This window comes from Aminipila terrae (assembly GCF_010120715.1).
In the GTDB taxonomy this organism is placed as follows: domain Bacteria; phylum Bacillota; class Clostridia; order Peptostreptococcales; family Anaerovoracaceae; genus Aminipila; species Aminipila terrae.
Genome location: NZ_CP047591.1, coordinates 980,415 through 1,095,757 on the forward strand (window position 1 = coordinate 980,415; position 115,343 = coordinate 1,095,757).

A 115,343-nucleotide genomic window follows, 5' to 3' on the forward strand; every position below is an offset into this window, starting at 1 on the left:
CATGTTTAAGATTTATGTATGATCTGAGCCAAATAGTAAGATCTCTCCATATTGTTCTTGAATCAAATATTAAATTCACCTGGTTTATTGGAATACAAACATTTTGAAATTCCTTAGTGTGTTGCATTTACCGTCCTCCTTTTATTCAACATATTACAATATATTGTTAGATACTTTTACTTGTTACTTTGCCTTCCTCAATTCTATTATATTCAAGCATTATTTACTTGGTTATCGATAGGATAATTTTGAATATTTAGTTTGTCCCATCAACTTGAAATACTGTAAAATTAAAATAGAGAAAATTAGTAAGCCTAATTCCTCTATTTTATAATTGTTTAAATACAGTAAGTAAGTTAAAAAAGAATCGAACCCCGTCTAAAGAGTTCATTAAGTAATAACAAATCTACGAAATCCTGAAATACCCCTCTTCTTCTAAAGAACCTGCGTTGCCGCTGCTGTGTAGTTTCTACAGATAATTTCATAGGGGATTGATTTGCGTATTCTTCCAAATCCGGATACATTGCACATACTTTTGTATAGATGTCGTCTCCAACCTGATCTAACATGCTTTGGTTTATCATATGTCTACATGATTCCATTTGATCACAGGCAAATATAACAAAAGGTTGAATTTTATAATAGATTTCCGGATAAATAATATCACTGGACAGGTTATCCTTAAATACCGGTGAATCAACATTAGAAAGCCGTTCATTGTCTTGTGTACCATAATAGCCTTTCATAGTCTCCTCCTTATTTATATTTTTATATTAATTATTATATGATTAGCATATTTAATTGTGAAAGTATCCAATATATTTGTATTACTTACATTTTTAGTAAAATAGATTCTATATGCAAGCTTGTCCGTTAAAATTTCTATCGCCCCCCATTGCATTATCGGTAAGTTTAATATACACAAAACCGCAGATATATATCTGCGGCCTTCTCTGCTACTCTAAATTATATAAATTCTAAAAGTGATTATCAAACATTCTAAATTCCTTTTTCGGTCATGCTTACCTGTCAAATTCAGGATTTATAGCGTAGAAGTTTCTGCTGTCTAAATTATCCTGAACCACCCTTAGAGCTTCACCAAATCTCTGGAAATGCACTACCTCACGTTCTCTTAAAAACTTGATCGGTTCAATAACATCAGGATCATCTGCCAGTCTTAAAATGTTATCATAAGTCGTACGGGCCTTCTGCTCTGCTGCCATATCCTCCATTAAATCCGTGATGGCATCTCCCTTGGATGCAAAACATGTTGCATCAAACGGAACTCCTGCAGCCGAAACCGTATAGAGCCCAGTAGTATGATCTACAAAATAGTCCTGAAAACCTGCAGCTTTAATCTGTTCTATAGTCAGCCCTCTTGTTAATTGATGTACAATCGTGGCAATCATTTCAAAATGACCGATTTCTTCAGTTCCAATATCATTTAATATACCTATACATTGTTTATATGGCATAGTATATCTCTGAGATAAGTATCTTAAAGTGGCTCCCAACTCGCCATCAGGTCCACCATACTGAGTAATAATAAACTTAGCCATGGCAGGGTTGGAGTTCTTTATATTTACTGGAAATTGTAACTTTTTATCGTAAGTCCACATACCTAAACCTCCTTCTGCCAAGGCCATGGTTCATCTATCCATGACCAACTGTTAGTATCATTGGTACCTGATATGTTTAAAGGCCCGTATTTCTGCTCATATTCTGTTCTGGCGCTTTGATTTAAAGCATTATATTTATTAAAGAAGCTTAATGCTGCTTTATCTGTAGGATGAGTATCTAAGTAAAGGCTAACATCTACTAATACAAAACTTAACATCTGTATACGTCTCATCAATCCTTCTCTATTCATTTAGATGCACCCCCAGAAAAGGAAGATCTAATTCAGGGAATATAGTTCCCACCATAAATCCCTGTTCCATTTCATAAGTAGTATTCCAAACCTGCCAAGGTACATAAGCCATAGCTAAAGGACAGCCACTAGCACAGTCCTCTGGAATTACGCTTCCTTCAGTGGTCATTTCCGGCATTGTCTGATTGTTTTCCGGAGTAGCCGGACAGTTTACCGGAGCCATCTGATTGTTTTCTGGAGCCGTTGGACAGGTTCCTGGAGTCATCGGGCAATTTCCTGGAGCTGTCGGACAGGTTCTTGGAGTCATTTGATTGTTTTCTGGAGCCGTTGGACAGGTTCCTGGAGTCATCGGCCAATTTCCTGGAGCTGTTGGACAAGTTCCTGGAGTCATTGGACAGTTCCCTGGAGCCGTTGGACAGGTTCCTGGAGTCATCGGATAGTTTCCTGGAGCCGTAGGGCAGGTTCCTGGAGTCATCGGGCAGCGCCCAGTAGCCATCTCGTGATTTCCTGACATCATTGGGAAGTTCCCTGAAGCCGTTGGACAGGTTCCTGGAGTCATCGGACAAGTTCCTGGAGCCATCTGATTATTCCCTGGTGCTGTCGGGCAGGTTCCTGGAGTCATCTGATTGTTCCCTGGTGCTGTCGGACAGGTCCCGGAGTCATCGGACAGTTTCCTGGTGCTGCCGGGCAATTTCCTGGCATCATCGGACAATTCCCTGGTGCCATCTGATTGTTTTCTGGTGCTGTTGGACAGGTTCCTGGAGTCATCGGCCAATTTCCTGGTGCCGTAGGGCAGGTCCCTGGCATCATTTCATTCATTTCATCATCCATATCGTATGGCATTGGACATTTTGATCCTACATCTTCATTCATAAAATCAAAAAAAGAATCATCTAAGTATATTGGCATACCTACGTAAGGCTCAGCACCAGAACCATCTGTAGGCCTACTAGTATTGTTTTCCAAAACAAAATCCCCTTTCATAGTCAAAATCTTATAAGATATACTATGTCAGGGGATTAATAAAGGTCACAAATTCTTAAATATATTAACTAAACAAGTAATTCCAATAACCTCTCACAAGCTATTTTCTGGGCATAACTTGAAATAGCCAGTTCTAAAACTAGCTCGGAAATATCTTGCTTTGTCATATTTTCATCAATTTTTTCTGCTACAGCATTATACTCTTGGTCTAGCTTTATACAATATTTCTCATAAAATGTTTTTATGTCCTCATCAGACAACTGACTTTTCAGAAGCTCTTTTGTAGAATCAACTGATAAAATTTGTTTAAACAAACAGATAGCAGTCAGATAAGCAACGTGTTTCCTTTCGTACCTTTTGCCCTTAGCCCTTGGTAAAAGCTCTTTTTTTATATAATTATTAACCATAGCAGAAGTTAAAGATTCACCGCTCTCCAGTCCGATATGCTGTCTGACCATGTAATTTAAAACCTGATCCATATATAAATCAATATCAGGTATATCTTCCCAGTTATTCGGCCTCTGTTCTTTCAGAATTCTTCTCAATTCTTTTAGTTCATCCATTTAAGTTTTCTCCCAACTTTTATTCCTTTTCAAGCTTCATTATATCATCTGGCAACCATTGTCACAATAACCAGTTTTTCGTATTAATTTTACTTTAAAATTAGTTAATTTCCTTTGACATTATAATATTAATATAGTATAATATGAAACGTGTCAAAAAGCATGCGCCATTAGCTCAGCTGGATAGAGTAGCATACTACGAATATGAAGGTCGGGGGTTCGAATCCCTCATGGCGCACCAAAGCAAAAAACCTTGAAAAATCAAGGCTTTTTTTATTTTTTGTATGTAGTTATGCCTGAGGTAACATATATCACATTATAAAAAGCTCAATTCAAGCCACAGCAGCATAGCCTGTCCTATACCTTTATTATGTAATGGTTGTACATTTTATTTTTTAATCAAAGAAATAATAGTACTTCTTTGATTACCTTTTATTCAGTTGGTGGTTGCACCGTTGTAGGTGGTTCTAGATTATATACCAAATAATCCTTAATTCCATCTGCTAAAAAGTCACCAAGATCTGCTGAATAGGTTAAAATTCTTTCGTAAATTCGAATGCCACTATCATATTGTTTTGATGTAAAGGCCAATATTTCTTTAATAGTCAAGTCAGTAAAAGTAAAAACATATTGCTCTAATGTATTTTTATCCCAGTATGGATTTACCTCTGTAAGAAGTTCAACCCTTTTACCAGCACTTTCGTATATTTGCTTTACAATTTCATCCGCAGCACTTGTGTTTCCTTCAACATAGGCATCAATTAAACTAGTCATCAACATTATGTATTGAGAAAATAAATTAATATAATCGTCAGCAGCTTTGTCACCGAAAAACGTTCTCATGAGACCTCCAAAGTCTTCTACGATTCTAAGAAGCTTTTCTTTAATCTGCTCTAGGAGTTCAGTATCTCCCTGTAAAGATTTTGCTATTAGATATGCGTTTAACCATGTGGCTATATCACGCCATATAATCCTTCCTCTATAAACTATGTTATTTATATCTTGCTGTATTCTAACTAATTGGCAAGTCTTTATCATATTACGCACCCCCTGCTATTATTGTATTCAGATATTTTTTCTATTGCCACTTGCCACTTCTTTTTTCTGAAACAAATCGTTTTATCATCCTTATTCAATAGTCTGGCCTTTCTACAGTTGTGGGTGGTTCTAAACTAAATATCATATAATTCTTAATTCCCTGGGCTATAAAGTCTCCCAAATTTGTTGAATAGGATAAAACTCTCTCGTAAATTCTAATGCTGTTTTCATGTTGTTTTGATGTAAAGGCAATTATTTCTTTAATTGTCATGTCATTAAAAGTATAGATATAATTTTCTAAAGTATTTTGGTCCCAATATGGATTTATTTCTGTAAGCAATTCAACCCTCTTGCCAGCAATTTCATATATTTGCTTTACAATTTCATCCGCAGCACCTGAATTACCTTCCACGGTTGCATCGATTAGAGTAGTCATCAGCATTATGTATTGAGAAAATAAATTAATATGATCATCAGCAGCTTTGTCGCCGAAAAACGTTCTAATATTACTTTCAAATTCTGCCACAATTCTAAGGAGCTTATTTTTAATCTGTTCTAGTAGTACATCCTCTCCTTGTAAAGTTTTTACCATCAGATATGTGCTTAACCATGTAGCTATATCGCGCCATAGAATCCTCCCTCTATAAACTATGTTATTTATATCTTGCTGCGCCTTAGTTATTTGGCAATTTTCTATCATCTTACGCACCCCCTATTGTTATTGTATTCAGATATTTTTATTTGGTTATGAGGTATAAGACTTAAAATTAAATCTAATATTTGTTAAAAATCCTCATAAATTAAAGTGAGGTGATTTTTCATGAATTCATGTGAATTGGTATCTGCCATAACTGCTCTTGCCATAATAATTGCAAACGAAACACCTAATGATGATGAATTGAGTGTTTTAGCTTCATCATTTAACCAGCTCGGTGATACATTAGCTACCATTGCCGCACAACGTGAATTACAGAAAAATCGAAATGAATCATCGGAAAAATCTACACCAACTGAATAAAATAGTGATGTGAAATGAAGGTCGTGGGCTTGAATCCCTCATGGTGCACCAAACAAAAAAAACCTTGAAAATCAAGGTTTTTTATTTCAAGTGATTGTTTATATCGGCAAGTGTCTGTCCTACTACCTTAGTTTATAATTTTACACTTACAACACATTATCCAAGTTATAAATTCATATTACTTGCACACACTATCATCAGAGGTGATTAATTTGAATAATTTAAATATAAACCAGTCTAGCTACTACTTTGGTAATCCAGATTTAAGAGATTACTATTCATCCTGTTCTCAAGCTATTCGTAATAAGTTAGATGAATCAGGTGTAGAGATTTCAACATTAGGTGAACTTAAACAAGTTGTTGAAAATATGAAAATTAATATCTGATATACAACAATCTCTTCTTTACATTTGTGAAATAATTTCTTTTTTCCTGGTTATCCTATATTCCGAGGTGATAAAAATGAATTTGGACAATCGATTTATCTGGGACGGTGATATTGATAAACCCATTCCAGAAGACGTCTATCCAGTAATTGACACAGATCTTGCACGGGATAACCTTGAAAATGACAGTCCTGAATCTGATCTGCAAGACTTGTAATTCTCGCCGCCTATTTAGGGCGGCCTGAGTATATTCAATCATAATGTTTCAAAGTCAGGCATCCAAGCGTAACGGCACAAATATCAATTACAGTCCTTAAAATTAAATCCCATATATCTACCTTGAATACCAATGGCATAAAAAAATTAAATAATAATAAATCCAAACCAAATAACAAGCTGCCAATAATTATGGCTCTTGAAATCTTATTTTTCCCTCTGATATATCGGTTTAGCCAAATCATAGTACCAGCTATAATCAGTCCTGTAAACACACACCAAATCATGGTTTCTAAGTGCTTATTATTAAATGAAGAATAAATATCAAATATGTTATATTGAATAAGCCTTCCTACAGTGAAACAAACTGATATGGTGATTAATGGTATCATATCTTTTACTAAAACTTTTGGTACCCACACATTTCTTGTTTTTCCAAATAAAATACCTAAAAGCAACCCCATGATAAGCAATGTAACACCATCTGCAAGAGGATATGTAATTCTATCTATCCATACAACATGAGGTAACGGTTCATAAAGATAAGCAATCCATACCACACAACATGAAAGGCCATATTTTAGTCCTTGCAATATTCTGTTTCCAGACAGATGATTGCAAATAAGAAAAAATAGCGATGCGATCAGGGAATAAACAATAATCCCATATAAGGAAAATGCCATTTGCATAGTTCCATTAGTTGCAAATAAACTTGGCTGCAAAACAGTCTGCTTCCCTGCAGGAATTAAAAATTGAACTAAAATTCTACAAATTGTTGATATAATTCCTACTAAAAGGATTTTAAATAAATTTTTCAAAAAATTTCTCCGCTAATATTAATTATAATTTATACTTACTAAATGCCTTTTCTGTATCTAAATGAACGTCCTTCATAAATAAAACTATCCAGATAATAAACGCAGCTATAGCTATATACTTTGAAAAAGAATTGACAGAACAACACAAGTTATTGCCCCTATGTTCATAGAACCAGCCTCCTGATTATATCTTTCTTTATAGAATACAATAGGATTTACTAACTATCAATATTTATTTTAATCAGGGCTTAAAACTCTCTTCAATGCTTTTTATTACTTTTTTAATAAAATAGCCATCTTTCAATTTCTTAGATATATTTACAGCGTTTATTTTTAAGGTTTCATACTCATCCATTGAGAGATTATTTATTACTGATGGTATCTGCTCAATCTTACTGATGATAATTCCTACTTTTTCTCTTTCAATAAATTTAGCAGTTGCAATATCCTTGGATATAATCACTGGAATTCCCAAAGCTAAATATAAGGAAGTCTTGTGTGGATTGGTATATCTTAAATACTGACCAATTTTTCCCCCACATTTATCTAAAGCATTTCCATCCCAGCATAAACCGAATTCATCCTTTATTTCACCAGCTAAGTTATCAGCAGCAAATGCCCCCTTATATTTCACATTACCTGATAAAAAAGTATTTTTTTTATTTAAATCCGGCCCATATAAATTAATCGTTATTTTACCAAAATCCACTTTATCCAGTTTATATAAAAAAGGTGATTTCTCATATTTTAAGTTACCTGCATAGGCTATGGAAACATTATTTGGGTCATATATCATGCCAGCATTGTGAATATCAGGTAAAACATAATCAAACATTGTGAGAGAATATATATTTGATAAAACTCCATGATCTTTTAATAATGCAGCCATAGCATCATTTACTGCTATAACACAGTGAAATCTTTTTAACATTGGTATTTCTGTAAGATAATTAGTTGTAAAGAATTTGCCAAAGCGAATTGAGTCAAGATCATGCACTAAAACTACCAATTTATATTTTTGATAGGTTGATTTGATTACTTTAATAAACTTGTCTAAATCTACCCCCTCAACTGCTACCCTTGGATATTGGACTAATATGATTCCAGTGCCATCCTCTTCATCTTCCGTTCCTATATATGTTTTCAGACATAGTCTCATATTTTTAATACAGGACTTTACGGGAATTGCTTTAAATCCCATAGAGTCCAGAAAAAATTCCACATCAGCGATTGCTTTATACCATGCTGTATACTCCTGCTCTGCATTAAAGGAAATATAAAAGTTATTCATAAAGAATCCCCCGATTAAACCTTACCGTTTGCATTTAAATATGTGAATGAAAGAATCGTATAAGGTATTTAACTATTCAGGTAATATTTAAAATTATATTATGCTTTCTAATATTTAATGTTAAAGAACATTTCTTTCTTGTGTGTTAATTTAGCACCTTTTTAATATATAAGCATGTGATTTTTATTTAACTAAATGCTAAAATAGCGCCTTTATCTGAAATAAAGGCGCTATATATCAATCTATTTTAAATATCAGTCACCAATCGGGTCATTTATAAGAGTGGCCACTCTGAACTCATGTCTGTGCCCTTCACTTACCAAAGTTACTGACTCTAAAAAATGCACATGCCTGTCATCGCCTACTGGAATAGCTGGACCCGTTTTTCCGCAAAACTCATGAAAATGATCTTCATAAAAGTCAGTACGGAAATTTAGTTCATGAATGTGATTATTTCCACGAATGGGGATTACCTGGCCAGTAACTGAAGCAAAACGATGATTATGAGGATCTGTATTCGGTTCTGCAATCTCTACACTGCCAAGGACTTCATGAACATGGCTTTGTTCCCTTGGGCATTCAAATTGATTTGGAAAAGTAAAGCCTTGCTGATTATTTGACATTAAAATCTCTCCTTTTTATAAATCATGGCACATTATATAATATGCTTGATTATAAAAAGTGTTCCGAAGCATAAAAGCAGTAAGATTTAATATTCTTTAGAAGAAGTTATTTTTCCATTCTCCATACTCTTCTCTAAGAATAGAGTATATAATCTGGTCTAAATATCCTCTGTCAGCTTTATAATTTTGTCTTAGCACCCCGTCTTTATGCATTCTTAAATTTTCGTATAATTTTATTCCTCCTAAATTATCAGGGTAAACATCAAGCCATAGCCGGTTTGTCTTGGTTTGTTCAAATGCGTATTTTATTAATGCAATCATTGATTCCTTCCCATAACCAATTCCTTTTTCAACTATGGCAATTCTTCTGATTTCAAATATATTTGATTTAAAGTCAAGTCTTATTAGGGCATAACCGACTATTTTTTTCTCATCATGTTCTTTAAATACTAATAATAAATGGTTGGGATCACTTATTTCATTTAAGTGTTCCTCATATGTTCCTATCCAAAGATAGTCTCTATTTTCCTTATGTTCCTCAATGGCAATAATCGTTTGAATTTCACTCTCAACAGCTTCAACTATATCCAGCCGTGCAGTTTTTATCATACATTAAACCTCCTTTAAAAATAGTATTTATTATATTCTATATTATAGCATGTAATTTCTATTTTTTACCTATGACATTTACTGTATTTTAACTTCATAAAATAAAAAAGTACGACTAAGCGTACATTTTTTATTTAATCAGTTACATTAAATTTTTTTATCTGCCTTTGCAAAGACTCTTCATTCCTGCTCATTTCTGGTATTTCCAATAATTTTTCACGCATCATCAAGTTCTCTGAATCAGACTCAGAGACTTTTATTTCATCTATTTGCATCTTTTTACCTCCTTATAAAATACTTAATGCTATTAATAGTATTTCAAAGGCAATAAAAAATAATCTTAACCTATATCAATTGGAAGCATATAAATAATGTAATTTATTTTAAATACTGGTGATACTAAAAAACAAACTGATTAAAATGTACCTGAGTTTTATGAAGCTTTTGACCATTTAAACTTTTTATTATATACTAATACTACTAAAAGGCATTCATTGAACTTGAAAATATAGGGGGTATTTAAATGGATTCAATTAAAAAGGCTGGAATCATTGCAGGAGCTGCTGTGGGCGGTGTTATTGGGGGTACTTTGTCTGTAGTAGGTAAAGTGACTGACATAAAAATCATTGATAGTCTTGGCTCAAGTATTGTTGATTCTACCATATATACTGGCGCCATTGCTGGAGATATTGCCAGTGGAGCTACGGATGTAATAACTGGTAAGGTGACGAAAAATGCTGATAAATTCAACGATGGTGTTCACGATTTAAAAGAAGGCGGCAATAAAGTTATAGAAAATTTTGTTGATAATTTTAAGCTTGTCGCCGATAACAGCGGAAAAATCCTGGAAGGTATCAAGGAAAAAGATACAGATAAAATAAAACGCGGGGCTAAAACCCTGGCTAAAGCCACTGCTGTGGGATTAATAACTGTAGGTGCGGTTAAAATTGATGAAGAAGAGGATTCTACAGAAAAAGTCAGCAATAAAAAATAATTTATTGCTGACTTTACTTTTATCCCCTAAATTAACTTTAATATTAATCATTAGTTATTAAACACTTCTTTAGCAATATCTGCAGATCGTTTTGCATCCTTTGCGTAATAATCTGAACCAATCTGTTTTGCATAATCCTCTGTTAAAACGGCACCCCCACCAGAATTTTACAATCAGGTCGTTCTTTATGAAGTGCCTGTATAGTTTCCTCCATACTTTTCAGGGTGGTCGTCATTAATGCACTAAGACCTACAAGCTTAACATCATGCTTCTTCACAGCTTCAATTACCACATCTGAAGCTACATCACGTCCCAAATCAATAATCTGATATCCATAATTCTGCAGTATAATTTTGACTATATTTTTTCCTATATCATGAATATCTCCTTTCACCGTTGCCAGGACAATCTTTCCACGGTTGACGGTTTCTGTATCTTTAGCTGCCAGCCTTTTATTTACTACCTCAAACCCTGCCTGAGCAGCCTGTGCTCCCTGTATTAACTGAGGAAGGAAAATGTCACCTTTCTCAAAAAGTGTGCCCAGTACATCAAGTGCAGGAATTAGCTTTTCATTTATTACAGCCATTTCCTCCATACTTTCCAATAAGTTTTCTGTAGCAATCTTGGTTTCATTCTTAAGACCTTTTCTGATTGCATGGAAAATATCAACAGAAGTACTTTCATTATTCTTTATACCCTTTCCACCTAAGCCATTATCAGGAGTGCCTTCAGGTTTTGCAAACTTTTCAATGTAGTTTTTAGCGCCCTCATCCTTTCCTGCTAAAACATTGTAAGCGTAAATAGATTCCTTCATTCCCTGGTCTTTTGGATTCATAATAGGCATATCCAACCCGGCATTCATGGCCAGTGTTAAAAAGTTTCGGTTTATAATCTCTCTCTGAGGCAATCCAAATGAAATATTGGAAACTCCCAGTAGAATCCTGACCCCAAGCTGTTCCTTTATCATCTTTATAGCCTTTGGTGTCTCCGAAGCCTCCTTTTGCTGAACAGAAGCTGCCAGAGTTAAACAGTCAATGACCATATCTTCTTTGTGAATTCCATAGGAAAGTCCTGTCCGTACTATGCGCTCAGCCAGTTCAAACCGTTTTTCTGCTGTTTCCGGTATTCCCTCTTCATCTAGAGTCAGACCAACGATTGCAGCTCCATACTTTTTAGCAAGTGGGAATATTTTATCCATCAAGTCTTTATCCGCATTTGTAGAATTTATCATGGGTTTACCATTGTAAACACGCAGGGCAGCTTCTAAAGCCTCTGGATTTTGCGAATCTAATAATATAGGTGCATCTACCACCGACTGAAGCAGTTTTACAACTTTGCACAGCATGGCTGTTTCATCTATCCCCGGCATTCCTGCATTTACATCTAAAATCTCTGCCCCATTTTCTACCTGTTCAACGGCACAGGCCAGAATTGTATCCATATCATCACATAAATAAGCCTGTTTGATAAACTTTCTACCCATAGGATTAATAGTCTCACCTACGATGGTAACATGGTCTACGTTCACAGTGGTGGTTGGAGAACATACTCTCAAAGAAGGAACATATTGCCCAATTCTGTCCGCAGCCTTTGTTCTTAGGTTGTTAAATCTTGAAACAATCTCTCTGATATATTCCGGAGAGGTCCCACAGCATCCTCCCAGCATTGAGATTCCTATGTCATGATAGGAAAGCATCTGCTCTGCAAATTGATCCGGGTTAATATCATATCCTCCTGTTTTTAAATTCGGAAGTCCCGCATTGGGTTTCACAAAAACTGGCAGTCGTGTGTTACTGCAAAGCTCCTTTGCGATAGGGAATATTTCCACAGGCCCTAAGGAACAGTTAATGCCTATAGCATCCACCCCAAGTCCTTCCAGAGTCATTGCCATGGCTTCGATTGTACATCCTGCAAAAGTTCTGTGATTACTTTCAAAGGTCATGGATACCATAACAGGCAGACTGGAATTTTCTTTTGCTGCTAAAACTCCCGCTTTCACCTCGTACAAATCTGTCATTGTTTCAAAAACAATAACATCAGCTCCAGCGTCAGTTCCTGCCACAACCATTTCTTTAAATAGTTCATATGCACCTTCAAAGGACAGTGTCCCGGCAGGCTCCAGTAATTCTCCTAAAGGCCCTATATCTAAAGCCACCAGAGTATCTGAGCCTTCACAGGCTTTTTTAGCGGCTTTTATTCCTGCTGTGATTACTTCTTTCACGGTATATCCAAACCCTGCCAGTTTATGTGCATTTGCGCCAAAAGTATTAGCGTAAATAAGATTTGCTCCACTTTCTACATACATCCCATGTACTGCTGTTATCTTTTCAGGATGGGTAATAGCAAGTATTTCCGGTCTTTCACCTAACTCTAATCCGCTGTTTTGAAGCATAGTGCCCATAGCTCCATCCAGTATTACATATTCATTTGTATTAAAAATATTTTTCAATGCGTTATCCTTTCATCAAATCAGATATTAAACTTAAAACGAATTATTTTTTACCACAAAATCCACCATGTTGGCGAAATGTACAAGTGTCTTTAATTTTACAAACTTTACAGGCCTCCCGGTTTTCTTCTATTGTCATTGTCTTACTCTTGTTATGATTCTTCACGGGCTTAATCCCTATTACTGCAGTAACTGATTTTCTTGGTATCAATAAGTGTTCACTGTTCTGAGTCAGTCCTATTTTCTTTTCCATTTCTAAAAGCTTGGAAAAAATATTCTGAGCCGTCAGGGGCAAATCCCCATAACCCGGACTGAACCTGGAGGTCAATGCCTTGTTTTGTTTTTCATACTCTTGGGTCAACTGAAGGTTTATCTGATCACATAAATCCTCAATCAGAGAAGAGGCACATGCGTCTAAGGCTACTGCCCTTGCCATGTCTGTTATCTGAGTTCTTCTTATAAGCTTGTCCGTTTGCATGCCCATAGTAACCGCCATTAAAATGCACTGGTTACAACCTGCAAGATGTTCTGCTATTGCTTTTCCTTCCAGCTTATTTTTCTCATTTAGAATATAAAGTTCCTCTAATTCCTCTGTAATCCCCAGTGGAAATTCCCGATACACTGCATGAGGATCTGCCAAAGCAAGTACCTGTTCAGAAGCTGTTTTAATCAGTTCAAGACTGTCTGCATCTGGTTTATTCTTTCCAAATCCCATACAGGCGTAAATAAATCCTGTACTTATCTCAGTTGGTATGGTTATCTTCATCAGATTTCTATCTGCTGTACGCAGTCCTTTCTTTACTTGGATCCTGGCCATTTACCGTACAGGCTTACAGGAAGATCAGTTTACTCGCTATATTTTAATCCCAGAACTCATCATTATAAATTATTGGATTAATTATACCACAAATCATTGATTTTATTTCCAATATAGTATAACATATCAAATATGTATGTAGATACCAAAAAATATTGTTTTTTTTGTGTTTAAACCAAATTATATCAAATTTAACGATGGTTTGTACAGATAAAATATACATCATTTGAATAAATGGTACATAGATTCATAGATAATCGGAGGTAAAAATATGAGGGAGATAGAAAAAATGTCATTTGAAACAAAATGTGTACATGGAGCATATAAAGCTGAAAGCGGTCAGCCTCAGGTACTGCCTATCGTGCAGAATACCACTTACAGATACTATGATTCCAAAGACGTTGCAGAATTATTTGATCTTGACAGTCCCAACTTTATGTATACCCGCCTGGGAAGTCCTACTGTAAATGCCCTTGAAGAGAAAATGGCTCTTCTTGAAGGGGGTACAGCAGGAATTGCTGCTTCTTCTGGTATGGCAGCCAGCTTTATAACAATCTGTAACATTTGTCAGGCTGGAGACCATGTTATCTCAGCAACAAATATTTACGGGGGTACACATAACTTATTTGGCGTATCTTTGAAAAAACTAGGTATTGATGTAACTTTTATAGATCAGGACCTGCCTCTTGAAGAAATATTAAAATCAGCAAGACCAGAGACAAAGGCTATCTTTGGGGAGACAATTGGAAATCCCGCTTTAAGTGTTCTGGACTTTGAGAAATTTTCTAAAGCAGCTAAAACTATGGGCGTTCCTTTTATCGTAGATAACACTTTAGCCTCCCCAGCCCTTTGCAGGCCGATTGAACACGGTGCTGATATTGTTATTCAGTCCACAACAAAATATGCAGATGGCCATGCAAGCTGTGTGGGAGGAGTTGTGGTGGAAGCCGGTACCTTTGACTGGGCAGCTTCCGGAAAATTTCCGGGAATGGTTGAACCAGATGAAAGCTATCATGGCCTGTCTTTCTATAATAAATTTAAAGATCAGTCCTTTACTTTACGTCTTCGGGCCGTCATGCTCAGAGACTTCGGCTGTACTATGGCCCCCATGAATGCTTATCTGACTCACCAGGGCTTGCAGACACTTCATCTCAGAATGGAACGTCACTGTGAAAATGCCCTTGCTTTGGCAGAGTTCTTAAAAAATCATGAAATGACAGACTGGGTTATATATCCAGGACTCAAAGGAGATAAATATTATGATTTATCTCAAAAATATTTACCTGATGGTGCAGGTGGGGTTCTATGCTTTGGGGTTAAAGGTGGTAAGGCGGCAGGAGAAAAGTTTCTTTCCCACCTGAAACTTACCAGTATCGTCGTACACGTTGGAGATATCCGGACTTCAGTGCTTCATCCAGCAAGCACTACCCACAGGCAGCTTTCTGAAGAAGAGCAGATCGCAGGTGGCATCAGACCTGAACTGATTCGGGTGTCCGTAGGTCTTGAATCAATTTCAGACATAAAAGCTGATTTTGATCAGGCATTAAAAGCAGTAAAATAAGGGGGATATCAAATGCCTTTAATAATACCAAATGAATTACCTGCCTCTGACTCATTGCAAAAAGAGAATATCTTTATCATGCATAAAGGCAGGGCTGTCACTCAGGACATCAGACCACTAAAAATATTAATTGTAAATCTGATGCCTACAAAAATTGCTACGGAGACTCAACTTGCCAGAGTGCTGGCTAACTCTCCCCTGCAGGTGGAACTGACTCTGGTATGCATGGATTCACATGAATCAAAGCATACATCCCAGGAACATATGACTTCATTCTATCAGACTCTTGATGAAATCAAAGACCAGCGGTTTGATGGTATGATTATAACAGGAGCACCAGTTGAAACACTTCCTTATGAAGAGGTTGATTATTGGAAAGAGCTCTGTGAAATTTTCGAGTTTTCAAAGACAAATGTATACAGCAGCATGCATATCTGCTGGGGCGCTCAGGCAGCTCTTTATTACCATTTTGGTATCCCAAAACACCTGACTGATGGGAAAGTCTTTGGCGTATTTGAGCATAAGGTTACAAGGCCTTATACCCCATTAGTAAGGGGATTCGATGAAGTCTTTTATGCTCCTCACTCAAGGCATACCATGATAAAAAAGAGGATGTGCTGAAGCATCCGCAGGTCCGCATTCTGGCTGAGTCTGAAGAAGCTGGTGTCCACATCCTGGCCACAGACAATGGACGTCAGATTTTCATTTTAGGGCATCAGGAATACGATAAAGATACCTTAGCAACTGAATATTTCAGGGATGTAAAAAAAGGGCTTGATATCAACATTCCCTGTAACTATTTTAAAAATGATAACCCGGAAGAAGACGTCCTTTTCAGATGGCGGGGCCATGCAAGCCTGCTTTTCTCAAACTGGCTGAACTACTATGTATATCAGGAAACTCCTTATGATTTGTCCACATTAGAACTTTGATGGATTCTGACATAAGCAACAAATGAGCTGATTAAATCAGCTCATTTGTATATTACTTCACTTTATTTACTTTCTTTTATTAAGCCAGATCTGTAGGCTCTTACAAGGTTTTTCAGGTCTTCGACCTGTAGCTGTAAGTCTTCTCCTATATCTGATGTTTTAACAGTTAATCTGACCGGCATATTCTCAACGATTTTAATAGTCGGCGCATGGAATTCCTGACTGCCATCCTCTTTCATTGGACTATACGGCTTGTGTTCGGCAAGGGCCATAAATCTCGAATTAAAAATAAAAGTATATCCTGCAATACCAGTCTGTTTCTGGTATGCTTTTGATATTCCTCCATCGATTATAAACAACTTTCCTCCACCTCGGACAGGGCTTTCCCCATCCTTAATTTTAACAGGTACATGGCCGTTTAAAATATGGGAGGTATCCGGATTTAACCCGAATTCTTTTAAAATCTTTTCGCAGGTTTCCCGATTATTAACCAATTTATAATAAGGTACTGTATATTCTTTATGAGACTTTTTGTCCGCTATAAAGGAACGTTCAAACGTAGTCATCTGATCTTTTCCGAATAATGGGGATTTACTTCCCAGCCACAGATACCACATAATGTCTCCAGATATGCCCGTTTCATCTGATGCCAGTGGATTAAAGTAAGCTTTTCGCACTTCATCATCCAGGTAATCCATAAACGCCTTACCTTTGTGGGTTGAACCGTTCAAAGTAACATCCTCAAATTCTCCCTCTTCAGTCATTGGTATGCATCCATGATAAAGAAGGTTGCCATTTACGCATTTATACATTGCTCCATGGCTGTAAAGGAATTTAATATGCTCCTGCAGTTTCTCACTTTCCAGGAATGAAGCCTCCAGGGTATTCATCAGAAGATTTTCTTCTTCTGTAAGCTTATAAGGATCAGTAGGATCAATTGTAGGAAAATTGGTGTCTCTGAGTTCCCACTCCATATCCTTTATCCTGATGGTTCCTTTTTGGGAATCAATTTTATCTAAAATCAGTCTGTGATCCATCTTATATTCCGGATGAGACATGATTCTCTGTCCTTCAACCTTATGCTGTATAATAGCAATGGCTTTATGCATTTTAGAAGCCAGCTGTTCGTCCACTGGGTCAAAAGTGTTTCTGTCCAGCATATGAGGTGCAAAGTAAGTGCAAGGATCATCTACATAGACTTTGGCTGCAAAAACAGCTAAAGGCCTTAAATTTATACCATATCCAATTTCAAGCATGTCAAAATTGTTATAGCTGATATTCATTCTTATAACATTTGTTATACATGCCCAGTTTCCTGTTGCAGCACCCATCCAGACAATGTCATGATTTCCCCACTGGAAGTCAACATCATGAAATTTCATCAGGTATTCCATGATATAGTCCGGATGCGCTCCTCTGTCAAAAATATCTCCGATTATATGTAATCTGTCCACTGCAAGCCTGCTGATGGTATCTGACAATTCGATGATAAACTGCTCTGCCACCTGGCATTCCACAATAGAATTAATGATTTCATTATAATAATGGGTTTTATTGGATTCATCGTCAGCATGTAAAAGTTCATCAATGATGTATGCACTGTCTTTCGGTAATCTTTTCCTTACCTTTGATCTGGTATATTTTGTAGAAACGGACTTGCACACTTCAATCAGTCTGTAAATAGTTACACGACACCATTCATTGAAATCGCTTTCTTCTCTTTGTCTTCTCTCAAGCTCTGCCTCAGCATTATAAATAAGTGATGCCAGCTTGTCTCTTTCTTTTTCCGGCAGACGTTTTTCAAAAATTTCATCAATCTTTGACCGGATAACACCGGATGCACTTTTGACCATATGAATAAATGCTTCATGTTCTCCATGTAAGTCACTTAAAAAATATTCGGTCCCCTTAGGCAGACTCAAGATTGCTCTTAGATTTATAATTTCTGCAGATGCTTTCTCAATATTGGGGTACTCTCTGGACAACAACTTTAAATATTTTTCTTCAAACATTTCCCGTTTCCCTTCATAAAAACATAACTAATAAAATAATACTAAAGCCTTTATATAAAAGCAATATAAACGTTAAAAATATAATTTCTTTCCAATTAGAAATTTATGTTCTTGGGAAAGTATAACTTAAAGTTTACATACTGTCCTGTATCTTCCATAAAAATATAGGCTGAATAGGTGGTATCTTTTTTTTCTGAATAAAGGTTTACTGCTTTTATCCTGCCTTTTTCTAAAAATGCTTTTACCATGGGTTTGGTCAGGGGCTTTTTTTTGCTTACAAAAAACCTATCCTCTTTCCAGATTGTAAACCCACACTCCATTCCGCCTTCACAATAATAATTCTTTTTTCCTTCATAAATATTTTTTCCACATCGTGGGCATTTCCCTATGATTTCTCTTCCTTTTTCGTCATAGACACAATCTTCCGTATAGCTTTTCACCATTTCACCAACAAAAGTCACAATGCCTTCTATGAATTCATCGCTGGCAAACTCCCCTTTATAAATCTGTTCCAGCTTCTGCTCCCACTCTGCTGTGAGAACTGCACTTTTTACTTTTTCTGGAACTATGTCCACAACCTCAAAGGCTTTCTCTGTAGGAAGGAGGTTTTTCCCCTTTCGTTCCACAAATCCGGTCTTAATAATCCTCTCTATGATTCCTGCACGTGTAGCCGGTGTTCCTAATCCCGCTCCTGCTACTTCTTTCTTTAACTCTTCATCCTCAAGGGTTTTCATGGCGTTTTCCATAGCAGAAAGCAAAGTGTCCTCTGTATAAGGCTTAGGAGGCTGGGTACTCTTTTCTTTTGAAGTTACTTCTACATTTTGGATAATTTCTCCTTCTGTCAGTGCTGGGATTATTTCTTCTTCTTTTTCCTCGGTCTGCTTCTTCTTTGACTTTTTTCCTTTTCCCTTGCCATTTTCTTCTGCATCTGCTTTCTGACTGGATTTAACAAGTTCAGATAAATGAGCGGCTATTTCTTTAAAACCATTTTCAGAGATTTGTCTTCCAGTAGCCTTAAATTCTTCCCCTTCAATATTTAAAAACAGCTCTGTTTTAATATACTCATGAGGCACATAAGCAGCAGTCAGCAATTTATATATGATTAAAAGCAATATATGAAATTCATTCTTAGGCAGTTTATCTGATGCCTTCCATGCTTCTATAGTGGGAATAATGGCATGGTGGTCTGTTACTTTCTTGTCATTTATAAGACGCTCTGTGTTGACGGCATCAAGGTTATAAAGCTCTGGGGTCCTACTGTCTATATAAGGTGCCTTCAGAATGCTTTCCAGTATCCTGGTGGTGCTGTCTGCCATATCCCCTGTCAGGTATCTGCTATCCGTTCTTGGATAAGTAACCAGCTTCTTTTCATAAAGATTCTGAGTGGCATCCAGAGTCTGCTGTGCTGACAGCCCTAACATTTTGTTTGCTTCTCTTTGCAATGTTGTCAGATCGTATAATGCCGGTGGGTTTTCTTTAACTGGAGCCTGGGTCATGGATACTACTTCAGCGGACTTTCCAGTACATTTTTCAACAATTTTATCACTTTCTTCTTTGTTTTCCACCCTTTTGGTTGCCGTAAAATTCGTACCATCATGACTACAGGCGGCAGTAAGAATAAAAAAGGGTTTTGAATCGAAATTATCTATGGTTCTCTGCCGTTCTACGATTAAATTTACAGTAGGAGTCTGCACCCGTCCGATATTAATCTGTGCATTGGCCATGCATGCAAACAGTCTGGAGAAGTTAATTCCTACCAGCCAGTCAGCCTGCAGTCTGCATAAGGCTGCCTGATACAGCCGATCATACTCCTTACCGTCTTTTAATTTAGCAAATCCATCTTTTATGGCTTTGGTTTCCATTGAACTGATCCATAACCGTTTAAAATTTTTATTGCATCCTGTCTGATTATATACCAGCCGGAATATTAGTTCCCCTTCTCGTCCAGCATCCGTCGCACAGACGATTTCATCTATATCATCACTCTCCATGAGGGTTTTAACCACGTCAAATTGTGCCTGCACTCCTGCAGACACTTGATATTTCCAGGTGTTTGGTATAATAGGCAGATCCATAATGCGCCACTTCTGATATTTCTCGTCATAAGCTTCTGGCATAACGGTCTCAATCAAATGTCCCACACACCAGGACACCACATATTCATTTCCTTTAAAAAATCCATTGCCCCGTTTATCTGCACCCATCACCTTTGCGATTTCTGCAGCAACACTGGGTTTTTCTGCTATTACTAATTTCATAACTTTAAGTATAACATAACAAGCCAAAAATGCCAACAGACCGCCTCATTATGGGCGGTCTGAATTTTAATTTTATTTATACTGGATATGCCATTGCCTCTTCATCTACAAGATCCCAGTCCATGCCATATATTCTTCCTGCTCTTTTCTGAAAGAAATCTTCTGCATTCTTTGGAAACATTGCCTGTGTAAGGATATCCTCTTCCTGCTCCAGATATCTTGCACATTCCTTTTTAACATTATCCAGCTCTGGTTCTAGCAAGTCTGCAGGTCTGCAGGTAATCTGCTCATCATCTCCAATAATTTGCTTTTTTACCTGGTCACTTATTGGAACAGTGGTTTTTCCATACATACCTTTCACAATCATTTTAACCTCATTGGGAACCATTTTATAACGTTCACCAGTTAAAACATTGAGAACAGCCTGAGTCCCTATAATCTGGCTGGTCGGGGTTACCAATGGTGGAAATCCCAAATCTGCCCTTACTTTTGGCACTTCTTTGAGGACCTCATCAAAACGATCCTCTGAATTAGACTCCTTTAATTGTGACAGCAGGTTTGACAACATACCGCCTGGTACCTGATATACCAGTGTATTCACATCCACACCCATTAACTTGGTATTGATAAGACCTTCCGCAATATACTTTTCACGGACTGGTTTAAAATGTTCCGCGATTTTGTTCAGCTGGCGCAAATCCAGTCCTGTATCGTAGGGCGTTCCTTTAAATGCAACGACCATAGACTCTGTAGACGGCTGTGAAGTCCCTTCTGCAAATGGAGATATAGCTGTGTCTATAATATCTACTCCGGCTTCTACCGCCTTTAGATAAGTTAAACTGCCCAGTCCACTGGTTGAATGGGTATGAAGTTCTAAAGGAACAGAAATCACTTTCTTTATTTCTGTAATCAGTTCATATGCATTATAAGGGTCCAGAAGTCCTGCCATATCTTTAATACAGATAGATTTTGCTCCCATTTGTTCCATTTCTTTTGCCAAATTAATAAAAACATTATTGTCATGAGCTGGACTCTTGGTGTACGAAATTGCTCCCTGCGCGTGTCCACCGAACTTATTGCAGGCTTCTATAGACCTTTGTAAATTTCTCGTATCATTTAATGCATCAAACACCCGGATTATATCTATACCATTATCGATAGCTCTGTCTACAAATTCATCTACAAGGTCATCTGCATAATGTCTGTAACCCAACAGGTTTTGCCCTCTTAGAAGCATCTGCAGCTTCGTGTTATTTACTCTCTTCCTTATCTTTCTCAGTCTTACCCATGGATCTTCATCCAGGAACCGGATGCAGGCATCATAAGTAGCACCGCCCCACATTTCTATGGCATTATATCCAATAGAATCCATCACTTCCAGAATAGGTATCATTTCATCAGTCTTCATTCTGGTCGCCATAAGTGACTGCTGGCCATCTCTGAGAACTGTTTCTGTAATTTTGACTTTCGTCATACATTTTCCTCCCACATATTTCCTTCTATCAATTTGTCTTTAATATTTCTCTATCTAAATTGTAATATATTTTTAAATTCTAATATTTTAATTTCTAACTATTTATACTATAATTAACTATTTCAAAAAAGTCAACAGGACTATCCAGTTTATTTTTATCAGATAGTCCTGTTTATATAAATATTTGTTATTAAATTTCCTTTAGATAGCATTGTAAATAGGATTACTTTACAATAATTTTGATACAGCAAATGCATTTGTTATGGCTTCCACTAAGTTAGGATCGTAACTCATAATATTCCAGATGCTGATTCCTGCCAATCCATATTCCTTCACTACATCCATTTTGGCCTTATAACTTCTGGCATCTTCAAACCACACTTCGTGCTGATCGTATGTAGTTTCTTGTGTTCCATCTTCATTTTGACTGGTTACTTCTTTCCAATAAGTATAATGTGGACTTTGTGCTACTTCATCAAATTGTATCTCTGCACCATATTCCTTAGCCCTTCTGACTGCCTCCGCATTTGTTATTTTTTCCGCCATAGATTCTTTGGGCACAAAAGGCAGTTTCCAGTCATACCCATAGTTTGGTACTCCCATTAGAATTTTTTCAGGAGGAATTTCGCTAACCCCATATTCAATAACCTCCCGAACTTTATTAATTGGTGCCACTGCCATGGGCGGTCCATAGGTATATCCCCATTCATACGTCATAAGCAGTGTAAAATTAGCCGCTTTCCCCATACCGGCATAATCATGGCCCTGATACAAAAGCCCCTGCTGATTTGCTGAAGTTTTAGGAGCCAGGGCAACTGTTACTAAATAACCCTCCGGGTTAAACTTTTTCGTAGCCTGAGCAACCATATCTGTATATTGATCTCTATTTTTTGCCGGTACGTATTCAAAATCAAAATCCACACCAAAAAGATTTTTCTTTTTCATTTCATATAGGATTTCATTTAACAGTCTTTCCACTGCATCTGGATTTTCAAGTACATCACTTACCAGGTATTCTGAGAACTGTCCCATTTCATTCATGGGTGTAAGTACCATCATGGAACCTACCTCAGAGCTATTAGCCGCTTCAATTAATTTTTCATCATCTAAAGGTATTAAATACCCTTCCGGAGTCATACCATAGCTAAATGTAGAAATTAACGATAAATTTGACAGCCATGACTGTAATACTTCTGGCTCAACACTTGGATACACATATCCATTCACAATTATTTCATCCATATAAAAGCACCCCCAGGTACATTTTATGCATCTGGAGGTTCCTTTATCTTACAATTAACAAATATTTTTTTAATATAATTACATTTTTATTAGTGATTAGCAAAGAGGATTAGTGTTTACTAATCCTCTGCTTTTAATCTACTTATTAATAAGTTCTGCTTTCAACAATAAATTTCGAACAGCAGTTAGTGCTTCTGCCTCAGTTAATGTTCCTTTTGGATCTAATATACCATTACCTTTGCCATTAAATATTTCTGCATTTACCACTCGCTGCGCTGATGGTGTTGCCCAAGTTGCTACTTTAGCGCTATCTGTATAGGCAGCCAATTTGTTTGACTTGTTATCTGCTACCTTAGCAATGTCCATTGCCTTTGCATACATTACCATGGCTTCTTCTCTTGTTATAGTATTTGTTCCCCTGAATGTCCCATCTGGATACCCATTAATGATGCCCCATTCATTTGCTTTTTGAATACTTACATTATTTTTGTTGTTTACCGTGATATCACTAAAAATACTTTTGGATTTTTCATCTTCTCTGTACAGTCCTAAAGCCCTTACAATATAATCTGCAAATTCAGTTCTTGTGACAGCTTTGTTTGCATCAAAATTTTTGTAATCAGTCAGTACTAACCGTGATGCCATATCATCTACTGTTTCTTTTGACCAATGCCCCTTTACTGATTCCACTGTAATTGGACTATGAATTACTGAATAAGTTGAGTTTGTTAAGCTGTTTATCCCTGCATACCACTTACCATCCTTTTTAAATACCGTAGTTGGCACATGCGAGTAGGACCCGTCTTCATTAAATACTATACCTGTTGTAATTTCATTTGGATTTACGTCACTTGGAACTTCAAATATCCTTTGAACATATTGTTTGAAAGATTTAATAGTAACGTCCTGTGAAGAACCATCTGCGCGGGTTACCTTTGCAACTACACTGAAATCCACTGGGGCAATCAGTATCTCACCATTATTTGCCTTTACCTTTTCACCATAAGTGGTTTCTTGTTCCTTCGACATTTGTTTCATTTGAATTTCAAATTTAATTTCTTTTAATCCTTCCTGAGTAACCGAAAGTTTTTTTGCAATGTCATCTACTGTAAGTTCTTTTGCTGGAATATTATAAGCTACTTCACCTTTTTTAATGAGTACGTCAAAATTGTTTTGATCCAGTTTTTTTACAATTTCACCAGTAAGACCTACAATAGCAATATTTGCTGATTTATCCATAACATTAACTTCTGCAACATTGGTTTTTCCTGTCTCCTTAGATGAATTGGCTTTCATCTCTGCGTCAATCATTTTCCCCATAGTATCTGAATTTACAGATACTTGAACCTTTGACACACCGTTTTCGTTGGATTTGTTTTCAGTTCCGATTCGCTGCTCTTCACCGTTCACTTTAACGATGGTGTTATCGTTAGTTGATGCAGTTGGAGATGTGGTAGAATGACTGCTTTTTCCGCTGCTTCCAGAAGATGCCGGTGCTACAATGACATTGACCCTTGCCTTTAAATTACTTGGGTTAGAAAGATTCTCACTTATGGCTACCGTGCCACTAAAGACATAGGTTCCACCTGTATTGCCATCATAAGTTGGTGTACCTCCATCCCAGGTTACTGCTGAGTTTGTGGTTGTGGAATTGCTTAGGGTTAAGGTAACTGAAGCTGGCAATTGACCTGTAATTGTACTTAAATTTGTTCCGTTGGAGACGTTGATATCTGAAAGGTTTGCAACACTAGTTACCTTTAAAATATTATTGGTAACTGGCATATTTGTAAAATCATCCAGTTCTATGGATTTGCCCGAAACAACTAAATTATTAGTGCCTGTTTTGGCATAGCTCACTTTAATGTTATCTGTGTAAGACATATTATCATTTAAAGTCAGACGTATACTTGACCCTGAAACGATTGCCTCTGTAATTTGCGGATTAGATGCTACACCTGAGACATTAAAGGCAGCTGTATCCACTATGCCATCTGAGAGGGTTGTGTTTAAAACTAATTCAATATGTGTTTTATCCGTTGTTCCTGCTGTTCCTATTATTTTTTTACAAACAGAACCAAGTGATAAAAAATAAATGGAACCAGCCTGATCAACATAGCTTCCCCATGGATAGCCTATGGTAGATGGCGTTGCAAAGGCTGCTACTTTATTTCCGTCTACATCATATTTTTCTATGCTTCTAGACCCAAGGGAAACATAAAAATATCCATCTTCTCCTAATGTAACCCATGTTGGTGTGCTTAATCCGGTTATAAAATCAGTTACAGTACCACTTGGTGTGATTTTCTTTATTTTCCCGCCAGAACGATCCGCAACATATAAATTATTAGCTGAATCAATGGTCATGCCTATGATTGAATTCGACCCCAGACCAGTGACAAAGTCGGTGGACCCTGATCCATTTAAATTCATTTTCAGGATTGTTCCAGATGAATACTGTACGGCATACAAATTGTTGCCGCTATCAATCACAAGTCCAGTTAAGAGCCCCGTTTCAGTTTTTATAACTGTCTTAGCTCCACCTGCGCTGACTTTGTCTATTTGTGAACCAGCGTGTTCCGCAATATATAAGTTACCACTGCCGTCAAAAGCCATTCCTATGGGTTGATTTAATGCCGTTACGGAATTTGTTTTATTTTGACCGTCTCGATCTACCCTAACAATACTACCGCCACCATATTCCGAAATATAGAGCTTATTATCAGGTCCTTTAATCACATTAATAGCTTGATTTAATCCAGTTGATAGAACATCAAATGCATAAGATGTTGAAGTTATAGCATATGATGATACAGGGGATACAGTTGTTATTGTCACTAACATTGTAATAATAGCAATAAGACTTATTAATCGTTTCATGTCTAATTTATCCTCCTAAAATTCTTTAAATTTCTATAATTTTACAATAATCATCTATTTATTACAACAAAAACTTGTATTAATTTGAATAACATTTAATAATCGCTTTTGCACAAGAGTCGTAACTTGTTGCAATTTGGAATATTTTAGGTTATAATTTTAGATATAGATTTTATAAATGTAATAAAAAGTAATATTGGGTGTTTTTAAATAAAGTTTTTATTGTTTATGAAACTTGTGATGATAAAACTTATGTGTATTAGGGGGAAATTTTATATGGATAATAATTTAAATAACCAGCAAAATGATGAACAGAGCAACCAGCAAGCTGAACAGCAGAGCAACCAGCAAACTGAACAAGAGAGCAACCAGCAAACCGAACAGCAAAGCAACCAGCAAACTGAACAGCAGAGCAATCAGCAAACTGAACAGCAGATTAATCAACAAACTGTTAAACAAAGTCAGCAACAAGCTAACAAACAGAATTATCAACAATATTACCAACCATATATACAGCAGAATAACCAACGAAACAATCAGCAGAATAACCAGCAGCAATCCCCATCTAATGGTAAGGCGGTGGCTTCTCTGGTTTTAGGTATTGTTGGTTTGGTTTGTGTCATTTTTGCTTATACCGCATTTCTTGGAATGATTCTGGCAATTGTAGGAATTGTTTTAGGTACATTAGCTAAAAATGAGCAGCCTTCAAGTATGGCAACCGCTGGAATCGTATTAAGCATAGTTGCACTGGGGCTTTGTGCTGTTGCACTTGTAGCATGTGTTTCATGTGCTGGTGCTTTGGCTGCTTTATAATTAAAATATGCTAAATTAAGAGACGGGCGATTACTGTTTTATTCAGTTAATAGCCCGTTTTATTATTGGAGGATAAATGTATGTTTTCCGTTCTAAATATTTGTGGTCTTAAGATTGCTTCTTATGGTTTAGTCAACCTGATTGCATTTACAGTAGGAATAGTAATCGCTTGTTTGAGAGCAAAAAAAAATGGCATCTCCCCAGAGCAAGAGTTCTTAATGTTACTTCACGCATTAATCGGTGCTATTGTGGGAGGGAAATTACTATATTTAATATGTAGCCTTGGAGACATCTGGAACAATAAAGCTATAATATTTAAGGATATAAACCATTTTACTTCTTATATGGAAGGTGGTTTCGTCTTTTATGGGGGGCTGTTAGGAGGATTAGCTGCAGCCTTTTTATATTGTCATTACTATAAGAAACCTCCAGTGAAAATGATTGAATTATCTGTGCCATCTATACCTTTAATTCATGGTATTGGCAGAATCGGCTGTTTCATGGCCGGATGCTGCTATGGTATACCTGTCAAATCAAAAATAAGTGTAGTTTATACTAATTCAATTGCTGCTCCAAATGGTATTCCTATTTTTCCAATACAACTTTTGGAAGCTGGAATAAATTTTACATTGTTTATAATCCTAATGATTTATTCCCAAAAGCCTCATAAACCATATAAACTATTGGGGCTGTATTTAACGTTTTACTCCATAGAAAGATTTTTCCTTGAATTTTTAAGGGGCGATAGTATCCGGGGAGTGTATTGGGGAATATCATCCTCTCAGTGGATCAGCCTTATTATTATTTTACCTCTAGGAATATTCTTATTTACCTCTAGTCGTTTAAAAAATTAATTTGCACTGATATTTGCTATTTTTCTGATTCTTAACTTATTCTGAATTTATTTATAATAATGTTGAAAACCAACGGCTCATAGTTATAATGAAATAACAGTCTATTGCAATTTACTACAATAAAGGAGAGAAAATGAGGGATAACAAGAGATTTCACTTGCTGCTATTCGTCACGTTACTTGGCATTTTAACCTGGTCGGTCATAAACCCTAAAGACTTGTTTACATGGTTTTTAGAAGTCCTGCCAGCACTAATAGGAATTCTTATATTATTATACCTGTATCCCAAATATAAGCTATCCGATTTGGCCTACATATTGATTTTAATACATGCAACAATTCTAATAATTGGCGGTCACTATACTTATGCGGAAATGCCTGTTTTTAACTGGATCAGAGATACCTTTCACTTAAGCAGGAATTACTATGACAGATTAGGCCACTTTGCGCAGGGTTTCATTCCTGCCATCATTACAAGAGAAATACTTATAAGAAATGAAGTTCTAAATAAAAAGAAATATATGCCTTTTTTGGTTGTTTCTATATGTCTTTCCATTAGTGCAACTTATGAGCTATTTGAATTTTCAATTGCAAAGCTTACCGGTGACAGTGCAGAAGCATTTTTAGGTACACAGGGTGACATTTGGGATACACAATGGGATATGTTAATGGCCTTAATTGGTTCCATCACTTCTTTATGTTTACTAAGTAACTACCATGACAAAGAATTATTAAAGATGAACTAATTACATAAAATCAGCCGCTTCAGAGCTCTTTCTGAAACGGCTGACAGATAATTTATTTTCTTTATCGGTATTTATCTTTTTACCCAAAGAGGCTTTAAACCAGCTTTCCTCTATAAGTAAATGCTTGGTTTAGTAGTCGTTTCGGATGCAACCGCAGATTTTATCATATCTATTTCATATGTTGTTTCGGGACTCATACCACAGCGTTTATTGTTTCTTCTGTTTTCTCTCTCTGAATTTATATCACTTACACCTTTTACCAGATTGCATAAACCTGCTTCAAGGTCCTGCAGCCCCTCAGTAACACTTTGGATTCCTTCACAAAGACAGCAGTTTTGCAGTTGGCACAATCCTTCCTGCACACCCTTCACACCATCCTTGAGGTCGCAAACACCTTCTTTAATACCCATATTACTTCTGTAATCACATTCAAATTCCACATCTCTTAATCCATCAATTACATCGGATAAACCTTTTTCAACTTTGCAAAGTCCTTTTTCAATGCATTTTATGCCCTCACCAATTTTACAGCAGCAGATGGCATCAAGGCCATTCTGGATATCTTTAATACCTTCTTTGATTTTGCAGATGCCTTTTTGGATTGCTTCAATAGCGTCCTCCTGCTCACACTGACAATTGCATTGTCTATTTCTATACATTTTTCATCACCTTTTTTATATAATATTCACCTAATCTAGGTATAGTATAATTATATGAAGAAGTTAGCCAAAGTGTTAAAGTTATACTGGTATATAGCTGCTTTTTATATCTTTTTCAGGCCTAATATGGCACACTTACAATCATATCTCATATCATGAACGAGGGAGGGATTTATTGTGCCTGATCAATATAATAAATGTTCTAAAGAAAATGTTATCCACCAATTAGTGGAAGTGCAAGCACAGGTTACAGTTACACCACTGATAGAACATGGAACCCCTAAAGTGCACTGCGTTAACTCCTGTATCTACCCAAATCATCAATGTAATAACCATAATTATTTTGATTGCTCCAATCACGACTCTTATGGTTGTACCAGTTGCGGGGATATGATTATAATACCACTTGTGAGCCCATCAGTTCACCATGTAAATATAATTATACTCTGACCCAAGTAATCTGTATTGAAATTCCTATATGTATAGATGCGGAAGTTGATATTCATGAAGGGATTGCCTGCTGTGGCAGACCGGAAGTTGATATTCATAAAGGAACTGCCTGCTGCGACAGACCGGATATTAATCCCACAGAGTGTATTAATAATAGAAAACGATCTTACATGCAAATGCTATAACTACCATAAGCATGTGTAATATTATTTATAGATTTGAAAGGCGTGAAAATATATGTCAGTTTGTGCTGATTGTAATAATTCCCATGAAAAAGTAGTGCTACCTCTTCAGCAAGAAGAAACATGTGAAAGCACAGTTCATGAAACCGTTTGTGTCCAGGGCACCGTAACGATTACACCTAGCGTAGTAAGCGGAACACCTACCTCATTTTGTGTAGGAAATCCTATCATCGGAAGCTGTCCAGGAGAGTTACGAAGGAACTGCGTTTTTACAGTAAGCCAAAATATTTGTGTTCAGATACCTTTAACTTTCTCTGCGACTGCTTCAGCTGTGGGAAATGGAATAGTGTGTGGCGTGCCGGATATCGGGCCATGCGAAGGTACAGCTGGTTGTACCCACACTATTGGGTTCTTTAAAAACAACCCTGACTTTACCAATGCATTAATAACGAACGCTGGTGGATCCATTATTTTGGGTACCGATAGCAATGGGCTCAGCTTTACAGTGACCACGGCTAATGCAAATGCTGTGTTAAACTTTAATACTCCGTCACCTCCGGCACCAGCAAATCCTCCGCTTGCCCAGCAGTATCAACAGCTTTATGCGCAGCTACTGGCAGCTAATTTAAACATCTTAGCTTTGGAAGCTCAAGGTGCTGACATTTGTAGTTTCGTGATTGAAGCAATTAACAATGCAAATGTATTCCTGGCTAACTCACCTGCAGGTGGAACAACAGGGGCACCTCAATTTCAAGAACCACTTGAACGGTTTAATTCAGGTGAAGCTCCAGGCTGTCCGGTGCATTGTGAATCATAGTATAGCCATGTAAATGAATCATAAAGGGCAAAAACTTTTTTAATTATTAGTTTTTGCCCTTTTTTATATTTTGTTCAGGAATAACTTTATTTTATTTTCTAAACAGGGTAAGCCAACTCAAATTCAGCAAGCCATCTGTGATAACTTTCATCTGGAAGCCTTACATCATAAAAATAATCAATGATAGGTTTTACAATCTTTACGACCATCCCTTTGTTTATACCATGGTGTCCTGTATCATTTAATACTATTGCGGAATCTCCAGCTTTTAGTCTGTGATGCTTGGTATTTAATGAACGTAATTCAAAATCTGCAATCCACCGGTGAAGTTTTCCATCTGGTAATTCTACAGCATAAATGGTGCCAAAATGTGGTGATATAATTGTTACTTCAGTACCGCTTTTGATCTCTGGTGGATGATATACTAAAGAAACAGCTTTATCCCCTTTACGGAATTGAGGATTACGCTTAAATCTCAATACAAAATCTCCTTTCTATTATTACCTGCTTATATAAACTATGTTAAATATATGAATTAGTGTGCCAATTTTATAACTGATTTAAAATTACTAAATAGATACATACGAGTTAAAATCCTCTGATTTCCGTATTTAACTCTGTACTCTTCTAATATTTAAACACATTAAAAAACCGCTAATCGAGTCCCTCAGTTAGCGGTTTTTAATCTGGAAGCAGTAGCATTTAGCTGCTGCAGCCTCTTTCAATGGCAATTCTATATATTTCCCTTGCTTTATACAAATCTTCTATAAAAATGTATTCATCAGCCTGATGTTCCGTACACTCTCTCCCTGGAAATACAGGTCCAAATGCAACAATGTGATCCATTGCTTTAGCATAAGTCCCTCCTCCCATGGTCATAGGTTCTGTATGGTCTCCAGTCACATCCCGATATGCAGTTAGCAGGTTCTGTATAAATTCACTGTTCTTGTTCATATAAATGGGATTCTCCCCTCCAAGGATATCCGTTTCAACACCATAAGGAGATACTTTTACTGAAATTCTATTTACAATATCCTCTTTCGTATAAGTGACCGGATATCTTATATCTAAAATCAACCGGACCCACTTATCATCACTTCTAATCATTCCTGGATTTATTGTAATTTCTCCGCTCTGTTCATCCTTAACTTTACAGTCAAGTAATGAACCATCCCAGGTCTGACCGAAGTTTTCATTATAGAAATCTGCAAACTTTCCCCTTATTTCTTTCATGGCCAGCCCAATAGCATTGTTGCCCAGCCAGGGCATACTCCCATGGGCAGACTTACCGTTTTTTATTAAAGAAATTTCATTACCATCCTGATCAACAACGGTTACCTCGCAACGAGAGGCAACCATGTTAGGAACTTCTCCAGCTTCTACATATTTTATGTCAGATTCCTCTTTTTTCATTCTCATCTGAAGAATCAGTATACCTTTTTCAGCATAGATCAAAGGAAAATCTGCGTCTGGGGTAAAACCAAAGTCTGGTAGTTCTTCAGTTCTCTTGTAGTACTCCATATCCAGCCATTCTCCGGATTCCTCAGTACAGCCAAATATGAGTCGTATTCGTTTGTTCAAAGGTTTCTTGCTTTTAAGAATATCTCTCATGGCATAGATAACAGCAATTGCAGGGCCTTTGTCGTCACTGACACCACGGCCATAAACTTTGTCCTCTGTAATGGTTACATCAAAGGGATTATAGCTCCATCCATTACCGGCAGGAACAACATCAAGATGAATCAGGATTCCCATGATTTCATCTCCCTGTCCAATTTCTGCATATCCCATATAGTTGTCACATTGCTTTGTTTTAAATCCAAATTCTCTGCATAAAGTAAGACAATACTGGAGCGCATCAAAAGGTCCTTTGCCAAAAGGGTAATCTCCTTCACTTGGACCACTTATGCTTTTTATGGAAACAAGCTCTTTCAGGTTAAACAGCATGTCATCTTCTTTAATATAAGTTTTCATATCACAACCTTCTTTAATTAATATTTTTCATTAAATGGAACATAGTCAACATCAAAACCAAAGTGCCTTGGCCCAAAGCATTCGAGACCTTCTTTAGTGGTCCAGATTTCTGGTGAAGGAAGAGCTAAAATATTTATTTCCATTCCCTTTTGAAAGTTTGGACTAGTAACGGGAGTACCATCTGCCCCAATCATACAGATTAAATCCGGAGCTGTAACATCAATTTCATCATTTCTATATGCCATAATGTTCTCATTTTTAAACCAGATTCTATACTTTTCACCTTCATATATACCAGTCCCCATAAGGTGAATTTCTCCAATATTAAATCCTCCTATCTGTTCCCATGGTGTTTTCTCCACGTTGCCTTTAAAAAGAACCTTTCCGTCCATAGCGTCTGCAATAGCACTGGTAACGCCTTCTCCATCTTTCCCTTTGTCTCTTGCCATTCTCAATTCTTCACCAATTTTCATAGAGTAACTGATAGCATCAGGGATAATGGATTCCTTATAATCTTTTCCCTTCATAGGATGATCTGTAACACCTACCATTGCACCACTCACACAGGCAATGGATCTTGCAATTTCCTCTGCTCTGAAATCATCTACCACATCCTTTAATATTACAACATCCCCATATTCTGTTGCCACAGTCATTGGATTAATTGGTTTATTTTTTACAAAATAGCTTGAATGCTGAAGTTCGGGCACAGACCTTCCAGCAGGATCTCCATCCATCAGCGGAATGCCCAGCTGGCATGCTGTGTGTAATGCTTCTGCCGTATTGGCACCCCCAAGTTCTGTTGAGGAAACCGCAAAGAACTTTTCACCAAAATATTCTTCAAGACTTCTAAAGGCCAATATAGAAGCTGGGTAGTCAATATGAGGAAGTCTCTTGTATTTATCATCCTCCTCTGCATCCAGAGCTGCGGGAGCACCACAGCAATATGGAGTAGCTATGTATGCATCATCTGGCAATTCGTCAAGGCTGGCAAGATATAGTTCTTTTCCCTCTTTAAAGTCCTGCTCCATCATAGCAAGTCCATCTTCAAGATTTCCACCACCGCCGGTACCAAGCACTGCACATCCGTATAAAATATCAATTATATTCTGTTTTGTTAACTTTTTCATATTATGCCTCAACTTTCTTTTCTGTTTCTCTTGATAATGAAGGAGCGAACCGTTCTAAAACCAAATATACAATTAAACCAACTACGATTCCCAAATACTCAATCTTGCATAAATAAGCAATTACAGCTGCCAAAGCCCAGGAGATGATACCTATTTTATTAAATCCATCAACAGGATGCCAGTTCTCTGCTTTTCCTTTACCTACTATCCAGTAATCTGCCATCATAATTCCTCCGATTGGGCAGACAAGGAAAGACAGGAAGCTTAAGAAACTTTCCACATGATTAAGGATACCTAAGGCTCCAAGAATTGTTCCCACAAGTCCAGCTACAATAGTTACTTCTCTTCTCCTGTTATCTGGAATCTTAAATACCATTACCAGATCCAGTCCGGAGCTATATGCATTTGTTGAATTTGTCGTCCATGTTGCAAGAACCAATGCAGTCACTCCGGCTACAGGTATTCCCACATCTATTAAAACCATACTGATGTCGTAATTCCCTGCAATCTTTGTAAGCAGTACCCCTAAAACCAGCGTAATGACTCCCATGGGAAAGACTCCCCATACAACAGACTTAATGGTATCCTTCCTTGTTCTTTGAAACCTTGTAATATCTGCTGCAGTAATCGTTCCTACTGCATAGAAATTGAAAGATAACCCAACACCCCCTAGGAAACTCATAGTCTGAGTCACGTTGTTGTTCATCCCTTCCATTCCATAGTTCCGGATTGCCAGGACTGTCCCAATCGTCATGATTATCATCAAAAGGGGTATGGATATATAATCCAGTTTCTCCAGTGCATTCATGCCGTATACTGCAGTAAGTAACATAATAAGGCCCAGATAATGTTGGAAGCTACAACTGGTATCTCAATTCCCACATACTGGCTCATAAAATTAGTAAAAGCTTCACCGCACAACCCATTCTGAATTCCAAACCAGCCGGTAAGGTTAATTGCAAATAAAAGGCTTACAATATACCGCCCACCTTTATCACCAAAAGTAGATTTAGTAAGAGTGCATGATGGTATTCCAAGGTCACATCCCATCATGCCCAGTATGGACATGACAATAACTACTATTACGTAACCCAGGGTTCCCGAAACAATTGCCTGCCATACAGGCATGGCTTCTGCAAGTAGAGCGCCTTCAAGAAACGCTGGCACGCAGACACAAATCCCTGCCTGTACAAATGCCATCGAAATCCAACTTTTTCTTTCATTCTCTGGTATTGGAGTCAAAGCATTAACTTCTGCTTTGTTTTTTTCTTTATCCATTACAACCTCCTCCTTTTTTATTCCTGTGGCCAACAGTTATTATATTTGAAATTTTCTGTATTTTATCACTAACTAATCTATATGTCATTAATCGTTCTATTAAAAATACCTTTTAGTTTTTGTGCATATGCACAAAGGGTTGTTGATTAAGCCTTTCTGTTATGATAATATTTAGCAAAGATCTTCATAAGGAGAATATTATGAGTATAACAGTTAAAGACTGCCTGCAGCTGCCATCCCTGTCTCTTGGAAGTGTAATTGCAGGCCGTGATGGATTATTTAATATTGTAAATACCGTTTCAGTTGCGGAGTTTGAATGTTATGATGACTGTTTCAAAACTGCAAATGAGTTACTTATTACTGCCTTTTATTCCATACGTGATGATGTAGAAGCACAATGCAAGGCAATAGAAGAATATAAAAAAAGCGGTGAAGTAGGTCTGATTTTATTTTATTCGGGCATGATACTTAAGCATATCGACCAAAAACTGATTGATACTGCCAATCGACTTGATTTTCCTATTATCCTGCTCCCTGGTGAAAATATGGGGCTTCGGTATAGTGATGTCATAAGTGATATTATGGAGGCTGTTTTTATGGATCGGAAAAGCAGTAATTTCTTTGTGAATAACACCATGGAAAGAATCTCCCAGCTCCCCTCATCAGAGCGAAATATTGCCAATGTGCTCCGTTTCGCATCAGACTATGCCAAAGCTGCCTTCTTCTTATGTGACCAAAGCGAAAATATAATTGGCAGCGCTTACTGGCCCCTGACAAATGTCCTAAACTTTAAGATCGTTCAGTCTGCCTTTAAAACTCCTAGCCGTACTACGCAAAGTGATGAAACAGATTCTTACAGTTTTTTTAAAATGCAGTTTACGGACCATAAAGGAGCTGATCTTGCCCTATACGCTGCTACTATGCATGAAGTACTCACCACTTCCATAATGAATCAGGTTATAGAAATCATTCAGTTATTTGCTACTATCTGGAATTATAATTTAAACCTTTCTACAAAAGAATCCTTAATTCCCGCATTAATCGAGGGAGATTACGATCTAGCCGCCCACATTGCTGCTATCTTCAATATAACTTTATCAAGCTATAATGCCATGATGATTCTTGATATACAGCCCATTTACCAGCAAACAGATCTGACCATACAGGCGCTGTCCAGGATACGCTGCATTTTTAGTAACTATGAAAAGAATTTTATATCAGACTCATTTAGTAACCACATCATTATATTAGGAAGCTTTGCAAAAAATCGCCCACTGGACAACATTCTCCTGGAAGAATTAGATTGTGAATTTACGAAAGACAAATCCATCAAATGCTATAGCTTTTTCAATAATCTTGAACATATAAAAGATTTTCGCAGTTCATACGTGACATACGGTGACAGTATTAATCTTACCTGCAAAATCTACCCCTTAAAGAAATTTTATACAGACAGTGAAATAAATTTTGCAAACAAATGTATTTCCATTTTGAACGCAGGACATACGGAACGGGAAAAATATCTTAAAATAATCTATCCCATTATTGAAGATGGTGAGGCAGATCTTGTCCATACCCTGACAACTTATCTGCTTGATGCCAATTCAGAAACGAAAAAAACGGCGGAACTTTTATTTGTCCACCGTAATACCATACAATACAGATTATCAAAAATCCGCGATCTCATAAATATGGATTTTAATCAAATGCCCATGACTTTTGAGGTTTATCTGGCTGTTGCCCTATATCGGGTCCTAACCCAATAAGAATTTTTCTAATCCTCCGTTGTTATTTCTTCTGGTTCTACATGAATGTTTATGGAGGTATTTATAAGCTGATCTTCAATAGTTTTTTCTATTTCGTCACATATTCCATGGGCTTCTGCAACGGAGATTTCACCTTTAACGACTAAATGCAAATCTATATATTTATAGTGGCCAGATTTTCTTGTTCTTAAGCTGTGACACCCTGTAACATTACTAAAATTATCTATGATATCCTGTATTCGTTTTTCATCCTCATCGGGAAGGCAGGTGTCCAGCAATGGACCAAAGGCATCTGAACAAAGGGCCCATGCTTCTTTTATGATCAGAAGTGCTACAAGCATGGCTACAATAGGGTCCAGAATGGCAATACCTGTCAGCTTTATAAGCAGCAGACCTGCTGCAACACCTAATGAGGTATACACATCGGTTTTCAAATGAAGAGCATCGGCTTCAAGGGCAATGGAATCTTCCTGTTTGGCAACTTTATACAGAGCTCTGGAAACCAGCAGATTTGATACAGAAGCAATCCCCATAACAACAATACCAATAGATACTCCCGATATTTCAGAAGGGTTTAGTATTTTTTGAATAGATTCTTTAATAATTAAAAATGCTGCAATAAAAATCAGCAATCCCTCTATCACCCCAGATATGTTTTCAATTTTTCCATGACCGTAAGGATGCTGCTTATCTGCTGGCTTTGACGATACACTTACTGAGAATAATGCAATAACAGAAGCAATCAGATCCATTGAAGAATGAATGGCCTCTGAAATGATACTTACAGATCCGCTTAACAGGCCTGCTACTATTTTTAATATGATAAGCATGGTATTAGACAAAACCGATAAAAGTGCAACCTTCGATTTTCTATTCAACTTACTCATCCCTTAATACCTCTCTTTTTATATAAATAAAGACCTGCAGCACTATAATTATTATAGTCCCACAGGTCTTTTTTGTTCCTGCTGCCAATTTGATGGCCCAGCAATGTATTTATTGTGTCAAATTCATTGCCTGATTTTATCTTACATTCTAAATAAAATTTAATTTAATGTCAACTACTTTTTTGCTAAAACCCACTAATTTCAAAGTTTGCATAGCCTAACACCTTATGCATAAAACCATATTACCAATAATAATTCTTACTAATTAGTGGTCTTTATTGCATTCACAATGACCTTTGCAGCTTCTCCTCTGGTTGCACTATCTTTAGGATGGAATGAACCATCTGGGTAACCGGAAATTAATTTTGCGTTCTGTGCTGCACTGATATAATCCTTTGCCCAATCTGAAATCTCTTTCTGGTCGCCAAAGATTTCTTTTGCTGCTTGCGAATTAAGCTTTAAAGCCCTCATAATCATAGTTGCCATCTGCTCTCTTGTTACGAAGTCATCTGGACCGAACTGATTTGCAGTATAACCAGATACAATTCTGTATTTCTCAGCTGCTGCAATATAATCCTTTGCCCAGTGCTTCTGGGTATCAGCAAATACCTTGTCTGACGAAATATCTATCTTAAGCGCTTTTACTAATATAGTAACTAATTCTGCCCTTGTAATGTTCTTGTCAGGCTTAAAGGTGTGGTCAGGATAAGAAGACACTGCACCTAAATCAATTAGTTCTTTAACACTGCTTTCTGACCAATGATTCCTGGTATCGCTTGGCATTGTTTTACTTGCTGTATCTTTAGCAGAGTCTTTTGCTGGTTCCTTTGCAGGATCTTTTACAGGAGTATTTGGTGTTGTGGTATCTTTTGTTGTTGTGCCACCATTATGTTTCTTATGGCTGCCTCCTCCTGCTGAATTAGTCCCAACAATTTCCGTAAGTTCACCTGGCATACCATCATAAATTGCATTTGCCAGTAACCTGAACTGGTGAGAAGGATGCCCTTTGTTTGTAATATGACTTGCAAATAACGTAATTTTCCCCTTTTCTGCCTGATCCTGTATGATATACGCCTTACCTTTTACCTCATCGTGATTCGGCCACCAACCTGCAGTATAAAAACCTTCCTTATCACTTATGCTGGCTAACACTTTAGCTGTTGCAGGTACTTTTTCAATCCATGATGCAGAATTATTATATAAAACATCATTTTCATTATATCTGCCTGTAATTACACTGTCTGTATCAAGAACGGCCTTTAAAACGCCTTCATAAGAATCACCATTACTTCCTATCTCAAGTCCTGGTAGTAATCCACTGTCTGCCATTGCATATACACCATATCCACCTACACCGACATAGGAAGTACCCGCTTTAATTTTATTTTCCATGGCTTCCGTTAATTCTTTACCTGTTTCATCAGCAATGATATCTGCATTATCATAAGAATCAACTAAATTAAATGCTAATTCCTTCAGTACATAACCTAACTCATTTCCGCTCTCATATACCTTAGGCTCTTTAATTTTCTTTACTATTGCCTTTTCCTTAAGTGGCTCTAATTCCAGGAAGTATTTATTTCTAACACTTTGTAAATCATCCTTTAGAACGATAAAATCTCCCTTATTAAAGTCTTGACCTTTTGAATAGGTCATATAAACAGCCTTATTGTTTGCAAGTAAATCGTTTACAGCTTTTATAACGTCGTTATTGGTATTTTTAATAATAATCTGGTCTGCTCCAGAAGGAATGTCTGTTGCAGGAATAGTAACGTTTTCTACTGATTCTGTTTTACCTTTGAAAGCGTCGGCCACTCTGATTTCATATTTATCAAAACCCCTTAGTGCAGGGAAACACATGGTTACTTCTGCATACATGGCGGAGAAATCTGAGAAATCGGAGCCGTCATAAAGTACACAGTTTGCAAATCCACGTTTAGCCTGATGCATAGGAACGATATAGCTTCCTCTTGGGTAAGTTACATCCCCTATTTTTACATCAGTATTTGTCCTTTCCACTTTAACTCCATTCTTGATTAAATATTCTGCCATCTCATAAGCTGCCAGTCTGTTTTTCTGCAATTTACCATCTACCGGCAGTACATAATACTCTGGGAAGAAATTCTCATTACTTCCTCTGGCTCTGCCAATAGACTCTCCCTTTGCATTAACTAAATACTTATCCACTCCTTTGTCATCAATTCCTTTTATGCCTCTGTCATAAATCGTTAACTGATTTTCAAACATTTTTTGTTTATGGTCTAATGCATACTTTAAAGACCCAAATCCTGCGCATTTAAAAGTATCATTTGACTTCTGATTTAATTCGGGAATTTCTACAGTATGTCCAACAGCCCCGTGCATCTGACTCAATACTGCTGCATACATTGGAGCTCCATCATCCCAGCCTTGTCCATAATCAAACATAGGAATAATGTAATGGTTATACCCACCATCCATTCCAATTCCAGCTTTACCCATTGCATTGGCATGTTCGATTGCACTGTCCATTAATAAATCATATTCAAAATTCGGATCATGTGGCGGAGTGCATGGTTCAATTAAGAAGTCTTCCACGAATCCATGAAAGTCATTGAAAATCATCGGAGACCACTTTGCCATAGCCTGAAAAACAGTTGCTGTCTCTATCTGTGTCTGATAGGTAACATCCCTGTTGGGATCAAATCCTGAAACCATTGTTCTGTTATTATAAAATCTTCCATCTGGATTATTATTAAGACTGAACAACACGATATAATTATCCAGCAACTCATTAACATCCAAAGTTATGTCTTCTTTATCTCCAGTTCCAACATTACCATAATCATTGCCATCTTTATCTTTGCCTTTAACCGTACTGCTTACACTTTTAAAGGTTATTGTATCCTGCGTAGCAAGTTCTCTTAACATGTCAATCTGCGCATCCACACCGTTTGATTCATCAGAGTGAATATTATTAAACCAGATAACTGGTTTATATTTGCCGATTTCTCCTTTTTCGATGCTATTAATCAATTGATCCGGGTGTTCCATCATCATAGGCAGGGTACTTTTTTGATAGTTCTCTACATCCCCCTGACTCTTTGCAAATATTACAAAAGGGATGTCTCTTCCTTCTGCTGATTTACCAAGGGGAGCATATTCTATGTATCTTTCTTTGCCCGCATCCTTTGAAGCTGCAATTATCTGCTCAACTGCAGGTTTTATCTCGGGCTGCTGATGAAAAGAATCAAAAGCATTCATCTTTAACTTTGATTTTGCCTGAAGATTCTTTGACTTATCTACTACAGCAAGGTCATAATCCCCAAAAGCTGAGGGTATATTCTTCTTGGATAGGGTCTTGCAGATAAATTGTCGGTACCAAATGGCAGCCCGAATTTAATTTTAGCCACTACCTTGTCGCCATCAAGCTTCGGTTCTTCAGCAAAAGTAATGAATGGATCATTCGTTTCTTTCTTATCGCCTTCACCGTCCTTACCTTTACATTCAATAACCGTCCATTGATCAAAAGGTTTTCCACCAAATGTCCATGTTAGGTTTTTTAAGTCAGGAGTATAGCCTAAATCTACACTGACATCAATGGTTTTTTCCTGAGTCATTGATAACAGGTTTGTACTTACTGCCATTGCTGATTCTACTACTTCAGCAGGTGGATTAATTTCCTTTAACAAATTGTATAGCAATGTTGTATATGAGTATAATCTGTCTTCTACCCTGCCAGGGATTTTTTCATCCATAAAGGTGAGATTATCTCGCTCCGTATGCATGATTTCTCCAAACAGTTCAGTTTCATGTTCTCCTGTTGACCAGTTACCTTCTTTATCTTTTAAATCCCAATTTGTGCTTTCAAAATAGATCCAGGGAATTCCCAGCTTATCAAAGGGGTCATGATCACTCCAATCACCGGTTGTCCCTTTAGGATAATCTGAATTTAATCCTTCCTGGGTAATGACACCTAAATTTAGACTTTTTGATATATCCAGAGCTTGTTCACGAACCCAGCCTTTTTCACCTAAGTTTCCATAAACATACTTTTTGTCCCCAAAAATCACTGTATCCAAATTAATCATTGCTACTGTGTTTGATATTTCTTCTTTACTCATCTGGGAAGTATAGTAAGTTGATCCTTTTAAGCCCACTTCTTCTGCCCCAAAAGCAATGAATTTAATAGTATAATCTGTATCTATATCTTTCAGCATTTCTGCTGCTCCAAGCATTACAGAAACTCCCGATGCATTATCGCTGGCTCCTGTAGAAGCATTTACCGAGTCATAATGCGCCCCTACAATAACCTGCCTATCAGATTTCCCTGGCTTTACTGCAATAACATTGCTTGAATTTCCTTCAACACCTTTTCTTGTGTAATTAAATGATTGTACATTTGTTGTATAACCCAGACCTTCAAAAATACCCTTTATGTAATCTCTTGCAGTCTTCTCCTGATCTGTTGAAGCTACTCTGGCATTTTTTGACAACTCTGCCAAATGATGATACATTACAGAATCCTTTGAATTATCAAATTTAGGCGCCTCTGCTTCCGCTTTTAACAGTTGGTTTAACTTCTTTTGCTCTTCTCCACTTTTTTCTGTTGGGTCATTGCCTGTGTTAGCGGGATTTTCACTTACAGCACTTCCGCTGGTAACTGCTCCCTCGCTGGTAATTGCACTTTCACTGACAATTGCCGCCTCAGTGGTAATTGCTCCACCACTAGTTGTCCCCTCTTCACTTGTAACAACCTGTGGGGTAGTAACGACTGTATCCGTTGCATATGCTGCAGGAATACCAGCAGTTAAAACCATAGCAGTTACCAGAAATAATGCTATTTTTTTCTTAACATTCAAATTTCCTCCTTTGAAATTTATTTTATCCAGCTGATTACAGCTGATTAAAATCATGTTAGCTTACACAACACTATTGAAAAATGAATTTTCTACCTAATAAACCCTTCACTCCCCCAGTGAGGACCTTATCTAAACATCCTTTTCCCATTAATTTTCCATATCCCAAATTCCTTTTTCATTGCTATGACCATGCCCTTTTCCTGGTTTTTTAAATTTATAACACAGTCTACCAGAGCAATTTGTCTTTCCGCTTTTATTCTTACTTTACAAATCTCTGCCAGCACTCCAAGGTCTCTATAAAAATCAGGTAGGATTAAAAAGCGAGTAATGGGAACATATTTTTGGAACTCTGCATCTAAATAATTAAACATTTCAATTCTCTCCGAGTTATAATAGGCTCTAAAAAAGTCTTTTAATACGTTTTCTATTTCTTTTTCATCACAATTATCTGCATTTGTCTGATTATCCATATCAATCGTTACTTTCCTCTACTCTATAAATTGTTATTTTTTTATTTAATAAACCTATAATTATTTCTAGCAGGCGTATTTGGTAATATAATACTTTAATTATAATTATTAAAAATTATGTAATAATATTACACCACAACCTATAAAGCCACACAACAGAATACACACATTTGTGTTTCTCTGATTTTATGCAAATATACTTTTTTATACTAAACCGTTAAATTAATAAACCTTAAACGGTCAAAAATAAAAGCAGAAATACTGATATGATCAACATTTCTGCTCATTAATCTGCTATTTACTTATTGTTGCCGTACTTTTAGGTCTTAAAAGCATCTTGATGAATTGTTTATGCTGCAAAATATTAGGTATCTTTGTTACATTAAAATTCTTATATTTGTTCTATCAATTTAAACATTAATTTCTCGGCAAATTTGACCAGTAAATTTTATACTGGATTATTTTAACTTATTTATTTCGACTTAAATACTAGTCTTATGTATCAAATCTGTCAATTAACCCTTAGTATGATATGCAATTACAGTTTTTTATACTAAAAAAATTAATTTAAACGTCCTCTTAATGAACTAATTTGGCAAAATACTGTAATAAATTTGTTACCATAATAGAAAAAAGAGGTAGTTATAGAAGAATCCACACCTGTTGTGACTGATTATTCTATAATTGCCTCTTCATTTTTATTTATCCATAAATTATCAGGTTGAAGAAAAATAATAAAATTATAAATATTGTCCCCTGATTTGTCCCTTAAAATTCATTAAGATATAAAATCTGTCCCTTCACTTGAATTATTACTAATTTCATCATCGAATATTCCTCTGATAGGTTCCTGCATCTGTTATCTTCAATGGAATCAATGGTTTTTCTGCAGTTTGGAAACTATACGAAGTACCATCAGTTTTCATAATAATAGAACCGGATATAAAAGTTCCATATACGGTTGCTCCCACATTAAACATCCGCTTCAGAGCAGCCGCATGAGGATGGGTATAATTTACTCCCTTTCCTGCTGAAATTACTACATACTGGGGTTTTATAACATCTAATAAAACACTGCTATTGGCATTGTATGATCCGTGATGTGCCCCTTTGAAAACATCTACTTTTCCAACTTTCTGTGCAATTGCTGCTTCTTCCTCTGACTGACTGTCACCAGTAAACAGTGCGGACACATTATTATAGGTCAGCAATGCCACTACGCTGTTATTATTTTCTAAAGGCTGCCCTGATGCCATGGCTTTAATAATTTTTAGAGAGATGCCCTCTCCTAAGGGTATGATTTCGTCGGCACTTTTGCTGACTATACAGTCAGGCTCACTTTCTAAGGCCTTCTTATACGCATACCACTCTGGTGTGTCCACATAACTATCATTTTCAATCACTCTGTCTACCTGATAATCCTGAAATATTCTGGGGAGTCCCCCCACATGATCCTGATGACCGTGGGTAGCTATGAGTAAGTCTAGATTGCCATCCACATAGGGTCTGATGTAATCTGAAACCACTGCGCCACTGCTGGTTGTACCTCCATCAATGAGCACCTCATAAGTTCCATAGTCAATCAGAACCGAATCCCCATGTCCTACATCAATAAAATGAACGGACAGCTGCGTGTCACTGTTATCCGGGGAGATGATAATAACGGTCTCTGTTGCCTGATTCCAGCTTACCTCTGCTCCAAAGGCTTCGGCTACAGCCCTTATGGGCAGGTATACTCTGTTGTTTTGCAGTACGGCTTTTGTATCAATGAAATTCTCAAATTCATCCTTTTTTATATAGTTTTGGCCCACTGGGACCTCAACGGTCACACCATCTTTTTTAACAACGGCTGTATTCCTTGGCTCATCCCAGCTCACATCACATCCATAGGCTTCCATAGCTGCCCTTAGGGGTACCAGTGTCCTTTTGTTTTCATCTAAATAAGGATATCCTGTTTCCGGGCTAAATCCAATAAGTTTTCCGTTTATATCCATTTTTATGTAATGGTTATTTTGTCCTTCATCCGTAGCTGCACTGGCAGTTACCACTAAAGAAAGATTCAGCATTACTGCTAAAACGATTAATACTATTCTCACGTTCTTCATTTGTCATCCTCTAACATAAAAAACCTCTGAAATCAATACACAACGGTTTCTGATTTCAGAGATATTTCCCAATGTTTTTATTAATTAAGTATTTTGCTTAAGTCAGTATCCATCCCTACTGAAAATCGATTCAGATAATACAGGTTTCCTTTAAAATCTCCTGCTCCGTATGTAGTACCAAAGCCAAACAGAATCCCATTTTTCCTGAGAAGGTCCTTTCCCCATTCTTCATAGGCTCCATAAGGATAGGAATAGCAGATTACTTTATTTCCTACGTTCTCTTCAATAGTATCAATACTTTTAACTATATCCTCCTCTACACGCATATCGTACTGTGCACGGCATTCAATCAGCCCTCTTTGTATGCCATTGACCAAAAATCTCATATATTGGCCTTTTAAGTTCTGATTATGTAAATTGTATGAATGGCTTTGGATATCAAAAACACCACTATCATACATTTCTTTCATCTCAGCCCAATTTAATTTTTTAATTTCATTTTTTCTGGGATTTTCAACACTTCCAACAATGACAAATACAGTGGCCTTCATTCCTGTTTCCTTCAGTATTGGATAGGCTACAGTATATGCAGATTCGTATCCATCATCAAAAGTGATAATAACAGGTTTTTCCGGCATTTTCATCCTGCCTTCGGTGATAGCCTTTAAGTCCTGCGGAAGTAGTGGAGTATATTCATTTTCTTCCAGATATCTCATATCTTCTTGCAGCTTATCTTTTGTAATGGTAGCATCCATACGACCATTTAGTGGTTTTTCCTCCACAAAGTGATGGTACATTAAAATGGGAACATATAAGTGCTCTTCATCCGTAATTTTTGCTGGTTCACCTGCATAGCACACATTGCCCCAGGCTAAAACCAAAATTAAACTAAATATAATTGCAGCTATTTTTCTAGATTTCATACTAAGTCTCTTCCTATCCTTTAAATCTGTAGCCTACCCCCCAGACAGTCTCAATATATTGAAGGTTGTCCATGTCCAGTTCTATTTTCTCTCTTAATCTCCGGATGTGCACTGTTACTGTAGAAACATCTCCAATGGCATCCATGCCCCAAATTCTATCAAAAATATGCTCTTTTGAAAAGACCCTATTAGGATTTTCTGCTAAAAATAATAATAAATCATACTCCTTAGCAGGCATTATCTTTTCTTCCCCATTGACAAATACTCTACGGCTGTCTTTGTCGATTTCAAGTCCTCTTACTTTTAACGTTCTGTTTTGCCCGGCTTTACTGCCGCCACTTCCCGTCAGTCTGTCATATCTTGCAATGTGGCTTTTTACTCTGGCCATCAGCTCATTAGGGCTGAAAGGTTTAATCATATAATCATCGGCCCCCAGTCCAAGACCTCTTACCTTATCAATATCTTCTTTCTTTGCGGATAAGATTATCACCGGAGTATCTCTTTGTTCTCTGAACTTTGCACAAAGCTCAAAACCATCAATACCGGGAAGCATTATATCCAGAATAATCAACGCATATTCATTGTTTAATGCCATGGTAAGGCCCGTTTCACCATCTGAAGCTATATGGCACTCATACCCATTTATCTCAAGATAATCACGTTCAAGTTCTGCTATGCTCTTGTCATCTTCTATTACTAAAACTCTCATCTGTTCCTCCATTCTAAAATCAGTAGCTTCTTAAAGGCAAATAGATGAACACTTCCGTGCCCACATTTTCTTCACTTTTTATCCATATTTTTCCATGATGACTTTCAATAATCTGTTTGGATATTCCTAACCCTAATCCGTTTCCCTTTATATTGCTTCTTGCTGCATCCCCTCTGTAAAATCCATCAAATACTTTATTTATGTCTTTCTCTTTAATACCTTTTCCCGTATCACTTATGCAAATCAGTGCACCATTCCTTTCCTTTTCCATACTGATAGAAATAGTACCTTCTTCTTTATTATATTTTATGGCATTTGAAACCAGGTTATCAAATACTCTTTTTAGCTTGCTTTTATCTCCAACAACAGTCAGTTCTTCGGATAAAATACTGACTTTCATTTCCAGTCCCTGTTCCTGTACTTCTGTTTTATAATCTTCTCCAAGACTGTTCAATAATTCTGTAATGTTCACAAATTCAAATGCATACTGCATCTTTCCTAATTCCAGCTCTGAATACTCAGCCATGTTATCTACTAGCTTCTGTAATACAATAGCCTTACTATAAATGGTGTCTAAATATTTATCTAACTTTTCAGGAGAATTAGCCACACCATCTTTAATTCCCTCCAGATAACCTTTTATGGTAGTTATGGGGGTTCTCATATCATGAGAAAGATTTGCCATCAGCATATTTCTTTCTTCTTTACTTCGCAACTCTTTTTCTGCATTTGCCTTTAACTGTTTTCTTATTTCATCGAAGGAATTGCATAAGTCATTCAATTCCTGGTCTTTGCAGGCCATTACTTCAAAGTTGAGATTTCCTTCTTTAATGTTTTCTGCCGCCTGGCGTAATTCTTTTATAGCCTTAAGCATATCTCTTGACAGTTTTGCACTTAGGAACGTACAAGTCAATAAAACCATTCCCACGGCAAGTATTGCCCATAAAACAATATATCCCATAAAATAGTGTCCGTCCCCATGGCTTTCCGCCTTCATACTATTGATTCCAATCCAGATACGTTCAAAACCATAAGGCTCGCAGACTGAAAAAACAAATAACAACAGCAAGGTAACAAAAACTACCAATGCTGTTGAAATTATTGCCATTAATATAGTTGTTTTTATAAAACGACCTCTTAAAGATTTCATTCCTCTTTACACTTCTTTTCTTTCAAATAAGTAATAACCTATGCATCCAAAAATCAATCCATATCCCAAAAGTAATCCTATCTTGGAAAGCATGGAGACAAATGGAAGAGTCACTCCCAGCCATAAGTTGTGCCACTGTGCATATCCCGTAAACAAAAGGCCGCTTGCCTGTGGTACTATAATCCCTAAAATATATAAACCAATATATATTATAACGCATATTACAATAGAAAGCGATGGGCTATGCAAAAATTGATTCAACATGGCGGCAAATAAAACCAGAACAATCAGCGGGAAAATATCCAGAAAATACGCAAAAAAGCTCTCCAAAATACCTGTTGCCGATGCATTTCCAGCGCCACCAATAAATCTAATAATCGTAGTCAATACAAATAATACTGCTAAATAAATTACTGCCATGATAGTAATTCCTGTGACTTTTGAAGCAAACAATTTAAACCGGCTGACAGGCCTCATAAAAGATGCCCTTATGGTTCCATCCTGCATTTCAGAGGCAAACAAATCACAAGAAGCCATAAATATCATAAGAGGTATATATATCTGAATAAAAAATGACAGCATGTTCATGGGCATATTAGATAGCATTAAAGAGGTAGAAACAGCCCCTGCTGAGGCTTTACCAATCAGATAATTTACCCCTCCACATAAAATACAAATAATTATTTCTATGATTAGTAATACAAAAAATTTCTTTCTTGTAAAGATTTTCATTAACTCATTTTTTAAACTTGCAATAAATATTGTCACCGAACATTCCTCCTGTACATTTCATTAATCTCCATTCTTCCCATTCATTAAATCACTACGGAGCCTCTCTTATCCTTTACTTTAGATAAGAAATAATCTTCCAGAGTAGGATTTAACCGCAATGCTTCTTCCATTGTTTCAAAGGATAACAATTCACCATCATGAACAATAGCTACTTTATTGCAGGTTTTCTCAATTTCGGGTGCAAGGTGGCTGGCAATTAAAAAAGAGGTTCCCTTTTCTGCCGCCATCTTCTTTATAATCTCTCTTATTTCTACCGTCCCTTCAATATCCAGTCCATTGGTTGGCTCATCCAGTATGACCAGTTCCGGATCTGATAAAATAGCCAGAGCCAGCCCCAGTCTCTGTTTCATACCCAAGGAAAATTTTCCGCATTTTTCTTTCTGATACTGACTGATTCTGACAACCTCCATTACATGCTGTATTCTGGCATCGTCTACAGCTGGATAATATCTGGCCATCATCTTTAAATTATCTCTGGCTGATAGATTTTCAAAAATAGCCGGTCTTTCAATTAATCCCCCAACTTTTTTCAATGTTGTTTCTACATCCATTTCCACATCATTTCCAAATACGGTAACGCTGTTCTCACTTCCATGAGTCAGTCCCATAATGGTTTTCATAATCGTAGTTTTTCCTGATCCGTTTGGTCCCAGTAGTCCTACAACATCGCCTTTTTCAATTGAAAAACATATATTTTTAACTCCTCTTCCATTTTTATATAATTTAGTAAGCTGGTTAACCTCAAGTATTTTTTCCATATATATAAGTCCCCTTCTAAATTTTGCAAATTACAACAAGGCAATGGCAGGCCTGTAACCAGACCCGCCTGCCCATATAAATCAGTTTATTTTAATTTTCTTTGGTTTTCCCTGTTGTATCAAATGCTTCAACCTTTGTCTTTCCGTAATCTGTGATTTTGTAGTTTGCTTTCATGGTAATGGTATGCTTTTCACCCTTACTGTCAACACCCGCCATGGATGCTTCCATTTGATTTTCGATCAGTTTTCCTTCTTTATTAAGAGTAAAGTTACAGGAAGCACTATCAATATAAGGATCATTACCTAACAGCTTCATGATGTTACGGTCATTAATCACTTCTGTCTTTGCATTCTTTGCATATTGGTCATAAGTCTGATAGTATTCATAAGTTCCGTCTGCTTTTACATACACTACCCCTGATCCCTTTGCACTCAGAATATCATAATACTTCTTACTGAAATCCCCATTAATTTTTTCCATCTCTTTATTCCAGCTATTGTAAACATCCTGAGTCATTTCTTTACCTGTCTGCTGTTTATAGTACGCTGCCAGTGACTTTTGGTAGTTTTCATACAGAACATCATAAGAGCTTCCATTGTCGTTGTTGGCTGCAGTAAACATAAGTGATATTCCAGCGTTTACAACTTCAGGAATCTGGCTTCCTGACACATTAACAGAATAAGTTCTGTTGTCCCCATCCTTTGACTTAAGAACAAAGTTATTTTTTAAATCTCCAACCATAGTATCAGCAAACAGTTCTGCAAACCTTACACCCTTTTTAACTGTGGGATCACTCATATCTGGTCTGAAATCTTTATTAGCATCTGATACTGTATATGAATTAGTTTTCGGATAATAATAAAATGTCTTTCCATCTTTGGTAACTTGTATATTCTCGTATTTATTATCCCTGTTACTTAAATTGTCCTGACTTACTGTCTTGAAGTAATAGTCTTTGCCATCCAGATTAAAATCCCCTTTCATAGAGGCCATCTCTTTACCATCAACTAATACAGTCATCTCTCCATTTGCTGAAAAGTTATTCTGGTTAAATACCAGATCTTTAACTGCATCCTTATAATTTGTATACCCTCTTGCATCATCATAGTTGGCATATACAGCTGTGGTCAGCACGAACATCCCTACCAACAGGCATGTAGCTGTTACTACATGCTTTCGTCCCTTAAAATTAAATTTCTTCATCCCAATACCTCCTATTTGTTTTTATATTATAATCTCTAGTCCCAGTAGCAAGTGCATATCTATTTTCCCTGTCGCACTTAACTCCTTCTGACATTTTTTATTCTAAAGCATAGTTTTTAACATTATATATCTTATTTATTAACTGTTTATTAACAATTATAATTCATTTATTATGACTTTTGCTATATATTTTAATCACTATTTTATCCAAAAAATAAAAGTGAAAACCCCAAATCAGAGATTTCCACTATACTTGCAAAATTCAATTATTTCCTGATATACTTCCTTATATTTTTTATGGTGGTCTACGCAGATTTTCTTCACATCTTCATACTCTGGATAAAAATAAATATGTTCTTTATGCTGGCATACTTTTACAGTCACATCCCCATAAGGCATTTTCAAGTGCTTCAATTCTCGTTCGAGAACAGTTCTCTGAACTTTGTTTCTACGAATCCCTACAGTTGTTGTATGTGAAAAAATAATATCCTGCATCTGCTCAATCTGTTCCTCACTGCATAAAACCTGCAGCATATAAGCCGGTCTGTTTTTCTTCATATAAACAGGAGTATACCAGGCATCATTTGCACCAGCTTCCAGTAAACGTTCCAAAGTAAATCCCATGGCTTCTCCAGTGCAGTCATCAATGTTGGTTTCCAGTTTCCACAATTCATCCGGTTCTTCATTGGGTTCAGTGTTTTTACAATTTTCAATGGAGTCTTCAATTATCATGGCTCTGAGAATGTTTGCATTTTTTAAATCTTTCTTTCCTGCGCCAAGACCGATTCTCTTTATTAAATAATTTTCAGGAAGCTGTTTACCACTGTTTAACGCTGCTGCAATAGCTGCTCCTGTAGGAGTAACCATCTCTCCTTCATTATCTGTCAATTTTAATTTAAGAGCATACTTTTGAGCAATATTTACAGTTGCAGGTACTGGCACAGGAATGACTCCATGCTGGCATTTAACAAAACCCTGACCATCCCATAAAGTTGACAGGATTACCTGATCTATTCCCAGATTCTCAATGCACACTGCCACGCTAATGATGTCCACAATAGAATCAATGGCCCCCACTTCATGAAAATGCACTTCTTCAATTAAAATACCATGAGCTTTTGCTTCAGCCTCTGCTACAATATCAAACATTCTTTTGGATAATGCTTTTACTCTTTCACTTGCCTGCATGCTTTCTATTATATTATAGATATCCTTTATATTTCTGTGAACATGAGCGTGATGGTGATTTGAACTATGTTCATGTTCATGCTCTTTTACGTGTTCATGTAGCCCTTCGTGGGCTAAATGAACATCAAAATCGTATGCATCAATTCCACATTTCCTGGTTCTTCCAAAGTGCAGATGATATCCTTCCAAGTTTATACTTTGAAGAGTTTTTTCAAGTACTTTACAGTCTGCTCCCAGATCCAACAGCGCTCCTACTGTCATATCCCCGCTTATACCAGAATAACACTCCAGATATAATATTTCACTCATAACGTTGCTCCTATATGTTACATTTTATCTAATCAAAACTTTCCGGTATTAACTCTACATATATTTGATCGAAATTTTGCTTCAGTTCTTTTTTTATTTCGTCGTGGGCCTTTTTCAGCTGGCTTATACTTATCTGATCACTTTCAGCTTTAATATAAACTTCTACCCAGGCTTTCCTTCCCGTCTGAATTACATCAAGAAAGCTTACCGTATAAGGGTAATTCTCCAGGTGTTTGTTGGTTACATTCCTGATTAAGTCCATTATTTCAGCATTTGGTGCAAAAAGTATCAGGTTTTTGATACCTCCGATAATCATTCTAACCGGTTCGATTAGAAAAGCAATTGCCATTATGATTGCAACTAATGGGTCAACATACGGAATCAGCCAGTCCAGTTTTGTTTCTTCCATAATGCTTTGTGCAATAAAAGCCAAACCCACCCCAAGGCTGCTTATGATATCCATTCTCCACATATAAAGATCCGCTTTAATGGAAGGTGAAGAAAAGATATTATTGTAATGGTTTAAAATAGCATATATTACGATACATGCTGCAGACAAAGTCATTTCAAATACTGCAATAATTCCTGCATTTACATGATTCCCGCCCCTTAATATAATATGAACACTGTAGAAAACCAATTGTGCTGTTATGACAACCAGAATGCTGCACTTAATTATTACAAAAAGAGATTCTACCTGAGAATATCCATAGGGGCGTTTTTCTGTAACCGGTTTATATAATAAGGGTATCAGCAGTAAAAAAGGTCCTATCATAATCAGGTCTGCTGTATCAAACAGACAGTCCATCAGGATTGAATTAGACCGGGTAATATATGCCATTACCCCTTCTGCCAGCATAAACAGAATACTGCCCGCCATAGATATTTTTAAAATACGCTTTTCAAGGTGAAGCTTACTGTTCACAATCTCACATCCAATTTATTTTGACTTTCTCATTTTTTTGTCTTATGTTCTTCAATTCTGACTTTAGCTGCTTCATGTTCTTTTATTTCTTCTTCTGTTTCTGGTATATATTCCGGAACCACCTGAGGTTTTCCATTTCTGCCCATTGCCACCATAGTAAAATATGCAGATAATGCCTTCTGCGGACCACTGGTTGATTCTAAGTCCTCTACTTCAACATTTACAAATACCTCCATTGAAGTATTTCCCACATATACTACGGTTGCTGTGCAGGTAACCAGTGCCCCTACAAATATTGGAAGATGAAATTCCAGTTCATCTACTCTGGCTGTAACACAATTGCTTTTGGAATATTTTGTTGCTACAGCTCCAGCTGTTGTATCCATAAACTTCATTATTTCACCGCCATGTACATTTCCTGCCACATTAGCCTGATTTGGAAGCATTACCTGGCTCATAATAATCTGTCTGTTTTTCATGTTCTCTTATCCTCCTGAATATTAATAATAAAAACCATCAATGGTAGTTTTTCTCTACTTAAATTATAAGTATAAACTACCATTGCAACCACGTCAAAACATTTACATCTACAATTAAATTTTCTGAGCAGCAAAAACACCCTGGATTTTTCCAAGGTGTCATGTTTTTCCTAAACAGTGTCCTGCTTCTTAGGACTTATAATCATAGTCATAGTTCTGCCATCAAGGGCAGCTGCCTTCTCAACAGTTCCAACTTCTTTTATTAAATCAGCAAATTTTAAAAGCACATCTAATCCATCCGTTGTATATTTCTGCTGCCTACCCTTAAATCGAATACTAGCTTTTACCTTACTGCCCTCTGATAGAAATTTATAAGCACTTTTACTTTTCACCTCTAAATCATGTTCATCAATTTTTGCAGAAAGTCTTACCTCTTTAATGATAACCACTTTTTGAGCCTTCTTGGCTTCTTTCTCTTTTTTAGCCTTTTCATACATAGTTTTATTGTAGTCAACTATTTTGCATACGGGCGGAACAGCATTTGGAGAGATTTCCACCAAATCCAGATCCTTTTCAAAAGCTAATTCTAATGCCGCCGGGACGGGTACAATTCCTAGCATAGTACCATCCTCATCAATAAGTCTGATTTCTTTATCATTTATTTCATTGTTTATACGCATTTCATTTTTTTATTACCGATAACTGAATACCTCCTGTTTTTTTAAAAAATAAAAGTGGATTATTTAATCCACTTTTATCACTTATAGTAAGAATAATTATTAGTATCTTTTTCCGTTATTTCTACTATTATTTCTTTGCTGTTTCTTAGCTGCTCTGCATGCAGGGCATCTTTGTGGTTCGTTTTCAAATCCTTTTTCTTTATAGAACGCCTGCTCATTTTCAGTAAAAACGAACTCTGCTCCGCAATCTTTGCATGTAATTGTTTTGTCAGCCATAACACTAACCTCCTTTGTTTTATTGGGATCTCAAAATCAGAGACATCTCTCTTTAAATAAAATCAAAGAAGTGTTGTCAAAAATAAATTAATCCATAATTGTTATAATTTATATATACTAAATAATTATACCATAAAAATTCTATTTAAACAAGATTTATTTCTTTTTTTATAAAACACCCCCAGAGAAGGTTTTTTTGATCCTCTGGGGGGTGCAGCAGCATATCAGAAGTCTCACACATAGTGTGAGGCCTCTGATTGATTTAGCTAAGAATTATTTTTTATAAAGGACTATATATACCCATTGCCATTAAAGCGATTGCAAGAATTGCTAAGGCTGCAAGTATAATGGCAAGAGCCAGATTAACTGGATTGCTGAAGGCCACTTCATTCTTTTCCTTCTTACCCTTTATGTAAATGATAATACCTGGTGCATACAGAAGAGTCGTAAACAGTAAGCTCATCACTCCACTGGAATAAAGCATCCATGCTCCATAAACAGTTCCCAGTATTGAAAATACTCTTGCTGCAAAAAGCTGTGAACCCGTGTGAGATTCCAAACCTTCTTTTTTCAAAACTACTTTCAGATAATACATAGCAGAAAGCAGATATGGAATCATAATCATGCTGGCTGATAAATTGTAGAAAATCTGGTATGTAGATGCCTGGAAGAAGATTATAATCAGGAACAGCTGGATGATTCCGTTGGTCATAAACAGGGAAAAGGATGGTGATCCCTGTTCATTCTCTTTTGCAAATGCTTTAGCGAAAACCCCAAGCTTTGCGGCCATGAAAGGAGTTTCTGCGGCTATGATAGTCCAGCCTAAAAGTGCTCCTGCAAGAGAAAGAATTACACCCAGATTAATTAGAGCACCGCCCCAAGGGCCCACTACTGATTGAAATATAGCTGCCATTGGTGGATTTCCCAATTCAGCAAGTTCTGCTCTGGTCATGATGCCCATGCTCAGAATAGAAGTTAATAAATAAATGGATAATAGCCCCAGGAAACCAACCATAGAAGCTTTACCTACATCGGAAGATTTCTTGGCTCTGGCAGAGACAACAACAGCTCCTTCCACTCCGATAAATGCCCACACAGTTGCTCCTGTAGTTCCTTTAACCTGATCTAAGAAAGCAGGTCCTCCCTGTTCTCCCCAGAAGTTTGACATGAAAATCGCAGGATCAAATGCCCTGATAACAATCACAGCCAAAATAAAAATGAAAATTGGAATTATTTTTGCAATTGTAGTAACGATATTGATTGCGGTGGCTTCTTTTACACCTCTTAAAACTAAAAAATTTAAAAACCATATAACTGCGGATGCGCAAACAATTGAAATTAAATTATTGCCTTTCTCGAAAACCGGGAAAAAATAGCCTATCGCTGCAAATAAAAGCGTCGTATAAGCCACATTGCAGAGCAGAGCACTTATCCAATAGCCCCATGCGGAGTTGAAGCCTACAAAGTCTCCAAAACCTTCTCTTGCATAACTATAAATACCGTTTGTCAGATCTGGTCTAAGCCTGTTCAGTCCAAAGAAACACATCATAAGACCAAACATACCTACACCACAGATGGCCCATCCTGTCAATACAGCTGCAGTGTTTGCGCCTTTTGCTGCCATATCGCCGGCCATACTGAATACGCCGCCACCAATGGTGGAACCGATGATGATACCAGTCAGCCTTATAAAGCCGAGCTGTTTTGTGCCTGAATTACTACTGTCGTTGTTCATTCCTATCCTCCTTAAATATAGTTCATGAAAGGGAAATTAATTATGTAAATGCAAGCCATCCTTTCCCTCTTAAGGAAACCCGCATTTTAATATAACGCTGTATAAGCCTTCCTCCCAGAAACTTATCCAGCAAATTATATTCCTTAAAAACACAACAGATTAATCTGTCTTTTCCCATACAATAGTATCTTTGTTATTTTATAACTATGCTTATAATAATTTATTTATATGTAATAATATTACATACCACCATATAAATATCCGCAATTCTAAATATTAACATGTGGTGTGATAACTATTTAGTGCTATTTCGCTTTATTGTATTAAATCTATATAATGAGGTTTATGAATTCTCAAAAATAAAAGCAGAAATACTGATGATATCAACATTTCTGCTTTATTAATCTGCTATTTATTTATTATTGCCATACTTTATACGTTGAAATGCATCATAATGAATCTGTAATGTTGAAATATATTAACTATTATGTTACTTTATCTTTTTTACTTTTATTGATTCTTATCGGCAATTGTATGCAGCACATGATGCTGTATTGTTGCTTGTATATTGTATACAAATTCCTTTTGAAAAAAAAGAATCCGAAATTTTTGTTTTGTTTATCTCTCGTATTCTGTATCTTGTATACATATTATATACCCAAAACTTTTTTTCGTCAAACCTTTTGTACCTTTTATTTTGAATTGTGAAAAAATATCTGCAATTCTGCATTTTTCGGAGCACTAGGCTTACGCTCCGTGAGCAGGGATTTATATTTTGTTGCTTTCCACTAATTTCTATGAAATCCCTTTCGACTTAAATATTAGTCTTATGTATTAGCTCTGTCAATTAACCCTTGGGATAATGTAAAATCAGCAATCATTTATACCAAAAAAAACACAAAAAATGTCCTTATCCTTTACTAGTTTGAGATTATACCCTTATAAACTTGTTCTTTTATCCATTTAAGAGCAGAAAAAAGCTGTCTCCCCACTGGAGACAGCTTTCTTTTTAACCTTGGAACATCAGATAAGTAGTCTTATAGTAATCTGATATTATTAACACTGAGCTCAAAGGATAGCCCCAGGAACTTAGCGGCATTACGACACATAATCATTCTGGTAAGGAATATTTCAAAGTATTCCATTACTGCACTGATTTCAGTGTCAATATTTAATTCCAGTAAAATGGATTTTTGTTCTGTATTTACTGTCAAATGAGTGTGATGAACAGCATAATTTACACGATCATGTATGTCCTCTGACAGCTTTTCCTCATTCCTGTTCTTATATCGTACGCGGCTTCTTCTTACATCTGATTTATCTGCCAGTATCAATGCTGCAGAAATCGGACTGAATGCCACTCCTGTGCCTTCATCATGATTTCCAACAGCTCCTATTATATCTGCCAGCTCTTCTGCATCAAACTGCATACGGTCTAAAATTCTGAATGCCATAACTGCTCCGCTCTGAGCATGGTCATGTCTGTTTATACAATTCCCAATATCATGTATATATCCTGCTATTTTAGCAAGTTCTATGGTTCTCTCGTCATAACCCAGAACAGTAAGTATCTCTGCTGCTCTTTCTGCTACCTTTCCTGCATGGGCAAATCCATGTTCAGTGAAGCCTATTGCTCCCAGCAAGTCATTTCCTTTTTTTATATAGGTAGAAATCTCTACGCTATTTTTGATGTCCTCAAATGTTATCTGTTTCTTATTCATATTTTTCCTCTTCTTTCTCCTTGCTGCCTCCACATCCGACAGCAAACCATTTTTGCATCTATATATAATAATCACTTTATTTTATCATGGTAATATGTTTTTTGTGTTAAGGAAAAATTAAATTATTATTAAGTTCACTATTCTAAGTCGGAAGTTTCTAAGCCGGAAATGCCGTCCTTATCAAAATCATATAACAGGCTGTTCCCAATACCATGCTTATGATACTGTCCTTCCGGATGACCTGGGCTGCAATCACAACACCTACAGAAATCAATTCTGCTGCCCCAAAAGGGAAGGCGGTGAAGTTAATATTTCTAAGGCAGTAAATCACCAGAATGATCATAATAGAAGCAGGCAGAACATTTCCCAGATACTCAACGGTCTCAGGAAGTTCTTTCTGCCCCCAAACAGCATATATGGAATCGCACGGGTAAGCCAGGTTACTATAGCAACTACTGCAATGATTAAAATAAAGTAATTCATATTATCTGACATCCTGCATTCCTCCCATCTGCAGCATAACCTTATCTTTCATTATAATAAGTACCACTAGACTGACTGACAAGGCTGGCAGTAAAAAATTGTCTGCCCCAAGTATAATATAGAACAAAACTGCACTGATAAGTCCCGCAACTGCTGGAATGCGAGAGCCAAACTGTGTCCACTGATTGACGCACACCGTAACAAAAAAAGCGGTGGCTGAAAATTCTATGCCTGTCATATCGAAATGGAGTATTCCACCCAGCATAGCCCCTATAACACAGCTTACGGTCCACAATAAATGGGGCAGCAAAGCGATATAGAAATCTACCTTCTGTTCATCCACTTCCTCCGGATATTTTATATTACATCGGATGGAATACGTTTCATCCGTCATGGTCAATACCATATACGGATATTTCCATCCCATTTTACGAAATTTATTTACAAATCCCAGCCCATAAAAGATATGCCTTGCATTAATAAAAAAAGTCATAACCGCAATCATATATAAAGGTACACCAGATGTCATCAGAGATATCATAACAATCTGCATGGACCCGGCATAAATAAAAAAGCCACAAATGAACGCCCATACAGCATTATAACCTGCATCATTTAAAAGCATTCCAAAAGCAATCCCAACAAATATGTATTCAAACATTATGGGTATAATTTCCTTTACTGCAAAACTAAAATTTTTCAAAACCAGTAGTCCTCCTAATCTGTGATTTTTTCTATAATAAGTTATATTATCATATAAAATAACGCCATACAATTTGTTAAATGTATGGCATACAATTTTATTTTCTATTTATATTTTTTATACTCTTATAATGAATTTAATAGTTCCGTTAAAACTTTTAAACCCTGTTCTAATTCCTCCAGGGTCTCTGTTCCGCACACAGCTACTCTTACTGCCTTTTCCGGAATAGTATTTCCAACTGCAAATCTTTCTGCTGCATAAACCTGAACCCCATGTTTAAATGCAAGGACCTCAAAATCAGCACCGGTAATCTGCTTTGGCAGCATGAGCCACCGAAATATTCCGGTATCTTCACCCCGGCAGTCATATCCGGATAAATATTTATTTACCAATTCATTCCTAAGAATGTTTTTCTTCCTGTGTGTGTCCAGCACACTTTCCACCTGCCCCGAGATAATCATACGTGCAGCTAATCCGGCCATTAATGGTGAAACGGTAATATTTATATTATACAACGCATTTGATATCTGCATTCTAAACTGATCTGGTGCTGACACATATGCCAGTCTTAATCCTGGGGCAATGGCCTTTGACAAACTCACAATATAAATGGTATTTTCCGGTGCGAAATCAGCTATAGCCCTTTTAGGTGTACTCATTAAATGATATGTACCGTCTTCAATTATAACCAGTCCCAGAGAACCTGCCAGCTCCGCCAGTTTTTTTCTGGCTTTTACTGACATCGTGTAAGTTGTGGGGTTCTGATGATCTGGTATAATATAGATTCCCTTTAAGTTATGGTTTTTGCAGGCATAAATCAAAGCCTCACTGTTTAACTCATTATTCTCTTCTTGGATAAAGCTCACAGGAACTAATTGTATACCAAGCATATTTGCGGCAGCTTTCATATCCGAATAGGTGTGAGGGGCCACGCCAATCTTATCCCCATATTTAAACAACCCTGTCAGTATTCCTGTGATAGCATTCTGACCACCATTTGCAAATAAAATGCTGTGGCTGTCCGTATTGAAGCCACATTTTCTCATCCACAATACCGCAGCATCTTTCTGCCATAGAGTATCATTAGGACTGGCATAACTGAATAGTTTCTCATTGCCCGGCTCGTTTACCAGGTTTCTGAGTATTTTCATAATATATTCATTTGCATCATGATCAGGGACAGTGGTTCCCATCTGTATGATGTGTACAGGTGTATTTTCTGCTAAAAGCCGAACATTTGACAAAGCATCAAAGGAAACATAAGTCCCCTTCCCTACCGTTGCACTAAGCAGGCCCTTTATTTCACAAGCTTTAAATGCCTTTGAAACAGTACTTACATTTATATCCAGGAAGTCTGCTAATTCTCTCTGGGGGGCAGCTTTGTTCCAGGCAGCAGTTTTCCTTTTATTATATCTTCCTCCAGCTGGCCTGCCAAAATTTTGTACAGTGCCCTCTGGCATTTATCTATGGAAGGTTTCCATGACATGGGGTAATTTTCAAAAGAATTAAAAGGCATGATGGACCTCCTTGAAAGCATTTATTATTAATTATGGCATCATTATTTTATCATTATTTAATCCATACTTCAAATTTATAAAATTAAAAGAGAGATTCATTGCAGATTGGGCTTTTAAATGATATACTCCATAATAGACTAAGTATCAGAGGAACTAACGTATAATGACCAGAAATAATATATTTATCCGCAATTATCATGAAATTTCTAAAATTAATAATAATATACTTAAGCATCTGTCCTTTATTGTAGCAATAATATGGGCACTTTTGTTTATCATAAGTTCAATTACTTCTGAACTTTTATTAGTACCTTTTTATGGGATTGGTGCCTTGATATCCTCAGTGGTTTATCTTCTATCCAGATTTATTACCCCAAAGCATATAAATCTGGTTTTACCAGTAATATATTTTTATTTAGTATATGGATTTATTTCTGCTATATATCTTGGCATCTTTGTCCCTCCAAGATCTGTAAGCGTCACTTTCATGTGTCTTCTTCTTATGGCTCCAATACTCATATTAGATAAGAGATGGCGTATAAACAGTATTGTAATATTTATGTCAGTGGTCTTTGGTACAGTATCTTTTTTATACCAGCCTTTTACAATTGCAGAAGTAGACATAACCAATTGCATCGTTTTCTGCATCATAGGCCTTATAGTCGGTCATATTATGGCTTCCATCCGCATAGAAAACATTGAGATGCAACGAATTCTGACCAAACAGCGGGATACAGATATACTGACTTCTCTTTCTAACCGCCGTAAACTGTCGGATACCCTTGATAACTGGGATGCCAATTATGGTCTCCACTCTTTAACTGTGGTAATCATGATTGATATAGACTATTTTAAGAAATATAATGACTGTTATGGTCACCAGAAAGGAGATGCTTGTCTTAAGCAACTCGGCAGGTGCTTTTCTTCTTTTTTTAAGCCATATGGTTTAAAAATTTTCCGTTATGGAGGAGAAGAGTTTATTGCTCTGGGTCAGGAATATGATTTCGATGAAATCAGTTTAATATGCCAGGACATTTTAAAAGCTGTAAAGTATCTGCAGATTCCATTTAAAGAATCCCCTGAGGGCATTATTACGGTAAGCATTGGTTTTGCTGAATCAAATACATGCAACTCTTACAATTATAAAGATTTAATAAATATGGCTGATAAAGGCTTATACAAAGCGAAGAGAATGGGCCGTAACCGGGCCGTCGGATATCTTAACTAAAAAAGGGGCTGTTGCAAAATAATGATATGCGCTCTTCTAGGCAGACAAGTGAAATAATAAAATAAAATGACTTGTTGCTTAGGAGGGAGAACATGAAACCTTTTATACTGTTGGTGCTACCGAGATTATCATTTTTACTTAAATCCCGGTAGCTTTTTGTATCTTTACCCATTAGTTTTAACACTTTGTTAGCTTTTTTATTAAAATGGCTACCATAAAGTTTCAGCTTTCATAAAATACGGTAGTTTTTGCCCAAAATGCTACCGAAGATTTTGTTTTTTATCATTTTAAGCACAAAAAACTTTTTTTCTTATCATTGCCTTGTAGCGCTTCGTCAAATTAAGATCTTTAGTAATAAAATCCCCACAAATTAGCATTTATTAACAATAGAGAGCATACTTATGCTTTTCACTCTCATATTGGGAATTTGGTGACCTGAGTTTGGCTGCCTAATCCTCCTCATTAGAATAAATAAAGAGGCTGCTGCATTTTGCAACAACCCCTTAATTTTTTAATCAGATTATTAAGATTATTATTGTTCTACCATTTCTCCCAGGTTTTCAGAAATAATTAACTCACACCCTGTAGCTGCCTGAATCTCCTCTACAGTAAAATCTGGATGTAATTCTGTTAATACCAAACCTTCAGGAGTTACTTCCATAACACCCATCTCCGTAATAATTAAATCAACAACATTTAATGCTGTAAAAGGAAGGCTACATTTTTCAAGTATTTTATGATTTCCCTTCTGAGTATGCTGCATTGCAACAATTACTTTCTTGGCACCAACTACTAAGTCCATGGCACCGCCCATACCAGGTACCATTTTTCCAGGTACTATCCAGTTAGCCAGATTGCCTTCTTTATCTACTTGTAATGCACCTAAAATTGTTGCATCTACATGTCCACCTCTGATGATGCCAAATGAAGTAGCACTATCAAAGAACTGTCCGCCCGGATTAATAGTTACATGTTGTGCTCCAGCATTAACAACATCTACATTTTCATTTCCAGTTTCAGGAGCAGCTCCCATGCCCATAATACCATTTTCTGATTGCAGCACGATTTCCACGCCTTCAGGAAGATGATTGGCAACCATTGTTGGAAGCCCAATTCCAAGATTTACTACATCTCCGTCATTTAATTCTTTTGCCACTCTTTTTGCAATTCTAGCCTTTATATCTCCCATGATTTTTCTCCTCCTACTATAGATTCTACAAATATTCCTGAAGTAACTACATTATTTGGATCAATTTCTCCTACCTCAACAATCTCACATGCTCCTACAATAACATGTTCTGCAGCAGTTGCCATCATTGGATTAAATGTTCTGGTTGTGCCATTATATATTGTATTTCCAAACTTATCAGTAACTGAACCTCTTATTAATGCAAACTCAGCTGTTAGTGGTTCTTCCAGTAAATAGTCTCTGCCGTGAACATTTATAACCTGTTTTCCTTCAGCTACTATTGTGCCTACTCCTGTAGGTGTTAAAAATCCACCAAGTCCTGCTCCACCGGCACGGATTCTTTCAGCTAATGTTCCCTGAGGTACTAAAATGCATTCCAGCTTATCTTCTTCCACATCTGTATTCATTCTTAGTGCAACTTCTGGATTTAAACCTACATGAGATGCAATAAGAGTTTTAATCTGACCATTTGAAAGAAGTTTGCCAACTCCTCTGCCAGGAACGCCTGCATCGTTACAAATAATAGTTAAATTTTTTACGTCTTTCTTTACCAGAGCATCAATTAATATCTCTGGTGTTCCGCAGGCCATAAATCCGCCTACCATAATCACAGCGCCATCGTTAATGTCTTTTACTGCTTCATCTGCTGTTTTGATCTTGTTCTTCATAAACCTACCTTTTCCCTTGATAAAAAAGCCATCACCTCATGTCAATATAACAAGAACGTGATGGCTTTTTCATTTTAGCTGCTTATTAATACATTTAATTTCATATTTATTATATTAACATAATCCCTATAATCTAGTCAATTAAAATTGTGCTCCCCCTATAAAATTTCCATTTAGGGTAATGCTAACAAAGTACTTGTCCTGTTATTCCTGAAACAAAAATTCCATGATTTTTCCTTTTAGCAATTGACATATGTAGGAAAGGTGATATGATGGATATAGTTGATGACATATGTCGGAAACTTTTCAGTTTAAGGAGGGTACACTATGGCCAGACCACGTAAGTTCAGACGAGTCTGCTGTATGCCTGTGGCAGAATGTTTTGGCCCCATTGATTCTGACGGGAGTTTAAATACCGGGGCAGCTCCCTTGCTCACTTCTGACAGCCAGATTGTTCAGATGTCTATCGACGAATATGAATCCATTCGTCTTATGGACTTAGAGGGATGCACACAGGAGGAGTGCGCTAATCAGATGGGTATTGCAAGAACCACAGTTCAGGGAATATATAATGATGCACGAAAAAAGCTTGCAGATTCCCTTGTCCATGGCAAATTGCTGACAATCGCAGGCGGGATTATACACTTTGTGAAAATTTTCAAGCAGGATGCAGCCAGGGCTGCAAAAATAAATGCCATAAGAAATTTTAATTAAAATACTAAATTATAAATTAAAGGAGATTGAAAAATGAGTGATTGTTCAAACGGATGTGGAAGCTGCAGTTCAGATTGCAAAGACAGAACAGCTCCCCAGAGCTTTCTTGCAGAGGCAAATGAATTAAGCAGTGTTAAAAAAGTTATTGGCGTTGTCAGTGGTAAGGGTGGCGTTGGTAAATCACTGGTTACATCTCTTCTGGCCGTTACCATGCAAAGAAGGAAGTATTGTACTGCCATACTGGATGCAGATATAACAGGACCATCTATACCAAAAGCCTTTGGTCTCAATGAAAAGGCTGCAGGCACCGAAGCTGGCATTCTGACGGTTGATACTAAAACAGGCATTCGTACTATATCTGTAAATTCACTGCTGGAAGATGATACCGATCCAGTAGTATGGCGGGGCCCTATAGTGGCAGAAACCGTAAAACAGTTCTGGTCCGATGTTATCTGGGGAGACGTTGATTTTATGTTTATAGATATGCCCCCGGGAACCGGTGATGTTCCCCTGACTGTTTTCCAGTCACTCCCTGTTGAGGGAATTGTCATTGTAACATCTCCTCAGGAATTAGTGTCCATGATTGTGGGTAAGGCTGTAAAAATGGCTCAGTTAATGAATATTCCTATTCTGGGGATAGTAGAAAACATGTCATACTTTACATGCCCTGACTGTGGGAAAAAGTATCCTATCTTTGGTGAAAGCCATATCGAGGAAGTTGCAGAAGAATATAACATTAAAAATGTTGCAAGGCTTCCTATTAATCCTGATCTGGCTGCTTCAGTAGATAAAGGAATGATTGAAGATTTTGAAGGTTCATGGCTGGATGGTCTTGCTGATATAATCGAAGGCTCCTTAAGCTCCAAAATCGCTGTTCCTTACGATGAGGGGCAGGTTTTCCAGCATTTTGGTCATACTGAACAATTTGAAATTGTAGAAATCCTCAACGGAAAGATAGTTAATAAAGATATCATTACTTCCGATTGCGGAGGTCACGGTGCATTAGCTGGTTTTCTTGCAGATAATGGTATATCAACTTTAATCTGCGGTGGCATTGGCAGTGGCGCTATTACTGCTTTATCACAAGCTGGTATCAAAGTAGTCTCAGGTGTTACAGGAGATGCGGATGAACAGATTGCTTTATACCTGGCTGGTAAACTCCGTACTTCTGATCAGGCTACCTGTGATCATGACCATACTGATGGTCATAATTGCAGCGACCATGATCATTCAAACTGTAAAGGCAGCTGCCACTAAGATATCTACTTTCATTTAAAACGAACTTTAGTTAACTAAAAAGTCCAAAAGATAAATTCTTTTGGGCTTTTTAAGTTGCTGAGTATTATAATATCTATAGACTAAAGACTAAGTGGATTTGCATATACTGGTTTTACTATTTTATCCCATTGATTCAAGATACATTGTGCAATATCTGGGTCATATCGCTTTCCCGCCAGCCTGCTAATTTCTCTTTTGCATTTATCACCTGACAAAGCTTCTCTATATACACGATTGCTCATCATAGCATCAATGGAATCGCAGACTGAAATAATCCGTGCCCCCCATGGAATATCAAAACTTTTTATACCTGATGGGTATCCTGTTCCATCCCAGCTTTCGTGATGATGCAGCACAATTTCTGCCAGAGGTTGAAGAGTTCTGGACTTACTTAAAATATCTGCTCCAATCTGTGGATGGTTCTTTATATATGCCCACTCTTCCTCATCCAGTCTGCCCGGCTTTGAAAGAACTGCATCTGGAATCCCTATTTTACCAATATCGTGTACATGTGCTGCAATATGAATATGCTCGTATTTCTCTTCCTTCATGCCTAACGCGATACATGCCTGTTCTGTCATATCACTGACACGCCTTGAGTGATTAGCTGTATACTGATCCCGGGCTTCCAGAGCTGCTACAATACTGTCAATTAAATCATGATAAATCACAGTTTATCATCCCACATTTCTTGCAGCAATTCTCATTGCAGTGCATCTCCAGCACTTTTTTTAAAGCACAGGAACTACTGCTATGACATCGGATAATATCGGAATTGCATCTTTCTGCTTCCTGAACGGCGCTATTCACAAGCTTATGTGAAACCGTATTGGTAAATAATATAATCAGGTCAGGTGTGCCTATTTTCCTTTTCAGATCTGTAGTCATTTTAGCAAAGACCTTCGCTTTATACCCGAAGTCTTTGCAAATCCCCTTATATTGTGTAACCATTCTTTCGTTACCACCTACTATTACTACACTCATATATTCTTCCTTTTTCTTATTTTGCTAGATTTAACCCATAGTTTCTGCAGCTTTCCAATCCTTCTTCATCTGGTGTTTCGTTTATAATCAGATACCCCTGTGGCAATAAAGCACCGGCTTCCGTTATGTCCTGTTCCCAGTTCCTCATCCATTCACCGTCTCCCCATCCGTAAGAACCAAAAAGTCCAACTGTTTTACCGGCTAATTTACTTTTGCAATTATTGTATAGCGGTTGAAACTCTGTTTCCTCTAAAACCTCATCTCCCATAGAGGGGCAGCCAAAGGCGATTATGTCAAATCCATTGGTTTGATCACCTGCAAAATTATTAACATTAAATAAGATAACCTCAGCCCCTGCAGATTTTCCCCCTTGATAGACTGCCTCTGCCATTTTCTCTGTATTACCTGTTCCACTCCAGTAAACTACTGCCATTTTTTTCATTTTGTTTCTACCTTATCCTTTCTTTTTTCTAGCATGCAACTGTCAGCTTATTAATGCCTGCGCCTTCACTGCACATTTTTTTATATACAGCTCTGCATTTATCAAACTTAGCAAACATTAAAGCTGCTTCCTTTTCTTCCCCATAAACTTTCCAATATCCACAGGATCTGCAGTTTTTGCCCTGGTTCTCAATAAACTCCTTTACATCCTGAGGTGGATAGCTTAGAAAGAGCCCAATCTCATGGGGAAATTTGTTTCCTGACCTGCTGCAGTTTATTCTCACCCGTAATCTGTTTATTGCCCCTGTAATATCCTCCGAAAAATATCCCTGCATTTCTAAGAGTTTTTTTGCTATTGGACAGGATAAATCACATATAAGCCTTTTTCCCCGGTAAACGTAAAGCAAAAAACTTTTCTCTCTTTCTGCTAAAATTTCTATACTGACCCCTTTTAATTGCATCTTTCTGTTCAGCCTGTAGATGTCATCTTTAGCCTTTTGATATTTTTTGAATTTATAGTTAACAATCTCTCCCGTTTTTAAATTGGCCAGTGTGGGAGCACAATTTTCAATAATCAGTTTTTCAAGCATATGCGAATCCCCTTTTAAATTATGTAATACGTTTTGTTTTGGCAGAGTTAGCTTTAGCTAACTTAATTGCTATTTTTTAGGGTGGCTAAAACTGCCACCCTTATTATTAGTTATGTTTATGTTGTTCCATACTACAGCAGCTACATCCATCTTCTTTGCCATAACTCCCACAGCCACTGCACCCTGCACACTTTCCAGCCTTTGCATTTTTAACCAAGTGTTTTAATGCCAGGAAAGCCATTACGGCTAAAACGCCGCTGATTATGATTGTTGACAGCATACCTTTACACCTCTTTCTTTCTGAGCGGGTCTTACCAGTAAAAATACCATTACTGCAAGTAATATTATAGCCACCACTGTACCGATACCAAATGTAAGACCTCCAAATATGATACCGCCCAGCTGGTTAACGATTAGAGCAACAACGTATGCAAGAGTTGTCTGATATCCAATAGCAAACCAGGTCCACTTCGCACTGTTCATTTCCCTTCTGATAGCACCTATAGCAGCAAAGCACGGTGCGCAAAGCAGATTGAATAGCAGGAATGCTAATGCTGCTGATCCGTAAGGGAACATAATACCAAGTTGTGCAATCAGACCTGTGTTATCCTCTGCCACATCTGCTCCCAATCCAAGAAGTACACCGAAAGTTCCAACTACATTTTCTTTTGCAACCAATCCTGAAATTGTTGCAACAGCTGCCTTCCAGTTACCAAAGCCAAGTGGTGCGAAAATTGGTGCTGCAGCAGTGCCTAATGCTGCAAGCAGACTTTTATTCTGGTCGACCATTCCAAAGCCATCAGAGCCGAAACCAAAGTTTGATAAGAACCATATGGCTGCGCAAGCTACAAAGATCACAGTACCAGCTTTAATAATGAAAGACTTTCCTCTTTCCCACATATGAATCCAAACACCTTTAGCTGCAGGCATATGATACTGAGGCAGTTCCATTACAAAAGGCGCTGCATCTCCGGCGAACATTCTTGTTTTCTTAAGGGTAATTCCTGAAAAGATTACCGCAGCGATTCCCATAAAATACATAGCCGGTGCCATCCAGATTACCCCAGGAAACATAGCCCCGCCAATTAAAGCAATAACTGGAAGCTTAGCTCCGCAAGGGATAAAGGTTGTAGTCATAATGGTCATTCGACGGTCTTTCTCATTTTCAATAGTCTTGGTGGCCATAATTCCTGGAACACCGCAGCCAGAGCTTACTAAAAGTGGAATAAAACTTTTTCCAGAAAGCCCGAATTTCCTAAAAATCCTGTCCATTATAAAAGCCACTCTTGCCATATATCCGCAGTCTTCCAGTATAGACAGAAAGAAGAACAGTATAAACATTTGCGGCACAAATCCAAGTACTGCTCCAACTCCTCCGATGATACCATCAACAACCAGACCCTGAAGCCATTGGGCAGTTCCTGCATCTTCCATAACCTTAGAAACAGCACCCTGTATGTATTGTCCAAACAGAACATCATTGGTCCAGTCTGTAACCATAGTCCCCAGCCAGGACACGGACACATAATAAACAATGAACATTACTGCTGCAAAGATTGGCAGCGCCAGCCACCGGTTAGTAACTACACGGTCTATTTTATCTGATGTTGTCAGACCTCTTTGCTTTTTCTTTAAGACCGTATTAATTACTTCTCCAATAAAGTTGTACCTTTCGTTTGCAATGATACTTTCACTGTCATCATCCATACTATTTTCCAGTTTCGTTATAATATCATCAATTTTAATAGAAGTATGTTCATCCAGATTAAATTCTTTTGCAATTTCTTCATCGTGTTCCAGCAGTTTAACTGCATACCATCTTAGATGATCAGAGGATGTGCCGTCTTTTATAAGTTCTTCAATTGACTCGATTGCTTCTTCAATCTGCTTTTCAAACTTATGTACCTTTATTTGGTTAGTCTCGGCTAACCCTATGGCATAATTAATCAGTTCATGACAGCCTTCACCTTTAAGTGCAGATACTTCCATAACGGGACATCCCAGCTTATTAGACAGTCTACCTATGTCAATTTTGTCTCCGTTTTTTCTCACCAGGTCCATCATATTTATACCTAATACTACAGGAATTCCCAGTTCAAGTAGCTGTGTAGTCAGATACAGATTTCTTTCCAGATTGGTTCCGTCTACCAAATTAACAATTACATCTGGAGATTCTTTCATCAGATAATTTCTGGTTACCACTTCTTCCAGAGTGTATGGAGAGAGAGAGTATACCCCCGGAAGATCCGTTATGGTAACCGCCTTATTTCCTCTGAATTTTCCTTCTTTTTTCTCTACTGTAACTCCCGGCCAGTTTCCTACATACTGACTGGAACCAGTTAAATCATTAAAAATCGTTGTCTTGCCACAATTGGGATTCCCCGCAAGGGCTATTGTAATATTTTTCATTAAATTTCCTCCCATTTCAACTATTCTTCAAGCGCTTTTACGTTATGCAATGATAATATTTTCAGCTTCGCTTTTTCTAATTGAAAGCTCATATCCTCTTACCGTTATTTCAATGGGATCTCCTAAAGGTGCAACTTTTCTTACATAGATTTCCGTACCCTTAGTAATTCCCATGTCCATAATCCTTCTTTTCAGTGCCCCTTCTCCCTGCAATTTTTGTACAGTGACAGTTTCTCCGCACTTTACTTCTTTTAAATTCTTCATAGTTCCTCCAAGCTCTATTGCTGACATTCCCAGTGTGCTCCACCTTACAGATTTAATTTATATAAATTCTGGATGCCATGGCCTTGCTTATTGCTACTCTTGCATCCTTAACATTTACAATAACATTTCCTCCCAGTTCGGAAATAATCATTACTTTTGTTCCCTCAACAAACCCCAGTGTCTCCAGAAAACGTTTTGTATCATCTTTGCCTTTGATGTCAGAAACTGTTACCTGAGTTCCTGGTCTACTCATTGTTAATGGCATATAATTACCTCCTTCGTTAGACTATGCTAACCCTCTCTCTAAAAAGTAAGCTTGCGCTAACCGTAAGCCTTTAAAATTGGTTAGCTTTTGCTAACCTCTTTATCATTTATGAGTTTACCATGGCTAACTCATGTTGTCAATACTTTTTTCATATTTTATGCTTAAAAATGTGATGTTGTTCCTGTTGAATATTTCACATCAATCTATTGTTTCTTTTTTTTCTATATATGTTATAATAAGGAAATACCTATTACCATTTTACTCTGATTTAAAGAAACGAGGTCTCAATGCTCATATATATCGCAAGACAACCAATTTTCAACAAAGCAAAAGATGTTGTTGCTTATGAATTATTATACAGAGATCCGAAAACACAGACAGCAAGTATAAAAAATCCTGATGCTGCAACAAATTCAGTTCTCATGGGAAGCACTCTGATAGCATCCTTTGAGCGTCTTTTAGATGGGAAACGGGCTTTTATTAATTTTACTACAAACTTAATTAAAGATGGTACCCCATTGATTTTCTCAAGCAATTATATGATAATAGAAATCCTGGAGGATGTTGTTCCAGATATTTTTCTTATGCAAAGGCTTCATGAGCTGAAGAACAAAGGATATACACTGGCTTTGGATGATTTTACCCTTCATTATCCCCATACTGAAATTATTGATCTTGTAGATATCATTAAGGTAGACTTTACCCTGACAACCCCTGATGATCAGAAGATGATAATAAAAAAATTTAAAAGGCCTGGCCTTAAATTTTTAGCAGAGAAAGTGGAAACTTTTGAAGACTTTAATCATGCCAAATCCTTGGGTTATGATTACTTTCAGGGATACTTCTTTTCTAAGCCTGCTGTTTTTAGCTATAAAGATATTAATAGTATTGATACCACTCATGTTGAAATTTTAAAAGGATTAAACAGTGAAACTCCTAACTACACTTATCTTGCTTCCTTATTTGAAAAAGATATATCTCTGACTTATAAACTGTTCCGATATGCCAATTCTCCTGTCTATGGAAGCATAGAACAAGTCAGCACTATCAGAAAGGCTCTAGTCCGTTTAGGTTTTTCTAATATACGTAACTGGATGTATTTGCTCATCCTTCGCTGCATGTCTATTGGTCAGAGTGATGAATCCATATGTGTTTCACTTCGAAGAGCTAAAATGCTTGAACTAATGGCTCCTGATTGTGGTCTGGCACAAAGAGCCCCGGAACTTTTCCTTGTAGGATTATTTTCTATGCTGGATGTACTGGTTGACAAAAGCCTTGATAAGGTTCTGGAAGAACTTCCCTTAAAAGAAGAAACCAAAGAGGCTATTATCTACAAAGAAAATACTTTAGGACTACCATTAAAACTTATCCTGGCTTACGAAAAAGGTGACTGGGATGAAGTGGAAAAACTTTGCATACAGCTGAAATTAAAGCCTATGAACATCTCACCTGCCTATATAGAGTCCATTAAATGGACTTCCGAAGTTGTTAAATATTCTCTATAACAAAAGGTGTCTCTATTTCAGACACCTTTTGTTATGATAAAAGCTTATGATCTCTATATCATTTATTTTAATTGCTTTAAATATTCCTCTGGTCCACTTTTATATAAGTTATTTCCCAGAGTATCCATAACTACTATAGCTGGAAAATCCACTATCTCTAATTTCCTTACAGCCTCTGCCCCTAAATCTTCAAAGGCAATTATCTCTGAACTTACAATACTTTTGGCAATTAGTGCCCCTGCTCCCCCAATAGCGGCAAAATATACGGCACCATTTCTCACCACTGCATCCGCTACCGCTTGAGATCTTTGCCCCTTTCCTATCATGGCAGCCTGTCCTAAATCCATGAATCTGGGAGCATAGGAATCCATTCGATAACTTGTGGTAGGCCCTGCAGCGCCAATTACGTTTCCAGGCTTTTCCGGCGTGGGTCCCACATAATAGATGATGGATCCATCCAGTTCAAAAGGGAGTTCTTCCCCCGGTCAAGCATTTCACTCATTCTCTTATGGGCTGCATCCCTGGCGGTATAAATAACGCCTGAAATCAATACACTATCTCCAGCTTTTAGATTCTGTAATTTATCCCTTGTAAAAGGAAACTGCAATTTTTTTGCTTTTGTCTTTATGGCTTCCATGTTTCCCTCCTATAATATTCTTTCTTCATGTCTTGAAACATGACAGTTTATATTCACAGCAACAGGCATACCTGCAATGTGAGTAGGGAAAGTCTTTATTTTAACTGACAGTGCAGTGGTGCTGCCTCCCAGTCCCTGAGGCCCTATTCCAAGTTCATTGATCCTGGTGAGAAGCTCCTCTTCCATATTGCGGTAATACTCATCTTCATTATCTTTATCAAAAGGTATAAGCAAAGCTTCTTTGGCCATTAATGCTGCCCTGTCAAATGTGCCTCCAATGCCAACGCCCACTACAATGGGAGGACATGGATTTGCTCCGGCATCTTTTACCACCTGCACGATAAAATCTTTCACTCCCTGTTCACCAGCAGCTGGAGGGAACATTTTTATCTGGCTCATATTCTCTGACCCAAATCCTTTGGGAGCAAAAGTTATTTTTACTTTATCTCCTGGTACAATGTCGTAATGAATATGTGCCGGCGTGTTGTCCCCAGTATTGCCTCTTCTGACAGGATCTTTTACTACAGACTTTCTTAGGTACCCCTCCGTATAACCTGCCCGTACCCCTTCATTTACAGCCTCCTCAACACTTCCCCCTGTAAGGTGTGCATCCTGTCCAATTTCAAGAAAAACACAAGCCATACCCGTATCCTGACATAAAGGGAAGGTTCCTTCCTCTGCAATTTTTATATTTTCCTGGATATTTCCCAGTATATCTTTTGCCACCGGCCATGTTTCGTTTTGGCTACAGTAGCTGATTCTTTTGCATACATCGCTGCTTAAATTATGATTTGTAGATACTGCCATTTCTTTAACAGCTTTTGTAATATCTGCAACATTTATTTCTCTCATCACTATAACTCCTTTTTATTTTTGACAGGCATACTTTGTCCTTATGAATAATATAATAAACTAAATTGAGAGGATTTACTATGAAAATAACAAAAAAAGCCATCTTATATGTAATAGCTGCAGAGCTGTTTGTGTTCATAATACTGCCTTCTATACTCTTGGGAATACACGGTATTTTCCACGAGATTCCCAGTCCTGCAGTCCCCAAAATATTTAGTAATAAAACGGATACTCCAAAGTACATAAGGGTATACCGTCACACCTATGGTGTGACAGAAGTTATTCCTTTTGAGGATTATGTAAAGGGTGTTGTTGCAGGAGAAATGCCATCCAATTTCGAGATTGAGGCACTTAAAGCTCAGGCAGTTGCTGCAAGAACTTATTCTCTTTCTAAAATTATACGTTCGGGAGATGGAGGCAACCCACCTGCTCATCCTGATGCACCTCTTTGTGATGACACCCATTGCCAGGTTTATCGGAGTGTTTACGATCTTACTGAACTAAAAGGTGAAGAATGGATGAATGACAGCTGGAAAAAGATCTGCAAGGCCGTGGATTCCACAAAAGGCCAGCTTATGTATTATAACGGGCAGCTAGCAGAACAGGCCCTTTTCCATTCCTCCAGCGGAGGCCACACGGAAAACTCTGAAGATGTATTTGCTTCTGCTGTGCCTTATTTAAGAAGTGTAGACAGTCCATATGAAGAAGGTGCCACCCACCAGAAAGAAACAAAATACTTTTCTACAAAAGACTTTTTATATTTAGTAAATTTAAAATATCCTGGCAAGAAGCTCTCATCTCCTATCAACAAGATTGGAATTGTTTCAAAAAGTGCAGGTGGACGGGTAGAAGACATAAAAATAAACAATTCAACTTTTAAGGGAAGAGAATTGCGGGATGCCTTAGGACTTTCCTCAGCAAATTTTAATGTTTCTATGAAAAACGGTACGATTACCATCACAAGTAACGGTTTTGGTCATGGGGTCGGTATGAGTCAATACGGAGCTAATGGTATGGCAAAAAGAGGATCCAACTATAAACAGATTCTGGAACATTATTATACCGGAGTAAAAATATATTAATCACCCCGGTATAATCTACACGAAAAACAGGCCAGTCTTACAATTTTAGACTGACCTGTTTTTATTTAAATCTTACATTTATTTCATTCTTCTACTCGGATTATAGTTGCACCAATGCCCCTGAACTTTTCTACAAACTTTTCATATCCTCTTTCAATATGATAAATCTCAGAAATTTCAGTTGTACCTTCTGCTGTTAATCCAGCCAGAACCAATGCAGCACCTGCTCGCAAATCCGTTGAAATAACCTGTGCTCCCTGTAGAATTTTTTCACCCTGAATAACAGCACTTCTGCCTTCTATCTTTATATTGGCACCCATTCTATTCAGTTCGCCAACATGCATATATCTGTTTTCAAACACCGTTTCAATAACGATACTGGACCCTTTTACAGTTGCCAGAAGTGACATAAACTGAGACTGCATATCTGTAGGAAACCCTGGATAAGGCAGTGTCTTTATATCTGTTGAGGTAAGCGGAGCAACATCTCCCCTTACAATCAAGCCATCATCTGTAATTTCTACAGCTGCACCGCATTCTTTCAGCTTTGCAATAATAGGCTTTACATGATCAGGTACTACATTCTTTATCAGCACATTTCCCCTTGTGATAGCTGCCGCAACCATAAAAGTTCCCGTCTCAATTCTATCCGGTATAACAGAATGTTTTGCTCCATGAAGGGCTGGTACTCCTTCTATTTTTATTGTATCTGTCCCTGCACCTTTTATTTTTGCACCCATTCTGTTCAGGAAATTGGCCAGATCAACAATTTCAGGTTCTTCTGCCACATTTTCCAGAATAGTAATACCTTCAGCCATTACAGCTGCCATCATAATATTTTCTGTAGCACCTACACTTGGAAAATCCAAGTAAACATTATTACCAATAAGCTTGTCCGCAACAGCTTCAACATATCCGTGACCCTCAATAATTTTAGCACCCAATGCCTGGAATCCCTTTAAATGAAGGTCAATGGGTCTTGCACCTATAGCGCACCCTCCGGGAAGCGCAATTCTGGCTTTTCCGGTTCGGGCTAAAAGTGGACCCATAACCAGTATAGAAGCTCTCATCTTCTTTACCAGCTCATATGGTGCCTCACAAGTCATGATGTCTTTTGTTTCTATTTCAAGTTTATTATCTTTATATTCTTCTTTTACTTTTGAGCCCAGACTCCCAAGCAGTCTGCACATTACATCTACATCTCTAAGCGCTGGAACTTCTGTAAGTTCACAGGATTCATCGGTTAAAATGGCTGCCGCCATAATAGGAAGCACGGCATTTTTAGAGCCACTTATGGTAACCTCTCCTCTAAGTGGTCCACTTTTTTGAACTAAATATTTAGCCAACTTTCCCTCCAAAATAATCTATATTATGTATCTTACTTCATTATCTATCTGCTATAATTTTATTTGTTAATTCATCGTATACCAGACTAGTATATCCAAATTTATCTACCCCAGCACACCTTAAATATTATAACATCATTTTTCCTTTTTACAAGAAAAAAAATTTTATATTATCATTTTATCCGCAAACAAGTTTTTCCAATTTTTATTAAAACCACAATTTAATACTACAAATAAAGAAAGAAGCTGCTAATTAATGCTAAAGGGGGACAAAACATACTTTTTAATAGCCTCTTTCTTTATAAGGTTAGTATTAACAATCTGGCTACTAAATAATCATTATATTATGCTCTTTCCATTCTCTTTTCGAAAAATTCTCTATTTGTACTGTAAGTTAAAGCAACGTCTTTTGCTATGATTCCTTCCCTGTACAGGTTCAGTAGACTGTTATCCATGGAAATCATTCCTTCTTCCTGCCCAGAAGCAATAACAGAGTCAATCTGATGATTCTTTCTCTCCCTGATCATGTTTCTGATGGCATTGTTAAGAAACATAATTTCGAAGGCAGGTATTGTGGTGTCATCTACGGTAGGGAGTAATTGCTGAGAAATAACTGCCTGAAGAACCATAGACAACTGTACTCTTATCTGACTTTGCTGATTTTCCGGAAATGCATCGATAATTCTGTCAATAGTATTGGCGGCTCCAATAGTGTGAAGCGTAGAAATAACCAGATGCCCGGTCTCTGCCGCTGTCATGGCTGTACGAATCGTTTCATAATCTCTGAGTTCTCCCAGCAAAATAACATCGGGTGCCTGCCTCAAAGCCGCCCTCAGTGCTGAAACATAATCTGCTGTATCTGTAGAAATTTCTCTCTGGGTCACAATACTCTTTTGATGTTTATGTAAATATTCAATAGGATCTTCTAAGGTTATTACATGAACATTTCTCATTTTATTTATCTGGTCTATGATACATGCTAATGTAGTGCTCTTACCACTTCCTGCTGAACCTGTAACAAGTACCAGACCTTTTTTCATTTCAGCTACATCAATAACAGTCTTTGGAATGTGGAGTTCCCTAAAGTCTGGCAGGTCGAAATTTACAACTCGTATAACAGCCGCCAGTGATCCTCTTTGTTTAAATATACTTGCACGGAACCGAGATAAGCCCTGCACAGAAAATGAAAAGTCATCATCCCCGGATTTATTTACTTTTTCCATGGACCTGTTTTTTGCCAGTTCATAGATCTGTGATATAATCTCCGCCAGTTCATCAGGAAGTAAGGTTTTACCTTCATAAGGATAAATTTTACCATTAACTTTTAAAGAAAATCCCACACCTGGAATTAAAAAAATATCTGATGCATTTTTTTCTACAGCTAAATTTAATACTTTTAATGCCTTCATATAATCTTCTCCATTCAATTTATATCAATTGCCATCCCAGACAGGCATACTGTTATCAACTTCATAATCAACTTTATTTTGAATACTCCAGGAAGTAACCCTGAAGTTCTGTCTTCCTTTTGTAACTTCTTTATAATCACATAACTGCAACTGTATTAAAAGGAATTGTTCATTACCAGCGTCAACAGTATAACAGATGCTGTTATTTTTTTCATCAAATGCACCTTTAAAACTCTGTTTTACCAGCTGTCTAAATTCCTCTTCACTGTGAGCTTGTTCTGCCAGTTTCATTAATCGGCTGTTAATATTCTTTTTTAATTTCTCACCTTTTGTATCGGCTTCATAGTACGCTTTAACACTCTTCTCATTTTTGGCTGCCAGGCGATAATCAGCTCTGGCGCTTGCTAAGGATAGTGTGCTGAAAACTACAAGGCATAGTACAGTAAAAATAAGCAAAAGCGAGCTAGTACCAATCTGAATCTTCTGTTTGTTATTAAACCTATTTTTTTGCATTTTATACCTCACCAGGTAAATACTTATTTATAGAAATACTGCAAATCTTTTTGACATCGTCTTTTGAACCGTAAACATAAATATCTGCCTGAAGCATGTCTTGAAGAACTCGGTCTCTGACCATTACAGTAAGTTCGTTCTGATCTTCTTTGTTTAATTTATCTGCTGCAGCAGCTATATTCTCATGACTGGGACTGTCCATTGCCTTTATGGTTTCTGCCATACTCTGGGCTAATAGCACTGCTTCATTTAATTGTTTCCCCTGCTTACTGATATTGTCAGCTTTAACAAAAGCATTTAAGCATAATCCCGCGCATAGAGCAAAAAACATAACGACGCATATAAACTCCATCAGAAACAGCTGGGATGAATTTCTATTACTCATATTGACCCTCCTGGCTTCTCAAGGATAAAAGCAGATAATCCTTGTTGTCTTTGGAAGTTTTAACTTTTAACAATCTGTCCCCTTCCATTTCAAAAGATATTCCCTGCAGGTTCATGATGTTCATTCCATCTTCCAGGGCCAGTCCGCTGTTTTCATTACAAAACAGTTCTTTCAATTCTCCATCCTTACAATAAATCAGTGTATTATACGCTTCCCCATTATAAGTTTCAACTAATTTTAAAACCTGAGTACCTTCCATATTTTCCACAGATATCATGCCAGCCTTGTCATTCTGTTTTACTTTATTTGAAATATATGACAGCGCCGTAGTACTGCTGAAATTTTCATTCATCCTCTTTTCGATGTTTTTATATACTCCTGCCCCAAATAAAACGGTGAATATAGCGCTTATTGCAAGGGAAAACAATAATACCATGGTAAACAGGAATTGTATAGACTGCCCTTTATTATACATTTCTTTGGCCTTCATAAGCTTCTCCTATAATCGACTGACCGTAATGTCAGGCATGACATTTGATGCAAACCCTTCATAAAATACCGCATATTTGTCTTTGTCAATCTGGACGCCATAGTTTTCCACCAGATAATCTACGGATGCAGGATATCTTCCTTCTATGGCATAACACTGGACTGATGCCCGCTGAATTGCCTGCTGCAATGCCTTGGCTCCTTCTGTGTCAGATCTCTGTGATACAGCATTTACTGCATATATAAACACTCCCACCGCACATATAAAGGCAGCTATGGATAGAATATAGTTTTTCATTCCTATTACCACCTTTTATCAACCTATAGATGCCATGATTCCAACCAGCGGCATCATTACAGATAATAAAATCAATCCCACAATCCCAGCTAAAATCACTACCATGGTAGGTTCAAATCTGGTTATCATATTATCAATGGCTGCATCAACTTCTTCTTCGTATTTCTTTGACAGCTCATCAAAAACAGCATCGGATTTTCCTGATCGCACCCCAACCTTTATCATCTGCATATCCATCCCTGTAAAAATTCCGGTTTCTTTTAAAGAATCATACAGCGAATTGCCAAGCTCCATTTGTTCCTTGCATTTCTGAAGCTTGTCCTGAATTTTATGTTGTGATATCAACTTAACAGCCATTTCCATACCAGTATCTATTTCCAGTCCGCTTTTTATAGATATAGCCAACACTGCAGCAATTCTTCTCTTCGCTAAGGTTATTGCAATACTGCTCTTCTCCTTTAAGTTTTGTAAAAGCCGTTCCGTCCATAGCTGTTTATATCCTCTTCTTGAAGAAACAACCATTCCTATGGTCACCAGAACCAATAAAACTATGGCCCCAATAGCAGCCCCACTCAAGATAGTACCTACTTGAACGGCACTTTTAGTGATTGGAGAAAGCTGTGCTCCCAGTTGTTTGTAAACCTCCTCAAAAATAGGCATCACCTTAGTAAGAAGTACAAATAAAACCACCATCAGCATCAAAACCATAATAAGCGGATAAGTAACTGCATTTTTGATAGTCTGAGCCAGAATACTCTCCTTTTCGTAATACTGAGACAGGGATTTCATAACTACTTCCAGATTTCCGGTTTCCTGACCAACCTGAGTCATTTGCATCAAATATGGCGGGAATTTCTCTGTCTTCTTCATAGCTCCTGCCAGTGATCCTCCAAATTCAACATCTTCTGACATTTGCATAAACATGTCCCGGTCTTCCTGATTTTCAGCATCTTCTGAAAGCACTGCCAGTCCTGCATCAATAGAAATACCTGCCCCCAGTAAGAAAGCTACTTGCATACAAAATGACGATAATTCTTTTGCCTTCATGTTTACTCCTTAAATTACCATTTAACTTAGAAAAGGGCAAATATTGCTATCTGCCCTAACATTTATTTTTATTAATCAATAAGCATATTTTGCAGTATAATTACTTGCATCTCCGATATACTTCATTATAGACTCACTTTTCTTTCCTGATGACGCAAAAGTAGGATCCATTAGTTTCCACTTCTTTCCATCAAAAAAAATCATTCCGTCAATCCATCCGGTCTGTGGTGTATAAACATTTATCCATGCATGATATACGCTTCCTGTATATCCTACTACCAGTTTACAGGGAATATTCTGTGATCTCAGCATAGTAGCCATAACAGAGGCATAATCAAAGCAAATACCTTTTTTTGCGGCAAGAACCGCATCTACATTTGGAAGGTATCCAGACTGTACAGTGGCAGCTTTAGCCTTGTCATAAGTCAGTGCATCCACCGTATAATCATAAACAAGCTCTACTTTCTTCAAGTCATCTGTAGTAGACTTAGTAACCTGCACACCCCTTTTCACTGTTTCACAGTCTGCAGTAAAGTTCACATACTGGTTTGGATACAGGAATGGCAGATACTGATTTGCCAGCTTTACATCAAGGCTCTTACTGAATGCCTGAGAATACTTTGTTCCAGCCACGTTTTCGAAAACTTTTACTGAATAATTTCCATTTCCCTCTGTTAAAGGGAACACTTCATATGCATCTCTGGCATTTAAATTATATGTATATGTGGTTCCTGAACCTTTTGCAATCTGTATCTTAATTTTGTCATTTTTCCCGTTATATTTAATCATGACATAGCCTTGCTCCAGATTAGAAGCATCGATGACAACATTGTTTCCTTTATATGTAGTTGTCCCCGGAGCAGAAGGCACCAGCACCTTTACATCTGAATTGGCCAAAGGCACATCCTCATCTGCAATGACCACTTCTTGCGAAGTTGGTTTATCCGTCTTTGCACTATCTGTTTTTCCACATCCAGATATGACAGGCATCATGCAAAGCATAGCAATCAGAGAACAACATATCATTTTCTTTTTCATTTTTTCACCACCTTAAAAGGACATATTATATTAGTAAATTAAAAAGATTTCGGGTCTAAGGGCTGCAGCTTAAAATGCATTACAACAACCTTACTCACCTTATTTTTCTTATACGCAGTTTCAATTCTTTTGCCAACCATACATCCGTTTTCATAAGAAGTATCCGGAAGCATGACAACGAACTGTGAATGACTGTATCTTGAAAAAAGATCACACTTACGCAGACTCCGCCCTATAGAATACTTGAGATTTTCCATGGCCTCTGACAGATACTCTTTTGACGGTAGTTCATCCTTATTGTCTGTTAATGTACAAAGCATGATAAAAATTGACTCCCCTGTCCTGTTTACACGTCTTGCTATAAATCTGTATATATCTTTAAAAATCTGATATTCACAAAAGTAACTGCACTCTGCATGTCCACCTTCGTTTAAATCCTCTTTTATGGCAATCAGATCGGTTTCTACACTCTTTAAAGTTTTAATAATGTCTCTATACAGACTCCTCAATTCTTTGGAGGGATTTACCCCCAATTCATCATAGAGCCTGTTGGTTATAGCCTCATAAGCGGAAAGGGCCTCTTTATGTTTTCCCAGTTTTGTGAGACAGTTTATATATATATTATAAACATCCTCATCATAGGAATCAATGTCGATGGCTTTTTCACAAACAGGCAGCATCAAATCATAAGCTTCCTTTTTAGCCAAAAGCTTATAAAGGCAGATAACACTGTCTGTAAACAATCTATGATAATAGGTCGTGGCATTTACTGCCCATTCGTCATAAGCAGCATGGGGTAAAAATTTCCCCTTATATATGGAAATGGCCTGAAGATAGAATTCAATTGACTTGTCTGGATCATAAGCAACTTTTCTAGCTTTGTTATAAGCCTCTATAAATTCTTCTGTATCTATACTGCAAGCGATATTATTATTCCAGCTGTAGATTCCTCCTGTTTGTATAACATAGTTTTCTATGGGCAGGGCACTGTCAGAAAGAACACACCTTAATCTATATACCAGATTTTTTACTGCCTTTGACGGATCACTGCTTCTGTCATCACTGCATAAAAGTTCTGTCAGTTCCTGTGCCCCAAGCTTTCTGTTATGATTTGCAATGAGGTATCCCAGTAAAGTCCAAACTTTGTGAATCTTCCCTTCATCCTCAAGTACGATTTTACCATCATATTCCAGTGCAAATCGCCCAAGCATATATATTTTAATCTGACTGTTTTCAGGTTGTGTAAACATATTATTATTGTCCCCCATAACTTATACATATCTAATTATATCTTAATCTGTCAATATTTTCAACGAATTAACCAGCTATTATTTAAATTCCCATGCAATTATTATATAATACTTCTATTATATATTTTTGTACAATCAAAGAAAGGATGATGTACAGTTAATTCATAACTGTATATCAAAATAAGTTATGAAACGATTTTCACTTTTATTAATTATAGTCGGTATGATAATATTTCTTATTCCAATCGGAGGAAGGCTTTACATGCATTATCAGCAGGAGAGAATGTACCAGCAATACCTTCAGGACTTAAAGGATCAAAATTCGGCTCTTAGTCAGACCTTTCAAACTGATATAAGTAGCAACTCTGCTATTTCTTCCACTGCATCGGCTTTAACCAAAGAAAAAAAGCCTGTCAGAAAAGTTGAAGATGTAATAGGCCGCATATCTATTCCAGCTATCTCCTCAGACCAGTTACTATTAGAAGGTTCTGACTCCAAACATTTAAAATATGGAGCTGGTCATGTGACAGGTACCCCTCTCCCAGGTGAAAAGGGTAACTGTAGCATTGCAGGGCATCGGAACTATACCTTTGGTTCTTACTTTAACCGCCTTGGGGAAGTAAATCCAGGTGATACCATTTCCATTCAGTATAACAATGGAACCTATACCTATAAGGTCACCGATATACTTATTGTGAAGCCCGATGATGTATCCGTATTAGTGAATACCCCCGATTCTGCGACTATAACCCTTATAACTTGTCATCCCAAAGGTTCCAACACCCATCGACTAATTGTCAAAGGAGTTCTTCAATAAGCTTTAAAAAAGCCGCAGACTAACGTTTTCTACGTCAGTCTGCAGCTCCCACCCTGTATGATTTGTATTTATGCCATTATTTTTCAGCTTTTCTTCTGAGTACTGCTCCCAATGCCATTATTGCTGCACCAAACCCGAAGAATCCGGCCATTCCTGCACCGCCTGTCTTTGGCAGATTAGCTAAAGGTGTTTTTTCATCTAAAATAGCCTTTGTATTTGTGTCCTTACCATCTGGCTTATTTGCAAGAGGTACCTCTTCATCCCCTATGATAACCGCTCCATCTGTAGCAACTTTATCTGTAAGAGGAACATTCTCATCAGGTATCGTTACATCTGGATTAGTCGGGTTTGTTGGATTTGTCGGATTACTTGGTTTATGACTTCCACCACCACTAGGTGCAGAACTTACGTTATTTTCATAAACTACTGTTATTTCATTGGTTCCTGCACTGTATTTTACGGTCATGTTTTTATCTGATGTTACCCGTGTAAATCCTGACTTGGTCATTTCTTTAGCCTTAAAAGTCTTATCCGTTTTATCCCATGTTCCAAACTGTTCATTGCCAAATTTAGCATTTACAGCTTGAATGTCTTCTGTAGTCTTTCCTGTATAGGTATCGTTAGTTCTGTAAACATAATTGATTTTCATGATAACGTTTTCACTTGCATCATAATCATATACATAATTTAGAACCACTACATTGGAATCATCTGCAGAAGCCAGTTTAAGTGAATCTATTGAAGCATTTTCAGGATTTGCATCTTTAAACTTATAAGTCAGTTGATTTTCACCTTCACCATAAGTGTAGCGCTTATCAGCTGTAAACTTATTTCCAACCCATGCTCCTTGTTCTTTACCTGTGAATACTTCCTCATAAGATCCTGCAAGTACTCCCGGAAGGGTCTCTACTGCAGCACCGCTTACAGTTGCACTCTTAGCCGAATCAGGAACTAAACCACTGGTATCGTGCTTATAGTAGTTATGAATCACCTTTACCACAGTTGCCACTCTGGAATCAATCTTCTGAGTATAATAGAAGTTAATTTCATTCTGTCCTTCTGATAAAGTTATAGTATAACCTTCCGAGAAACCGTCCTTAGCTGTGGTATTTGCCTTATCCAAGGTGTAAGTTGCATTTCCCTTATCATCTGGTTTTAAATTTGGCATACCCTTTAAGGTTAGTGTAGCATAGCCACTTCCAGACTGTGTAACCGTATCATCAAGCGCATATTGCTTATCATTGCTGTCATTCCAGTCTAAAGTCCTGTAATAATGATTTACCTTCCAGGAAGCTTTAACACTGTTGTCAGTTGTCTTTGTATAGTAGTAGTCAACTGTTACTGCTGCATTGGAAACAGTCATAGAAATATCATTTTGAGCATCCTTTGTATAGGAATCTGTTCCACCCACAGTTACATTATTAAAGCTGTATCCTGCTTCAGCAGCTGTAACCTTAACATTTGTTCCAACATAAGGTGCAGGCATTTCTACTTTTGTATCATCAGTTGTAGTTGATTCCTTACCTAAGCTGTCTATATGCTTATAGCTGTAATGATGATTTACAGTAACAGAAGTCTTTGGAAGTTCCTTTTCATTAATATACTTATATTCAAGAGAACTTCCTGCCTCTGAATCTGCCAGCGTAATATCTGTAACTGGGTTCTTAGAATCCGGAGTATAAGTTACGCCGTCATGGACAGGTGCCAGATCTACACTGTACTTTTCTCCTGCATATACTTTTTCAGGAAGCTTCTGCCCATTATTAACAGTAAAATCTGATACTTCTGCAACAGTTGCAGTTCCTTCATCATAGTATCCAGCTACCCCATCTACTACTGTCATCACTTTATCTACATATTTGTGAATGACTTTTAGAGCTGAAGCCTTTAAATCACTTGCTTCTCTTTCATATACAATTTCAATGGTTTTATTTGTTCCAGGTTTTAAAGTAACCTTTTCAGGGACATCTTTATCCCTTAAAGTATACGTCTTTCCACCATTGTCCTTGTGCAGTGTGATGGTAAATTCATCACCAGCTTTGCCATGATATACATCGGTATCTTTATCAACAATTCCAGTACTGTCAAGTACTTCTTTTGTTATTACTTTACCATCTTCTACAGTAGTAAGCTTTGTGATATAAATATGACTTACCTGGATATCTGCAGCCTCTCTGTTATCCTCAGTAGCATCATAGTATAAATCTACAACATTACCGCTTGCAGCCAGTGTCATGGTTGCATTCTTAGAATCCTTTGAATTAAACGTATATGTTTTGCCCTTATACTCGCCATCTTTATTGGCAGTATATACAAAACCCTCATATAATTTTTCTTCAATATTAGAAATCTCTATTTTATTTATTTCTTCAGACGTTCTTCCATCTTCTTTTTCAACTACTTCTTTCTTTGTTGTAAAGGTTCCATCTCCATTATCAATTTCTTTGCAAACTGTTTCATAAGTTCTGTAGATGTGGTTTACTGTTACAGTAGTTGCTGTTGGCGCTTTTGTCTGAACATAATTTAAATTGATTTCCAAAGTTCCGGCTGACAGTTCATAAGTTTTTAATTTATCGGTATTTGTCTTATCTGCTTCATAGGTTATGCCGTCATTCACTGTCTGTTCTTTTGGTGTAAAATGTTCACCAACGTAGTAATCATTAGATTTGTCTTCAACAGTAACAGGTGTTTCTGGTATAACCGTTACAAGATTTCCATTTACTATTTTCTTTTCTGTCAGATAATAATTGTGTTTTACCACTACCTTTGCAGGAGTTAATTCAGATTTTTCCGCATGTTTTACAAAGGTCTCATTTATAATATTTTCATTTTCTGAGAGCTTTAATGTTACTTGATTCTTTTCAGCATCATAACTTCCGTTATCTGTACCTTCATAGACATATCCGTCCTTAACACCATTGGTTGTTGAGGTTGCATAGGTTGAATGAGCCTTTACATCATTGTTATCCTCATATTTCTGAGGTGTTCCAGTATCAAAAGCTTCTTCATATCTGCCTGTAGTTTCATTAATTACCCATTTACCAGTCTTGTAAATTCTGTTTACAACAATACTGGTTGTTTTTCTATTATCCTTCTTTCCATCATAGTAAAGATTTATTGTAGATGAACCTTTTGGAAGAGGACTAATTACTGTATTATCTGATTTTGCGTTTAAAGTATATTTAACACCATCAAGTTCAGAAACAGGTGTTGCTTCAAACTTATCTCCTGCATATAGATTTTCATTAGGTACTGTATTGTTTAGTACATAATCTGCTGCCGGAGTTTCACTTCCATCTGCATTGATTACATCTGTCTTATAATAATGCTTAACTGTTACATTTGCCATATCAGGCATGTAGTAAAGTTTAATTACATTTCCATTAAGAGATGCAGTTATCTGTAATGTTCCGCTTCCCTCTGCAAAATGATAATTGTCACTATTATATTCTGCTGCATAATCTTTTGGAGCATTTATTACTGTCCAAAGCTTAACTTTTCCCCCATCAACAGTCTTTGTTGGTTCTGCAGGGAAAGCTTTAGCTCCTTTATCCCACTTATAATATTCTATTGTATAAGGAACCTCTGGTACTTTTCCTTCTACACTTGGAATTGAAAAATCAACGGTTTTGAAAGCTACTTCATCTCCATATTTATAATCAAGAGTTGTTCTTCCATTAGTATTATACTCCGTATCTTCTTTGAATCCCTCAGCTGCTGTATCGAGTTTTATCTTATAGGAATAGGTGTATGTCTTTCCTCCATCTGCATCTGTTTTAACAAGATCTCCGTCATTTGGTTTCCATACCAGTGTGTTGCCACTAAAAGTTGCGCTGTCCCTGTCGTCTCCACTCATAAACAAAATATACTGTGGTCCCATAGGATCCGTTACCTTTAGTCCATTTGAAGTAACAGTGTTGTCTATCTTATCATTTATGTTTTCAAATGCCTTTAATAGACCTGAAAGGTTACTTGCCTTGTAGTTTTCCGTTACTCCTACTTCGTTCTTTAGCCAGTTTATGATGTTTTTAGTTGTATAATAATAACCCTTATTATTGTAAAGATCAAAAGAATCACTGTCAAATGCATAGGTTATGCTGTATACACTGCTTCCCATGCCCTTTAAAGCTGAAACTATTCCATCTACTTCATCCAAATCTTCGTCATTTGTACTGCTGCCACCTGTGCCGAGTATATAAGACATTGATGAAGAGCTGCTGTTTATTGCAGAAGTTGGCTGGCCGTCAGTAAGCACTACTACACTTTTCTTAGCTACACCATCTATACTGCCGCCCTTCTTAAGGCCATCAGCCATGATATTCTTTGCCAGCATCATGCCTGCTTCAAAATTCGTGCCGCCATCATCCTTGAGCTGGGCATCTTGGTTTACCTCATGTGTATGAGTCTGCCCTAATGTTCCATTTTGATATTCATCGTGTCTTGCATTATCAGGGCACCCTTCGTAAGTGCACCACCACCAGTCTCGATGAAACGTATGACGCTCCCACTCAATGAAACTTTTCTCCACTTTTTTAGAGTACTGCAGCGTAAAGCCATTGTTCACACCATTTATCGCATTTTTCGCCGCATCTGAAATTTGATCGTTCTTGCCGTTTGCATCCACCCAGCCACTTACAGTCTTTCCGTTGGTTCCAAACATAACTACTGAAACCATTCGCCTTGCGTTACCTGCATCCTTTACATAGGTTCTCAGAAAGTCCATAGCTGCATCTTTGGATGCTGCAAGCCTTGTTTTTCCCCCATCCTTATTATCAACCATACTTCTGGATACATCCATTACAAGTGTAACTGCTGCATCATTTTCCTTTGTTACAGTCTGTACCTCACTCTTTGTCTGTACTTTTAAGTCAATCTGAAATTCATTGTCCCCAGATAGCTTTGTAATTTTCTTGCTTAGACCTACAGCCGCACTATTCCAGTCTGGGACAGATTTTCCGTTTTTATCATAAAACGAATCTCCACCTCCGTTGACAATTTCTGCCGAATTGCCTTTCACTTCTGCAAACGCACTAATTGGCGTTGAGTAAGTAAAGGCTACCATCATTGCAAGCATAAATGCAAGAATTTTTCCATAACCTTTTTTCGTTAATTCATTCATTTATTTGTCTCCTCTTTCATTTTATAAACTTATTGTTTATATAGGTGCCGGCATACGTGCTAAATAACTTCTTGATCCATCTCTACTACTTCTGCCTTGTAACCTTGTTCAGTTGCACTGTCAATTATTTTAATTAATTCCAATGCACTTCTGAAGTTCAACGTTTGCTTCTTTTCTACCCATTGAACTGTACCCTGCCAACTGGCATTCTGTCTGAATTTTATTTGCAATATGAAAGTAGCTTTTTGACCACTTTCATTACCAGTATCAAATTTTCTCATTGCTTTTTTAGCCTCCCTTATTTCTGTACTATTAAGAGCAACGGATTTCATTTTATTTTTAAATCCCCTTTTATTAGCACCTGCACCCGGACATTGTATCGTATCCATAATTTCTTCTATAATTATTAGCATCTCATGTAAGTCATTAAAATTAATAGAACTAAATTTCTTATAGCCTGAATATATACGCCCTGTCAGTGCCCCACCTTCTGTGCTTTTGTCTATGCATACTACATAATTAGGCAGGAATGAAATTAACGTTTCTAAATCTCCCATATTCTTCCCCTTTCCCTATAGATTATGTCATCTTCATACAACACCTGTATTATTACATTTAAAAGTCACAAACTGGTCACATTCTTAAAATTTTCTAAAATTTTTTTATATTTTTTAACTCCAGCTTAATTAAAAATAAGACTCTATATGAAATTTGGGGTTATACTACTATTTCATAAGGTCTTAGTTCGTTATTAAATGGATATTTTATTTTTATGTAATTAAATATAACTAATATTTATTATTTTACTACTTCTTTTTATATGAGTACCAATATTTAATTATGTAAATATCTTATTATTTCAATGTTTTTCGACTGCATTGTGAATAAACCTGCATATATTTACAATACATTTTGCCCAATAAAAAAGACAGGCTGGGTTTAAGCCTGTCCAATTTCATTTTCTCGTATGCTATTTGATGATGGTACATACTGCATCAGGTCCGCAGCCAGCTGCATTTCCTTCGTCAGTATCAAGATGTACTTCTCTTTCATGTTTATCTCCGGCACGAACTAATACGTTATCAAAGATAAGTCCTCTTTCTCCTTCAATTTTAATACTTACTACATCCTTATCCTTAACGCCTGCTTCTTTAGCCTGAGCGTCAGATAAATGAACATGTCTAAGGGCTACCATTACACCATGGTCAATTTCAACCTCTCCACAAGGTCCTATCAGCTTACATCCAGGAGTTCCTTCAAGTTTACCTGATTCTCTGACAGGTGCTTTAATTCCAATGGATCTTGCATCTGTCATAGCAAGTTCAATCTGAGTCTCTGGTCTTGCAGGTCCAAGAACTCTGATACCCTTTAAAGTTGCCTTAGGGCCTACAATATCAACCTTCTCTTCACAGGCAAACTGGCCTGGCTGTACAAGGTCCTTGGTAGGAGTAAGTTTGTGTCCTGCACCAAACAATGCTTCAATATGCTCTTCACTTAAGTGCAAGTGCTTATTTGATAATCCGATTTTTACTTCATAGCTCATTTTTATGTTCTCCTTTTATGTATAAATATATTATGCACATTCTGATGTCAGAAAGGCATAGTACTTAACAAAATATTGTTAGCCCTCCAGGAAACTGATATACGGTAAGTTTCTGTATCTTTGGTCATAGTCAAGGCCATAACCAATAATAAATTTATCTTCTACCGTAAATCCTATATAATCAGCATCTAAATCAATGCTCCTGCCAGAAGGCTTATCTAGCAGAGAACAAATTTTAATACATTTTGGCTTTCTTCCTTCAAGGTTCTGCTTTAAATATTTAAGGGTAATGCCAGAATCTACAATATCCTCTACGATAATCACATTTCTTCCTTCTATGGAGGTATCTAAATCTTTTAGAATTCTAACTACTCCTGAGGTTTTCGTAGATGCGCCATAACTTGAGCATGCCATAAAATCAATAGCACAATCAAGCTTTATATTCTTTACGATATCTGCCATCCACAGAACTGCGCCTTTTAAAATCCCTACTACAAGAACTTCTTCACCTGCAAATTCTTCTGTGATTTCAGCTCCGATTTCCTCTGCTCTTTTTAATATCTGTTCCTGTGTAATCATCACAGTTCCGATCTTATCCTGATAATTATTTTCCATCGTCTGACTCCTTGCTATCTTGAACATCAACTTTGTAAGTTGCATCATCTATAATATCTTTTCCCTTATATTTCTTTGACAGATCTTCTGCTTTTTCCCCTACCCAGTACTTATCCAGCTCGTCCTTTAAGTGCAATAGAATCCAAATCCACACCACCAAATCATCCATCCATGCAATAGGAAAAAGTACAGCGGGAATAAGGTCTATGGGAGAGACCAGATAAATAATACCCAAAACAATCAGTAATTTCTTTCGTAAAGGCACAGATTTATCTTTCATCATAAACTTTATAGCTTTAATTCTTTTGAAGATTACATTGAAACCAATAAATTGATACATCTAGGCTCTCTCCCCTGATATTTACATTATCTGGCTACCGTTGCAGAGGATTCTATAAGCTGTTCAAGTTCATCAAGCAGTGTCTCATAGCCTGTCTTTTTTAAAGCCGACACAGGTATAATCTTGTCCTCTGCGGATAACCCCAATGTCTTTTTTATAACACTTAAACATTTTTGTTTTTCATTTGCTGACACCTTATCAGCCTTTGTGGCCACAACAATGCCATCCAGTCCAAAATGCCTTAGATACTCATACATCTGGACATCCTGAGCAGATGGAGCATGCCGGATATCAACCAATTGTATGACTTTTAAAAGGGTTGGCCTTCCTTCAAGATATGATTCCATCATTTGCCCCCATCCTTCTGTCTGGGATTTTGAGATCTTCGCATATCCGTAACCAGGTAAATCAACAATCCGAAACTGGTCATTAATCCTGTAGAAATTAATCGTTCTTGTTTTTCCTGGGCTTCCGCTGGTTCTTGCCAGATTCCTCCTGTTGGTCAGAAGATTTAACAGAGAAGATTTCCCCACATTAGAACGTCCTGCGAAGGCAATTTCCGGTATATCTGCTTCAGGATATTGATTTGGTTTTACAGCAATCGTTTCAATATCCGCTTTCTTTATTATCATATCACTTTTCCTTAATTCTTTCAATGTCCTTGAGTATTAGTTTTTATTTAACCAGTGCATGTTCAAGAGCATCGTCCACTGTTTTAATTAATACAAATTCTAGCTTTTTTCTTATATTTGCAGGTATATCATCAATATCTCTTTCATTATCTTCAGGTAAGAGTATCTTGGTAATTCCAGCTCTGTGAGCTGCAAGAACTTTTTCCCTGATACCTCCTACAGGCAAAACTTTTCCTCTAAGTGTTATTTCCCCAGTCATGGCAACATCCTTTCTGACCGGAGTATTTGTTAAGGTTGAAATAATTGCTGTACACATAGTAACCCCTGCAGAAGGCCCGTCTTTTGGGGTTGCTCCTTCCGGTATATGAATATGCAAATCCTGTGTCTTATAAAAATCTTCCGCTATGCCAAGTTTATCAGCTACAGACCTTATATAACTGATGCCTGCCTTTGCAGACTCCTGCATTACTTCTCCAAGCTGTCCTGTCAGTACCAATTTACCTGATCCTGGGATACATGTAGTTTCAATGAACAATGTATCTCCACCTACAACAGTCCACGCAAGACCAGTAGTAACACCGATTTCATTTTCACCCTGAATAATATCATACCTGTATTTCTTTTTACCCAGATAATGTTCCAGGTTCTTTGGTGTAATCCGATAGCTCTTGGCTTTATTTGTAACTATCTTTCTTGCTACTTTTCTGCAAAGATTTGCCACTTCCCTTTCCAGATTTCTTACACCGGATTCTCTGGTATAATAATTTATCAAATCCCGTACAGTACTTTCTGAGATACTTATATTTGCTGCTTTGAGTCCGTGCTCTTTAACTTTTTTAGGAATTAAATACTTTTCAGCAATATTTACTTTTTCTTCCTCTGTGTATCCTGGTACATGAATAACTTCCATTCTGTCCAAAAGTGGTCTTGGAATGGTATCAATGGTATTGGCAGTAGTTATAAACATCACCTTTGAAAGATCAAATGGAATCTCCAGATAGTGATCCATAAAATCTTTATTTTGTTCAGGATCAAGAACCTCCAATAATGCAGACGCTGGGTCTCCCTTAAAATCGGCTCCAATCTTGTCAACTTCATCAAACAGAAATACGGGATTATTGGTTCCTGCATCTTTAATGCTTGATATTACCCGCCCCGGAATCGCACCAATGTATGTTCTTCTGTGTCCTCTTATTTCTGCTTCATCACGGACTCCTCCGAGAGACATTCTCACAAAATCTCTATTGATTGCCCGTGCTACAGATTTTGCTATGGAGGTTTTACCTACTCCCGGAGGCCCAACAAGACATAAAATAGGTCCTTTAATACTATTTGAAAGCTGTACTACAGCTAAATATTCCAAGACTCTTTCTTTTACCTTTTCAAGACCATAATGATCCGCATTTAAGATTTTTTCTGCCTTTTTTAAATCGATGTTTGATTTTGCGCACTTATTCCAAGGTAATGCAAGAATAGTCTCCACGTAAGTACGGATAACACTGCTCTCCGCTGAAGAAGGAGGTAACTTGCTGAACCGCTTAATTTCTTTTCCAACCTTTTCTGCTGTCTTTGCAGGAAGCTTCAGCTTCTTAAGCTGTTTATTCCAGTTATCTGCTTCATCTTCTACATCCTCAGTCTGTCCAAGCTCATCTTGAATAACACGAAGTTGCTCTCTTAAGTAGTACTCTTTCTGGTGCTTATTTATAGCTGTTTTAAGCTTTATATTAATATCCTGTTCAATATTAAGGATTTCGATTTCTCTGATAAGGATTTTGTTAACCTTTTCTAATCTCTCATCAATATCATAGCATTCAAGGATTTCCTGTTTTTCTTCCGCCCTGATAGAAATATGGGAAGTAATTAAATCTGCCATCCTTCCTGGCAGGTTAATAGATGAAATACTTGAATATACGTCTTTTGAGTTCTTTGTATTTAAAGATAAGTACTCCTCAAAGCTGGAAAGAGCCGCTCTCATCAGCGCGGAAGTCTTTGGTAGAATTTCCTCCTGTTCATCCTCTGGAGCAGGAATAACTCTGCATTTAAAATACGGCACTTCAAGAACAACTTCTTTTATTTCACCTCTGCTTACGCCTTCAACTAAGACTCTTATAGAATCTCCGGGAAGTTTGAGCATTTGTTTAATCTTGGCAATTGTCCCCACATGGTAAAAATCATTTGTAGTAGGCAGATCAGTATTTTCATCTTTCTGTGTAGCCAGAAAAATCTGCTGATTCATAATCATGGCCTTTTCCAAAGCATTTATAGATTTTTCCCTGCCTATATCAAAATGAAGGACCATGCTGGGGAAAACAGAAAGACCCCTAAGTGGAATCATTGGCAATACACGACTACCGTCTTCACTTTCTTCCTGTAATTCATCCGTGTTTTCATTTTTATCATCATCAGAATCTTCTGTTTCTTCATAATCTCCAAAATCAGAAAGAAGTCTGTCCGATTCATCCAATGCTTTTTCTAATTCATCTTTCAATTTATCTAAAATATCTTTCTTTTTCTGATCAGTCATATATTATCCTCCTGCAAACAAGATAAGCGGCTACTTCGCTCTTATTCTGCCACAGCCCTTTTTAACCGTTTAAACAAAATAAGGCGACATAACTGCCGCCTGCTATTTCTGTTATGATGCAGATTCTGTATTTTCCTCTTTGTTTGAATCTACAAGCACCAATGTTGGCATTATGTCATTATCAATTGTGCCTTTTGTAATGATGCATTTACGTACATCGCCTCTTGACGGAATTTCATACATAATGTCTGTCATAATACGTTCCAGTATACTTCTAAGACCTCTTGCTCCTGTTTTTCTTTCAATTGCCTTCTCTGCAACGCGTTCAATGGCATCCGTTTCTATTTCAAGTTCAACATCATCCATAGAAAACAGCTTCTTATATTGCTTTAGCAATGCATTCTTTGGCTCCGTAATAATACGGACAAGTGCATCCTTTGTCAAATCTTCCAAAGTAACAATAACTGGAAGTCTCCCAATGAATTCAGGTATCAGCCCGTATTTCATCAAATCTTCCGGTTGAATCTTCTTTAATATTTCCTTGACTTCAGCCTCATTATTATTAATTTCAGAATTAAATCCGATTGTTTTTTCACCAATACGTCTCTGAATCACCTTGTCAAGGCCATCGAAAGCTCCTCCACAGATAAACAGTACATTTGTTGTATCAAACTGTATGAAATCCTGATGTGGATGTTTCCTTCCTCCCTGAGGAGGAACGCTTGCAACAGTACCTTCAAGGATTTTCAAAAGAGCCTGCTGTACTCCTTCTCCACTTACATCTCTTGTAATGGAAGGGTTATCTGATTTTCTTGCAATTTTGTCTATTTCATCAACATATATTATGCCCTTTTGAGCCTTTTCTATGTCGTAATCTGCCGCCTGAATTAGTTTTAATAAAATATTCTCAACATCTTCTCCAACATAACCAGCTTCAGTTAACGCTGTAGCATCTGCTATAGCAAAAGGGACATTTAGAATCTTTGCTAAAGTCTGTGCCATTAAAGTTTTTCCTGAACCCGTTGAGCCTATCATAATAATATTACTTTTCTGGATTTCAACACCGTCATCGTCTTTTCTGCTTAAAGAATTAATTCTTTTATAGTGATTATATACAGCAACAGCCAGCGCCTTTTTTGCATCATTCTGTTCGATAACATAGTCAGATAAAATTCGAGCTATTTCCATGGGTTTTAGTAACTTAAATCCCTCGTCTACTTTCTTGTCCTTATCCATAGACGCGAATTCTTCAGTTATGATATCCTGACAAAGCTCTATGCACTCATCACAGATATATACCCCAGGCCCTGCAATTAATCTTCGTACCTGATCCTGAGGCTTTCCGCAAAAGGAGCACTTTAGTTGCTTGCTTTCGTCATATTTGGTCATAATTGTCCCCCTTAGTTATGGTCTAAATTCAATTACCTTGTCAATTAAGCCGTATTCTGCGGCTTCTGCTGCGCTTAGGAAATTGTCTCTATCTGTATCTCTTTCAATTCTAGCTAAATCCTGACCCGTATTACTGCTTAAAATTTTATTTAGCTTTTCTCTGGTTTTTAATATCCAGTCAGCATGAATTTTTATATCTGATGCCTGACCATTCACACCTCCTAAAGGTTGATGAATCATGACTTCAGCATTGGGAAGCGCGAACCGCTTGCCCTTTTCCCCGGAAGATAATAAAAATGCACCCATACTTGCTGCCATACCAATGCATATAGTAGACACATCCGGTTTAATATATTGCATAGTATCATATATAGCCATACCTGCTGTTACAGACCCCCCGGGCTATTAATATAAATACAAATATCCTTCTTGGCGTCTTCGGCCTCTAAGAACAAAAGCTGTGCAACAACTAAGCTTGCCACATGTTCATCAATGGCTTCTCCAAGAAATATGATTCGGTCTTTTAACAATCTTGAATATATGTCGTAGGAGCGTTCACCTTTTCCGGTATTCTCGATGACATAAGGTATCATTGGCATTTACTATACCCCCTTCTTCTTTGCATTTTTGCCGTACTGCTAATCTATTGAAAAGCTATACGAAAAATTCTTGATAAATTTGTTTTCTATTTTACATACTTAGATATTATGTGCAGTTGATTCCTATTTTAACCAACTGCACCTAAAATTATTTTTTCTATTTAATTACTGCCTTATCATATACTAAATCTACAGCTTTTCTCATCTTGAGGTCTTTTTCAAGGGCTGCAATGTTTTCTGCACCGAGCATTGACTTAATTTTTTCTACTTCAAGTTTATACTGGATAGCCATTAATTCAAATTCCTTTTCAAGTTCTTCTTGAGTAACTTCAATTTTTTCTGCATCAGCAATAGCAGAAATCAGCATTCTTGTCTTGGTTTTCTTTGTTGCTTCTTCTCTAAGTTCTTCTCTGAAGTCTTTTGCCTCTTTACCAAGATACTGGAAATATTTTTCAAGATCCATGCCCTGGTATCTTAACTGCTGGTCAAATTCCTGCATCATGCCATCGATTTCGTCTTCCACCATAACCTGGGGAACTTCAATATCATTTGCATCATAAATCTTTTCAAGGACTGCATTCTTCATTTCATTGACTGCTCTTTCCTGTGCGGCCTTTTCAAGTTTTTCTTTTTTGTCCTTCTTTAATTCTTCCAGTGTGTCAAACTCGCTTATATCTTTAGCAAAGTCATCATTTAGTTCAGGCTTTTCTTCTTCCTTTACTTCATGAACTCTGCACTTAAATACTGCTTCTTTTCCTGCAAGATTTTCAGCGTGGTATTCTTCTGGGAAGGTTACTACAACGTCCTTTTCGTCCCCTGCACTGCAGCCAACTAACTGTTCTTCGAATCCTGGTATAAAAGTATTAGATCCAAGCTTTAATGGCTGTCTTTCAGCCGTACCGCCTTCAAACTGTTCCTCACCAACAAATCCTGCATAATCGATAAGAAGAGTATCTCCTTCTTTTGCAGGTCTTTCTGCCAGAACCATTCTTGCATTTCTTGTCTGTAAAACTTCCAGTTCTTTATCTACATCTTCATCTGAAACTGTATTTTCAACTTTCTGGATTTCAACACCGTTATAATCCTTTACCTCGAACTCAGGGTATGCAGTTACTGTAATAGTAACAGTAAATCCTTCCCCTTTCTTAATTTCACTGAAGTCAGCATTTGGTCTGTCTATAACATTAATGTCAAGTTCATCAAGAGCCTTGAAATAATTTTGTGAAAACAGTTCGTTAATGGCATCTTCAAAGAAAACGTCTTCTCCATAATGTCTTTCAATTAAAGTTCTCGGTGCTTTGCCTTTTCTGAAACCATCAATGGCAAATTTGCCTTTGTTAGCCTGATAAGCAGCAATAACAGCCTTTTCAAACTCTTCCCCTGTAAACTCCATTGTAAACTTTACATCGTTCTTTTCTCTTGAAATAAATGTTGATTTCATTATATATTTTCCTCCTAAATATCAAACCCCGTGGGTCATATATCATATATACCTCTTTATCTGCCGGGTAATCATTCTGTCTGCTTTTCGTGTGCATTATAAATCCTAACACATAATGCACATTATTATACCTCGTAAACGGCTCAAAGTAAAGAATTATAGCAAAAATACCTTTCAAAAAACTTAAAAGATGATACTAACGACCTAAAAACTATAAAAAAACTAAAAAAATGGCCTTTTTGTACAGCCATTTTACTAGTTTATTACCATTTTCAATAAAAATTAAAACCTTTATATAAAATTACCTTATCTTTCAAATCCTAAAAGTGCCAGACCTCTTGCATATTTACTTTTGCTCTCTGGCAGTAATCCATACTTTTCTGCAATAGTTTTGGTTACCGATTCTAAAGCTTCCTGCTCCCCTGAGAACAGCTCTATTTCGATTTCACAAATAGGGGCCACTCCTTTAGTAGTTATAATTTCCCCGTTGTCCAGAGATACTTCCATGATGCCACTGCCATTGTCAATTCTGAACCGGCTCCTTAAAAAATTAGTTTCCATAATACTATGGAGTTTTTTAAATCCTATTAAAGCTATAACTTCCTGTCCTATTTCACTTTCTTTAAATATCTGTGGATCAGGCACACTGAAAAATGCCTCATCATTCACTGGAACATTTATTTCTTCCCTTATATGAAGTCCGCCCTCATTTTTCCCTTTCCATTTTAGTGTAGCAACAATTCTAGTCCCTTCCATACGCACGCGCAGCGCAATGTCATTTTTTGAAAGAACAAAGTCTTCTGTATCAAAATATGAAGCCCTCATCAATACCTTTTCTCTTGTATCAGACTCTTCAATACTTAAAAGATACTCATCATCCCAAATGTTTGCGGCAGTCTCTTTGTCCCCAATGCCGTATTTCATTTCAATTTCCATATTTGTACCTTTACCCTTTAACGCTTGTATTACATTCACTATATGCTCGTCATATGCTCTTCTTAAGCCTATACAAATCACGTAAAGGTTATGATACCACTTTTCACAAAAAAAATCAAGTGCTTTGGAGTCCTTGGGTTATTACTACTTTGACCCACTCTCTGGGTATACCATCTCATCCATGACTAATTGGGTATTAACTGGCAATTTTAGCTCCCCTGGATAAATTCTTTTATTTTCTGGATTATAATTAAACCATTTTACTTCTTTATCTTTATCATTATAAAATATAATTTTATAAACATCTTTTTTATTTTCGATTTTATTTTCGATTAACTCCCCAAGTCCTAATGAAAAGAATACCTGCATGTGAAACTGCCGATTTACCTTTTCTATTATTTTATCCGATGTAATGACGATTTTTTCCTGTGCTGGCGTCCTTACAATTACCTTTTCCACTTTCTCATCAGCTTTTAAGTGATAAAAGGAGTTTACAAAAATATTGCACATTAAAATATAGCATAAAATAAAACAAGCAATAAAACGCATGATTCTACGATTTTCGATTTCTTCAAGCATAATATAAATTTTACTCTCCTATTTCTTCCCTATTTTCCCCTATACTTTCAATTTTACAATGAGTACCCTTCATGATTAGATTGTCTACAATAGCAATTTTCAATCCCAGTGGATATAATACAAAACTTAAAATTACAATATTTCTGGTCATATATGCGATTGTTAATAACAAAGCACTGAATATAACGTTAAAAATATTTAAAATATTATCCAGTTTTATACTTCTTATTTCCTCTTCACTTTCTTCCTGATTTTCTCTATAATATTTGTCGAAGTCCTTCAATAAATATAAAACATAGGCAAATGCCTGTACCATTGGGTAAAGTGCATACAGATTATCAAGATTTTTTACATTTAAAATTGCAATAAGAGGACAACTCATTAAATAGAACAGAGATAAATATAAAGATAAATATGCCAAAATACTCACCTTCTTCCCACCCGAAAAAATATCATCACCATTAAACAAGACTTTCTCTTATATTCTTTTTTTCATCATACATGTCGTTTAAAAATTTTCAACCGTTTTTGCGTAAGATGTTGTCTGGGAGACATGAAATGTGATTTTTGCACATTTCATGTCTCCCAGACAACATTTCATGCAGAACATATTGATTTTTTTGTTAAAAGAAATATTATTATGTCAAAAGCACATATCAAAGGGGTAATGATATAAAAGGTAGAACATATGAAAAGTATTTCTGAAACTTATATTTCAAAATTGCAGGAAAGTAACGTTACCGATGAACTGGGAATCATTAAGATAAGATATGCACTAGCTGTCTTAAAAAATGAATTACTCAAGACACTTTTACTCGTTGGTATTTTTGCCTTAATAGGCCATTTAAATGCATTTCTGATTGTTATGCTGTTAATGATGCCTATTCGCCTTAGTACTGGTGGAATACATTTCAAGACAAATGTTCCCTGCTTTTTATTTAGCCTAGGATACTTTTTATTGGCAATATGCATACTGCCAATTTTGAAGTTTAAAATGCTTACTTACTATTTAATATTAAGTTTCGGCATTTTAACAACTTGTATTTGTCCGCTTGCACCTTCTGCACAGCGGCCCATAATAAGCAGAAAAAAGTATCTGCAGAACAAATACTTTTCACTTATCTATCTTATTATTTTTACTTTAATCCTATTGGTTTTAATAACGGACCAGTTGATTATAACCATGAGTATATGGGCTTTATTCTTACACGCTATTGAATTGTTATTTGTAAAATTACACAAAAGAAAGGATGATGGTCTCAATGTTTAAGAAACTAAAGGTATTTCTTATGAGTACAAGTGCATTATTTTTAATCGGAGTGGCAACTTCTACTATTTCAGTTGCATCAATAAATCTTCACGGCGAACCTGAATGCCCAGAAGAATTATTAAAATAAAACTTCAACAATAAATTCATTTTCTTCTTGGAAAATATTAAATTTTCCATGGTACTTCAGGATGACTGTTTTGACGTTTTGTAACCCGTAGCCTCGTCTTTCACCTGACTTAGTACTACAATTCTTATTTTGAGAAATACTTGCCTGTCTGCTCTTCTCTATATGGTAAGTATTTCTCACCTCAATTCGTTTCTTATTCTCCATCTCACTGATAGAAAGAATTACCTTCCTCTCCTCCTTCTCCAGTCCATCTATATATTCAAAGGCATTGTCCAACAGATTGCCAAGTATCTGAACCAGTTCATACTGTTCGCAGGGGAAATCAGGAAATATTCCACTGGGAACATAATAAAACTGAACTCCATGTTTTTCTGCTTCTTTGGTTTTTGAATATAGTAGTGCGTTTACAACTCCACTTCCGGTATTGATGGATACGGTGCTTTTTTTCTTGTTTAGTTCTTTTGTTTTAAGCTCATCAATATACATTTCTATTTCGGCGACTGCCACAGATGCTTCTTCAAATTGACAGATGCTCTGAATAGCCTGCAAGTGTTTATTAAAATCATGTTTTTCACTATAAAGCCCATCCAGTAGATTTTCTGTTGTTTCCATGTACTGTTCATGTAATCGAATATTTTCTTTTTGCTTCCTATTCTCTATTAATTTTTTTAATAAAAATGAACACAAACAGAACCATATAGCCGTATATGCAGAAATAATTGCAGATTGATGAAAAACAAGTTCACTGTTACTTTTCCATAAAAAGACTTCTATCATACTAAAACAAAATAACGTCACTGAAATTAAATAAAATTCTTCCTGGTATTTTGCATAAAAAGCTTGAACTCTTCCTTTTAATTTACGATTTGAACTAATTAAAGCACATATTATGAAAGTAATAAAAAGCTGAATACACCTATTGATAAATTCTAATGCATTCTCTCCCTGCAATTCGTAGAACACAATTACTAAAACATGTTCGATTGCTATTGTTATTGCTGTAGCAAAAATTAATTCAAATAAAATATTGAATATATTCCTTTTAGTTACTATCCTTAAGTTTATAAGAATTATTATATAGATAAATATAGATACAGATGGCACTTCTGCCAAATCTAATATTCCTATAATTACAGATACAATAATCATAGAGGATATGAGCTTAATTTTATTTTTAAAATATTCCTGACTAAATAAACTCATTAAAATCACAGTGTTTAAAAATTCGACAAATGATCCAAATATATCTTGTGTAAAGCTCATACCTTTATCCCCTCTTATTTACAATCCATAATTTGATTTGTTCATCAATAGCGTTATAATACTTGCTGCTGACAAATAATTTGCTTCCTGATTCTTGCAGACTAATGGTCCAAAGTCTGTAATTCACTCTTTCTATCTCTTGTATCTTCTTAACATTTACTGCATAGGATTTGTAGCATTGAATAAAATAAGGCTCATCTACTTCCGCAATCAGTTCCTTTAAAATGATATTATTGCTTTCAAAAGGTTCTTCCTGTAAATCTGTATAAAGAAAACAGTGTCTGTGTAAAACTTCGGCATATCTTATCTGGTCTACTGGAATCAGGATTTCTTTATTTATATCAGGATATAATATCATCTTTACCCTTGTTTTCGTTTGTTTTTCTACACTTATATTTTTCATAAGAGTTGTAATTTTTTTGTGAAATTCTCTAGTTCCAAAAGGCTTTAGTATGTAATCATAACAATGAAACTGTTTAAAGGCTTCTAACTGGTTCTTTTCATATCCAGTTATAAACATGATTAATGTCAGGGCATAATCCGACATATTCCTTATTTTTCCTGCCAGTTCCAGTCCACTGATTCCTGGCAATTCTATATCTAAAATAAAAATATCCATATGATTCTTCTTTGCGATTTTTAAAGCCTCTTCTCCTGACAAAGCATAATAAACTTCAATGCCTTCAATTTCATCTAAAACCGTTTTATAAATTTGCAGATCCCTTTCGGAGTCTTCCACAATCATAATTTTTATCATCATTACCCTCAATCTATATAAAAAAATACTTTGCATCTTATACGGTAAATTGTACCATACATTATAGTTTCATAAAACCCCAAGAAATGACAGTTTCCACTAAAAAAACAGAAACCTAAATTCATAAAAATTTTGGTTTCTGTTTTTGTTTATCTAATATCTGTATGGTTCATATATATTATGATAATTTTTGATATCCAGTTCTGCAATCTTAGTAACAGCCACATAAATATTTGATATCTGATACCATGTAGCGAAATCCACAACCCCTGTTGCCGGCAGGTTAAAAATCTGTTGAAAAGTTTTCACTGCATCTGCTGTATCCTGACCATACACACCATCCACTTTAACTTTTTTAATTGCCGGATAGCTGTTGGAAATTGCATTAAGTTGTGTCTGTATGGTTCTTACAGCGGGTCCGGTTGAACCAATTACAAGGGGTTCTCCCGGGAAAGATATAGGAACACCTTCCACTTTATCCGCCTGCTGCAGAAAGATATCATATCCATAGTAATTTCTGAGAATGCTTAGATGATCATATCCCTGATCCCCCAAATCTTTTGACCCCCACTGTTTCATGCCCTTTTCACATACCGTCCTCACACCATCGCAGAATTGTGTAAATAAAGGTTGTTTTATTTCAGGTCTGGTTATATATGTTGTAAAGATTTCGTCAACAACAGTTGAAATCTCCTGAAAAAAATTTCTTCCATAGAAAAAAGCCTGATCATAAGCAGTTGAATTGGTAATAGTAAAGCTGAAGCCTTTTCCCCTGTACCACTCTGTATATACTCTGTTAAGGACAAAAGATAGTATTGCCAAAACATTAGCTCTTATGGTTTCTTCAGGCCATGTAGAATAAATTTCTGAACTTGCAACATTTTTTATATAATCTTTAAACGGTATCCATACATTCTGAGCGGATGTATCTTCTGGTACCCCTAAATGCACCACCACAAATTCCGGAACAACTGGCTGAGGTAAAACAATGAATCCGCCTGCATCAGGCAAAGGTTTCACTTCATCCTCCGGAATTTTAGGAGGAAAAATTCCCCAAAGGGTGTGCTGATCTATAGAAATATTCTGAGCATTAGCAATATTTTGTACTGTAGGTTTCATCTGAACTGGCTGTAAAGCTTTGGCCTGTGGTAAAATCTGCACACCCTCTATGGTTATAGGATCAAACCCTTCAGCACTTATGGATAAATCATATTCACTATATGGTTTCCCGCTTTCCGGAGTCAGAGAATATTCCAGTGGCGGTGCCCCCAGATCCATGGTTTCTGTCTGCCCTGATGAATCAGTATATAATTCATCAACCACAGTTGAATCATATTTTCTTACGACTTGTATTTTTGCATCACCTACAGGCTTTGCATTGTCTTGCTCTGATACATTAATCTGCAGCTGCCCCTGATCTATTAATTGGTTTTTAAAGTAATTGAAATTTTTCATAATTTACACCCCTCCCAAATATAATATGTATATGCTTTAAGAAAGAAGGTAATGTCTATGATCCACTCACCATTTATTCCAATTGACCAGCTTACACGATTTGAATCAGATCAGTATAGTGATGAGGACCTTCTGGAGGTTATTGTAAAATACAGCGGAGACATCATGCAAGTAGGTAAAGAGCTGGATGCCTTTGTAGAAATACTAGACCCAAACTACGCCATTTTCACCATATCTTTGGGTAACCTTGCAAAACTATACAGCTATAACCAGGTTGAATATATTGAACTGCCCAAAAACCTTACTTATTTTTTAAGGGAAAACCTGAATAGCTCCTGTATTTCACAGGTTCAACGACCTACTTCTTTCGGCCTGACCGGAAATGGTATTGCAATTGGTATCATTGATTCTGGCATTGACTATACTCATCCTGATTTTCAGAATCAGGATGGAACAACCCGAATTTTATTTTTATGGGATCAGTCAATAGATGGAAATCCTCCTGAAGGATTCAGAAATGGTTCAGAATATACAAAAGCACAGATTGATGAAGCATTAGCCAGTGATACACCCTACACCCATGTTCCCAGTGTTGACAGTGTGGGTCATGGTACTGCTGTAGCTGGAATTGCAGCAGGAAACGGTAACTCTTCTGATGCTGTTGAAAAAGGTGTGGCGCCCAATGCTTCTTTAATAGTAGTAAAACTGGGGCACCGAGGAAGTCCTTCTTTTACCAGAACAACTGAAATCATGAGGGCAGTAAAATATATTTCAGATAAAGCACAAGAAGTAAATATGCCTGTTTCTATGAATATAAGCTATGGCACAAATAATGGTTCTCATGATGGGAACTCTTTGTTTGAAAGTTATATTGATGATGTATCAGTGCGCTGGCGCTCCAGTATTTGTGTTGCTTCAGGCAACGAAGGCTCTTCCGCTCATCATTACAGTAAACTACTGACTCAGGGAGCTACGGATACAGTAGAATTTTCTATATCTGAAAATATTCAGAGCCTTTACATGACTATATGGAAAAATTTCGTGGACACCATGACTTTTGAAGTTATTTCCCCAAGTGGAAAATCTACAGGAGTCATTTCTCCTCTCCAGCGAGTCACACGTTTTACCCTAGATAATGTTCTGGTTTCTGTACTGTATGGCCAGCCTACTCATTACAACAGTTCACAGGAAATATATATTCTTTTCAGGGGAGTAAACAAGCCTATACCCGGAGGCCTTTGGAATCTGGTGGTAAAAGGCACCCAGATTACTTACGGATTATTCGATATATGGCTTCCAACTTTGGAAGAAGTAACGCAGTATACAAACTTTCTCCGTCCAGCTGTAACAAATACCATTACAATCCCTGCAACCGCTTTTAAAGTAATTTCTGTAGGGGGATATAATTCTGTCCTTAAAAGTATTGCAGATTTTTCAGGCCAGGGAACCATAAGAAATATAGATTTTATAAAACCTGATTTAGTTGCTCCTGCAGTAAATATTCTTACAACCCGTGCAGGAGGAGGTTATGATACCTTTACAGGCACCAGCGTGGCTGCTCCTTTTGTCACAGGCTCTGCAGCATTAATGATGGAATGGGGTCTCCTCCGTGGCAACGATCCTTTTCTATACGGGCAACGGATAAAAGCCTTTTTATGGAAGGGAGCTGAAAGGTCCTCTACACTTACTTATCCAAATCCAATGTGGGGATATGGCTCATTAAGCCTGTGTAACACCATGGATTTACTTGTTGAATATAATCAGACGGGAATAGCATTTTCGTAGGCAATGAATCTGGAAAATAGTCTATACTGGAGGTATACATTCATGGATAACGATATCTTATACTCACCAGATGTTGTTGATTTTACTATTAGAAAAGGCTCTTCTTATGAAAATCTTATACTTGCACACCCGGGCCTAATTGCAACTCACACCGTTGCAGATACTTATATCATATGTTATACAAAGATAAATGATTTTCTGGAAATAGCTACATATATGGGCGCTGACTTAAGAAACAGCATCCCCAACGTTGTGGGACTTACTGACCAGCAAAGTCTGGATGCCGCCGGTATCCTCCAGGTACAGCAGCAGCCTTATCTGAATCTAAACGGCAAAGATGTGCTGATTGGATTTGTAGATACAGGGATTGATTATACCCAGAAAGTCTTTCAGTATGAAGACGGAACCAGCAAAATTAAATATTTATACGATCAAACCATACCTGGTATCCCCCCTGCTGGCTTTCCCCTGGGCACAGAATATACCAATGATCAGATTAATGCTGCCCTCACATCCCCTACCCCTTATGAAATAGTTCCTCAAAGAGATGTGGCAGGTCATGGTACTTTTCTGGCCTCTGTAGCTGCAGGAAGGCAGCTGGAGGATTTTATAGGAGCAGCGCCAGATTCTGAAATAATTATGGTTAAATTAAAAAAGGCATATCCTTTCTATCTTGAGAATTATTGTGTTCCTCCTGATCAGGAAAATGCATTTGCATCTACCTCTGTGATGATTGGAGTTCAGTATATTTTACAAAAGGCAAAAGAGTTAAACCGACCGGTGGCTATTTGTCTCGGTCTGGGTTCTAATTTCGACAGTCATGACGGTTATAGTACTCTTGAAGAATACCTTTTTAATATGTCTAATATACCCGGTGTATGCATTTGCGTTTCTGTGGGAAACGAAAGCCAGGCAAGGCATCATTTTTCTTACCAGATGACTAAAGGTAGTGCCCCTGTAAATATCGATATAAAAGTTGGAGAAGATGCCGGGAATATTTTTGTTGTTGTAGCCAACAGGGTCAGTGACCGGGTTTCTGTATCTGTACGTTCACCAACAGGAGAAATGGTAAGCAGGGTGCCCTCAAAAGCTGGCTATACCGTTGAGACCCCTCTGGTGCTGGAACGTTCCCGAATTACAGTCTCCTATTTTTTCCCTCTGGAAGGCAGCGGTGACCAGATCAGCGTGGTCAGAATACTGGATTCTACTCCCGGTGTATGGACCATTATCGTTTATGGGGATATCATTATAAATGGCAGCCTTAATGCATGGCTTCCCATGACAGGGTTCGTTTCCCCTACTGTGGAATTTTTATCCTCTGATCCTTATACCACCATAACTTATCCTGCCAATGCACTGGGCCCTATCCGATGTGGTGCTTACAACAGCTTCCGTGACAGCCTTTATCCAAGAACCTCCTGGGGGCCTACCAGGTTGTCTGAAAAGGTACCAGACTTAGTGGCTCCTGGATATCAGGTAGGAGGTTATTACCCCATTGGTTACGGTACCATGGACGGCACAAGTGTATCCACTGCAATTACTGCTGGGGCCTGCGCCCTTATGTTACAATGGGGAATCGTAGAAGGTCACGATTTAGGTTTTTCTACTCCTTTAATAAGAGCCTATCTCATTCGGGGATGTAATCGCAGTGATGTAATCCAGTATCCTAATTATCAATGGGGTTATGGCAGCCTGAACCTGATGCAGACCTTTACTTATATGCGTGAATTATAAGTAAACATCATAGAAAAAAACTCTATATCTTGAAAAACTGGAGGTGTCTTCCTTTGGATAACGATAGCCTATATTCACCGGATGTTGTTGACTTTATAATTAGAAAAGCGTCTTCTTATGAAAGCCTTATATTAAACCATCCAGGTCTTCTTGCATGCCACGATATTGGTATGTATTATATCTGTTATGCAAAAATCCCAGACTACACAGAAATGATTTCATATATGGGTACGGATTATATCAACAGTGTTCCAAAAGTTATGGGACTACTGGATCGTCAAAGCCTGGAGGCTGCCGGTATTATACAGGTACAGCAACAACCCTATTTAAATCTTAATGGTAAAAATGTTTTAATTGGTTTTGTTGATACGGGAATAGACTATACCCAGAAGGTATTTCAATATGATGATGGAACCAGCAAGATCCAGTATATATATGACCAGACTGCTCCAGGAACTCCTCCTGAAGGTTTTCCTCTTGGAACAGAATATAACAATGAACAGATTAATGCAGCTTTGGCATCTGATACCCCTTACGACATTGTTCCCCAACAGGACACTGCCGGCCACGGTACGTTTTTAGCTTCCGTATCTGCAGGTCGTCCAATGGATGATTTTATAGGCGCCGCACCAGATTCTGAAATCATTATGGTTAAGCTGAAAAAAGCGTACCCCTTTTATTTAAACAGATTTTTTGTTCCGGCAGAGCAGGAAAATGCCTTTGAATCTTCATCTGCTATGATTGGTGTACAATATATCCTGCAGAAAGCAAAAGAACTGGACCGTCCTGTCGTAATATGTATTGGTCTTGGCTCCAATTATGACAGCCATGACGGCTTCGGGTTTATTGAAGAATACTTATTTAATATGTCAAATGTTCCAGGTGTCTGCATCTGTATTGCCGTAGGTAATGAAAGTCAGGCCAGACACCATTATTTCCAGCGCTTTTCTAAAGAAGGAACTCCAGAGAGCATCGATATAAAAGTTGGAGAGAATGCTGGTGACATATTTATATTAGTTACAAACCCTATCAGTGACAGGGTTTCTGTATCTGTGCGTTCACCTACTGGAGAACTTGTAAGCCGTGTACCCGCAAAAGCAGGTAATACTTTTACCACGCAGCTTGTGCTGGAACGGTCAGAAGTCAGTGTGTCCTATTTCTTTCCACTGGAGGGAAGCGGTGACCAGGTCACCATAGTCAAGATAAAGAATGCTACTCCAGGAATATGGACCATTACAGCTTACGGAGACATAATCCAGGATGGCAGCATTAATGCCTGGCTTCCCATCACAGGATTTATTTCACCGGCTGTTGAATTTCTTTCTTCAGATCCATATAACACGGTTACTTCACCTGCTAATGCACTGGGGGGAATTCATTGCGGTGCCTATAACAGTATTCGTAACAGTCTTTATCCAGAATCCTCATGGGGTGCCGTTCGGTCATTACTGGATATTCCTGATTTAGTTGCCCCCGGCTACCAGGTTGGAGGATTCTATCCCACTGGATATGGTACGATGAATGGCACAAGTGTTGCTACTGCTATTACTTCTGGTGCCTGTGCACTTATGCTGCAATGGGGCATTGTAGAAGGGAATAATATGGGTTTAAGCACACCTTTGATCAGAGCCTATCTGATTCGTGGATGCAGCCGTACAGAAGTCATGGAATACCCAAATCCCCAGTGGGGATATGGAACATTAAACTTAATACAGACCTTTTTTTATATGCGTGAATTATAACATATGCAATAGATAAATATTAAAAATGCTTTGACAGGAGGTGTTTTTACTTGGATGATGATGCCCTGTATTCACCAGACATTGTTGACTTTATCATCAGAAAAGGATCTTATAATGAATCCCTTATTTTAAACCACCCAGGACTTATTGCCACTCACACGGTAGCAGAAACTTATATTATATGTTTTGTAACTGTGAGTGCCTTTGCAGATATTGCCAATTATATTGCCACCAGTTTACGGGATAATATTCCAAATGTTGTTGGCCTCACAGATCAGGAAAGCCTGGAAGCTGCGGGCATTAAACAGGTTCAGCAGCAACCTTATCTGAATCTAAACGGGAGAAATGTGCTGATTGGATTTGTGGATACTGGTATTGATTATACAAAAGAGGTTTTTAGATATGAGGATGGAACCAGTAAAATTAAATTTATATACGACCAGAGCATTGCTGGAAATCCCCCTGCTGGTTTTCCTCTAGGTACAGAATATACCAATGAACAAATAAATTCCGCTCTAAGTTCCGCAGAAGACCCTTATTCCATTGTACCCCATAAGGACACTGCAGGTCACGGTACATTTCTGGCATCCGTAGCAGCTGGACGCACTGAGGGTGATTTTTCAGGCGCAGCTCCGGATTCAGAAATCATTATGGTTAAGTTAAAGAAAGCCTATCCCTATTATCTTAAAAATTATTGTGTACCTGCTGACCAGGAAAATGCATTTGAATCTACATCTGTTATGATGGGGGTCGAATATATTTTACAAAAATCCCAGGAACTGCACCTCCCTGTGGTTATCTGTATCGGTCTGGGTTCAAATTATGACAGTCATGACGGCCTTGGCCCTCTTGAAGAGTATTTATATTTCACCTGTAATAATCCCGGGGTTTGTACCTGCATCTCCGTTGGAAATGAAAGCCAGGCAAAGCATCATTTTTTTCAAAAATTTTCAAAGGAAAAAACACCTATAAATATAAGTACTAAAACTGGTGAAAATGCAGGGGATATATTTATTGCCATATCAAATAAACTTTGTGACCGGATATCTGTTTCGGTTAAATCCCCTACAGGGGAAATGATAAACCGCATACCGGCAAAATCCGGATATACTCTCACCACGTCTCTTACCCTTGAGCCTTCCCGAGTCAGTGTTTCATATTTCTTTCCACTTGAGGGAAGTGGTGAGCAGGTAACTATAGTTAAAATACTGGATGCAACTCCTGGAATATGGCTGATTACTGTATATGGAGATCTAATTATAAACGGCAGTATTCATGCCTGGCTGCCACTAACTGGCTTTGTATCTCCTACCGTTGAGTTTTTATCATCAGACCCCTATACCACCATTACATACCCGGCCACTGATTATGGATCTATACGATGTGGTGCCTACAATTATCTAAATGACAGCCTTTATCCCAAATCCTCCTGGGGGCCCACCAGGATTGAGCCCAATGTGCCTGACTTAGTAGCCCCTGGATATCAGATAGGGGGATATTACCCAACAGGATACGGTACCATGAGCGGTACAAGTGTGGCTACTGCCATCACCGCAGGTGCATGTGCTCTTCTGATGCAATGGGGAATCGTGGAAGGTAATGATCTAGGTTTTTGCACTCCTTTAGTCAGAGCGTATCTGATACGGGGCTGTAATCGAAGTAATCTGGTCCAGTATCCAAACAACCAATGGGGATATGGCAGTCTGAATTTAATGCAGACTTTTCATTATATGCGTCAAAAATAGATTTTGAATTTTTTACAAATATTTGCAGACAGGAGGTGATTTACTTGAATGATGACACCTTATACGATAAAGATGTAGTTGACTTTATGATAAGAAAAGGCTGCTATTATGAATCTTTTATACTAAATCATCCTGGATTAATTGCCAGTCACGATATTAGCATGTTTACCATCTGTTATACAACTGTAAAAGACTTTATGTCTATGCGCCAATACATGGGCTCCGACTATATAAACAGTATTCCTAAAATGCTGGGACTTTCTGACCGGCAAAGCCTGGAAGCTGCTGGCATTATCCAGGTTCAGCAGCAACCTTATCTGAATCTTAAAGGAACCAACGTACTGATTGGTTTTGTGGATACGGGTATTGATTATACTCAAAAGGTTTTTCAGTATAAAGATGGAACCAGTAAAATCAGATATATATATGACCAGACCATTCCCGGGACCCCTCCTGCTGGATTTCCCATGGGTACCGAATATACTGCGGAACAAATCAATGCAGCTTTAAACTCTGATAACCCTCACCAGATTGTTCCCCATCAGGACACATCGGGCCATGGTACTTTTTTGGCCTCTGTAGCTGCGGGACTGCCAATTGGCAATGAATTTACAGGTGCCGCCCCAGATTCAGAAATTATTATGGTTAAGCTGAAAAAAGCATATCCCTATTACCTTGAAAATTTTTGTGTCCCTCCAAATCAGGAAAATGCTTTTGAGTCCTCTTCTGTTATGCTTGGCATTGAATATATTCTGGAAAAAGCAAAAATACTGAACCGTCCTGTAGTCATATGTATAGGCCTTGGTTCAAATTCTGACAGCCATGATGGTTCAGGAATTATAGAAGAATATTTATACAGTGTCTCTAACGTTCCTGGTGTTTGTGTATGCATCTCTGTAGGCAATGAAAGTCAGGCCAGACATCATTACTCACGACAGCTTGACAATGAAGGGGACACAGAAAACATAGACATAAAGGTAGGGGAAAATGCCGGAAATATATTTATGATTATCTCCAATATTATAAGCGACCGGATTTCAGTATCTGTCCGTTCACCCTCAGGTGAGCTGGTAAGCCGTGTCCCTGCTCAGGCAGGATACAAGTCCACCACCAGCCTTGTTCTGGAGCCTTCTGTTGTCAGTGTTTCTTATTATTTTCCATTGGAAGGCAGTGGGGATCAAGTAACTGTGGTAAAAATATTTGATGCGACTCCGGGTATATGGACGATTACAGCTTATGGAGATATTATTATCAATGGTAACATTAATGCATGGCTTCCTTTAACAGGATTTGTGTCACCCAATGTAGAGTTTTTATCCTCTAATCCTTATAACACCATTACATCTCCTGCCAATGCACCAGGATGTGTCAGTATTGGTGCCTATAACAGCATTCGTGACAGTCTGTACTCTGATTCTTCCTGGAGTTCTACCAGACTTTCCCTGGATTTACCAGATTTCGTAGCTCCAGGTTACCATGTGGGGGTTTTTATCCCACAGGTTATGGAACGATGGATGGCACTAGTATTGCTACTGCCATTACCTCGGGTGCATGCGCTCTGATGCTTCAATGGGGTATTGTTGAAGGCAATTATTCAGGAATCTGTTCTCCGCTAATCAGGACGTATCTCATTCAAGGGTGTACCCGGATGGATGTGATGAATTACCCAAATCCCCAGTGGGGATATGGAACATTAAACTTAATGCAGACCTTTTTTTATATGCGTGAATTATAAAGGTAAAAAATGGAATATGAATCATTAACAATGATTCATATTCCATTTGTATAGCGTTCATTCAGGAAAAAAGCACTTCCTCTATGTCATACAATCCCCATATATTCTCTCCTTTTATCCTCCCCTCAATAATCTTTTTACCAACAAATTCAGCAGCTTTTAAGGCTCCTAATGCAAATATCTTTTTGGAGGCAGCTGTATGCTTAATCTCCAGGATTTCGTCTTCTCCTGCAAAAATAACGGTATGCTCTCCCGCTATAGTACCTCCTCTGACAGCATGTATCCCTATTTCTTTTCCCCGTCTGCCGTCTCCTTTTCGTCCATACATTTGGTTAAATTCCCCTTCAGGATTCATGGCTTCTGCCATCATTTTAGCAGTTCCACTGGGAGAATCCAGTTTTTTATTGTGATGCTTTTCTATGATCTCCATATCAAAGTTTGTTTTTAAAATCGGAGTGATTTGTGCAAGGATTCTTCTCATAACGGTAATCCCCAGTGAAAAGTTAGCAGCCTGAACAATTGGTACTCTTTGTGACAGTTCCATTATCTGTTGTTTTTGTTTTTCATTATATCCCGTGGTGGCTATAATTACCCCACAATTATTCTGTCTCGCAAATTCCTCTATCATATTCAGATTTGCAGGATTGCTGAAATCTATAATAATATCAATTTTTTTGTCAATATTACTTAACTTCTCTCCATTCAGCGGTTCTATCATTCCTACACACACCAGCCCGTCCTTTTTGTCTACAAGCTCTTTTAAAGTTTTCCCCATAGCACCTGTGCCAACAATGGCTATATTCATAAAAAACCTCCCTATTCATAAAATCTGTCCTGGTAAATAAACTGTTTATAAATAGATTATTTTTTATGTATGGAGAATATAACTATAATTTTTTATGAGGGCATTCTGCATAAAAAAAACCTCTTAAAGAGGTTTTTAAATTCGTCCGTAAAATCTTCTATAATAATAGTTTATGATTCCAGTAAGAATAATATCGTACACCAGAAAGAACAATTCACCCATAATAAGTAGAATTACCGGCGACATATCTTTCAACGTTATAACAGAAAAAAATATACTATAAAAGAAACGATATGCTACAACCATTATTGTTGTAAAAACTAGAAATTTAAGGGACAGCTGTGCAGCGGAATTTTTGATTTTTTCTATATAATATTTGATGATACCATATATTCCAAAGAAAAATATATAGGGAAAAGCTGCCAGCTTATTGGGCAGCAGAAGCAGAGACATGATAGAACAGGCGATATATAAAATCCAGCCACCTTTTCCTCTGCTTTCAATCATCATGATTGGTACAAATACCGAACTTACTGTATAAAGCGTTATTTCAAATCCCGGAACAAAAGATGCAGCATATAAGGCTACTAAAGATAATGCCAGAAGCACACCTCCAAGTGCTACAATTTTGTTATTTTTACTTTTCATAGGAGTATCTTTTCCCATATTCTCACCTAAATACAATCACATAAACAATCTGCACATATATATGCCTGACATAATTTACACATCATATCATCATTGGAATATCCTCTGCCAAAAGAGTTATTCTGATACATTCTGCCTGAATTCATTATACTGTTAAGCGCATTCTGATATTCGAAATTATTTGGATTCATGCTTACAGCCGTGCGAACCTTGGCCAGTGCATCATCATACCAGCCTTTCTTGTAAGAAATCATTCCTGCCAGAAAAAACCATTCTGCATCTCGATTTCGCATTTGACCCAGTTTCTGTTCTGCATACCCCAGATTCCCAGAATCGATAATACTACGTATATCATTGTACTCAGGGCTTGTCTGTCCCTGATAGGTGCTCTGTGCTGTACCGCTGTAGGAGCTGCTGTAACTTCCAGTTCCTCCTCCATTCTTCATAAGAGCATCGTAAGCTTCATTCACTTCCTGCAGTTTTTCCTGTGCAAGGTCTGCCAATGGATTATTTTGATATTTATCTGGATGATATTTTTTTACCAGTTCTCTGTAAGCTGCTTTTATTTCTTCATCACTTGCATTTTGCCTTACTCCCAATACTTCATATGGATTATTCATATATTATTTCTCCTCTTCCTCATTTGTTTCTGTATCTTCTATATCTGCCAGTGCCTGTTCCGTACGTCTGCGCAGTCCCAAATACACGATGTTTTCAATTATCCCCTTATTTTTCTTTATATCTAAAAGATCTGCTGCATTGCCTATTTCCGATAAATAATGTATCAAATTAAACTCTACTACAGTCTTTATTCTTTTTTTAAACTCCTGTACAGATTCTTTTGTTTTCTCGTATTCGAATCTGTATAAAAGCGGATTGAAAGTATCCTTTTTAATATTTTCTTCCACATCCTCATAGGCATCCATCAGATATATCCATTTTCCCAGATGATACCCTATATGACTAAGTAATTTTATCCGGCTTTCATCTGATTCTGAATTTTGCCCACCATTTTTGAATATTTCCAGCATAATCTGTGCAAAAGGTTCTTCCACCCTGTCAAGTTCCGGACATTTATCCTGTTCAAGCTGTGAAAGTAGTTTCAGGTTTTCTTCGGTCAGACGGCATAGTTTCCCTTTATGAGATTGTATTTTTCTAATGGTAGGTACCAATCCCGTGGCTGCCAGTTTAGCCTTATAACTATGATCATCATAATAATCATCCATTAATTTATAATATGCCAGAATCAGCATAACATCCCCTGCATATTCAATTGCACGGTTTTCCTTAACAATAGGTTTCCTTTT

Annotated in this window: 113 protein-coding genes, 1 tRNA gene, 3 pseudogenes and 1 riboswitch (2 of these 118 cut by a window edge); of the genes and pseudogenes, 27 read left to right on the top strand and 90 right to left on the bottom strand. The window is 37.2% G+C overall.

Annotation, left to right across the window (positions count from 1 at the left end):
• The 7 genes from Ami3637_RS04615 to Ami3637_RS04645 form a co-directional block, all read right to left on the bottom strand.
• Positions 1 to 127: the beginning of a hypothetical protein gene (locus Ami3637_RS04615; protein ID WP_162361535.1), read on the bottom strand. It extends 464 nt beyond the left edge of the window; 127 of the gene's 591 nt are visible here — the first part of the coding sequence; the start codon lies at positions 125 to 127; the stop codon falls past the left edge of the window.
• Between the two features lie 229 nt (positions 128 to 356).
• Positions 357 to 746 (bottom strand): hypothetical protein, encoded by a 390-nt coding sequence (locus Ami3637_RS04620; RefSeq protein WP_162361536.1) that lies wholly within the window; start codon positions 744 to 746, stop codon positions 357 to 359.
• 276 nt (positions 747 to 1,022) lie between these two features.
• Positions 1,023 to 1,619, bottom strand: a complete 597-nt coding sequence (locus Ami3637_RS04625; RefSeq protein WP_162361537.1) for a manganese catalase family protein — start codon at positions 1,617 to 1,619, stop codon at positions 1,023 to 1,025.
• Positions 1,620 to 1,621: 2 nt separating this feature from the next.
• Positions 1,622 to 1,870, bottom strand: coding sequence for a spore coat protein CotJB (locus Ami3637_RS04630; RefSeq protein ID WP_162361538.1), 249 nt, complete (start codon positions 1,868 to 1,870; stop codon positions 1,622 to 1,624).
• Positions 1,863 to 2,492 (bottom strand): spore coat associated protein CotJA, encoded by a 630-nt coding sequence (locus Ami3637_RS17295; protein WP_243158104.1) that lies wholly within the window; start codon positions 2,490 to 2,492, stop codon positions 1,863 to 1,865. Before Ami3637_RS17295 ends, Ami3637_RS04630 begins: the two co-directional genes overlap by 8 nt.
• The gene (locus Ami3637_RS04640) at positions 2,489 to 2,836 is read right to left on the bottom strand and encodes a hypothetical protein (RefSeq protein WP_162361539.1); all 348 of its coding nucleotides are present in this window, start codon (positions 2,834 to 2,836) and stop codon (positions 2,489 to 2,491) included. Before Ami3637_RS04640 ends, Ami3637_RS17295 begins: the two co-directional genes overlap by 4 nt.
• 86 nt (positions 2,837 to 2,922) lie before the next feature.
• Positions 2,923 to 3,417, bottom strand: a complete 495-nt coding sequence (locus tag Ami3637_RS04645) for a DUF1836 domain-containing protein (RefSeq protein ID WP_162361540.1) — start codon at positions 3,415 to 3,417, stop codon at positions 2,923 to 2,925.
• A 164-nt stretch (positions 3,418 to 3,581) separates the two neighbouring features.
• Between Ami3637_RS04645 and Ami3637_RS04650 the strand changes: the two genes are divergently transcribed.
• Positions 3,582 to 3,658, top strand: a tRNA-Arg gene (locus Ami3637_RS04650).
• Between the two features lie 191 nt (positions 3,659 to 3,849).
• Here Ami3637_RS04650 and Ami3637_RS04655 read toward each other — a convergent pair.
• Together Ami3637_RS04655 and Ami3637_RS04660 are read right to left on the bottom strand one after the other, a co-directional pair.
• Positions 3,850 to 4,455, bottom strand: a complete 606-nt coding sequence (locus Ami3637_RS04655; protein ID WP_162361541.1) for a hypothetical protein — start codon at positions 4,453 to 4,455, stop codon at positions 3,850 to 3,852.
• Positions 4,456 to 4,549: 94 nt separating this feature from the next.
• Positions 4,550 to 5,155, bottom strand: a complete 606-nt coding sequence (locus Ami3637_RS04660) for a hypothetical protein (protein ID WP_162361542.1) — start codon at positions 5,153 to 5,155, stop codon at positions 4,550 to 4,552.
• Between the two features lie 120 nt (positions 5,156 to 5,275).
• Between Ami3637_RS04660 and Ami3637_RS04665 the strand changes: the two genes are divergently transcribed.
• From Ami3637_RS04665 to Ami3637_RS17080, 3 genes are all read left to right on the top strand, one after another.
• Complete coding sequence (locus Ami3637_RS04665; protein WP_162361543.1) at positions 5,276 to 5,473, top strand: DUF6774 domain-containing protein; 198 nt, start codon at positions 5,276 to 5,278, stop codon at positions 5,471 to 5,473.
• 212 nt (positions 5,474 to 5,685) lie between these two features.
• Positions 5,686 to 5,859, top strand: a complete 174-nt coding sequence (locus Ami3637_RS04670) for a hypothetical protein (protein ID WP_162361544.1) — start codon at positions 5,686 to 5,688, stop codon at positions 5,857 to 5,859.
• A gap of 76 nt (positions 5,860 to 5,935) precedes the next feature.
• On the top strand, positions 5,936 to 6,076 hold the full coding sequence (locus tag Ami3637_RS17080; protein ID WP_202931089.1) for a hypothetical protein: 141 nt from the start codon (positions 5,936 to 5,938) through the stop codon (positions 6,074 to 6,076).
• 34 nt (positions 6,077 to 6,110) lie between these two features.
• Here Ami3637_RS17080 and Ami3637_RS04675 read toward each other — a convergent pair whose 3' ends face one another.
• The 5 genes from Ami3637_RS04675 to Ami3637_RS04695 all read right to left on the bottom strand — a co-directional run bounded on the left by Ami3637_RS04675 (position 6,111) and on the right by Ami3637_RS04695 (position 9,691).
• Complete coding sequence (locus tag Ami3637_RS04675; RefSeq protein ID WP_162361545.1) at positions 6,111 to 6,893, bottom strand: hypothetical protein; 783 nt, start codon at positions 6,891 to 6,893, stop codon at positions 6,111 to 6,113.
• 241 nt (positions 6,894 to 7,134) lie between these two features.
• Positions 7,135 to 8,184 (bottom strand): hypothetical protein, encoded by a 1,050-nt coding sequence (locus Ami3637_RS04680; RefSeq protein ID WP_162361546.1) that lies wholly within the window; start codon positions 8,182 to 8,184, stop codon positions 7,135 to 7,137.
• Between the two features lie 254 nt (positions 8,185 to 8,438).
• Positions 8,439 to 8,807 carry a YmaF family protein gene (locus tag Ami3637_RS04685; RefSeq protein WP_162361547.1) on the bottom strand — a complete coding sequence of 123 codons (369 nt, stop codon included), beginning with the start codon at positions 8,805 to 8,807 and terminating at the stop codon, positions 8,439 to 8,441.
• 96 nt (positions 8,808 to 8,903) lie between these two features.
• On the bottom strand, positions 8,904 to 9,416 hold the full coding sequence (locus Ami3637_RS04690; RefSeq protein WP_162361548.1) for a GNAT family N-acetyltransferase: 513 nt from the start codon (positions 9,414 to 9,416) through the stop codon (positions 8,904 to 8,906).
• Between the two features lie 134 nt (positions 9,417 to 9,550).
• A complete protein-coding gene (locus Ami3637_RS04695) occupies positions 9,551 to 9,691 on the bottom strand; it encodes a hypothetical protein (protein WP_162361549.1) in 141 nt (46 codons plus the stop codon).
• Between the two features lie 248 nt (positions 9,692 to 9,939).
• Between Ami3637_RS04695 and Ami3637_RS04700 the strand changes: the two genes are divergently transcribed.
• A complete protein-coding gene (locus Ami3637_RS04700) occupies positions 9,940 to 10,410 on the top strand; it encodes a hypothetical protein (RefSeq protein ID WP_162361550.1) in 471 nt (156 codons plus the stop codon).
• Between the two features lie 142 nt (positions 10,411 to 10,552).
• On the opposite strand, the gene Ami3637_RS04705 is transcribed toward Ami3637_RS04700, so the two are convergent.
• Together Ami3637_RS04705 and Ami3637_RS04710 are read right to left on the bottom strand one after the other, a co-directional pair.
• Complete coding sequence (locus Ami3637_RS04705) at positions 10,553 to 12,859, bottom strand: homocysteine S-methyltransferase family protein (RefSeq protein WP_330586826.1); 2,307 nt, start codon at positions 12,857 to 12,859, stop codon at positions 10,553 to 10,555.
• 43 nt (positions 12,860 to 12,902) lie between these two features.
• On the bottom strand, positions 12,903 to 13,676 hold the full coding sequence (locus tag Ami3637_RS04710) for a hypothetical protein (protein ID WP_162361551.1): 774 nt from the start codon (positions 13,674 to 13,676) through the stop codon (positions 12,903 to 12,905).
• A gap of 271 nt (positions 13,677 to 13,947) precedes the next feature.
• On the opposite strand from Ami3637_RS04710, the gene Ami3637_RS04715 reads away from it, so the two are divergent.
• Together Ami3637_RS04715 and metA are read left to right on the top strand one after the other, a co-directional pair.
• Positions 13,948 to 15,237 carry an O-acetylhomoserine aminocarboxypropyltransferase/cysteine synthase family protein gene (locus Ami3637_RS04715; protein ID WP_162361552.1) on the top strand — a complete coding sequence of 430 codons (1,290 nt, stop codon included), beginning with the start codon at positions 13,948 to 13,950 and terminating at the stop codon, positions 15,235 to 15,237.
• Positions 15,238 to 15,249: 12 nt separating this feature from the next.
• Positions 15,250 to 16,169, top strand: a pseudogene (metA, locus tag Ami3637_RS04720) (homoserine O-acetyltransferase MetA).
• Between the two features lie 62 nt (positions 16,170 to 16,231).
• Here the strand turns inward: metA and Ami3637_RS04725 are convergent.
• The 5 genes from Ami3637_RS04725 to Ami3637_RS04745 all read right to left on the bottom strand — a co-directional run bounded on the left by Ami3637_RS04725 (position 16,232) and on the right by Ami3637_RS04745 (position 26,032).
• A complete protein-coding gene (locus Ami3637_RS04725) occupies positions 16,232 to 18,181 on the bottom strand; it encodes a fructose-1,6-bisphosphatase (RefSeq protein ID WP_162361553.1) in 1,950 nt (649 codons plus the stop codon).
• Between the two features lie 95 nt (positions 18,182 to 18,276).
• Positions 18,277 to 20,439, bottom strand: a complete 2,163-nt coding sequence (locus Ami3637_RS04730) for a DNA topoisomerase 3 (RefSeq protein ID WP_162361554.1) — start codon at positions 20,437 to 20,439, stop codon at positions 18,277 to 18,279.
• A 76-nt stretch (positions 20,440 to 20,515) separates the two neighbouring features.
• Positions 20,516 to 21,913 (bottom strand): oxaloacetate decarboxylase subunit alpha, encoded by a 1,398-nt coding sequence (locus tag Ami3637_RS04735; protein ID WP_162361555.1) that lies wholly within the window; start codon positions 21,911 to 21,913, stop codon positions 20,516 to 20,518.
• 228 nt (positions 21,914 to 22,141) lie between these two features.
• A complete protein-coding gene (locus tag Ami3637_RS04740; RefSeq protein ID WP_162361556.1) occupies positions 22,142 to 23,155 on the bottom strand; it encodes a glycosyl hydrolase family 18 protein in 1,014 nt (337 codons plus the stop codon).
• Between the two features lie 138 nt (positions 23,156 to 23,293).
• A complete protein-coding gene (locus tag Ami3637_RS04745; protein ID WP_162361557.1) occupies positions 23,294 to 26,032 on the bottom strand; it encodes an S-layer homology domain-containing protein in 2,739 nt (912 codons plus the stop codon).
• 276 nt (positions 26,033 to 26,308) lie between these two features.
• Between Ami3637_RS04745 and Ami3637_RS17300 the strand changes: the two genes are divergently transcribed.
• The 3 genes from Ami3637_RS17300 (at position 26,309) to Ami3637_RS04760 (ending at position 28,444) form a co-directional block, all read left to right on the top strand.
• Positions 26,309 to 26,845: a hypothetical protein gene (locus Ami3637_RS17300; protein ID WP_243158105.1), complete on the top strand. Its 537-nt coding sequence runs from the start codon at positions 26,309 to 26,311 to the stop codon at positions 26,843 to 26,845.
• 80 nt (positions 26,846 to 26,925) lie between these two features.
• Positions 26,926 to 27,699 (top strand): prolipoprotein diacylglyceryl transferase, encoded by a 774-nt coding sequence (locus Ami3637_RS04755; protein WP_162361558.1) that lies wholly within the window; start codon positions 26,926 to 26,928, stop codon positions 27,697 to 27,699.
• 133 nt (positions 27,700 to 27,832) lie between these two features.
• Positions 27,833 to 28,444, top strand: a complete 612-nt coding sequence (locus tag Ami3637_RS04760; protein ID WP_162361559.1) for a DUF2238 domain-containing protein — start codon at positions 27,833 to 27,835, stop codon at positions 28,442 to 28,444.
• Between the two features lie 110 nt (positions 28,445 to 28,554).
• Here the strand turns inward: Ami3637_RS04760 and Ami3637_RS04765 are convergent, their stop codons facing one another.
• Complete coding sequence (locus Ami3637_RS04765) at positions 28,555 to 29,103, bottom strand: hypothetical protein (protein WP_162361560.1); 549 nt, start codon at positions 29,101 to 29,103, stop codon at positions 28,555 to 28,557.
• Positions 29,104 to 29,483: 380 nt separating this feature from the next.
• Here Ami3637_RS04765 and Ami3637_RS04770 point away from each other — a divergent pair, with 380 nt between their 5' ends.
• On the top strand, positions 29,484 to 29,738 hold the full coding sequence (locus tag Ami3637_RS04770; RefSeq protein ID WP_162361561.1) for a hypothetical protein: 255 nt from the start codon (positions 29,484 to 29,486) through the stop codon (positions 29,736 to 29,738).
• A 52-nt stretch (positions 29,739 to 29,790) separates the two neighbouring features.
• Entirely contained in the window at positions 29,791 to 30,552 is a 762-nt protein-coding gene (locus Ami3637_RS04775) for a hypothetical protein (protein WP_162361562.1), read from the top strand.
• 98 nt (positions 30,553 to 30,650) lie between these two features.
• Here Ami3637_RS04775 and Ami3637_RS04780 read toward each other — a convergent pair whose 3' ends face one another.
• The 5 genes from Ami3637_RS04780 to Ami3637_RS17830 form a co-directional block, all read right to left on the bottom strand.
• Positions 30,651 to 31,031 carry a hypothetical protein gene (locus Ami3637_RS04780; RefSeq protein ID WP_162361563.1) on the bottom strand — a complete coding sequence of 127 codons (381 nt, stop codon included), beginning with the start codon at positions 31,029 to 31,031 and terminating at the stop codon, positions 30,651 to 30,653.
• 223 nt (positions 31,032 to 31,254) lie between these two features.
• Positions 31,255 to 32,526, bottom strand: a complete 1,272-nt coding sequence (locus Ami3637_RS04785; RefSeq protein WP_162361564.1) for a Sapep family Mn(2+)-dependent dipeptidase — start codon at positions 32,524 to 32,526, stop codon at positions 31,255 to 31,257.
• Positions 32,527 to 32,543: 17 nt separating this feature from the next.
• On the bottom strand, positions 32,544 to 33,656 hold the full coding sequence (locus tag Ami3637_RS04790) for a DUF917 domain-containing protein (protein ID WP_162361565.1): 1,113 nt from the start codon (positions 33,654 to 33,656) through the stop codon (positions 32,544 to 32,546).
• A 1-nt stretch (position 33,657) separates the two neighbouring features.
• Positions 33,658 to 34,488, bottom strand: a complete 831-nt coding sequence (locus Ami3637_RS04795) for a cytosine permease (RefSeq protein WP_162361566.1) — start codon at positions 34,486 to 34,488, stop codon at positions 33,658 to 33,660.
• Positions 34,461 to 34,934, bottom strand: a complete 474-nt coding sequence (locus Ami3637_RS17830; RefSeq protein ID WP_162361567.1) for a cytosine permease — start codon at positions 34,932 to 34,934, stop codon at positions 34,461 to 34,463. The genes Ami3637_RS04795 and Ami3637_RS17830 overlap by 28 nt, the downstream gene beginning before the upstream one ends.
• Before the next feature lie 200 nt (positions 34,935 to 35,134).
• Between Ami3637_RS17830 and Ami3637_RS04805 the strand changes: the two genes are divergently transcribed.
• A complete protein-coding gene (locus tag Ami3637_RS04805; protein ID WP_162361568.1) occupies positions 35,135 to 36,700 on the top strand; it encodes a PucR family transcriptional regulator in 1,566 nt (521 codons plus the stop codon).
• Between the two features lie 8 nt (positions 36,701 to 36,708).
• On the opposite strand, the gene Ami3637_RS04810 is transcribed toward Ami3637_RS04805, so the two are convergent.
• From Ami3637_RS04810 to Ami3637_RS04910, 22 genes are all read right to left on the bottom strand, one after another.
• Positions 36,709 to 37,587: a cation diffusion facilitator family transporter gene (locus Ami3637_RS04810; RefSeq protein ID WP_162361569.1), complete on the bottom strand. Its 879-nt coding sequence runs from the start codon at positions 37,585 to 37,587 to the stop codon at positions 36,709 to 36,711.
• 52 nt (positions 37,588 to 37,639) lie between these two features.
• Positions 37,640 to 37,735: riboswitch (NiCo riboswitch) on the bottom strand.
• Between the two features lie 113 nt (positions 37,736 to 37,848).
• The gene (locus tag Ami3637_RS04815) at positions 37,849 to 40,830 is read right to left on the bottom strand and encodes an S-layer homology domain-containing protein (protein ID WP_162361570.1); all 2,982 of its coding nucleotides are present in this window, start codon (positions 40,828 to 40,830) and stop codon (positions 37,849 to 37,851) included.
• 41 nt (positions 40,831 to 40,871) lie between these two features.
• On the bottom strand, positions 40,872 to 42,428 hold the full coding sequence (locus Ami3637_RS04820; RefSeq protein ID WP_162361571.1) for a M28 family peptidase: 1,557 nt from the start codon (positions 42,426 to 42,428) through the stop codon (positions 40,872 to 40,874).
• A 125-nt stretch (positions 42,429 to 42,553) separates the two neighbouring features.
• Positions 42,554 to 42,898, bottom strand: coding sequence for a hypothetical protein (locus Ami3637_RS04825; RefSeq protein ID WP_162361572.1), 345 nt, complete (start codon positions 42,896 to 42,898; stop codon positions 42,554 to 42,556).
• An 824-nt stretch (positions 42,899 to 43,722) separates the two neighbouring features.
• Positions 43,723 to 45,003, bottom strand: coding sequence for a stalk domain-containing protein (locus tag Ami3637_RS04830; protein ID WP_162361573.1), 1,281 nt, complete (start codon positions 45,001 to 45,003; stop codon positions 43,723 to 43,725).
• Positions 45,004 to 45,083: 80 nt separating this feature from the next.
• Positions 45,084 to 45,926 carry a polysaccharide deacetylase family protein gene (locus tag Ami3637_RS04835; RefSeq protein ID WP_162361574.1) on the bottom strand — a complete coding sequence of 281 codons (843 nt, stop codon included), beginning with the start codon at positions 45,924 to 45,926 and terminating at the stop codon, positions 45,084 to 45,086.
• Between the two features lie 13 nt (positions 45,927 to 45,939).
• Positions 45,940 to 46,635, bottom strand: coding sequence for a response regulator transcription factor (locus tag Ami3637_RS04840; protein ID WP_162361575.1), 696 nt, complete (start codon positions 46,633 to 46,635; stop codon positions 45,940 to 45,942).
• A gap of 19 nt (positions 46,636 to 46,654) precedes the next feature.
• Positions 46,655 to 47,785, bottom strand: coding sequence for a sensor histidine kinase (locus tag Ami3637_RS04845; protein WP_162361576.1), 1,131 nt, complete (start codon positions 47,783 to 47,785; stop codon positions 46,655 to 46,657).
• A gap of 6 nt (positions 47,786 to 47,791) precedes the next feature.
• A complete protein-coding gene (locus Ami3637_RS04850) occupies positions 47,792 to 48,553 on the bottom strand; it encodes an ABC transporter permease subunit (protein ID WP_162361577.1) in 762 nt (253 codons plus the stop codon).
• A gap of 47 nt (positions 48,554 to 48,600) precedes the next feature.
• Complete coding sequence (locus Ami3637_RS04855) at positions 48,601 to 49,335, bottom strand: ABC transporter ATP-binding protein (RefSeq protein WP_162361578.1); 735 nt, start codon at positions 49,333 to 49,335, stop codon at positions 48,601 to 48,603.
• Between the two features lie 91 nt (positions 49,336 to 49,426).
• Entirely contained in the window at positions 49,427 to 50,539 is a 1,113-nt protein-coding gene (locus tag Ami3637_RS04860; protein ID WP_162361579.1) for a hypothetical protein, read from the bottom strand.
• A gap of 234 nt (positions 50,540 to 50,773) precedes the next feature.
• Complete coding sequence (larC, locus tag Ami3637_RS04865; RefSeq protein WP_162361580.1) at positions 50,774 to 52,036, bottom strand: nickel pincer cofactor biosynthesis protein LarC; 1,263 nt, start codon at positions 52,034 to 52,036, stop codon at positions 50,774 to 50,776.
• A 28-nt stretch (positions 52,037 to 52,064) separates the two neighbouring features.
• A complete protein-coding gene (locus tag Ami3637_RS04870; protein ID WP_162361581.1) occupies positions 52,065 to 52,961 on the bottom strand; it encodes a cation diffusion facilitator family transporter in 897 nt (298 codons plus the stop codon).
• Positions 52,962 to 52,990: 29 nt separating this feature from the next.
• Entirely contained in the window at positions 52,991 to 53,440 is a 450-nt protein-coding gene (locus Ami3637_RS04875) for an acyl-CoA thioesterase (RefSeq protein ID WP_162361582.1), read from the bottom strand.
• Between the two features lie 170 nt (positions 53,441 to 53,610).
• Positions 53,611 to 54,120: a translation initiation factor IF-3 gene (gene infC / locus Ami3637_RS04880; RefSeq protein ID WP_162361583.1), complete on the bottom strand. Its 510-nt coding sequence runs from the start codon at positions 54,118 to 54,120 to the stop codon at positions 53,611 to 53,613.
• Positions 54,121 to 54,219: 99 nt separating this feature from the next.
• The gene (locus Ami3637_RS04885; RefSeq protein ID WP_162361584.1) at positions 54,220 to 54,396 is read right to left on the bottom strand and encodes a zinc-ribbon domain-containing protein; all 177 of its coding nucleotides are present in this window, start codon (positions 54,394 to 54,396) and stop codon (positions 54,220 to 54,222) included.
• A 280-nt stretch (positions 54,397 to 54,676) separates the two neighbouring features.
• On the bottom strand, positions 54,677 to 56,131 hold the full coding sequence (locus Ami3637_RS04890) for a basic amino acid/polyamine antiporter (RefSeq protein ID WP_162361585.1): 1,455 nt from the start codon (positions 56,129 to 56,131) through the stop codon (positions 54,677 to 54,679).
• A 1,037-nt stretch (positions 56,132 to 57,168) separates the two neighbouring features.
• On the bottom strand, positions 57,169 to 57,852 hold the full coding sequence (locus Ami3637_RS04895; protein ID WP_162361586.1) for an HD domain-containing protein: 684 nt from the start codon (positions 57,850 to 57,852) through the stop codon (positions 57,169 to 57,171).
• A 157-nt stretch (positions 57,853 to 58,009) separates the two neighbouring features.
• Positions 58,010 to 58,222, bottom strand: a complete 213-nt coding sequence (locus Ami3637_RS04900) for a branched-chain amino acid transporter permease (protein ID WP_330586916.1) — start codon at positions 58,220 to 58,222, stop codon at positions 58,010 to 58,012.
• Positions 58,192 to 58,347 carry a hypothetical protein gene (locus Ami3637_RS17305; protein WP_243158106.1) on the bottom strand — a complete coding sequence of 52 codons (156 nt, stop codon included), beginning with the start codon at positions 58,345 to 58,347 and terminating at the stop codon, positions 58,192 to 58,194. Before Ami3637_RS17305 ends, Ami3637_RS04900 begins: the two co-directional genes overlap by 31 nt.
• Positions 58,337 to 59,038 carry an AzlC family ABC transporter permease gene (locus tag Ami3637_RS04905; protein WP_162361587.1) on the bottom strand — a complete coding sequence of 234 codons (702 nt, stop codon included), beginning with the start codon at positions 59,036 to 59,038 and terminating at the stop codon, positions 58,337 to 58,339. Before Ami3637_RS04905 ends, Ami3637_RS17305 begins: the two co-directional genes overlap by 11 nt.
• A 125-nt stretch (positions 59,039 to 59,163) precedes the next feature.
• Positions 59,164 to 60,498 carry an aminotransferase-like domain-containing protein gene (locus Ami3637_RS04910; RefSeq protein WP_243158107.1) on the bottom strand — a complete coding sequence of 445 codons (1,335 nt, stop codon included), beginning with the start codon at positions 60,496 to 60,498 and terminating at the stop codon, positions 59,164 to 59,166.
• Between the two features lie 220 nt (positions 60,499 to 60,718).
• Here Ami3637_RS04910 and Ami3637_RS04915 point away from each other — a divergent pair, with 220 nt between their 5' ends.
• On the top strand, positions 60,719 to 61,783 hold the full coding sequence (locus Ami3637_RS04915; RefSeq protein ID WP_162361588.1) for a GGDEF domain-containing protein: 1,065 nt from the start codon (positions 60,719 to 60,721) through the stop codon (positions 61,781 to 61,783).
• Between the two features lie 532 nt (positions 61,784 to 62,315).
• Here Ami3637_RS04915 and Ami3637_RS04920 read toward each other — a convergent pair.
• Positions 62,316 to 62,972: a 3-oxoacid CoA-transferase subunit B gene (locus Ami3637_RS04920; protein ID WP_162361589.1), complete on the bottom strand. Its 657-nt coding sequence runs from the start codon at positions 62,970 to 62,972 to the stop codon at positions 62,316 to 62,318.
• Entirely contained in the window at positions 62,960 to 63,640 is a 681-nt protein-coding gene (locus Ami3637_RS04925) for a CoA transferase subunit A (RefSeq protein WP_162361590.1), read from the bottom strand. Before Ami3637_RS04925 ends, Ami3637_RS04920 begins: the two co-directional genes overlap by 13 nt.
• Positions 63,641 to 63,967: 327 nt before the next feature.
• Between Ami3637_RS04925 and Ami3637_RS04930 the strand changes: the two genes are divergently transcribed.
• Together Ami3637_RS04930 and Ami3637_RS04935 are read left to right on the top strand one after the other, a co-directional pair.
• Positions 63,968 to 64,354, top strand: a complete 387-nt coding sequence (locus Ami3637_RS04930; protein WP_330586827.1) for a DUF134 domain-containing protein — start codon at positions 63,968 to 63,970, stop codon at positions 64,352 to 64,354.
• Between the two features lie 33 nt (positions 64,355 to 64,387).
• On the top strand, positions 64,388 to 65,611 hold the full coding sequence (locus tag Ami3637_RS04935) for a P-loop NTPase (protein ID WP_162361591.1): 1,224 nt from the start codon (positions 64,388 to 64,390) through the stop codon (positions 65,609 to 65,611).
• A 101-nt stretch (positions 65,612 to 65,712) separates the two neighbouring features.
• Here the strand turns inward: Ami3637_RS04935 and Ami3637_RS04940 are convergent, their stop codons facing one another.
• The 8 genes from Ami3637_RS04940 to Ami3637_RS04975 all read right to left on the bottom strand — a co-directional run bounded on the left by Ami3637_RS04940 (position 65,713) and on the right by Ami3637_RS04975 (position 70,585).
• Complete coding sequence (locus tag Ami3637_RS04940; RefSeq protein WP_162361592.1) at positions 65,713 to 66,303, bottom strand: HD-GYP domain-containing protein; 591 nt, start codon at positions 66,301 to 66,303, stop codon at positions 65,713 to 65,715.
• Complete coding sequence (locus Ami3637_RS04945; RefSeq protein ID WP_162361593.1) at positions 66,290 to 66,616, bottom strand: DUF2325 domain-containing protein; 327 nt, start codon at positions 66,614 to 66,616, stop codon at positions 66,290 to 66,292. The genes Ami3637_RS04940 and Ami3637_RS04945 overlap by 14 nt, the downstream gene beginning before the upstream one ends.
• A gap of 16 nt (positions 66,617 to 66,632) precedes the next feature.
• Positions 66,633 to 67,058 (bottom strand): flavodoxin, encoded by a 426-nt coding sequence (locus Ami3637_RS04950; RefSeq protein ID WP_162361594.1) that lies wholly within the window; start codon positions 67,056 to 67,058, stop codon positions 66,633 to 66,635.
• Positions 67,059 to 67,086: 28 nt separating this feature from the next.
• The gene (locus Ami3637_RS04955; RefSeq protein ID WP_162361595.1) at positions 67,087 to 67,647 is read right to left on the bottom strand and encodes a DUF3793 family protein; all 561 of its coding nucleotides are present in this window, start codon (positions 67,645 to 67,647) and stop codon (positions 67,087 to 67,089) included.
• 106 nt (positions 67,648 to 67,753) lie between these two features.
• Positions 67,754 to 67,927 (bottom strand): FeoB-associated Cys-rich membrane protein, encoded by a 174-nt coding sequence (locus tag Ami3637_RS04960; protein WP_202931090.1) that lies wholly within the window; start codon positions 67,925 to 67,927, stop codon positions 67,754 to 67,756.
• Entirely contained in the window at positions 67,909 to 70,056 is a 2,148-nt protein-coding gene (feoB, locus tag Ami3637_RS04965; protein ID WP_162361596.1) for a ferrous iron transport protein B, read from the bottom strand. The genes Ami3637_RS04960 and feoB overlap by 19 nt, the downstream gene beginning before the upstream one ends.
• A 42-nt stretch (positions 70,057 to 70,098) precedes the next feature.
• Entirely contained in the window at positions 70,099 to 70,320 is a 222-nt protein-coding gene (locus Ami3637_RS04970) for a FeoA family protein (protein ID WP_162363666.1), read from the bottom strand.
• Positions 70,321 to 70,372: 52 nt separating this feature from the next.
• Positions 70,373 to 70,585 (bottom strand): FeoA family protein, encoded by a 213-nt coding sequence (locus Ami3637_RS04975; RefSeq protein WP_162361597.1) that lies wholly within the window; start codon positions 70,583 to 70,585, stop codon positions 70,373 to 70,375.
• A gap of 287 nt (positions 70,586 to 70,872) precedes the next feature.
• On the opposite strand from Ami3637_RS04975, the gene Ami3637_RS04980 reads away from it, so the two are divergent.
• The gene (locus tag Ami3637_RS04980) at positions 70,873 to 72,090 is read left to right on the top strand and encodes an EAL and HDOD domain-containing protein (protein WP_162361598.1); all 1,218 of its coding nucleotides are present in this window, start codon (positions 70,873 to 70,875) and stop codon (positions 72,088 to 72,090) included.
• A gap of 62 nt (positions 72,091 to 72,152) precedes the next feature.
• Here the strand turns inward: Ami3637_RS04980 and Ami3637_RS04985 are convergent.
• Together Ami3637_RS04985 and Ami3637_RS04990 are read right to left on the bottom strand one after the other, a co-directional pair.
• Positions 72,153 to 72,727: pseudogene (locus tag Ami3637_RS04985) on the bottom strand (Fe-S-containing hydro-lyase).
• Between the two features lie 9 nt (positions 72,728 to 72,736).
• On the bottom strand, positions 72,737 to 73,579 hold the full coding sequence (locus Ami3637_RS04990; protein ID WP_162361599.1) for a fumarate hydratase: 843 nt from the start codon (positions 73,577 to 73,579) through the stop codon (positions 72,737 to 72,739).
• 80 nt (positions 73,580 to 73,659) lie between these two features.
• Here Ami3637_RS04990 and spoIID point away from each other — a divergent pair, with 80 nt between their 5' ends.
• The gene (gene spoIID / locus Ami3637_RS04995; protein WP_162361600.1) at positions 73,660 to 74,661 is read left to right on the top strand and encodes a stage II sporulation protein D; all 1,002 of its coding nucleotides are present in this window, start codon (positions 73,660 to 73,662) and stop codon (positions 74,659 to 74,661) included.
• A gap of 83 nt (positions 74,662 to 74,744) precedes the next feature.
• Here spoIID and murA read toward each other — a convergent pair whose 3' ends face one another.
• The 9 genes from murA to Ami3637_RS05040 form a co-directional block, all read right to left on the bottom strand.
• Positions 74,745 to 76,007, bottom strand: coding sequence for a UDP-N-acetylglucosamine 1-carboxyvinyltransferase (murA, locus tag Ami3637_RS05000; protein WP_162361601.1), 1,263 nt, complete (start codon positions 76,005 to 76,007; stop codon positions 74,745 to 74,747).
• Between the two features lie 344 nt (positions 76,008 to 76,351).
• Positions 76,352 to 77,416 carry a type IV pilus twitching motility protein PilT gene (locus Ami3637_RS05005; protein WP_162361602.1) on the bottom strand — a complete coding sequence of 355 codons (1,065 nt, stop codon included), beginning with the start codon at positions 77,414 to 77,416 and terminating at the stop codon, positions 76,352 to 76,354.
• A 24-nt stretch (positions 77,417 to 77,440) separates the two neighbouring features.
• Positions 77,441 to 77,929 carry a hypothetical protein gene (locus Ami3637_RS05010; RefSeq protein WP_162361603.1) on the bottom strand — a complete coding sequence of 163 codons (489 nt, stop codon included), beginning with the start codon at positions 77,927 to 77,929 and terminating at the stop codon, positions 77,441 to 77,443.
• A 1-nt stretch (position 77,930) separates the two neighbouring features.
• Positions 77,931 to 78,314 carry a hypothetical protein gene (locus Ami3637_RS05015; RefSeq protein WP_162361604.1) on the bottom strand — a complete coding sequence of 128 codons (384 nt, stop codon included), beginning with the start codon at positions 78,312 to 78,314 and terminating at the stop codon, positions 77,931 to 77,933.
• Positions 78,307 to 78,804 (bottom strand): DUF4860 domain-containing protein, encoded by a 498-nt coding sequence (locus Ami3637_RS05020; protein ID WP_162361605.1) that lies wholly within the window; start codon positions 78,802 to 78,804, stop codon positions 78,307 to 78,309. The genes Ami3637_RS05015 and Ami3637_RS05020 overlap by 8 nt, the downstream gene beginning before the upstream one ends.
• A gap of 9 nt (positions 78,805 to 78,813) precedes the next feature.
• The gene (locus tag Ami3637_RS05025; RefSeq protein ID WP_162361606.1) at positions 78,814 to 79,101 is read right to left on the bottom strand and encodes a hypothetical protein; all 288 of its coding nucleotides are present in this window, start codon (positions 79,099 to 79,101) and stop codon (positions 78,814 to 78,816) included.
• Positions 79,102 to 79,119: 18 nt separating this feature from the next.
• Positions 79,120 to 80,148, bottom strand: a complete 1,029-nt coding sequence (locus Ami3637_RS05030) for a type II secretion system F family protein (protein ID WP_162361607.1) — start codon at positions 80,146 to 80,148, stop codon at positions 79,120 to 79,122.
• Positions 80,149 to 80,223: 75 nt separating this feature from the next.
• Positions 80,224 to 81,186, bottom strand: a complete 963-nt coding sequence (locus Ami3637_RS05035; protein WP_243158108.1) for a transglutaminase-like domain-containing protein — start codon at positions 81,184 to 81,186, stop codon at positions 80,224 to 80,226.
• A gap of 38 nt (positions 81,187 to 81,224) precedes the next feature.
• Positions 81,225 to 82,436 (bottom strand): BTAD domain-containing putative transcriptional regulator, encoded by a 1,212-nt coding sequence (locus Ami3637_RS05040; protein ID WP_162361608.1) that lies wholly within the window; start codon positions 82,434 to 82,436, stop codon positions 81,225 to 81,227.
• A gap of 187 nt (positions 82,437 to 82,623) precedes the next feature.
• Between Ami3637_RS05040 and Ami3637_RS05045 the strand changes: the two genes are divergently transcribed.
• Positions 82,624 to 83,253, top strand: a complete 630-nt coding sequence (locus Ami3637_RS05045; RefSeq protein WP_162361609.1) for a class D sortase — start codon at positions 82,624 to 82,626, stop codon at positions 83,251 to 83,253.
• A gap of 76 nt (positions 83,254 to 83,329) precedes the next feature.
• Here the strand turns inward: Ami3637_RS05045 and Ami3637_RS05050 are convergent, their stop codons facing one another.
• From Ami3637_RS05050 to Ami3637_RS05110, 13 genes and pseudogenes are all read right to left on the bottom strand, one after another.
• Positions 83,330 to 88,372, bottom strand: coding sequence for an LPXTG cell wall anchor domain-containing protein (locus Ami3637_RS05050; protein WP_162361610.1), 5,043 nt, complete (start codon positions 88,370 to 88,372; stop codon positions 83,330 to 83,332).
• Positions 88,373 to 88,431: 59 nt separating this feature from the next.
• Entirely contained in the window at positions 88,432 to 88,929 is a 498-nt protein-coding gene (locus tag Ami3637_RS17310; protein WP_243158109.1) for a hypothetical protein, read from the bottom strand.
• A gap of 413 nt (positions 88,930 to 89,342) precedes the next feature.
• Positions 89,343 to 89,915, bottom strand: a complete 573-nt coding sequence (locus Ami3637_RS05060; protein ID WP_162361611.1) for a PduL/EutD family phosphate acyltransferase — start codon at positions 89,913 to 89,915, stop codon at positions 89,343 to 89,345.
• Between the two features lie 78 nt (positions 89,916 to 89,993).
• Entirely contained in the window at positions 89,994 to 90,530 is a 537-nt protein-coding gene (gene hpt, locus Ami3637_RS05065; protein WP_162361612.1) for a hypoxanthine phosphoribosyltransferase, read from the bottom strand.
• On the bottom strand, positions 90,520 to 90,870 hold the full coding sequence (locus tag Ami3637_RS05070; RefSeq protein ID WP_202931091.1) for a YkvA family protein: 351 nt from the start codon (positions 90,868 to 90,870) through the stop codon (positions 90,520 to 90,522). Before Ami3637_RS05070 ends, hpt begins: the two co-directional genes overlap by 11 nt.
• 26 nt (positions 90,871 to 90,896) lie before the next feature.
• Positions 90,897 to 91,502, bottom strand: coding sequence for a ribosome biogenesis GTP-binding protein YihA/YsxC (gene yihA / locus Ami3637_RS05075; protein ID WP_162361613.1), 606 nt, complete (start codon positions 91,500 to 91,502; stop codon positions 90,897 to 90,899).
• A gap of 43 nt (positions 91,503 to 91,545) precedes the next feature.
• Complete coding sequence (gene lon, locus Ami3637_RS05080; protein WP_162363670.1) at positions 91,546 to 93,837, bottom strand: endopeptidase La; 2,292 nt, start codon at positions 93,835 to 93,837, stop codon at positions 91,546 to 91,548.
• A gap of 300 nt (positions 93,838 to 94,137) precedes the next feature.
• On the bottom strand, positions 94,138 to 95,415 hold the full coding sequence (clpX, locus tag Ami3637_RS05085; protein ID WP_162361614.1) for an ATP-dependent Clp protease ATP-binding subunit ClpX: 1,278 nt from the start codon (positions 95,413 to 95,415) through the stop codon (positions 94,138 to 94,140).
• Between the two features lie 15 nt (positions 95,416 to 95,430).
• Positions 95,431 to 96,014 (bottom strand): annotated as a pseudogene (gene clpP / locus Ami3637_RS18910) (ATP-dependent Clp endopeptidase proteolytic subunit ClpP).
• Positions 96,015 to 96,171: 157 nt separating this feature from the next.
• A complete protein-coding gene (gene tig, locus Ami3637_RS05095) occupies positions 96,172 to 97,455 on the bottom strand; it encodes a trigger factor (protein ID WP_162361615.1) in 1,284 nt (427 codons plus the stop codon).
• A gap of 306 nt (positions 97,456 to 97,761) precedes the next feature.
• On the bottom strand, positions 97,762 to 98,430 hold the full coding sequence (locus Ami3637_RS05100) for a CYTH domain-containing protein (protein WP_162361616.1): 669 nt from the start codon (positions 98,428 to 98,430) through the stop codon (positions 97,762 to 97,764).
• Positions 98,431 to 98,535: 105 nt separating this feature from the next.
• Positions 98,536 to 98,970, bottom strand: coding sequence for a hypothetical protein (locus Ami3637_RS05105; RefSeq protein ID WP_162361617.1), 435 nt, complete (start codon positions 98,968 to 98,970; stop codon positions 98,536 to 98,538).
• Between the two features lie 10 nt (positions 98,971 to 98,980).
• On the bottom strand, positions 98,981 to 99,400 hold the full coding sequence (locus tag Ami3637_RS05110; RefSeq protein WP_162361618.1) for a hypothetical protein: 420 nt from the start codon (positions 99,398 to 99,400) through the stop codon (positions 98,981 to 98,983).
• Positions 99,401 to 99,658: 258 nt separating this feature from the next.
• On the opposite strand from Ami3637_RS05110, the gene Ami3637_RS05115 reads away from it, so the two are divergent.
• Together Ami3637_RS05115 and Ami3637_RS05120 are read left to right on the top strand one after the other, a co-directional pair.
• On the top strand, positions 99,659 to 100,240 hold the full coding sequence (locus tag Ami3637_RS05115; RefSeq protein ID WP_162361619.1) for an accessory gene regulator ArgB-like protein: 582 nt from the start codon (positions 99,659 to 99,661) through the stop codon (positions 100,238 to 100,240).
• On the top strand, positions 100,233 to 100,367 hold the full coding sequence (locus Ami3637_RS05120) for an AgrD family cyclic lactone autoinducer peptide (protein WP_162361620.1): 135 nt from the start codon (positions 100,233 to 100,235) through the stop codon (positions 100,365 to 100,367). Before Ami3637_RS05115 ends, Ami3637_RS05120 begins: the two co-directional genes overlap by 8 nt.
• Here Ami3637_RS05120 and Ami3637_RS05125 read toward each other — a convergent pair.
• From Ami3637_RS05125 to Ami3637_RS05135, 3 genes are all read right to left on the bottom strand, one after another.
• Positions 100,359 to 101,630: a sensor histidine kinase gene (locus tag Ami3637_RS05125; protein WP_162361621.1), complete on the bottom strand. Its 1,272-nt coding sequence runs from the start codon at positions 101,628 to 101,630 to the stop codon at positions 100,359 to 100,361. The two genes, Ami3637_RS05120 and Ami3637_RS05125, sit on opposite strands and share 9 nt — an antisense overlap.
• Before the next feature lie 4 nt (positions 101,631 to 101,634).
• A complete protein-coding gene (locus Ami3637_RS05130) occupies positions 101,635 to 102,390 on the bottom strand; it encodes a LytR/AlgR family response regulator transcription factor (RefSeq protein ID WP_162361622.1) in 756 nt (251 codons plus the stop codon).
• Positions 102,391 to 102,540: 150 nt separating this feature from the next.
• On the bottom strand, positions 102,541 to 103,842 hold the full coding sequence (locus tag Ami3637_RS05135; protein WP_162361623.1) for a peptidoglycan-binding protein: 1,302 nt from the start codon (positions 103,840 to 103,842) through the stop codon (positions 102,541 to 102,543).
• A 57-nt stretch (positions 103,843 to 103,899) separates the two neighbouring features.
• Between Ami3637_RS05135 and Ami3637_RS05140 the strand changes: the two genes are divergently transcribed.
• The 6 genes from Ami3637_RS05140 to Ami3637_RS17315 are packed head-to-tail and all read left to right on the top strand — an operon-like array spanning position 103,900 to position 112,583.
• The gene (locus Ami3637_RS05140) at positions 103,900 to 105,627 is read left to right on the top strand and encodes a S8 family peptidase (RefSeq protein ID WP_162361624.1); all 1,728 of its coding nucleotides are present in this window, start codon (positions 103,900 to 103,902) and stop codon (positions 105,625 to 105,627) included.
• Between the two features lie 42 nt (positions 105,628 to 105,669).
• On the top strand, positions 105,670 to 107,361 hold the full coding sequence (locus Ami3637_RS05145) for a S8 family peptidase (protein ID WP_162361625.1): 1,692 nt from the start codon (positions 105,670 to 105,672) through the stop codon (positions 107,359 to 107,361).
• A 53-nt stretch (positions 107,362 to 107,414) separates the two neighbouring features.
• Positions 107,415 to 109,103, top strand: coding sequence for a S8 family peptidase (locus Ami3637_RS05150; protein WP_162361626.1), 1,689 nt, complete (start codon positions 107,415 to 107,417; stop codon positions 109,101 to 109,103).
• Positions 109,104 to 109,153: 50 nt separating this feature from the next.
• Positions 109,154 to 110,848 carry a S8 family peptidase gene (locus Ami3637_RS05155; protein WP_162361627.1) on the top strand — a complete coding sequence of 565 codons (1,695 nt, stop codon included), beginning with the start codon at positions 109,154 to 109,156 and terminating at the stop codon, positions 110,846 to 110,848.
• 44 nt (positions 110,849 to 110,892) lie between these two features.
• Positions 110,893 to 112,410, top strand: a complete 1,518-nt coding sequence (locus tag Ami3637_RS05160) for a S8 family peptidase (protein ID WP_243158110.1) — start codon at positions 110,893 to 110,895, stop codon at positions 112,408 to 112,410.
• Positions 112,410 to 112,583 (top strand): hypothetical protein, encoded by a 174-nt coding sequence (locus tag Ami3637_RS17315; RefSeq protein WP_243158111.1) that lies wholly within the window; start codon positions 112,410 to 112,412, stop codon positions 112,581 to 112,583. Before Ami3637_RS05160 ends, Ami3637_RS17315 begins: the two co-directional genes overlap by 1 nt.
• A gap of 61 nt (positions 112,584 to 112,644) precedes the next feature.
• Here Ami3637_RS17315 and dapB read toward each other — a convergent pair whose 3' ends face one another.
• The 4 genes from dapB to Ami3637_RS05180 form a co-directional block, all read right to left on the bottom strand.
• On the bottom strand, positions 112,645 to 113,388 hold the full coding sequence (gene dapB / locus Ami3637_RS05165; RefSeq protein ID WP_162361628.1) for a 4-hydroxy-tetrahydrodipicolinate reductase: 744 nt from the start codon (positions 113,386 to 113,388) through the stop codon (positions 112,645 to 112,647).
• Positions 113,389 to 113,523: 135 nt separating this feature from the next.
• Complete coding sequence (locus tag Ami3637_RS05170) at positions 113,524 to 114,054, bottom strand: hypothetical protein (protein ID WP_162361629.1); 531 nt, start codon at positions 114,052 to 114,054, stop codon at positions 113,524 to 113,526.
• 8 nt (positions 114,055 to 114,062) lie between these two features.
• Positions 114,063 to 114,656, bottom strand: a complete 594-nt coding sequence (locus Ami3637_RS17835; RefSeq protein ID WP_162361630.1) for a J domain-containing protein — start codon at positions 114,654 to 114,656, stop codon at positions 114,063 to 114,065.
• Positions 114,657 to 114,659: 3 nt separating this feature from the next.
• Positions 114,660 to 115,343, bottom strand: the 3' portion of a protein-coding gene (locus tag Ami3637_RS05180) for a DUF5685 family protein (RefSeq protein ID WP_162361631.1). 222 nt of this gene lie beyond the right edge of the window; 684 of the gene's 906 nt are visible here — the last part of the coding sequence; its start codon lies beyond the right edge, outside the window; it ends in the stop codon at positions 114,660 to 114,662.

What these genes read in the sequence shown, in the direction of transcription:
- Ami3637_RS04620 (WP_162361536.1), bottom strand. Translation starts at nt 746, where the DNA reads ATGAAAGGCTATTATGGTACACAAGACAATGAACGGCTTTCTAATGTT.
- Ami3637_RS04625 (WP_162361537.1), bottom strand. Translation starts at nt 1,619, where the DNA reads ATGTGGACTTACGATAAAAAGTTACAATTTCCAGTAAATATAAAGAAC.
- Ami3637_RS04630 (WP_162361538.1), bottom strand. Translation starts at nt 1,870, where the DNA reads ATGAATAGAGAAGGATTGATGAGACGTATACAGATGTTAAGTTTTGTA.
- Ami3637_RS17295 (WP_243158104.1), bottom strand. Translation starts at nt 2,492, where the DNA reads ATGACTCCAGGAACCTGCCCGACAGCACCAGGGAATAATCAGATGGCT.
- Ami3637_RS04645 (WP_162361540.1), bottom strand. Translation starts at nt 3,417, where the DNA reads ATGGATGAACTAAAAGAATTGAGAAGAATTCTGAAAGAACAGAGGCCG.
- Ami3637_RS04655 (WP_162361541.1), bottom strand. Translation starts at nt 4,455, where the DNA reads ATGATAAAGACTTGCCAATTAGTTAGAATACAGCAAGATATAAATAAC.
- Ami3637_RS04660 (WP_162361542.1), bottom strand. Translation starts at nt 5,155, where the DNA reads ATGATAGAAAATTGCCAAATAACTAAGGCGCAGCAAGATATAAATAAC.
- Ami3637_RS04665 (WP_162361543.1), top strand. Translation starts at nt 5,276, where the DNA reads ATGAATTCATGTGAATTGGTATCTGCCATAACTGCTCTTGCCATAATA.
- Ami3637_RS17080 (WP_202931089.1), top strand. Translation starts at nt 5,936, where the DNA reads ATGAATTTGGACAATCGATTTATCTGGGACGGTGATATTGATAAACCC.
- Ami3637_RS04680 (WP_162361546.1), bottom strand. Translation starts at nt 8,184, where the DNA reads ATGAATAACTTTTATATTTCCTTTAATGCAGAGCAGGAGTATACAGCA.
- Ami3637_RS04685 (WP_162361547.1), bottom strand. Translation starts at nt 8,807, where the DNA reads ATGTCAAATAATCAGCAAGGCTTTACTTTTCCAAATCAATTTGAATGC.
- Ami3637_RS04690 (WP_162361548.1), bottom strand. Translation starts at nt 9,416, where the DNA reads ATGATAAAAACTGCACGGCTGGATATAGTTGAAGCTGTTGAGAGTGAA.
- Ami3637_RS04695 (WP_162361549.1), bottom strand. Translation starts at nt 9,691, where the DNA reads ATGCAAATAGATGAAATAAAAGTCTCTGAGTCTGATTCAGAGAACTTG.
- Ami3637_RS04700 (WP_162361550.1), top strand. Translation starts at nt 9,940, where the DNA reads ATGGATTCAATTAAAAAGGCTGGAATCATTGCAGGAGCTGCTGTGGGC.
- Ami3637_RS04710 (WP_162361551.1), bottom strand. Translation starts at nt 13,676, where the DNA reads ATGGCCAGGATCCAAGTAAAGAAAGGACTGCGTACAGCAGATAGAAAT.
- Ami3637_RS04715 (WP_162361552.1), top strand. Translation starts at nt 13,948, where the DNA reads ATGAGGGAGATAGAAAAAATGTCATTTGAAACAAAATGTGTACATGGA.
- Ami3637_RS04725 (WP_162361553.1), bottom strand. Translation starts at nt 18,181, where the DNA reads ATGTTTGAAGAAAAATATTTAAAGTTGTTGTCCAGAGAGTACCCCAAT.
- Ami3637_RS04730 (WP_162361554.1), bottom strand. Translation starts at nt 20,439, where the DNA reads ATGAAATTAGTAATAGCAGAAAAACCCAGTGTTGCTGCAGAAATCGCA.
- Ami3637_RS04735 (WP_162361555.1), bottom strand. Translation starts at nt 21,913, where the DNA reads ATGACGAAAGTCAAAATTACAGAAACAGTTCTCAGAGATGGCCAGCAG.
- Ami3637_RS04740 (WP_162361556.1), bottom strand. Translation starts at nt 23,155, where the DNA reads ATGGATGAAATAATTGTGAATGGATATGTGTATCCAAGTGTTGAGCCA.
- Ami3637_RS04745 (WP_162361557.1), bottom strand. Translation starts at nt 26,032, where the DNA reads ATGAAACGATTAATAAGTCTTATTGCTATTATTACAATGTTAGTGACA.
- Ami3637_RS17300 (WP_243158105.1), top strand. Translation starts at nt 26,309, where the DNA reads ATGGATAATAATTTAAATAACCAGCAAAATGATGAACAGAGCAACCAG.
- Ami3637_RS04755 (WP_162361558.1), top strand. Translation starts at nt 26,926, where the DNA reads ATGTTTTCCGTTCTAAATATTTGTGGTCTTAAGATTGCTTCTTATGGT.
- Ami3637_RS04760 (WP_162361559.1), top strand. Translation starts at nt 27,833, where the DNA reads ATGAGGGATAACAAGAGATTTCACTTGCTGCTATTCGTCACGTTACTT.
- Ami3637_RS04765 (WP_162361560.1), bottom strand. Translation starts at nt 29,103, where the DNA reads ATGTATAGAAATAGACAATGCAATTGTCAGTGTGAGCAGGAGGACGCT.
- Ami3637_RS04775 (WP_162361562.1), top strand. Translation starts at nt 29,791, where the DNA reads ATGTCAGTTTGTGCTGATTGTAATAATTCCCATGAAAAAGTAGTGCTA.
- Ami3637_RS04785 (WP_162361564.1), bottom strand. Translation starts at nt 32,526, where the DNA reads ATGAAAACTTATATTAAAGAAGATGACATGCTGTTTAACCTGAAAGAG.
- Ami3637_RS04790 (WP_162361565.1), bottom strand. Translation starts at nt 33,656, where the DNA reads ATGAAAAAGTTAACAAAACAGAATATAATTGATATTTTATACGGATGT.
- Ami3637_RS04795 (WP_162361566.1), bottom strand. Translation starts at nt 34,488, where the DNA reads ATGTTACTTACTGCAGTATACGGCATGAATGCACTGGAGAAACTGGAT.
- Ami3637_RS17830 (WP_162361567.1), bottom strand. Translation starts at nt 34,934, where the DNA reads ATGGATAAAGAAAAAAACAAAGCAGAAGTTAATGCTTTGACTCCAATA.
- Ami3637_RS04805 (WP_162361568.1), top strand. Translation starts at nt 35,135, where the DNA reads ATGAGTATAACAGTTAAAGACTGCCTGCAGCTGCCATCCCTGTCTCTT.
- Ami3637_RS04810 (WP_162361569.1), bottom strand. Translation starts at nt 37,587, where the DNA reads ATGAGTAAGTTGAATAGAAAATCGAAGGTTGCACTTTTATCGGTTTTG.
- Ami3637_RS04815 (WP_162361570.1), bottom strand. Translation starts at nt 40,830, where the DNA reads ATGAATGCTTTTGATTCTTTTCATCAGCAGCCCGAGATAAAACCTGCA.
- Ami3637_RS04825 (WP_162361572.1), bottom strand. Translation starts at nt 42,898, where the DNA reads ATGGATAATCAGACAAATGCAGATAATTGTGATGAAAAAGAAATAGAA.
- Ami3637_RS04830 (WP_162361573.1), bottom strand. Translation starts at nt 45,003, where the DNA reads ATGAAGAACGTGAGAATAGTATTAATCGTTTTAGCAGTAATGCTGAAT.
- Ami3637_RS04835 (WP_162361574.1), bottom strand. Translation starts at nt 45,926, where the DNA reads ATGAAATCTAGAAAAATAGCTGCAATTATATTTAGTTTAATTTTGGTT.
- Ami3637_RS04840 (WP_162361575.1), bottom strand. Translation starts at nt 46,635, where the DNA reads ATGAGAGTTTTAGTAATAGAAGATGACAAGAGCATAGCAGAACTTGAA.
- Ami3637_RS04845 (WP_162361576.1), bottom strand. Translation starts at nt 47,785, where the DNA reads ATGAAATCTTTAAGAGGTCGTTTTATAAAAACAACTATATTAATGGCA.
- Ami3637_RS04855 (WP_162361578.1), bottom strand. Translation starts at nt 49,335, where the DNA reads ATGGAAAAAATACTTGAGGTTAACCAGCTTACTAAATTATATAAAAAT.
- Ami3637_RS04860 (WP_162361579.1), bottom strand. Translation starts at nt 50,539, where the DNA reads ATGAAGAAATTTAATTTTAAGGGACGAAAGCATGTAGTAACAGCTACA.
- larC (WP_162361580.1), bottom strand. Translation starts at nt 52,036, where the DNA reads ATGAGTGAAATATTATATCTGGAGTGTTATTCTGGTATAAGCGGGGAT.
- Ami3637_RS04875 (WP_162361582.1), bottom strand. Translation starts at nt 53,440, where the DNA reads ATGAAAAACAGACAGATTATTATGAGCCAGGTAATGCTTCCAAATCAG.
- infC (WP_162361583.1), bottom strand. Translation starts at nt 54,120, where the DNA reads ATGCGTATAAACAATGAAATAAATGATAAAGAAATCAGACTTATTGAT.
- Ami3637_RS04885 (WP_162361584.1), bottom strand. Translation starts at nt 54,396, where the DNA reads ATGGCTGACAAAACAATTACATGCAAAGATTGCGGAGCAGAGTTCGTT.
- Ami3637_RS04890 (WP_162361585.1), bottom strand. Translation starts at nt 56,131, where the DNA reads ATGAACAACGACAGTAGTAATTCAGGCACAAAACAGCTCGGCTTTATA.
- Ami3637_RS04895 (WP_162361586.1), bottom strand. Translation starts at nt 57,852, where the DNA reads ATGAATAAGAAACAGATAACATTTGAGGACATCAAAAATAGCGTAGAG.
- Ami3637_RS17305 (WP_243158106.1), bottom strand. Translation starts at nt 58,347, where the DNA reads ATGTCAGATAATATGAATTACTTTATTTTAATCATTGCAGTAGTTGCT.
- Ami3637_RS04910 (WP_243158107.1), bottom strand. Translation starts at nt 60,498, where the DNA reads ATGCCAGAGGGCACTGTACAAAATTTTGGCAGGCCAGCTGGAGGAAGA.
- Ami3637_RS04915 (WP_162361588.1), top strand. Translation starts at nt 60,719, where the DNA reads ATGACCAGAAATAATATATTTATCCGCAATTATCATGAAATTTCTAAA.
- Ami3637_RS04920 (WP_162361589.1), bottom strand. Translation starts at nt 62,972, where the DNA reads ATGGGAGATATAAAGGCTAGAATTGCAAAAAGAGTGGCAAAAGAATTA.
- Ami3637_RS04925 (WP_162361590.1), bottom strand. Translation starts at nt 63,640, where the DNA reads ATGAAGAACAAGATCAAAACAGCAGATGAAGCAGTAAAAGACATTAAC.
- Ami3637_RS04930 (WP_330586827.1), top strand. Translation starts at nt 63,968, where the DNA reads ATGGCCAGACCACGTAAGTTCAGACGAGTCTGCTGTATGCCTGTGGCA.
- Ami3637_RS04935 (WP_162361591.1), top strand. Translation starts at nt 64,388, where the DNA reads ATGAGTGATTGTTCAAACGGATGTGGAAGCTGCAGTTCAGATTGCAAA.
- Ami3637_RS04945 (WP_162361593.1), bottom strand. Translation starts at nt 66,616, where the DNA reads ATGAGTGTAGTAATAGTAGGTGGTAACGAAAGAATGGTTACACAATAT.
- Ami3637_RS04950 (WP_162361594.1), bottom strand. Translation starts at nt 67,058, where the DNA reads ATGAAAAAAATGGCAGTAGTTTACTGGAGTGGAACAGGTAATACAGAG.
- Ami3637_RS04955 (WP_162361595.1), bottom strand. Translation starts at nt 67,647, where the DNA reads ATGCTTGAAAAACTGATTATTGAAAATTGTGCTCCCACACTGGCCAAT.
- Ami3637_RS04960 (WP_202931090.1), bottom strand. Translation starts at nt 67,927, where the DNA reads ATGCTGTCAACAATCATAATCAGCGGCGTTTTAGCCGTAATGGCTTTC.
- feoB (WP_162361596.1), bottom strand. Translation starts at nt 70,056, where the DNA reads ATGAAAAATATTACAATAGCCCTTGCGGGGAATCCCAATTGTGGCAAG.
- Ami3637_RS04970 (WP_162363666.1), bottom strand. Translation starts at nt 70,320, where the DNA reads ATGAAGAATTTAAAAGAAGTAAAGTGCGGAGAAACTGTCACTGTACAA.
- Ami3637_RS04975 (WP_162361597.1), bottom strand. Translation starts at nt 70,585, where the DNA reads ATGCCATTAACAATGAGTAGACCAGGAACTCAGGTAACAGTTTCTGAC.
- Ami3637_RS04980 (WP_162361598.1), top strand. Translation starts at nt 70,873, where the DNA reads ATGCTCATATATATCGCAAGACAACCAATTTTCAACAAAGCAAAAGAT.
- Ami3637_RS04990 (WP_162361599.1), bottom strand. Translation starts at nt 73,579, where the DNA reads ATGAGAGAAATAAATGTTGCAGATATTACAAAAGCTGTTAAAGAAATG.
- spoIID (WP_162361600.1), top strand. Translation starts at nt 73,660, where the DNA reads ATGAAAATAACAAAAAAAGCCATCTTATATGTAATAGCTGCAGAGCTG.
- Ami3637_RS05005 (WP_162361602.1), bottom strand. Translation starts at nt 77,416, where the DNA reads ATGAAGGCATTAAAAGTATTAAATTTAGCTGTAGAAAAAAATGCATCA.
- Ami3637_RS05010 (WP_162361603.1), bottom strand. Translation starts at nt 77,929, where the DNA reads ATGCAAAAAAATAGGTTTAATAACAAACAGAAGATTCAGATTGGTACT.
- Ami3637_RS05015 (WP_162361604.1), bottom strand. Translation starts at nt 78,314, where the DNA reads ATGAGTAATAGAAATTCATCCCAGCTGTTTCTGATGGAGTTTATATGC.
- Ami3637_RS05020 (WP_162361605.1), bottom strand. Translation starts at nt 78,804, where the DNA reads ATGAAGGCCAAAGAAATGTATAATAAAGGGCAGTCTATACAATTCCTG.
- Ami3637_RS05025 (WP_162361606.1), bottom strand. Translation starts at nt 79,101, where the DNA reads ATGAAAAACTATATTCTATCCATAGCTGCCTTTATATGTGCGGTGGGA.
- Ami3637_RS05030 (WP_162361607.1), bottom strand. Translation starts at nt 80,148, where the DNA reads ATGAAGGCAAAAGAATTATCGTCATTTTGTATGCAAGTAGCTTTCTTA.
- Ami3637_RS05035 (WP_243158108.1), bottom strand. Translation starts at nt 81,186, where the DNA reads ATGAAAAAGAAAATGATATGTTGTTCTCTGATTGCTATGCTTTGCATG.
- Ami3637_RS05040 (WP_162361608.1), bottom strand. Translation starts at nt 82,436, where the DNA reads ATGTTTACACAACCTGAAAACAGTCAGATTAAAATATATATGCTTGGG.
- Ami3637_RS05045 (WP_162361609.1), top strand. Translation starts at nt 82,624, where the DNA reads ATGAAACGATTTTCACTTTTATTAATTATAGTCGGTATGATAATATTT.
- Ami3637_RS05050 (WP_162361610.1), bottom strand. Translation starts at nt 88,372, where the DNA reads ATGAATGAATTAACGAAAAAAGGTTATGGAAAAATTCTTGCATTTATG.
- Ami3637_RS17310 (WP_243158109.1), bottom strand. Translation starts at nt 88,929, where the DNA reads ATGGGAGATTTAGAAACGTTAATTTCATTCCTGCCTAATTATGTAGTA.
- Ami3637_RS05060 (WP_162361611.1), bottom strand. Translation starts at nt 89,915, where the DNA reads ATGAGCTATGAAGTAAAAATCGGATTATCAAATAAGCACTTGCACTTA.
- hpt (WP_162361612.1), bottom strand. Translation starts at nt 90,530, where the DNA reads ATGGAAAATAATTATCAGGATAAGATCGGAACTGTGATGATTACACAG.
- Ami3637_RS05070 (WP_202931091.1), bottom strand. Translation starts at nt 90,870, where the DNA reads ATGTATCAATTTATTGGTTTCAATGTAATCTTCAAAAGAATTAAAGCT.
- yihA (WP_162361613.1), bottom strand. Translation starts at nt 91,502, where the DNA reads ATGATAATAAAGAAAGCGGATATTGAAACGATTGCTGTAAAACCAAAT.
- lon (WP_162363670.1), bottom strand. Translation starts at nt 93,837, where the DNA reads ATGATTCCACTTAGGGGTCTTTCTGTTTTCCCCAGCATGGTCCTTCAT.
- clpX (WP_162361614.1), bottom strand. Translation starts at nt 95,415, where the DNA reads ATGACCAAATATGACGAAAGCAAGCAACTAAAGTGCTCCTTTTGCGGA.
- tig (WP_162361615.1), bottom strand. Translation starts at nt 97,455, where the DNA reads ATGAAATCAACATTTATTTCAAGAGAAAAGAACGATGTAAAGTTTACA.
- Ami3637_RS05105 (WP_162361617.1), bottom strand. Translation starts at nt 98,970, where the DNA reads ATGCTTGAAGAAATCGAAAATCGTAGAATCATGCGTTTTATTGCTTGT.
- Ami3637_RS05115 (WP_162361619.1), top strand. Translation starts at nt 99,659, where the DNA reads ATGAAAAGTATTTCTGAAACTTATATTTCAAAATTGCAGGAAAGTAAC.
- Ami3637_RS05120 (WP_162361620.1), top strand. Translation starts at nt 100,233, where the DNA reads ATGTTTAAGAAACTAAAGGTATTTCTTATGAGTACAAGTGCATTATTT.
- Ami3637_RS05125 (WP_162361621.1), bottom strand. Translation starts at nt 101,630, where the DNA reads ATGAGCTTTACACAAGATATATTTGGATCATTTGTCGAATTTTTAAAC.
- Ami3637_RS05130 (WP_162361622.1), bottom strand. Translation starts at nt 102,390, where the DNA reads ATGATGATAAAAATTATGATTGTGGAAGACTCCGAAAGGGATCTGCAA.
- Ami3637_RS05135 (WP_162361623.1), bottom strand. Translation starts at nt 103,842, where the DNA reads ATGAAAAATTTCAATTACTTTAAAAACCAATTAATAGATCAGGGGCAG.
- Ami3637_RS05140 (WP_162361624.1), top strand. Translation starts at nt 103,900, where the DNA reads ATGATCCACTCACCATTTATTCCAATTGACCAGCTTACACGATTTGAA.
- Ami3637_RS05145 (WP_162361625.1), top strand. Translation starts at nt 105,670, where the DNA reads ATGGATAACGATATCTTATACTCACCAGATGTTGTTGATTTTACTATT.
- Ami3637_RS17315 (WP_243158111.1), top strand. Translation starts at nt 112,410, where the DNA reads ATGCTTCAATGGGGTATTGTTGAAGGCAATTATTCAGGAATCTGTTCT.
- dapB (WP_162361628.1), bottom strand. Translation starts at nt 113,388, where the DNA reads ATGAATATAGCCATTGTTGGCACAGGTGCTATGGGGAAAACTTTAAAA.
- Ami3637_RS05170 (WP_162361629.1), bottom strand. Translation starts at nt 114,054, where the DNA reads ATGGGAAAAGATACTCCTATGAAAAGTAAAAATAACAAAATTGTAGCA.
- Ami3637_RS17835 (WP_162361630.1), bottom strand. Translation starts at nt 114,656, where the DNA reads ATGAATAATCCATATGAAGTATTGGGAGTAAGGCAAAATGCAAGTGAT.